The sequence below is a fragment of the Candidatus Symbiobacter mobilis CR genome, assembly GCF_000477435.1.
GTDB lineage: Bacteria > Pseudomonadota > Gammaproteobacteria > Burkholderiales > Burkholderiaceae_C > Rhodoferax > Rhodoferax mobilis.
The window spans coordinates 2,878,784-2,991,840 of sequence record NC_022576.1 but is presented as its reverse complement, the minus strand read 5'-3'; the positions used below and the strand labels follow the sequence as shown (position 1 = coordinate 2,991,840).

General features: G+C 58.6%; 83 protein-coding genes, 1 other RNA gene and 2 pseudogenes (1 of these 86 cut by a window edge). 46 read left to right on the top strand and 40 right to left on the bottom strand.

Annotation, left to right across the window (positions count from 1 at the left end):
* The first annotated feature begins 460 nt into the window (after window positions 1–460).
* From rpmH to mnmE, 5 genes are all read left to right on the top strand, one after another.
* Window positions 461–595, top strand: a complete 135-nt coding sequence (rpmH, locus tag CENROD_RS12195; RefSeq protein ID WP_022776700.1) for a 50S ribosomal protein L34 — start codon at window positions 461–463, stop codon at window positions 593–595.
* 106 nt (window positions 596–701) lie between these two features.
* Window positions 702–1,163, top strand: a complete 462-nt coding sequence (locus CENROD_RS12190) for a ribonuclease P protein component (RefSeq protein WP_081699967.1) — start codon at window positions 702–704, stop codon at window positions 1,161–1,163.
* A 4-nt stretch (window positions 1,164–1,167) separates the two neighbouring features.
* Window positions 1,168–1,434: a membrane protein insertion efficiency factor YidD gene (gene yidD / locus CENROD_RS13375; RefSeq protein WP_022776698.1), complete on the top strand. Its 267-nt coding sequence runs from the start codon at window positions 1,168–1,170 to the stop codon at window positions 1,432–1,434.
* Window positions 1,427–3,103 (top strand): membrane protein insertase YidC, encoded by a 1,677-nt coding sequence (gene yidC / locus CENROD_RS12185; protein ID WP_022776697.1) that lies wholly within the window; start codon window positions 1,427–1,429, stop codon window positions 3,101–3,103. Before yidD ends, yidC begins: the two co-directional genes overlap by 8 nt.
* Before the next feature lie 7 nt (window positions 3,104–3,110).
* Entirely contained in the window at window positions 3,111–4,565 is a 1,455-nt protein-coding gene (mnmE, locus tag CENROD_RS12180; RefSeq protein ID WP_238551787.1) for a tRNA uridine-5-carboxymethylaminomethyl(34) synthesis GTPase MnmE, read from the top strand.
* 20 nt (window positions 4,566–4,585) lie between these two features.
* Here the strand turns inward: mnmE and CENROD_RS12175 are convergent, their stop codons facing one another.
* From CENROD_RS12175 to acnB, 3 genes are all read right to left on the bottom strand, one after another.
* On the bottom strand, window positions 4,586–5,041 hold the full coding sequence (locus CENROD_RS12175) for a GatB/YqeY domain-containing protein (protein ID WP_022776695.1): 456 nt from the start codon (window positions 5,039–5,041) through the stop codon (window positions 4,586–4,588).
* Window positions 5,042–5,174: 133 nt separating this feature from the next.
* A complete protein-coding gene (rpsU, locus tag CENROD_RS12170) occupies window positions 5,175–5,387 on the bottom strand; it encodes a 30S ribosomal protein S21 (protein WP_022776694.1) in 213 nt (70 codons plus the stop codon).
* Between the two features lie 189 nt (window positions 5,388–5,576).
* Entirely contained in the window at window positions 5,577–8,150 is a 2,574-nt protein-coding gene (gene acnB / locus CENROD_RS12165; RefSeq protein WP_022776693.1) for a bifunctional aconitate hydratase 2/2-methylisocitrate dehydratase, read from the bottom strand.
* Between the two features lie 192 nt (window positions 8,151–8,342).
* Between acnB and ubiG the strand changes: the two genes are divergently transcribed.
* The 9 genes from ubiG (at window position 8,343) to CENROD_RS12125 (ending at window position 18,840) form a co-directional block, all read left to right on the top strand.
* Window positions 8,343–9,053, top strand: a complete 711-nt coding sequence (ubiG, locus tag CENROD_RS12160; protein WP_022776692.1) for a bifunctional 2-polyprenyl-6-hydroxyphenol methylase/3-demethylubiquinol 3-O-methyltransferase UbiG — start codon at window positions 8,343–8,345, stop codon at window positions 9,051–9,053.
* On the top strand, window positions 9,050–9,760 hold the full coding sequence (locus CENROD_RS12155; protein WP_238551786.1) for an HAD family hydrolase: 711 nt from the start codon (window positions 9,050–9,052) through the stop codon (window positions 9,758–9,760). Before ubiG ends, CENROD_RS12155 begins: the two co-directional genes overlap by 4 nt.
* A 38-nt stretch (window positions 9,761–9,798) precedes the next feature.
* Window positions 9,799–10,186, top strand: a transfer-messenger RNA (tmRNA) gene (ssrA, locus tag CENROD_RS13370).
* 213 nt (window positions 10,187–10,399) lie between these two features.
* Window positions 10,400–10,846 carry an AlbA family DNA-binding domain-containing protein gene (locus CENROD_RS13365; RefSeq protein ID WP_022776689.1) on the top strand — a complete coding sequence of 149 codons (447 nt, stop codon included), beginning with the start codon at window positions 10,400–10,402 and terminating at the stop codon, window positions 10,844–10,846.
* A 154-nt stretch (window positions 10,847–11,000) separates the two neighbouring features.
* Entirely contained in the window at window positions 11,001–13,802 is a 2,802-nt protein-coding gene (locus CENROD_RS12145) for a type I restriction endonuclease subunit R (RefSeq protein ID WP_022776688.1), read from the top strand.
* Window positions 13,799–15,301, top strand: coding sequence for a restriction endonuclease subunit S (locus tag CENROD_RS12140; protein WP_151194637.1), 1,503 nt, complete (start codon window positions 13,799–13,801; stop codon window positions 15,299–15,301). Before CENROD_RS12145 ends, CENROD_RS12140 begins: the two co-directional genes overlap by 4 nt.
* Entirely contained in the window at window positions 15,295–16,689 is a 1,395-nt protein-coding gene (locus CENROD_RS12135) for an AAA family ATPase (RefSeq protein ID WP_022776686.1), read from the top strand. The genes CENROD_RS12140 and CENROD_RS12135 overlap by 7 nt, the downstream gene beginning before the upstream one ends.
* A gap of 2 nt (window positions 16,690–16,691) precedes the next feature.
* Window positions 16,692–17,354: a DUF4276 family protein gene (locus CENROD_RS12130; RefSeq protein ID WP_022776685.1), complete on the top strand. Its 663-nt coding sequence runs from the start codon at window positions 16,692–16,694 to the stop codon at window positions 17,352–17,354.
* Window position 17,355: 1 nt separating this feature from the next.
* Entirely contained in the window at window positions 17,356–18,840 is a 1,485-nt protein-coding gene (locus CENROD_RS12125; RefSeq protein ID WP_338010373.1) for a class I SAM-dependent DNA methyltransferase, read from the top strand.
* Window positions 18,841–19,086: 246 nt separating this feature from the next.
* Here the strand turns inward: CENROD_RS12125 and CENROD_RS13785 are convergent.
* Window positions 19,087–19,242, bottom strand: a pseudogene (locus tag CENROD_RS13785) (IS3 family transposase); the annotation flags it as partial.
* 51 nt (window positions 19,243–19,293) lie between these two features.
* Here CENROD_RS13785 and CENROD_RS12115 point away from each other — a divergent pair.
* Together CENROD_RS12115 and CENROD_RS12110 are read left to right on the top strand one after the other, a co-directional pair.
* Window positions 19,294–19,683: pseudogene (locus CENROD_RS12115) on the top strand (RES family NAD+ phosphorylase); the annotation flags it as partial.
* A 116-nt stretch (window positions 19,684–19,799) separates the two neighbouring features.
* Complete coding sequence (locus CENROD_RS12110; protein WP_022776681.1) at window positions 19,800–21,395, top strand: Fic family protein; 1,596 nt, start codon at window positions 19,800–19,802, stop codon at window positions 21,393–21,395.
* Here the strand turns inward: CENROD_RS12110 and CENROD_RS13780 are convergent.
* From CENROD_RS13780 to CENROD_RS12075, 9 genes are read right to left on the bottom strand one after another with little or no spacing between them, the layout of a single operon-like run.
* The gene (locus CENROD_RS13780) at window positions 21,358–21,720 is read right to left on the bottom strand and encodes a hypothetical protein (protein ID WP_151194636.1); all 363 of its coding nucleotides are present in this window, start codon (window positions 21,718–21,720) and stop codon (window positions 21,358–21,360) included. The genes CENROD_RS12110 and CENROD_RS13780 overlap by 38 nt on opposite strands.
* A 49-nt stretch (window positions 21,721–21,769) precedes the next feature.
* A complete protein-coding gene (locus tag CENROD_RS14165) occupies window positions 21,770–22,405 on the bottom strand; it encodes an IS1634 family transposase (protein ID WP_202961162.1) in 636 nt (211 codons plus the stop codon).
* Window positions 22,368–22,598: a hypothetical protein gene (locus CENROD_RS14160; RefSeq protein ID WP_202961161.1), complete on the bottom strand. Its 231-nt coding sequence runs from the start codon at window positions 22,596–22,598 to the stop codon at window positions 22,368–22,370. The genes CENROD_RS14165 and CENROD_RS14160 overlap by 38 nt, the downstream gene beginning before the upstream one ends.
* Before the next feature lie 37 nt (window positions 22,599–22,635).
* A complete protein-coding gene (locus CENROD_RS14155; RefSeq protein WP_202961160.1) occupies window positions 22,636–23,814 on the bottom strand; it encodes an IS1634 family transposase in 1,179 nt (392 codons plus the stop codon).
* A 59-nt stretch (window positions 23,815–23,873) separates the two neighbouring features.
* A complete protein-coding gene (locus CENROD_RS12100; RefSeq protein WP_022776679.1) occupies window positions 23,874–24,977 on the bottom strand; it encodes an endonuclease/exonuclease/phosphatase family protein in 1,104 nt (367 codons plus the stop codon).
* A gap of 28 nt (window positions 24,978–25,005) precedes the next feature.
* A complete protein-coding gene (locus tag CENROD_RS12095; protein WP_022776678.1) occupies window positions 25,006–29,007 on the bottom strand; it encodes a thymidine phosphorylase in 4,002 nt (1,333 codons plus the stop codon).
* 35 nt (window positions 29,008–29,042) lie between these two features.
* Window positions 29,043–30,488 (bottom strand): sigma 54-interacting transcriptional regulator, encoded by a 1,446-nt coding sequence (locus CENROD_RS13360; protein ID WP_022776677.1) that lies wholly within the window; start codon window positions 30,486–30,488, stop codon window positions 29,043–29,045.
* Window positions 30,485–31,450 carry a hypothetical protein gene (locus CENROD_RS12080; RefSeq protein WP_022776676.1) on the bottom strand — a complete coding sequence of 322 codons (966 nt, stop codon included), beginning with the start codon at window positions 31,448–31,450 and terminating at the stop codon, window positions 30,485–30,487. Before CENROD_RS12080 ends, CENROD_RS13360 begins: the two co-directional genes overlap by 4 nt.
* Window positions 31,447–37,059: a DNA-directed RNA polymerase subunit beta gene (locus CENROD_RS12075; RefSeq protein WP_022776675.1), complete on the bottom strand. Its 5,613-nt coding sequence runs from the start codon at window positions 37,057–37,059 to the stop codon at window positions 31,447–31,449. The genes CENROD_RS12080 and CENROD_RS12075 overlap by 4 nt, the downstream gene beginning before the upstream one ends.
* A gap of 482 nt (window positions 37,060–37,541) precedes the next feature.
* On the opposite strand from CENROD_RS12075, the gene CENROD_RS12070 reads away from it, so the two are divergent.
* Entirely contained in the window at window positions 37,542–37,979 is a 438-nt protein-coding gene (locus CENROD_RS12070; RefSeq protein ID WP_022776674.1) for an NIF family HAD-type phosphatase, read from the top strand.
* A 107-nt stretch (window positions 37,980–38,086) separates the two neighbouring features.
* On the opposite strand, the gene CENROD_RS12065 is transcribed toward CENROD_RS12070, so the two are convergent.
* Window positions 38,087–38,341: a hypothetical protein gene (locus CENROD_RS12065; RefSeq protein WP_022776673.1), complete on the bottom strand. Its 255-nt coding sequence runs from the start codon at window positions 38,339–38,341 to the stop codon at window positions 38,087–38,089.
* 393 nt (window positions 38,342–38,734) lie between these two features.
* On the opposite strand from CENROD_RS12065, the gene CENROD_RS12060 reads away from it, so the two are divergent.
* The 3 genes from CENROD_RS12060 to CENROD_RS12050 all read left to right on the top strand — a co-directional run bounded on the left by CENROD_RS12060 (window position 38,735) and on the right by CENROD_RS12050 (window position 40,687).
* Window positions 38,735–39,025, top strand: coding sequence for a hypothetical protein (locus CENROD_RS12060; protein WP_022776671.1), 291 nt, complete (start codon window positions 38,735–38,737; stop codon window positions 39,023–39,025).
* A gap of 76 nt (window positions 39,026–39,101) precedes the next feature.
* On the top strand, window positions 39,102–39,296 hold the full coding sequence (locus CENROD_RS12055; RefSeq protein WP_022776670.1) for a hypothetical protein: 195 nt from the start codon (window positions 39,102–39,104) through the stop codon (window positions 39,294–39,296).
* Between the two features lie 65 nt (window positions 39,297–39,361).
* Window positions 39,362–40,687 (top strand): AAA family ATPase, encoded by a 1,326-nt coding sequence (locus CENROD_RS12050; protein ID WP_022776669.1) that lies wholly within the window; start codon window positions 39,362–39,364, stop codon window positions 40,685–40,687.
* Window positions 40,688–40,711: 24 nt separating this feature from the next.
* On the opposite strand, the gene CENROD_RS12045 is transcribed toward CENROD_RS12050, so the two are convergent.
* Complete coding sequence (locus CENROD_RS12045) at window positions 40,712–45,106, bottom strand: WD40 repeat domain-containing protein (protein ID WP_187292309.1); 4,395 nt, start codon at window positions 45,104–45,106, stop codon at window positions 40,712–40,714.
* Between the two features lie 100 nt (window positions 45,107–45,206).
* Entirely contained in the window at window positions 45,207–46,346 is a 1,140-nt protein-coding gene (locus tag CENROD_RS13775) for a putative sensor domain DACNV-containing protein (protein WP_022776667.1), read from the bottom strand.
* A gap of 522 nt (window positions 46,347–46,868) precedes the next feature.
* On the opposite strand from CENROD_RS13775, the gene CENROD_RS12030 reads away from it, so the two are divergent.
* The 11 genes from CENROD_RS12030 to CENROD_RS14520 all read left to right on the top strand — a co-directional run bounded on the left by CENROD_RS12030 (window position 46,869) and on the right by CENROD_RS14520 (window position 56,225).
* Window positions 46,869–48,475, top strand: a protein-coding gene (locus tag CENROD_RS12030) for an IS3 family transposase (protein ID WP_420795888.1) whose coding sequence is annotated in 2 segments (ribosomal slippage) — window positions 46,869–47,367 and window positions 47,367–48,475 — 1,608 coding nt in all. Because the reading frame shifts where the segments join, the coding sequence is not laid out codon by codon here.
* On the top strand, window positions 48,476–48,691 hold the full coding sequence (locus CENROD_RS13765; RefSeq protein WP_151194635.1) for a hypothetical protein: 216 nt from the start codon (window positions 48,476–48,478) through the stop codon (window positions 48,689–48,691). It abuts the gene before it with no gap.
* A 256-nt stretch (window positions 48,692–48,947) separates the two neighbouring features.
* A complete protein-coding gene (locus CENROD_RS14005; protein ID WP_187292308.1) occupies window positions 48,948–49,148 on the top strand; it encodes a hypothetical protein in 201 nt (66 codons plus the stop codon).
* An 85-nt stretch (window positions 49,149–49,233) separates the two neighbouring features.
* Window positions 49,234–50,481: an AAA family ATPase gene (locus tag CENROD_RS12020; RefSeq protein ID WP_022776661.1), complete on the top strand. Its 1,248-nt coding sequence runs from the start codon at window positions 49,234–49,236 to the stop codon at window positions 50,479–50,481.
* A gap of 74 nt (window positions 50,482–50,555) precedes the next feature.
* Window positions 50,556–51,323: a hypothetical protein gene (locus CENROD_RS12790; RefSeq protein ID WP_022776660.1), complete on the top strand. Its 768-nt coding sequence runs from the start codon at window positions 50,556–50,558 to the stop codon at window positions 51,321–51,323.
* A gap of 80 nt (window positions 51,324–51,403) precedes the next feature.
* Window positions 51,404–52,186, top strand: coding sequence for a Mov34/MPN/PAD-1 family protein (locus tag CENROD_RS12010; protein WP_041193614.1), 783 nt, complete (start codon window positions 51,404–51,406; stop codon window positions 52,184–52,186).
* Window positions 52,170–53,150 (top strand): ThiF family adenylyltransferase, encoded by a 981-nt coding sequence (locus CENROD_RS12005; protein ID WP_022776658.1) that lies wholly within the window; start codon window positions 52,170–52,172, stop codon window positions 53,148–53,150. Before CENROD_RS12010 ends, CENROD_RS12005 begins: the two co-directional genes overlap by 17 nt.
* A gap of 319 nt (window positions 53,151–53,469) precedes the next feature.
* Window positions 53,470–53,760 (top strand): hypothetical protein, encoded by a 291-nt coding sequence (locus tag CENROD_RS12000; RefSeq protein WP_022776656.1) that lies wholly within the window; start codon window positions 53,470–53,472, stop codon window positions 53,758–53,760.
* Entirely contained in the window at window positions 53,744–54,139 is a 396-nt protein-coding gene (locus tag CENROD_RS13760; RefSeq protein WP_022776655.1) for an SH3 domain-containing protein, read from the top strand. Before CENROD_RS12000 ends, CENROD_RS13760 begins: the two co-directional genes overlap by 17 nt.
* A 114-nt stretch (window positions 54,140–54,253) precedes the next feature.
* On the top strand, window positions 54,254–55,618 hold the full coding sequence (locus CENROD_RS11995; RefSeq protein ID WP_022776654.1) for an IS1380 family transposase: 1,365 nt from the start codon (window positions 54,254–54,256) through the stop codon (window positions 55,616–55,618).
* A gap of 481 nt (window positions 55,619–56,099) precedes the next feature.
* Entirely contained in the window at window positions 56,100–56,225 is a 126-nt protein-coding gene (locus CENROD_RS14520; RefSeq protein WP_274518144.1) for a hypothetical protein, read from the top strand.
* A gap of 76 nt (window positions 56,226–56,301) precedes the next feature.
* Here the strand turns inward: CENROD_RS14520 and istB are convergent, their stop codons facing one another.
* Both istB and istA read right to left on the bottom strand, forming a co-directional pair.
* Window positions 56,302–57,057 carry an IS21-like element helper ATPase IstB gene (gene istB / locus CENROD_RS11990; protein ID WP_041194831.1) on the bottom strand — a complete coding sequence of 252 codons (756 nt, stop codon included), beginning with the start codon at window positions 57,055–57,057 and terminating at the stop codon, window positions 56,302–56,304.
* A 32-nt stretch (window positions 57,058–57,089) separates the two neighbouring features.
* The gene (istA, locus tag CENROD_RS11985) at window positions 57,090–58,646 is read right to left on the bottom strand and encodes an IS21 family transposase (RefSeq protein ID WP_022776650.1); all 1,557 of its coding nucleotides are present in this window, start codon (window positions 58,644–58,646) and stop codon (window positions 57,090–57,092) included.
* Between the two features lie 316 nt (window positions 58,647–58,962).
* Between istA and CENROD_RS11980 the strand changes: the two genes are divergently transcribed.
* The 4 genes from CENROD_RS11980 (at window position 58,963) to rpe (ending at window position 60,739) form a co-directional block, all read left to right on the top strand.
* A complete protein-coding gene (locus CENROD_RS11980; RefSeq protein WP_022776648.1) occupies window positions 58,963–59,193 on the top strand; it encodes a hypothetical protein in 231 nt (76 codons plus the stop codon).
* Window positions 59,194–59,196: 3 nt separating this feature from the next.
* Window positions 59,197–59,577, top strand: coding sequence for a type II toxin-antitoxin system death-on-curing family toxin (locus CENROD_RS11975; protein WP_022776647.1), 381 nt, complete (start codon window positions 59,197–59,199; stop codon window positions 59,575–59,577).
* A 141-nt stretch (window positions 59,578–59,718) separates the two neighbouring features.
* On the top strand, window positions 59,719–59,901 hold the full coding sequence (locus CENROD_RS11970) for a hypothetical protein (RefSeq protein WP_022776646.1): 183 nt from the start codon (window positions 59,719–59,721) through the stop codon (window positions 59,899–59,901).
* A 133-nt stretch (window positions 59,902–60,034) separates the two neighbouring features.
* Window positions 60,035–60,739 carry a ribulose-phosphate 3-epimerase gene (gene rpe / locus CENROD_RS11965; protein ID WP_041193610.1) on the top strand — a complete coding sequence of 235 codons (705 nt, stop codon included), beginning with the start codon at window positions 60,035–60,037 and terminating at the stop codon, window positions 60,737–60,739.
* Here rpe and CENROD_RS11960 read toward each other — a convergent pair.
* The 3 genes from CENROD_RS11960 to radC are packed head-to-tail and all read right to left on the bottom strand — an operon-like array spanning window position 60,717 to window position 63,781.
* Complete coding sequence (locus CENROD_RS11960; protein WP_022776643.1) at window positions 60,717–62,042, bottom strand: class I SAM-dependent methyltransferase; 1,326 nt, start codon at window positions 62,040–62,042, stop codon at window positions 60,717–60,719. The genes rpe and CENROD_RS11960 overlap by 23 nt on opposite strands.
* Entirely contained in the window at window positions 62,039–63,040 is a 1,002-nt protein-coding gene (locus tag CENROD_RS11955) for a glycosyltransferase family 2 protein (RefSeq protein ID WP_022776642.1), read from the bottom strand. Before CENROD_RS11955 ends, CENROD_RS11960 begins: the two co-directional genes overlap by 4 nt.
* A gap of 45 nt (window positions 63,041–63,085) precedes the next feature.
* Window positions 63,086–63,781 carry a RadC family protein gene (gene radC / locus CENROD_RS11950; RefSeq protein WP_022776641.1) on the bottom strand — a complete coding sequence of 232 codons (696 nt, stop codon included), beginning with the start codon at window positions 63,779–63,781 and terminating at the stop codon, window positions 63,086–63,088.
* 354 nt (window positions 63,782–64,135) lie between these two features.
* On the opposite strand from radC, the gene CENROD_RS11945 reads away from it, so the two are divergent.
* The 5 genes from CENROD_RS11945 (at window position 64,136) to amrS (ending at window position 69,515) form a co-directional block, all read left to right on the top strand.
* Window positions 64,136–64,600, top strand: coding sequence for an FKBP-type peptidyl-prolyl cis-trans isomerase (locus CENROD_RS11945; protein WP_022776639.1), 465 nt, complete (start codon window positions 64,136–64,138; stop codon window positions 64,598–64,600).
* Entirely contained in the window at window positions 64,597–65,577 is a 981-nt protein-coding gene (ispH, locus tag CENROD_RS11940) for a 4-hydroxy-3-methylbut-2-enyl diphosphate reductase (RefSeq protein ID WP_022776638.1), read from the top strand. Before CENROD_RS11945 ends, ispH begins: the two co-directional genes overlap by 4 nt.
* A 111-nt stretch (window positions 65,578–65,688) precedes the next feature.
* A complete protein-coding gene (gene serS / locus CENROD_RS11935) occupies window positions 65,689–67,029 on the top strand; it encodes a serine--tRNA ligase (RefSeq protein ID WP_022776637.1) in 1,341 nt (446 codons plus the stop codon).
* A 10-nt stretch (window positions 67,030–67,039) separates the two neighbouring features.
* Window positions 67,040–68,470, top strand: coding sequence for an AmmeMemoRadiSam system protein B (amrB, locus tag CENROD_RS11930; protein WP_022776636.1), 1,431 nt, complete (start codon window positions 67,040–67,042; stop codon window positions 68,468–68,470).
* Between the two features lie 10 nt (window positions 68,471–68,480).
* Window positions 68,481–69,515 (top strand): AmmeMemoRadiSam system radical SAM enzyme, encoded by a 1,035-nt coding sequence (gene amrS / locus CENROD_RS11925; protein ID WP_238551783.1) that lies wholly within the window; start codon window positions 68,481–68,483, stop codon window positions 69,513–69,515.
* Between the two features lie 14 nt (window positions 69,516–69,529).
* Here the strand turns inward: amrS and CENROD_RS11920 are convergent, their stop codons facing one another.
* The 4 genes from CENROD_RS11920 to CENROD_RS11905 all read right to left on the bottom strand — a co-directional run bounded on the left by CENROD_RS11920 (window position 69,530) and on the right by CENROD_RS11905 (window position 77,578).
* A complete protein-coding gene (locus tag CENROD_RS11920; protein ID WP_151194634.1) occupies window positions 69,530–71,923 on the bottom strand; it encodes a type IV pilus assembly protein FimV in 2,394 nt (797 codons plus the stop codon).
* Entirely contained in the window at window positions 71,920–72,864 is a 945-nt protein-coding gene (locus CENROD_RS11915) for a diguanylate cyclase (RefSeq protein WP_022776633.1), read from the bottom strand. Before CENROD_RS11915 ends, CENROD_RS11920 begins: the two co-directional genes overlap by 4 nt.
* Window positions 72,861–76,655 (bottom strand): response regulator, encoded by a 3,795-nt coding sequence (locus CENROD_RS12785; protein WP_238551863.1) that lies wholly within the window; start codon window positions 76,653–76,655, stop codon window positions 72,861–72,863. The genes CENROD_RS11915 and CENROD_RS12785 overlap by 4 nt, the downstream gene beginning before the upstream one ends.
* A 62-nt stretch (window positions 76,656–76,717) precedes the next feature.
* Window positions 76,718–77,578, bottom strand: coding sequence for a PhnD/SsuA/transferrin family substrate-binding protein (locus CENROD_RS11905; RefSeq protein ID WP_041193606.1), 861 nt, complete (start codon window positions 77,576–77,578; stop codon window positions 76,718–76,720).
* 293 nt (window positions 77,579–77,871) lie between these two features.
* On the opposite strand from CENROD_RS11905, the gene htpG reads away from it, so the two are divergent.
* A complete protein-coding gene (gene htpG, locus CENROD_RS11900; RefSeq protein ID WP_022776630.1) occupies window positions 77,872–79,884 on the top strand; it encodes a molecular chaperone HtpG in 2,013 nt (670 codons plus the stop codon).
* A 218-nt stretch (window positions 79,885–80,102) separates the two neighbouring features.
* Window positions 80,103–81,713: a DUF342 domain-containing protein gene (locus tag CENROD_RS12780; RefSeq protein WP_022776628.1), complete on the top strand. Its 1,611-nt coding sequence runs from the start codon at window positions 80,103–80,105 to the stop codon at window positions 81,711–81,713.
* A 214-nt stretch (window positions 81,714–81,927) separates the two neighbouring features.
* Here the strand turns inward: CENROD_RS12780 and CENROD_RS12775 are convergent, their stop codons facing one another.
* The 11 genes from CENROD_RS12775 to CENROD_RS12750 form a co-directional block, all read right to left on the bottom strand.
* The gene (locus CENROD_RS12775; RefSeq protein ID WP_022776627.1) at window positions 81,928–82,536 is read right to left on the bottom strand and encodes a biliverdin-producing heme oxygenase; all 609 of its coding nucleotides are present in this window, start codon (window positions 82,534–82,536) and stop codon (window positions 81,928–81,930) included.
* On the bottom strand, window positions 82,533–84,023 hold the full coding sequence (locus CENROD_RS11885; RefSeq protein ID WP_022776626.1) for a GAF domain-containing protein: 1,491 nt from the start codon (window positions 84,021–84,023) through the stop codon (window positions 82,533–82,535). The genes CENROD_RS12775 and CENROD_RS11885 overlap by 4 nt, the downstream gene beginning before the upstream one ends.
* Before the next feature lie 74 nt (window positions 84,024–84,097).
* Window positions 84,098–88,597: an EAL domain-containing protein gene (locus tag CENROD_RS11880; protein WP_022776625.1), complete on the bottom strand. Its 4,500-nt coding sequence runs from the start codon at window positions 88,595–88,597 to the stop codon at window positions 84,098–84,100.
* Window positions 88,598–88,841: 244 nt separating this feature from the next.
* Window positions 88,842–91,226 (bottom strand): response regulator, encoded by a 2,385-nt coding sequence (locus CENROD_RS12770; protein WP_022776624.1) that lies wholly within the window; start codon window positions 91,224–91,226, stop codon window positions 88,842–88,844.
* Window positions 91,227–91,276: 50 nt separating this feature from the next.
* Window positions 91,277–93,055 carry a CHASE domain-containing protein gene (locus CENROD_RS13755; protein ID WP_022776623.1) on the bottom strand — a complete coding sequence of 593 codons (1,779 nt, stop codon included), beginning with the start codon at window positions 93,053–93,055 and terminating at the stop codon, window positions 91,277–91,279.
* Entirely contained in the window at window positions 93,052–93,558 is a 507-nt protein-coding gene (locus CENROD_RS11865; RefSeq protein WP_022776622.1) for a response regulator, read from the bottom strand. The genes CENROD_RS13755 and CENROD_RS11865 overlap by 4 nt, the downstream gene beginning before the upstream one ends.
* On the bottom strand, window positions 93,548–96,007 hold the full coding sequence (locus tag CENROD_RS11860) for an EAL domain-containing protein (RefSeq protein ID WP_022776621.1): 2,460 nt from the start codon (window positions 96,005–96,007) through the stop codon (window positions 93,548–93,550). The genes CENROD_RS11865 and CENROD_RS11860 overlap by 11 nt, the downstream gene beginning before the upstream one ends.
* A gap of 73 nt (window positions 96,008–96,080) precedes the next feature.
* Window positions 96,081–96,527, bottom strand: coding sequence for a response regulator (locus tag CENROD_RS11855; RefSeq protein WP_022776620.1), 447 nt, complete (start codon window positions 96,525–96,527; stop codon window positions 96,081–96,083).
* Complete coding sequence (locus tag CENROD_RS12760; RefSeq protein WP_022776619.1) at window positions 96,524–98,182, bottom strand: MASE1 domain-containing protein; 1,659 nt, start codon at window positions 98,180–98,182, stop codon at window positions 96,524–96,526. Before CENROD_RS12760 ends, CENROD_RS11855 begins: the two co-directional genes overlap by 4 nt.
* Entirely contained in the window at window positions 98,179–102,633 is a 4,455-nt protein-coding gene (locus CENROD_RS12755) for a PAS domain-containing protein (protein ID WP_051360389.1), read from the bottom strand. The genes CENROD_RS12760 and CENROD_RS12755 overlap by 4 nt, the downstream gene beginning before the upstream one ends.
* Window positions 102,634–102,947: 314 nt before the next feature.
* Window positions 102,948–104,483, bottom strand: a complete 1,536-nt coding sequence (locus CENROD_RS12750) for a PAS domain S-box protein (protein ID WP_022776616.1) — start codon at window positions 104,481–104,483, stop codon at window positions 102,948–102,950.
* Window positions 104,484–104,558: 75 nt separating this feature from the next.
* Here CENROD_RS12750 and CENROD_RS11835 point away from each other — a divergent pair, with 75 nt between their 5' ends.
* Both CENROD_RS11835 and CENROD_RS11830 read left to right on the top strand, forming a co-directional pair.
* On the top strand, window positions 104,559–105,962 hold the full coding sequence (locus CENROD_RS11835) for an ATP-grasp domain-containing protein (protein WP_022776615.1): 1,404 nt from the start codon (window positions 104,559–104,561) through the stop codon (window positions 105,960–105,962).
* Between the two features lie 54 nt (window positions 105,963–106,016).
* Window positions 106,017–107,114 carry a phosphoserine transaminase gene (locus tag CENROD_RS11830; protein ID WP_022776614.1) on the top strand — a complete coding sequence of 366 codons (1,098 nt, stop codon included), beginning with the start codon at window positions 106,017–106,019 and terminating at the stop codon, window positions 107,112–107,114.
* Between the two features lie 141 nt (window positions 107,115–107,255).
* Here CENROD_RS11830 and crcB read toward each other — a convergent pair whose 3' ends face one another.
* Window positions 107,256–107,639, bottom strand: coding sequence for a fluoride efflux transporter CrcB (gene crcB, locus CENROD_RS11825; protein WP_041193604.1), 384 nt, complete (start codon window positions 107,637–107,639; stop codon window positions 107,256–107,258).
* 32 nt (window positions 107,640–107,671) lie between these two features.
* Complete coding sequence (locus tag CENROD_RS11820; RefSeq protein ID WP_022776612.1) at window positions 107,672–109,432, bottom strand: AAA family ATPase; 1,761 nt, start codon at window positions 109,430–109,432, stop codon at window positions 107,672–107,674.
* Between the two features lie 140 nt (window positions 109,433–109,572).
* Here CENROD_RS11820 and CENROD_RS11815 point away from each other — a divergent pair, with 140 nt between their 5' ends.
* Window positions 109,573–111,324, top strand: coding sequence for an NAD(P)/FAD-dependent oxidoreductase (locus tag CENROD_RS11815; protein WP_022776611.1), 1,752 nt, complete (start codon window positions 109,573–109,575; stop codon window positions 111,322–111,324).
* A gap of 11 nt (window positions 111,325–111,335) precedes the next feature.
* Here the strand turns inward: CENROD_RS11815 and CENROD_RS11810 are convergent, their stop codons facing one another.
* A complete protein-coding gene (locus CENROD_RS11810; RefSeq protein WP_022776610.1) occupies window positions 111,336–112,289 on the bottom strand; it encodes a recombination-associated protein RdgC in 954 nt (317 codons plus the stop codon).
* A 170-nt stretch (window positions 112,290–112,459) separates the two neighbouring features.
* On the opposite strand from CENROD_RS11810, the gene CENROD_RS11805 reads away from it, so the two are divergent.
* Window positions 112,460–112,987, top strand: a complete 528-nt coding sequence (locus CENROD_RS11805; protein ID WP_022776609.1) for a Spy/CpxP family protein refolding chaperone — start codon at window positions 112,460–112,462, stop codon at window positions 112,985–112,987.
* A gap of 6 nt (window positions 112,988–112,993) precedes the next feature.
* Here the strand turns inward: CENROD_RS11805 and CENROD_RS11800 are convergent, their stop codons facing one another.
* Window positions 112,994–113,057: the 3' end of a GGDEF domain-containing protein gene (locus tag CENROD_RS11800; protein WP_022776608.1), read on the bottom strand. 1,517 nt of this gene lie beyond the right edge of the window; only the last 64 of its 1,581 coding nucleotides appear in the window; its start codon lies off the right edge, out of view — the gene reads right to left on this strand; its stop codon occupies window positions 112,994–112,996.

Genomic DNA, 113,057 nt, shown 5'->3' with positions numbered 1-113,057 from the left:
CGAACGTGTGCCATCGTTGCCCAGAGCATCCAAAGATTCTATGTGATCCCCTTTTGATCCCCTTTTAGCGGGCGCCGAGGACACCTGCCGTCACTCCGAAATCAGCGCAACGCTTCCCCTCCCGTTGTAGGAGCGACGGAATTCGCGATCAGCGCTCAGTGGGCAAAACCCAGTTCGCCAGGATACGCCGCGCTTTCGCAATGGAACCATCGTTGCCCCGAAATGACGATGGGGGTTTTTGAGGATAATCATGGGCTCTTTTTGCGCTGCGCCCTGTAGACGTGCCGCCTGCCGGTCTGTGCAGCGACGACTGCTGCGTTGACCGCCTGAGATTCCCCCGCAGATTCCCCGCAAAAATTTTTCGGCTCATTCCCCTCTTTCCCCTTTTACCTTACGTCAAGCAGCCCCGATGGGGTTGCTTTTTTTTGTTGTTTTGGCCCCGGCCCCTTGAGGAATTCCCATGAAACGCACGTACCAACCTTCCAAGATTCGCCGCGCACGCACGCATGGTTTCCGGGTTCGGATGCGCACCCATTCTGGCCGCGCCGTCATCAACGCCCGGCGCGCCAAGGGGCGCAAACGCCTCGCCGTCTGACGCTGCGACTACAGGCCACCTTTTGGGCCGCCTTGTGGGGCTGCCTGTGGACTTCGAGCCGCCTGTCGAACCGCCGCTGCGCCTTGGCTGCGATCTGATGCCTTGCGTGAAACACCTCACTGCCCAGCGACAGTTTCAGGCAGTGCTACACGGCAAGGTGCTGGCGGCGACGCAGCATTTCGTGGTACACGGCATTCCGGCATCGACACCGGGTTTGGTCATCCCCCCGGCGGGTACCCCGCCAGACGCAATACTGTTCGAGCATTTGCTCGGAGTGGTGCTGCCCAAACGTTGCGCGCGCCGTGCCGTCACCCGCAATGCATTGCGCAGACAGATTTACTCCGTCGGGGATGATTTTGCATTGGCTTTGGGTGCTTGGGCTTGCGTAGTGCGCCTGCGCAGGGAATTCGACCGCACCCTGTTCCCCAGCGCCACTTCGCAGGCTCTTCGATGCACAGCGCGCAAGGAGTTACAGGCATTGTTCGTACTCGCTGCAAAGGCTGCAGCAAAGATCGATCTGGCACGGCGCAAGCGTGTGGCCGTTCCCGTGGCCCCCCTCGTGCCGTAGCCTCATGACTCGCCTGCTGGTCTCTGTCGTTCGTCTATACCAATTGCTTTGCAGCCCCTGGCTGGGTTCGAGTTGCCGGTTCGAGCCGACTTGTTCGGCCTACGCGATCACAGCGCTGGAACGGCATGGTGCCGTTCGGGGAAGCTGGCTTGGGATACGGCGAATTCTGCGCTGCAACCCCTTGCATCCTGGTGGAATCGACCCGGTGCCACCCTGCCGTTCTTCCTCGCCAATTTCTGCTGCATGGCCTACCGAGAACTCCCATGAATGATTTCCGCCGCACCGCCCTGTGGGTGGTTTTGGTTTTTTCCCTCGTGATGCTGTGGGACCGCTGGCAACTGCACCACGGCAGGCAGGCCACGTTCTTCCCCACTCCACCAGCCAGCGTGGCCCAGGCACCGGGTGCAGCATCTGCAACGTCGGCCCCCATTCCGCAAGCCACTACTACCGGTAGTGCCATCACCCCCGCTGCGCCCCCTCCCGCGCAAGGGGAAGTGGTGTGGGTGACAACGGATGTGCTCAAGCTGGGTTTCGACACTGCGGGGGGGACGCTCGTCCATGCCGAATTTCTCCAGCACCGCGACCTGATCGACGCCAACCGCCCCTTTACCTTGCTGGAACGCAACCCCAAACGGGTCTACCTGGCGCAAACCGGGCTGATTTCGGCTGCGGGCGGCGAGGCACTGCCCACCCACCAGGCGCTGATGCGGCTGACCACCCCGCAATCCGCCTTGCATTCCGGCGGCCCAACGCTGGAACTGCGCTTCGAATCCCCGGTCATCGGGGGGGTGCAGTTGGTCAAGACCTACACCCTGCAACGCAGCGGATACGTCATCGACGTGCGCCACGAAGTCATCAACCATGGCGACGCTGCGCGTACCCCACAGCTCTACCTGCAACTCGTGCGCGATGCCAGCAAACCCGCCGGGGAGTCTTCGTTCTACTCAACCTTCACTGGCCCGGCGGTCTACACCGATGCCAAAAAGTACCAGAAGATCGAGTTTTCCCAGATCGATAGCAACAGCGCAGACATCGACAAGACTGCCGACAACGGCTATGTGGCGATGGTGCAGCACTACTTTGCGAGCGCGTGGCTGCTGGATGCAGGACTCCAGCGCGAGTACTACGTCCGCAAGGTCGATACGGGCCTGTATTCCGTCGGGATGATCTCGCCGATGGGCACGCTGGAACCCGGTGCCGTCAAATCGCTGCAAGCACGGCTGTTCGTCGGCCCGCAGGAAGAAACCGTCCTCGAAGCCACCGCCCCTGGGCTGGAACTTGTCAAAGACTATGGCTGGCTGACGATCCTGGCTAAGCCTCTCTATTGGCTGCTGGTGCAACTACACGGAATGACCGGGAATTGGGGATGGGCCATCGTCGCACTCGTCGTGCTGCTCAAGATTGCCTTTTACTGGCTCAATGCCAAGGCCTACGCCAGCATGGCCAAGATGAAGGCCGTCAACCCGCGCATCATGGAATTGCGCGAGCGCTACCAAAACGACCCCCAGCGCATGCAACAGGAAATGATGCGCATCTACCGCGAAGAGCGGGTCAACCCCATGGGCGGCTGCCTGCCCATCCTGATCCAGATTCCGGTGTTCATCGCACTGTATTGGGTACTGCTGGCCACCGTGGAAATCCGCAGCGCCCCATGGCTGGGGTGGATTCACGACCTTTCCGCGCCCGATCCCTGGTACATCCTGCCCTTCGTGATGACACTCACCACGATTTTGCAAACTGCGCTGAACCCCATTCCTCCCGACCCCATGCAAGCCAAGCTGATGTGGATCATGCCGTTGGCTTTTAGCGTGATGTTCTTTTTCTTCCCATCCGGACTAGTGCTGTACTGGCTGACCAACAACATCCTATCGATCGCCCAGCAGTGGATCATCAACACACGCCTAGGGGTGCCGCCCAAATTCCACCTGCCCAAGTTCTGAGCCTAGGATGATGCGTTCGCCCCGCACGAATCTGTCTGGCCATGGTGACCCGATCGTCGCCATTGCGACGGCGCCAGCCAAGGCGGCAGTGGGGATCGTGCGTGCCAGTGGCACAAGGCTGCTGCCGTTGGTGCAAGCCATTTGCAAGCGACCTATTCCCCCCCGTGAGGCCATCTACACCGCCTTCGTGGACACTCACGGCGAGGCCATTGATCATGGCATTGCGCTGTTCTTCCCGGCTCCGCATTCCTTCACGGGGGAAGACGTGCTGGAGTTGCAAGCCCACGGCGGGCCTATCGTGCTGCAAATGCTGCTGGCACGCTGCCTGGAAGCCGCAGCCACTGTAGGAAGCGATGGCAGCCCGGTGCTGGCACGGCTACGCATCGCCCAGCCCGGCGAGTTCACCCTGCGTGCCTTTTTGCACGACAAGATCGACCTCGTTCAGGCCGAGTCGATTGCCGACCTCATCGACGCCAGCACGCAGGCTGCGGCCCGTAGCGCTTCGCGGTCGCTCAGCGGCGCCTTCTCCCTAGAGGTACACGGCCTGCAAGACGGCCTGATCGCGCTGCGCACCTTGGTCGAGGCCACGCTGGACTTTCCCGAAGAGGACATCGACCCCATACACCGCGCCGACGCTACAGCACGCATACAAACCCTACTGCGCGATGTCGATACCGTGCTGAACCACTGCCGTCAAGGCGCCATGCTGCGCGATGGCCTAAACGTGGTCATCGCCGGGCAGCCCAATGTCGGCAAATCCACGCTGCTCAACACCTTGGCCGGGCAAGAATTGGCGATCGTCACTGCCATACCCGGCACCACACGCGACCGAATCGAACGCACCCTGCACATCGACGGCGTGCCCCTGCACCTTAGCGACACCGCCGGACTACGCAACAGCGACTGCGAGGTGGAACGCATCGGCATCGCCCGCACCTGGGAGGCCATTCGCAACGCAGACGTCGTGCTCTTTCTGCACGATGCCAGCCGCAGCGGCCAAGCCGACTACCGCAACGAAGAAGACACCCTTGCGCAGGCTATTGCGCAACATATCGGCACCCGAACCCAGGTGCTCGATGTCTGGAACAAGGCCGACCTTGCACCCGTTGCGCCCTTTGCACCCGTTTCACCCAATGCGCCGACCACCTCGGACGTTGCGGGAATCCGCCTCTCGGCCAAAACCGGCAGCGGGCTGGACGCCCTGCGCAAGGAATTGCTGCGCTTGGCAGGCTGGCAAGGCGCCACGGAGGGCCTCTACCTTGCCCGGCAACGCCACATCGACGCACTACACGCCGTTCACCGCCACCTGGACCATGCGCACCACCAATTGGGTACCCACACCCTCGACATCGCCGCCGAGGAACTGCGCCTTGCGCACGACGCACTAGGCAGCATCACGGGCGAATTCACCGCCGACGACTTGCTGGGAACAATCTTTGCCCAGTTTTGCATCGGCAAATAGGCAACGACGAGCGAGCGCGATCACCCGCCCCGCGCAGCCAAGGCAGCCTTGACCACTTGCGAGACGACCGCCATATCGGCTTTGCCTTGGCACTGTGCCTTGACGGCAGCCATCACCTTGCCCATATCGCCAGGCCCCGTGGCTGCTGTTTCGGCAACGACGCGGGAGACGGCTTCCTCGACTTCCGCACGGCTCCAACGCTGGGGCAGATAGGCTTCGAGCACGGTGATTTCCGCCGCTTCCTTGTCGGCCAAATCGCTGCGCTGCGCTTGCTGATACGCGGTAACGGAATCGCGCCGCTGCTTGATCAGCTTGTCGACGACCGCAATGATTGCTGCGTCGTCGAGCATCACACGTTCGTCCACCTCTTTCTGCTTGATCGCAGCCAGCAACAGGCGAATGGCGCCCAGCCGAGCTGTGTCCTTGGCGCGCATGGCCGCCTTCATCTCTTCCTGGATGCGTTCTTTCAACGACATGGAGCGTGTTCCTCTGAATCCAAAGAAAAATCGACCGGTACCACCCAGGGCAGCCGGTCGACGACGAAAACCCGAAACCCTGATCGAAACCCCGCAAAGCCTCCCGGCCCCTACGAGGCTTCCCAGGGGAAGCTCAATAGAGCTTTTTGGGCAATTGCATGGATCGAATCCGCTTGTAATTGCGCTTGACGGCCGCTGCCTTTTTGCGCTTGCGCTCTGCCGTGGGCTTTTCGTAAAACTCCCGGGCGCGAAGGTCGGTGAGCAGACCCAGTTTTTCGATGGTGCGCTTGAAACGGCGCAGAGCGACGTCGAAAGGCTCGTTCTCTTTGATGCGGATGGTCGTCATGCGGTGAAGGGTTTCCAAAAACGCTATTTCGGGCATGGACGCCCGAGAACATACAAAACACGCCGCAAATCCAAGCCTGGCAAACCACCACACCCGCTGCGGCAACGAAGCCAAAGATTATAGGGAGCGAACAGGGAGCAATGCACCACGCCAAAGCCCCCTTCGCTCTGCACTAGGGGCCTACCAGGTTCACTCTTGCACCACAGCGTAGCGGGGAACCTGGTCAAAGTTCAGGTAGCGGTACACCTGCGCGCTTGCGCCTTCGAGCTTCTGCATCTGCTCCAGATACTCGTCCCGCGTGGGAATGCGCCCCAGGCGGGAACACACCGCAGCAAGTTCCGCACTGCCCAGATACACATTGCTGTTGCGGCCCATCCTGTTAGGGAAATTGCGCGTCGAGGTGGAAAACACCGTCGCCCCTTCGCGCACCTGCGCCTGGTTGCCCATGCACAGGCTGCACCCCGGAATTTCCATCCGCGCCCCGGCACAGCCGAGTACGCCATAGTGGCCTTCTTCCAACAACTGTTCTGCGTCCATCCGCGTGGGGGGAACGACCCACAGCCGCACGGGAATATCGCGCTGGTTGTCGAGCAGGCGCGACGCAGCGCGGAAGTGCCCGATGTTCGTCATGCACGACCCAATAAAGACCTCGTCGATCTTCGCCCCTGCGACATCGGAAAGGGTTCGCACATCGTCAGGATCGTTGGGGCAGGCGACGATCGGCTCGCGAATCTCGTCGAGGTCGATCTCGATTACGCAGGCATATTCGGCGTCGGGGTCGGCACGCAACAACTGCGGGTCCGCCAGCCAGGCACGCATGGCGTCGCTGCGCCGACGCAACGTGGCGGCATCTTGATACCCGCTGGCCACCAGCCATTCCAGCAAGGCGACGTTGCTGCGCAGGTATTCGATGACGGGTGCCTTGTCCAGATGCACCGTACACCCCGCCGCGCTGCGTTCCGCTGAGGCATCACTCAACTCGAAGGCCTGTTCGACCTTGAGATGCGGCAGCCCCTCGATTTCGAGGATGCGCCCGGAAAACACATTTTTCTTGCCCTGCTTGGCCACGGTGAGGTGCCCTTGGCGCAAGGCCATCCAGGGAATCGCGTTGACGAGATCGCGCAAAGTCACCCCCGGCTGCATCGTCCCCCGGAAGCGGACGAGCACGCTTTCCGGCATGTCCAGCGGGATGATCCCCGTCGCAGCGCCGAATGCCACCAGCCCGGAACCGGCGGGAAAGCTGATCCCGATGGGGAAACGCGTATGGCTATCCCCGCCCGTGCCCACCGTATCGGGCAGCAGCATCCGGTTGAGCCAACTGTGGATGATCCCGTCGCCCGGCCGCAGCGCCACCCCGCCGCGCGAGCAGATGAACTCCGGCAATTCCTTGTGCGTGCGCACATCGACCGCCTTGGGGTACGCGGCAGTGTGGCAGAAAGACTGCATCACCAGATCGGCACCAAAGCGCAGGCAGGCCAAATCCTTCAGCTCGTCGCGCGTCATCGGGCCTGTAGTGTCTTGCGATCCGACGCTGCTGACCACAGGCTCACAGTAGGTGCCGGGAACGACGCCCTGCCCCGCAGGCAGCCCACACGCTCGCCCGACGATCTTTTGCGCCAGCGTGAAGCCCCGTCCCTGCGACGCCACGGCAGGGGGCAGCCGAAATACCTCGCTGGGTGGCTGCCCGCACGCTGCACGCGCCCGGGCAGTCAATGCCCTGCCGATGATCAGCGGAATCCGGCCCCCGGCGCGGACTTCGTCGAGCAGCACTTCGCTCTTGAGCTGGAATTCCGCAACGACGGCGCCATCGCGCAGCAACTTGCCTTCGTAGGGCCGTAGCTCGACCGTGTCCCCCATGTGCAATGCCGATACGTCCAATTCGATAGGCAACGCGCCGGAGTCTTCCATCGTGTTGTAGAAGATCGGCGCGATTTGGGAACCCAGGCACACCCCACCGTAGCGCTTATTCGGGACGAAGGGAATATCCAGCCCGGTGTGCCACAGCACGCTGTTCGTGGCGGACTTGCGGCTCGACCCCGTTCCGACGACATCGCCCACGTAGGCCACGAGGTCGCCGCGCTGGCGCAGGCTATCAAGCAGGCGAATGGGGCCGCGCTGGCCCTCTGCGTCTGGCACGATCCCTTCGCGCGGGTGCTTGAGCATGGCCAGCGCGTGCAGGGGGATGTCCGGTCTGCTCCAAGCATCCGGCGCAGGGGAAAGATCGTCCGTGTTCGTTTCCCCAGGCACCTTGAAGATGGTCAACGTCATGCTACGGGGCACTTCCGGGCGCGAGGTGAACCACTCCGCATTGGCCCAGTTTTCCAGCACAGCGCGGGCATAGGGGTTGCCACGGGTGGCTTTGTCCTGCACATCGCGGAACTGGTCAAAAACGAGGAGGGTGTGGCCGAGCGCACGCACGGCCTCCGGCGCAACGGCTTCGTCATCAAGCAGATCGATCAGCGGGCCTAGGTTGTAGCCGCCAAGCATGGTGCCCAACCAGCGCGTAGCCTGCACACGGTCGATCCAAGGACAAGGCTGCGTACCCTTCGCCACACCTGCTAGAAAGGCCGCCTTGACCTGCGCTGCCTCGTCCACCCCAGGGGGAACCCGGTTCGCCAGCAAATCGAGCAGCAACGACTCTTCCCCCGCCGGGGGGGAACGCAACAGTTCGACGAGAGACTGGGTTTGTTGCGCAGTCAGCGGCAGGGGGGGAATTCCCAACGCTGCGCGCTCGGCAACATGTGTACGGTAGGCTTCCAACATGAATCTTCCTTTCTGATGCAACGGCCCGGGAAAGCCAGGGCGCAGCAGGATTGTGGATGATGCAGCCTGGGAAGTGAATGCCCAGCACGACGCAAAAGCGGGTGCTACATTCCCGCGCCACCCGCCAATGCACTTGTGCGGGAGACCTACGCGGAAGGAAGATGCCACCGCATTGCCTGGAGGGAATTCGTCATGGACAACGCACACAACGCCGACGACGCCGAGCTGCGCAAATTCGCCGACATGGCCCACCATTGGTGGGATCCCGACGGAGCCTTGCGCCCCTTGCACCAAATCAACCCGCTGCGCCTGGCCTGGATCGAAGGGCTATGCCCGCTGGCAGACAAACAGGTGCTTGACGTAGGCTGCGGGGGTGGCATCCTGACGGACGCCATGGCCCGTGCCGGGGCCAACGCAACGGGCATCGACCTCTGCATGGAAGCGCTGAAAGTGGCAGAGCTGCATGCGCTCGATACCCACACCCCGCGTGTGCAATACCGGCACACCAGCGCGGAGGCGCTGACCCAAGCACAACCGGCGAGCTATGACGTGGTGACGTGCATGGAAATGCTCGAACATGTTCCCCAACCGGGGGACATCGTCCACGCCTGCGCAACCCTGGTCCAACCCGGCGGCTGGGTCTTTTTCTCGACGATCAACCGCAACCCCAAATCCTTTCTCTTCGCCATCGTCGGCGCGGAATACCTGTTGCGCCTCGTCCCACGGGGAACGCACTCGTTCCGCAAGCTGATCCGCCCCAGCGAACTGAGCGCGATGTGCCGTGCTGCCGGGCTTGTCGTGCAAGAGGGCGCGGGCATCTCCTACAACCCGATCACCCAGCACTACTGGCGCAACAACGACCTCAGCGTCAACTACCTGCTGGCCGCACGGCGGCCTTCTTGAGCAATTCTTTGCCCATGGGGGATTCGGTGACGGTGCAGGCCGTCCTGTTCGATCTGGACGGTACCCTGGTCGACACCGTGCTCGACCTTGGCGGTGCATGCAATATGTTGCGCGCGCGCCGGGGGTTGCCCCCTCTGCCCATCGACGACTACCGCCCGGTGGCTGGGCGGGGTTCTGCGGGGTTGCTGCACGTGGCCTTCGGCATGGTGGCCGAAGACCCTGCATTCCCCGCGCTATGCACGGAATTTCTCGACATCTATGCCACCTGCTTGGCGGATCACCCCTGCCCTTTCCCCGGCATCCCCGCGCTGATCGACACCCTGCGGGAGCGGGGAGTGCCGTGGGGCATCGTCACCAACAAACCCCATCGCTTCGCCGCCCCCCTACTGGTGTCAGTGCCACTGGCTGCCACAGCGGCAGTGGTCATCGACGGCGATAGCACCGCCAACGCCAAGCCGCACCCGGCCCCGTTGCTCGAAGCAGCGCGCCGCCTGGGCATCCCGCCGCAAGCGTGCGTATACGTGGGGGACGAAGAACGCGACATCGTTGCCGCCCGCGCTGCGTCGATGCAAGCCGTGGCCGTTCGCTACGGCTACACCGCCGACCCCGCAGCCTGCGACGGCTGGGGCGCGCACGGCGTGGTTGATACACCGTCGGCATTGCAAAACTGCCTGTTGACTTGGTTGACGACAGTGGCAACACAATGATTACCCACCGAACGCCCCAAGACTAGAATAGTTTTTCTGGGGCTGCACTGGTTTCGACGTGGGTTCGGGATCGTTGTGGTGCATGTCGAGTCGAATTACCTCGTAAAACGGATTCAAAAAACCAACTGCAAACGACGAACGTTTCGCACTCGCTGCTTAATCGCTAGCGAGCCCTGCAACAGCTCGCCAATGGGCTGGGCAAGGGGCCACTGACCAACCGGTTCGTGGCTCCCGGCTGCGGGGGCATTCACATTGGCTGGCACTGCACCGGGCACCTTGGTGTGGCGCAAGAAAACAGGGTGCTGGCAATGGGGAAAGCGTGTGGCTGCGCGTTCCCTGGCGCAAGATCCAAATCAGACCACTACACATGTAGACCTGCTCGGCAAAGGCTCGCGGACGCGGGTTCGATTCCCGCCAGCTCCACCACTATGGAAGCCCCAACTGTTCTCAGTTGGGGCTTTTTTTCTCTGATAGCGACACAGTAAAGTGGGCCCCGAATTCAAGACAAAAATTTAACCCAGATAGTCCATTAGGGTTTGCAGAGCAAAAATGGCAACCAATGCGCCACATGCACGCAAACAGCACCGAAGGTGCGCCTCATGGACTATCTGGAATGAATCCAGTGGGGGAAAGGATCGCGTGAGCCTGGAAGGCCAACTCCTGGACCAGAAGTCCTTGCGGGCGATAACCGGCAAGACGGCAGACTGGAACGAAATCGCCAAGGATTGCATTGCTTTTGCTAATGCAACGGGCGGTCGTCTGCTGCTGGGCATAGAGGATGGTCAAAACGCGCCGCCCGCCGATCAACACATCCCGGCAGACCTACCCGACACCGTTCGGCGCAAGTCGGACCGCGTCAAGACTTCAGTCAAAGAAAAGTCTGATGACGAACTGCTTGATCACTATCAACTCGCACAAGGGCAGTCCCTCACCAACCTGGGCGTGCTCTGCAGCGAAATCCACCAGCGCATCGGCGGCGAAATTCACCCGAAGCAGGTGAAACGCGCCATGGAAGAGCTGATCGAGCGCGGTGCTGTGCGCTTTGAGGGCAGCAACCGCTGGCGGCGGTACTGCGCGGTGGCATGAACAGGCTATCGGACAAATTGCGCCATATCGGCGATAGATGGGCGATAGAGGGTGGGCGATACGTCAGCATCTGCTTGATGAATCAAAGATTTCGATCGACCACGGGCGATGGAGAGTGGTCGATAGACCCGCTCACAGTGCGAGGGGAGCACGCATGACACCAGAAACCAAAGCACGCCAGCAGATAGACCAGAAGCTGGAGCAGGCCAACTGGGTCATTCAGGACGTGAAGCAGCTCAACCTCGGTGCAGCAGTCGGCGTTGCTGTGCGCGAATACCCCACCGACACCGGCCCGGCGGATTACGTGCTGTTCGTCAATCGTGCGGCCGTGGGCGTCATCGAAGCCAAGAAAGACAGCGCGGGCGAAAACATCACCGTCGTTGAATATCAGACCCAGCGTTACGCCACCGCCAACCTCAAATGGCGCAAGGACAACATGCCGCTGCGCTTCCTATTCGAAGCCACTGGCCAGATCATCCGCTTCACCGACAACGCCGACCCAGCGCCGCGCTCGCGTGAAATCTTCCATTTCTTCAAGCCGGAAACGCTGGCCTCCTGGCTGGCTCAGCCCCCGCTGCCAAGCGACTTGCCATCCACCCTGCGCCGCCGCTTGGCAGAGCAAATGCCCACACTGCCGGAACAGAATCTGCGCGACTGCCAGATCAGCGCCATCACCGGGCTGGAGAAGTCGCTTGCGCTGAACAAACCCCGCGCCCTTGTGCATATGGCGACTGGTGCCGGCAAGACCTTCACGGCGATCACCTCGGTGTATCGGCTGCTTAAGTTTGGCGGTGCCAAGCGCATTCTTTTCTTGGTCGATACCCGCAACCTTGGCAAACAGGCCCATCAGGAATTCATGGCCTACACGCCGCCGGATGATGGCCGCAAATTCACCGAGCTCTACAACGTGCAGCGGCTGGCCTCACCCAACATCGACCCGCACTCGCAGGTGTGCATCAGCACCATCCAGCGCATGTACTCCATCCTGAGTGGTGAGCCGATTGACGAATCGGCTGAAGACGTGTCGCTCAACGAAGTACAACAAACCGCCCAACAGGAAAAGTTCGTTCGCTACAACCCGGCCGTGCCGGTGGAAACCTTCGACTTCATCATCATCGACGAGTGCCACCGCAGCATCTACAACCTGTGGAAACAGGTGCTCGATTACTTCGACGCCAGCCTGATCGGCCTCACCGCCACCCCCGACAAGCGCACCTTCGGCTTTTTCAACGAAAACATCGTCGCCGAATACACCTATGAACAATCGGTTGCCGACGGTGTCAACGTCGGCTATGACGTGTACGAGATCGAAACCGAAATCACCCGGAAAGGCGCCGAGCTGAAGGCCAAGGCATGGGTGGACCATCGCGACCGCGCCACCCGCAAAAAACGCTGGGGCAAAACCGAAGAAAACACTGCCTACACGGGCAAGGAGCTGGATAAGTCTGTGGTGAACACCAGCCAAATTCGGCAGGTGATTCAAGCCATGAAAACGGCGGTCGAAACGCAGATTTTCCCGGCACGCAAAGAAACACCCAAGACCCTGATCTTTGCCAAGACCGACAGCCACGCCGACGACATCATCAACATCGTCCGTGAGGTGTACGGGCAAGGCAATGCCTTCTGCAAGAAAGTCACCTACCGCGCCGAGGAAGACGCCGACAGCATCCTCAGCAGTTTCCGCAACGATTACAACCCACGCATCGCTGTCACCGTGGACATGATCGCCACCGGCACCGATGTCAAACCGCTGGAAGTGCTGCTCTTCATGCGCGACGTGCGCAGCAAGGGCTACTACGAGCAGATGAAGGGCCGAGGTGTGCGCAGCCTGGATGGCGACAGCCTCAAGCGTGTGAGTAACAGCGCAGATGGGGCCAAAACCCGCTTTGTACTGATCGACGCCGTGGGCGTGGAGAAAAGCCTCAAAACCGAAAGCCGCCCGTTGGAGAAAAAACCCGGCGTGGCGCTGAAGGACTTGCTGCAAGGCGTGGCGATGGGCAGCCGCGACGACGACACCGTGCTTTCGCTCGCCAACCGCCTGTTACGCCTGGCCAAGCAACTGGACGACAAGGCACAGGCGCGCATCGAAAAAATCTCCGGCGGCATTCCGGTGGGGGAACTCGGCAAAGGGCTGATTGCCGCGCTGGACCCCGATGCCATCGTCCAAGCCGCCTTGGCTACAGCCCAGGCCAAAGGGATCACGCGCTCTGAGGACACCCTGCTGCCCGAAGAAATGGAAGCCGCCCGCGCCGAGCGTGTGGCCGCTGCCTGCGCACCCTTTGATAAACCCGAACTGCGCGATGAGATCGAAAGCGCCCGCCAAGAGCGCGAGCAACTCATCGACCACATCAACCTCGATCAGGTGACGTTCAGCGGCTTCTCAGAACAGGCCGAAGCGCAGGCCAAGGCGGTGATCCAGAACTTTGCCGATTACATCGCCGCGCACAAAGACGAAATTGCCGCCCTCGGCTTTTTCTACCAACAGCCCTACCAGCGCCGTGCATTCACCTTCGACATGATCGAAGACCTGCACGAGCACCTGAGCAAGCCGCCACTGATGCTCACCACCGAACGCTTGTGGAGCGCGTATGCCCGCGTACAAACATCAGCCGTGAAAGGCGCAGATCGCAAACGCCAGCTTACCGATCTGGTCTCTTTGGTGCGCTTTGCGCTAGGGCTGGACGGCGAACTCAAACCCTTTGCCGACGAGGTGGACAAACGCTTTCAGGCATGGATCTTCCGGCACAACGCCCAGCGCGGCACGGCCTTCACGCCCGAGCAGACCGAATGGTTGCGCCTGATGAAAGATCACATCGCCAGCAGTTGCAGCATCAGCCGCGACGATTTTGATTACGCCGAGTTGGCCGATAAGGGTGGCTTGCAGAAAGCCTGGGGCTTGTTTGGCAAGGAACTGGATACCTTTATGAATGAAATGAATATGGAGTTTGTGGCGTGAGTGGGTTGCCGAAGGGGTGGGTACAAATAGACTTCGATGAAGCCATTGAAGTTATTTCAGATCGTGGCCTTCGGATAAAGCAGAAGGTCTACTTACCCTCTGGAAAGTTAGCAGTGGTTGATCAGGGTGAAGGACTAATCGGTGGTTACACAAATGATTTGAATGCTGTGGTCTGCGCTCAGGCACCAGTTATTGTTTTCGGGGATCACACGCGCCGTTTCAAATTTGTGAAATTTCCATTCGCAGTTGGGGCGGATGGCGTAAAGCTCTTTGTGGCTACTCGCATCTGGAATCCTGAGTTCTTATTTTCCCAACTTGGAACCATTGATTTGGAAAACCGTGGTTACGGCCGACACTATCAACATCTACGAAAACAGTCCCTCGTAGTTGCCCCGCTTGCCGAACAAACCCGCATCGTCGCCAAACTCGAAGAACTGCTCTCCGATCTCGATGCCGGTGTGGCCGAACTCAAGGCCGCGCAGAAAAAACTGGGGCAATACCGGCAATCGCTGCTGAAAGCCGCCGTGGAAGGCGCGCTCACCGCCGAGTGGCGAGCAAAGCACACGCCCGCCGAAACCGGTGCCCAACTGCTCGAACGCATCCTGCAGGAACGCCGCGCCCGATGGGAAGCCAAACAAGTCGCCAAGTTCAAGGAGCAAGGCAAAACCCCGCCCAAGGATTGGCAGAAGAAATACCCCGAGCCGGTGAAGCCGGATACCAGTGATTTGCCAGAATTACCGGAGGGGTGGGTGTGGGCCAGTTTGGACATGCTTGGTGAAATTGCATCCGGCGTAGCCAAGGGCAGCAAGATTGGTGCTGACATCGAAGTCCGCGAGGTGCCTTATCTGCGCGTAGCCAATGTCCAGCGTGGTTTTTTAGATTTGTCAGAAGTGAAGACCATTTTGGCAACAGACCGCGACATTGCCGAATTGACCTTGAAGGACGGTGATGTGTTGTTCAACGAAGGGGGCGACCGCGACAAACTGGGGCGTGGTTGGGTTTGGCGCGATGAGGTTGCAGACTGTATCCATCAAAACCATGTTTTCCGGATGCGCCCATACCGGCCAGAGGTACTGCCTGAGCTGATCTCGCACCATGGCAACACGTTTGGAAAAACGTGGTTCCAAAATGCAGGCAAGCAAACGACCAACCTCGCGTCAATCAATATGACCATGTTGCGAATGTTCCCTGTCCCGCTGGGGCCAGCAGATGAACAGCGCGAGTTGCTGAGACAACTGGAATTGCAGATCGAACAGATTGTTCAGCAAGAGCAGGCAGTTGAGCTTGGCCTCCAACAATCCACCGCCCAACGCCAAAACATCCTGCGCGCCGCCTTTGCAGGTCAACTGGTGCCGCAAGACCCGAACGACGAACCGGTCAGCGTGCTGCTGGAACGCATCCGTGCCGAGCGGGCGGTGCAGGATGCAGTTAAAAAACCGCGTGGACGCAAAGTGGCACGACCCCCCATAAAAAAATTTGAGAAGGAAAACCAATGCTGACGCGCCTGGAAATTGATGGATTCAAGACGTTCGAGAAGCAGGTAGTTGACCTGGCCCCCTTTACTGCAGTCGTGGGCAGCAATGCTGCGGGCAAAAGCAATCTGTTCGATGTTATTCAGCTGCTGTCCAATCTAGCCACGCGCGATGTGGCCGAGGCTGTCAAGGACATGCGCGGAGAGCCTCTGGAGTTGTTTCGCCAGATACCTTCTGGGCGTTCGCGTCAGATCAGTCTGGCGGCTGAAGTCCTCGTCGATCCCGTCGTGCGCGACCCGTGGGGAAGTGAGGTCAAAGTCACCCATACTCGAATGCGATATGAGGTAACTCTGGAGTGGCGTGCGATTCGACCAGGCGTTGAGCGAATCCAGGTCGCCCGTGAGGCTGTCTTGCCAATTCTGCGCAAGGATGACCGATGGGCGAAAGCCATGTGCCCGACGACTGCATTTCGTGCCAAACACCTTAAATACGCACGCAGCAAACCCTGGCTCACGACTGAGGAACGCTTAGAAGGCTTGACCTTCAACATTCACCAAGATGGAAAGTCCGGGCGCAATCGACCCGCCAGCGCCGCCGAGGCCACGATGCTCTACAGCGTGACGAATGCCGAATTTCCGCATCTGTTTGCCTTGCGTGAAGAGATGCGTCACTGGCGCCTACTGCAGCTCGACCCGGCCTTGTTGCGCAGGCCGGTGCCTGTCACGGCCTCCGATGTGCTGAATGCCGATGGTTCCAATCTTGCTGCGGTTCTGGCGCAGCTCAAGGCCCAAACGTTGTCTGACACACGCCCACAGGGGGTGTTGCGTGATATTGCTGCAGAGCTGAATCAACTGATACCCGGCGTGATGCGTCTGGAGACTCAATTGCACGATGCCAGCCGCGAATACCGCATCGAGTTGACCATGCGTGATGGTCTGCCGTTTACGTCGCGGGTGATTTCAGATGGTACCCTGCGGGTGCTGGCGCTTCTGACACTGCTGCACGACCCGCGTCACCGTGGGTTGGTTTGCTTCGAGGAGCCAGAAAACGGTGTGCATCCAGCGCGCGTGAAATTGCTGGTTCAGCGACTGCGTGACATGGTTAGCAGCCCTGGCGATTTTTCCGATGACGATGCGGCTTCACCGTTAAGTCAGTTGCTGCTCAACAGTCATTCTCCGGTGGTGCTATCCGCCCTGATTGACAAGGATTTGCATCCGATAGACGGTGCTATTTTGTTCGCCGACACTTCGTCGGTCAGTGATCCAGGGAGTCGGGAAATCAGGCGCAAGACACGCCTGCGCCCCGTCCGTCCTCGCACGCAGGATGAGTTGTTCGACCCCGCACCGGCTGCACAGGCATTCGTGTCTGCCTTTGAAGTACGAACTGTGCTCGAAACTGCGACTGCGGAGGCCTGAGCATGCAATACCTGAGTCTCGCCTTGTATGCGGAAGGCCCAACGGACTACTATTTTTTACGCGCGCTGCTCCAACGGCTGTGCGAAGACCTCTGCATGCGCGAAGCTTGTACGCCGGTAGATGTGAGCGAGGTTTTGGCGCTGAACCATCCGAAAGGTACAGAGGGTGAGTCACGCGAGCAGCGCATTCTTGCTGCAGCGAAACTGGCGCAAGGAGCCTGGCGCATTCTCTTCATCCACGCCGATGGTGCCAACGACCCCCCACGTGCACGCCGCGAACAGGTTGAACCCGGGCTGGCGCTCTTACGTCAATGTGTCACGCAGGACGGCGTTGGCGTGGCTGTCGTCCCCATTCGGGAAACCGAGGCATGGGCGATTGCTGACGGCGACGCAATTCGGAGCACTTTTGGCACCAGCCTGGACAACGATGTGCTTGGTTTGCCGGCTCGACGGCATGCAGAAGCAGTGCCCGATCCCAAAGCTATCCTCAAGGGGGCCTTCGCTTCCACGCAGCCGTCAGCGCGCCGCCGCAAACAAGGTACGTCTCCATATCTGAATACGCTTGGTGAAACGATTTCATTGAACAATCTTCGCGAACTTGCTGCTTTCAAATCGCTGGAGGATGAGTTGAGGACTGCATTGCGGCAGTTGCGCATTCTTCCCTGACATGGCTGCGTCACTGAATACACGCATGAACACTTCCACCCTCGTCCAGAAAGTCTGGAATTTCTGCCACACCCTGCGCGACGACGGCGTGGGCTATGGCGATTACCTCGAACAGCTCACCTACCTGCTGTTTTTGAAGCTGGCGCACGAATACGCGCAGGAACCCTACAACCGCGACACCCACATCCCCAAGGGCTTCGACTGGTCCAGCCTGACATCCAAGGTGGGCGAACCACTGGAGGCGCATTACCTCGCCACGCTGCACAAGCTGGGCAACGAGCCGGGTATGCTGGGCGCGATCTTTTTCAAAGCCCAGAACAAGATTCAGGACCCAGCCAAGCTCTCACGCCTGGTGCAATTGATTGATGCCGAAAGCTGGATCAGCCTGGACGCCGACACCAAGGGCGATCTGTATGAGGGCCTGCTGCAGAAAAACGCCGAAGACACCAAGAGCGGAGCAGGCCAGTACTTCACGCCACGGGCGCTGATCGAAGCGATGGTCGCCTGCGTGCGACCCGAACCCATGAAAACTATTGCCGACCCGGCCTGCGGTACGGGCGGCTTTTTCCTGGGCGCGTACAACTGGCTGACACGTCCGGGTGCCAAGCTGGACAAGCGTCAGAAAGAATTCCTGCGTGACCAGACTTTCCACGGCAATGAAATCGTGCCCAACACGCGCCGCATGTGCTTGATGAACCTGTTCCTGCACAACATTGGCGAGCTGGACGGCGAACCTTCTGTTGAGCGTTCTGATGCCCTGATCTCCGAGCCCAAGCGCAAGGTGGATTACGTGCTGGCCAACCCGCCCTTCGGCAAGAAGAGCAGCATGACCATCACCAATGAAGAAGGTGAGGAGGACAAGGAGGCGCTGACCTACGAGCGGCAGGATTTCTGGGAAACCACGTCGAACAAGCAGCTCAACTTTCTGCAGCACATCGTGAGCATGCTGAAGGTGGACGGCAAAGCGGCCGTGGTGTTGCCCGACAACGTACTGTTTGAAGGTGGTGCGGGTGAAAAGATTCGCCGCAAGCTACTGGAGAACTGCGATGTGCATACCATTCTGCGCTTGCCCACAGGCATCTTCTACGCCCAAGGCGTGAAGGCCAATGTGGTGTTCTTCGATGCCAAACCCAAGAACGGACAGATCCATACCAAGGGAATGTGGTTCTACGATCTGCGCACCAACAAGCATTTCACGTTGAAGACGCGCACGCTCAAGCTGGACGATTTGCAGGATTTCATCACCTGCTACAACCCGGAAAATCGCCACGAGCGCATTGCTACAGAACGATTCAAGTTCTTTAGCTACGAAGAACTGATGGCACGCGACAAAGCCAGTCTCGACATATTCTGGCTCAAGGACGACAGCCTGAACAACCTTGATGATCTACCGCCCCCAGATGTTTTACAGCAGGAGATCATTGACCACTTGGAAGCCGCATTGGCTTCGTTCCGGGATGTGGCAATCGGACTGCGGAGCAACTGATTTTTTTCGATGGAATTCCCCGACTCAACTGTCCGGGAATTCCAGAGAATTTGCTCCAACCCGCAGCAACCCGCGCCAATGCTCATAAGCTCGGGAGGCCAGTCGTCAGCACATGGTCAACAGGTCACCACAAAATTAATGCCCAACTGTGAATGCAGTTGGGCATTTTTCTTGAAGTTCCGCATATATGCGCCGGTTCGAGCGGATTCTTGCGGACTTCGCCCCGGTGCCAAGTGTCTTGGATTACTCCTGGATGGCTTTCTTCCACTGGCAAAACTGCACCGGGTGGACATCAAATTCCTGACCAATCTGGTTGATGGTCTTGCCACTGCGCAAGGCTTCCAACCCCACCTTCGCTTTGTACTCTGCGGTGTGGACCTTGCGCTTCTTCGTTTCACTCATGATTCTGGATCCCCTGGATTGAAGGACATCTGAAATTTTTGTCTTGAATTCGGGGTCCACTTTAGTCGCGGCTTGCTCAGTGATGCTGGATTCGAGCGGATGGCGGTCATCGCTGAGCGCAAGGTGTACTGGGTGGCGTGCAGTGCAGCTCTTTGGGACTTCCGCCAAACAGCCGGTGAATACCCTGATCTTTTGCATCTGTCGGACTACGCGTTTTGCCAGTCGGTGGGTGCGAGGATTCACCGCGAGGGCCACCCCGGCCTGCTGACGCAGTCGGTTCGTAGGCCTGCAGGGGAGAACCTGGCCATCTTCAATCCGGCCGTGCTTTCCAACCCTAGGGACAACTGCCCACTGACTTACCGGCTGGACGGCCAGCAGATCGTGGTGGAGAAGCAGTCGGGGGCGGCTTGGATGACCTTGAACGTGGCGAATTTTTCCTAGGCGCTCGGGGTGGCCATCCCAGTCATGAGCGAGGATGCGAAAGTACGTTTTTGCGCAAAAAATTAGTTTTCATACTGTTTTTGCGCATACAAAATCATTTTTTCGCATAATGCGGCATGGAGACTCCCAACGCAGTCGGTGGTGCTTGGCTAGTGGCTCGGTATGGCATCCAACTCGTCATGCCTTTGGCCGTGCAAAGCCGCATTGGCGGGCGCCGCACATCGCTGCTGGCCGATGGCATCAAGACAGAGACCTTTGTGGAAAGCATGCGGCCCAGTGCGAATTTGCGTGGTCACCTGACTTTCCACCTCAAGCACGAGGTGCTGCATCTGGAAATGCTGAGTCGCTTGTTCGAGCGGGTCGATACGGCCGAACTGGTGGCTTGGATCCATGATGAACCCAGTGGTCAATATGCCAGAAAGTCCGGCTTTCTGTACGAATGGCTAACGGGGCGCCAACTGGAAGTGCAGGTGCCCATCGCAGGCCCTTATGTCGATGTCCTGGATGCGCGCAAACTGGTGGCCGCCTCCCCTGGCCAATCTATATCCAACCGCCGCTGGCGTGTGCGGGACAACCTGCCCGGCTCGCCAGCGTTTTGTCCCATCATTCGCAAGACTGGTGATCTTGAAGAAGCGGCGGGAGTGGACCTCCCGGGGCTTCTGAACGACCTGGCACTGGAATTTGGGGAAGATGTGCTCATGCGCTCGGCCGTCTGGATGACGCTGCGAGAAAGCAAATCGAGCTTTGCGATAGAAGGCGAGGCCGATCAATCGGATCGCATTCAGCGTTTTGCCGATGTGCTGGCGCGGCGAACCGGCGATGGAGCGTTGCCGCTCACCGATGCATCGCTCGCGCAGTTGCAATCCGAGATTCTGGGCAGGCGCACCACGCTGCAGCAGTTCGGTATTCGCCAGTCGCCCGTGTTTGTGGGGGAGGTGGTTCGCTACCAGGAGGTGGTTCATTACGTGGCTCCACCCGCTGGCGACATGCAGGCGATGCTCGAAGGGCTGGCTGTGTTTTGGCAGCGCACCCAGGGGCAATCGGCGGTGATGCGCAGTGCGGTATTGGCCTTTGGTTTTGTCTACATGCACCCGCTGGCAGATGGCAATGGGCGGGTGCATCGTTTTCTGGTGAACGATGTGTTGCGCCGTGATGGGATCGTCAAGGAGCCGATGATCCTGCCAGTCTCGTCCCTGATCACCAGCGATTCGGCAGAGCGGCGGGCCTACGATCGAATCCTGGACACGATCTCGCGCCCGTTGATGGGCATGCTGGCGGGCACCTACGAGTTTGCCGCCGTGCAGACCACTTACCCCGACGGCATCCGATCGAACTTTGTGTTCAAGGGTGAGCCAATAGGGCGGCCGGTGTGGCGATACCTGGATTTGACGCGCCATGTGGTCTATCTGGCCGATGTGCTGGTGCGCACGATTCGTGAGGATATGCGCGAAGAGTCGCGCTACATGCAGAGACACGCTCAGGCCCGGGCTGCGATCAAAGAAATTGTCGAGATGCCAGACATGCAGATTGATCGCATCATTCGGTCGGTGGACGCCAACCAAGGCAAGCTGTCGAATGTGTTGGCCAAAGAGATGCCCTGGCTGGCCGAGCCTGAAGTCTGGGAAGCCATCGTTCAAGCCGTTGAGCGCGTGTTTGACGAGATGCCAAGTGGAGTTATGGCAGGGAAATATCAGCCCGGAAATCTCGGCTGATCCGCATCTTTTGCCCGTTATTGCGTATTCCGGCGAACGTGACCGCTGATTCCGGCAACGTGACCGGCGATTCCGGTGAACGTGACCGGGTGGTCGGTGTTGCGCGTTTTGAGTTTATGCCGAGCTGTTTTCTCGGCTGAATTTGCCTTTTTGGTTTTGGTTTTTTTTCATAGGCCCCTGCCAGGCCGCCGGAGGCCCCCCCCTGATCCTGTTGGCCTAGTCGTCGACTTTTCCTTTGGCCGCCGGATTTTTCCTGCGCATCGACTCTCCGGTCAGCGTAACCCATGTTTAACACATACCCAAAAAAGTCATTGCGGATCAGCAACTTACACTGCTTCAGTTTTTGGAGCTGCTGATTTACTCGTTATTTCACGTCAGACGATCAGTTTTTTGGTGCCACCGGGGTTTCCGTCGAGGCCCAGCGTTTGGTACATCCGCGTCAGCTCTGTCTCTGCTTTCGTGCTCTTGCGGACATGAATCGTCCGCCCATCACTGGCCCGCATGCTTGTTGTGACACGTTGTTGAACCTGTAACGTCTTGCGCAGTGTTGCCCAACTGTCATGGATTCCGGATGCCTTGAGCTTTTTGCGAAGGACTTGTACGCATTGATATGCCAGTACCGTAATGAACAAATGCCCATCGGTTCTATTTTCTTTGTGATGAAATACTGGACGCAGCCCCAATTCGCTTTTCAAACTGCGGAATACGCTCTCAATATCTGTCAACATGGAATAGGTATGCCAAAGCTTTTGTTCATCCCAATTGAGTTCATTAGTGCGCAAACAGTACACCCCTGGATGTGTGGCCATCGTTCCTGGCACCAATTCCTTCTTCCATGTTAATGCAGTAGCTTTCAGGCCCTGTTCATCTGGGATCAGTGATATTTGGTAATGTTGACTGACTCCAGCACTTTTTTGCTTGAGTCGGCCTATACGTTCTGGTAATTTGCTCAATCGTTTTTCACTGCGAGGTTTATTCGATGCCAATCCATCGGAAATCTTTCTTGACAAACACCGTCTGCAAACCTGCTTCGAATGCCTCACAAGATTTTTTGAGCATGGCTTGCTCTTTTTCTTCTCTTCCCTTGGAATGGCATTGCAACTCGACTTCCTTGCCATCTTCGCTCCATTTTTTGTGTAACCGTAGAGTCTCCCCACCCGCTGTCTGGGTTTCTACTACCTGTGTTTCATCCAATTCACGCACACCACCACGACGTACCACCAGGTAGCGATAATTATTTTCAATAAGCCAATCGATATTTTTTTGTGTAAATGCCTACATCCATGATGACCAACGCGCCAGCATGAGCCTGTAGGCCCTTGAGCATGGCATCCAAGGTTGTCCCCTCGGCCACATTGCCTGCAAAAGTTTTGGACCGGCGTACAAAGCCGCTGCCGTCGAGTACCAGCCCCAAGGTGACCAGAGGACAGTCCGTACGTTTTTCTTTGGACCGCCCATGTTGGGCTTGGGGATTGGCATCAGCCTGTCCCTCGAAATACGTGTTTGTCAAGTCATACAACGTGATGGTTTCTTCCAAACCAAACAATGATTTCACCGTACCAAAGACATGATCTTCGATGTCTTTACGGTATTTGATCAAAACATCCGAAGCCCTGTACAGGTTAATAAGGGAAAAGTCATTGAAATCGATATTAAGCAATTCGCCTAATGCACTTTGTGACTTCAGCCATTCCCAAGTAGCCCGCTCTGAAGCAGGTGCAGCCATACGGCCAATCAAGGAACCAAAGATACACGCACGTGCAACGCCATTGACATTCAGGCGAGTAAGCATTTCGACCAAGCCGAGCTGGGTAATGGCATGCAAAGCAACATTTTCGACACCAACACTGCGTGGCTGAGTAAGTTCGATAGAGTTGATATCGACCGCATGAATATCAGGGGAATTATTGACAACTATTTTTGATGAAATGGATAGTTCTGAAGAGGGCTGCGATAAATCATCGCTAGGAAGATTATGGACTGATGTAGTGGATGTAGTGGGAAGAATTGGATTGGCGTTTGTACGACCGACGAGTTTGGAGAAATAGCGTTGAGCGGCGGTTTCGATGGAATCTGGACACTCGATAGGAGCAAATTGGGTTTGAGGGGAAAGAAGTTGCTCGATACGACTGCAAAGGAGGGGCCAGTATTCGCGAGGGACAGGGAAATGACGGCCAAGATTGAGGATGGTGACTTGACGAACCTTCCCTGCGACGCGATGGCCCTGGACGAGACGGAAAGTGAAGTATTCCTCGCCGGTGGAAGAGTTGTTGGTGCGGGTTTGGCGGATATACATGCGAACATGATAAGCGAAAAGCACCAGATATTTTATGGCACAACGCAAATTATGGCACAACAAATGCCAACCAGAGCGCAAAGAAAAGCAAACTAAATCAACAAGATGAAAAATATGCAGCAAGGAAGCCAGGAATTACTTGGGTTCCCATGTTAAACATGGGTTAAACATCGGGTAAGCCGTCAAACATGCGAACTTCCCGTCTTGCTGCTGGGCCGATGTTCAGCGTTGCTCAACCCACTTGCCTCACCCAGGACGATCTGGCCAAACCCTGGTTCATCCGCAACTCGACCTTGGTCCGTTGGCGCTCGGACGGCGTCGGTCCCGTTTTCATGAAGCTCAAAGGCCAGGCGAGGTGCGCTACCGGCTGGTAGGCATCGAGGCTGGCCGCCCCCGCGAAAGGTGACTAGGCATGGCTGATGATCCGATGCCATAGTGTCTTTGAAAACCTCAAACGATTCAATTGCAGGAACCAAATCTTCACTGACGTAGAAGTAGTCGAAGCAGATGGGAGATCGTTGCGGGTCGTGAACGCTCAGGGTTGGAGCATGTGGTTGACCCGGATGAGCGACCTCCCAAGCGTCGAGAAAGGCTGGAACAACTTTCGTGGGGTTCTTGTTCGCCTCTACGAGGTCTTTAAACTCACCCAGATCAAACGCTTTCGCTAAAATTTGTAGCGCAACATCACCTGGATCGGTATTGAAATCGCCGCAAAGTATGGCCCGTAAGGACTCCGGTGTGGTACGTAACGGGGTATGGGAAGTGTCGGGCTTGCAGGGCGGGAAATGGAACCAGAGGCTCGCTTCCGCATGACGATGGCGCAAATAGTCGATTTGGGCAGTGCGCTGCCGGACGGAGTGATATGAAAGGTGTGTCGTGGTGAAACGCAAAGGTCCATTCGGCGTGGAGAGCATCAACTCGAGCGCTGACCGTGCCGAACCCGGATTGTCAGGATCTGCAGGGTGTGGGAGGACATGTTTCAGTATGCGCTGGACAGGGTATCGCGTCAGGATAAGATTACCGAATTGCATGGGTTCTCCGGCGTCATCGACGGTATCCACTGCTGCGCCGAAAACGACTTGGTAGCCAGCCCGCGAAAATCGCCGAGCAAACCATTCCGGCTGATCTGCGGGACTTTCTCCCGTGTTGGTCGGATAGTTACGGCAAACCTCCTGAAGCGCGACGATATCGGGGTTAATACGCTCGATCTCTTGAGCAATGCGTTCAGGCTGAACGCGCCCATCCATGCCTTTTGCCCATTGTATGTTCCAACTCAGGGTCTTCATTTTGGAATTCCAGGTGTCATTTTTGCTTCTATAACTCTATGTAACCGTTATCGCGACTCAAGAATCTGGCCATACGTTGGTCGATTCGGGACGCGTTTATCCGATCTTTGTTATAGAAGACGGTGATGAATGGTGTTCCGAATTTGTATTGACCACCTGGCAATACATGCATCCAAAAACCCACTTCTCTATCCTCACCTGATGCCCCTTTGCATAACTCATCGAACCAATCGTCTAATTCATAAGCGTCGATGAAGTTCACTTTTGTTTGTCCTTGGCCAGGAATTGGGTATGTTTTAGCTTCCAGCGGGCCATTCAAGGACTGAACACTGCACTCCTTATTGTTGATTATTGCGTTCAATGTATTGAACGGTTCTTGCAGCTTGAATACGTCATATTCATTCTTTTTTGCTAGATTTGGCAATTGCGTCAAGAGTCTTTGCCATGCCACACGCAGTCTTTCATTGGCCTGTTTTTCATTTTCTTCAGATACAACGATATCTAGCGAAGCCGGAATCACTTTGAGATAAAACTCCCGATAAGACTCCGCCCAATTAAAAGGCTTGTTGCTTTCGTTTTCTTCACTCTGTAATTCAAATTCACGAAATAGCATCAATAGAATGAGGTTTCGCCCGATTGCTTGGCATTGTGGAACATCGGCGCTGGTAAAAACAAGGCGCAGCGTCTCCATGTTGGCAAGTTTTGTACCACTCGTTTCATCGTTGGTCTTGATCTCATGAAAATGACCCGTAGAGTCACTCGACATAAAACTTAGACCCGCCTCGGTTAGCAGGGCTTTCGCAGCCGTGATCGCAGCTTCATTGGGTAAAATCGAAATAAGTCTCTCAGCGTCCGCACTGACGATGCCGACTTCTTTGCTACTTAATGATAGCGGTATTACTTTGGTATCACGCCCCAGCTTGACATCTATTACGGCATGTTGGCAGCCCATTACAAGCTTCTTTGCGAGAACCGAGGCCAGCATCAGCTTAGGATCCTTCATAAGGTTTCGTACTTTTCGGCGCGCCATAGCCGCTTTATCAACCCGCACCAAAGCGTCCTCTTGTTTACAGAATACACCGCTAGTATTCTTAATAATCTTTTTTATTCTTTCGAAATCGCCAGAGAAAGGATAGCCACCTGCTTCAAGGGTATCGACAGTCCCACCCCCAGCTCCGCGTGACGAGATCTTGGGCACACAGATTTTATCCTTATGTTCTGCTCCCTTTGAAAGCAGGTCATTACGAGTCATCAACCAAAGATAACCGACAATGGGACTGATGTTCGCCACGCATCCTGTGGAAGCGAAATCCCAGGCTTTAACATCCCATTCCACCTTTGGTTTTTTAGTCGCCGCGATTTCATTAATAATCTCTGACAACTTCTTTTTTGACAAAGATAGCAGTGATTTGTCAATATCCAAACGAGCTTTAGGGCCAGCCATAAGCACCAACTGCTCTAGACTAGACGTTTCCAAAGTCTTACGGGTTTCAGGCGGTTCCATAGTAGCATCTAGGGTTTCAGGAATTTTGCCGGATTCCTCTTTTGGACTGAAAACTGGTATAGCCTGACGAACGTACCATTCGGAAACTATCGCCAGGTCTTCGGCAATATCTCTACGTGAACGCTTTACAGCATGTTTAATCGCGGAGAAAGCACACGCCGAGATCGCCAATGCCAAATCGCTTGGCGCATGGTTGCTATGAGGATCATGCGGCTCTTTAGTGTGGATCAAAGCGCTCATGGCAGCCCGCCTAAATACTGCGAGTAGTCGCAGCAAAACCCAGATAGGATCAAGACTGGAATTATGGAGATCGTTACCCAAGAGTTGTTTGTCGTTTAACATCAACTTCCACTGATCGACGATGTCCTGATTCACATCCAGGCTATCGAGTGTACTAAGTACACTTGCCAACAGGGTTGAATCATTTGGGAATGATTTATTCTTTCTGCGTAGAACACAAAGGTTTGGGTAACGGCTAGAAAGATCGATCAACCGAGGTATCAGAAAATGACTCAGCAGTTCTACTTCCAGCTTGGCGAAATCGAAGGCGGTCAGTCCTTTTATACAACTACTATCAAAATCGATAAGCCAACCCAGTTCAATACCGTCGGTAAACAGGATGTTAGAAAGATTGAGGTCGCCATGTATAGGTGACATCCGGGCACAGTAGGTGTAAGACAGGGGCGGAAGTATATTCTGGCACGCAGAGCGATAAAAAAACATATCCAGAGGAGTCCTCGGAGTCTGCTTGTTTTTTTGTGCCGAGTCGAAAACCTCTTCATAGAGAGAATAATTCCGATTGTTTGGCAATGGACTCACACATAGCTCTACAGGAAAGCCATACTTCATGTACTTGGGGGGCCATTCTGCGGAACTGAGCACAGCATTGGTATCGATGCACTCAATCCTAAAACCCAGGTCCGGATGCCGCACGATTACTGAGTGAACACCATCCTTGATATCGAACTCAAGCAAGATGAAGCCTTTCAGCTTCACAATCCAGGGCGACCCTTCACCATTCCATTTGCTATTCCATTCACATTCGGCCAAACGAAATGCCGCATCGCGCTTATACCCCTTTGTCCTGAAAGATCCGATAGTGTTGTTAGGGTCTTTTGTAGGTTCGGCCAGCGTCGCGGTAAACACTGGTGGCAGTGAAGTGCCAAGCCATCCCCACAGCGTATCTGTTGCATAGGTGAAACTCTCCTTTGCGCCGTGTATGGGGACAATCACTTCCTTGAGCGTCTTACTTACGCCAGCTCTAAGAAAGTCCGCTTTGCCATGATCACTGGCACCCAAGGTATTGTTAATGAGTGTCTTCAGGGACTCCAACTTGGTGCTCTGATCCGGCGAGCCCACTAAATTATACGCAATCGAGCCCCATGCAGTGCCCTTCTCATCCCTGTAGAATACCGGCCCTATACCAACACCTGTGTTTACGAGCGATGCGACAAAGGTTTTGAGACGCGGCCCAATGACGAACTGCATTCCCTCAAACTCGCATAATGACTCCAGCCAGGGTGCGAGCTTAATGAGTATGCCGGCCTTACCCTGTGGATACACAACGAACACGAGTGCATCAGACAAACCCTCACTGATGCAACGAACCCCGACAATGTCACCAGAAGGAACTGTATGAGCAATAACACACTCCAGCAGACGCGCTGACATATTTTTTCCCATGGCAATGTTAATGAGCTTTTTATTGGCTGCCGGGGCATTAAACTTTGAATTGAATTGATTGGGATATGGAGTTGTATAATATCCAATGTTCAACTCGAAGATCATATTGAAGAATTTATTACGATAATAATATTCAATTTCCTCAATAATGCAATTATTATTCAATTCATCACTTTGTTTTGATTTTTTCAGCTTCTTATTTATGTTCAGTCTATTTTTTAATTCATTAAATTTTCGTGCTTCTATAATCAAACTGCGCGCTTCGCACCCCCACTTACCTGCCAGCGAATTTGATTGAGTTTTTACACTCAGAAAAGGAATGCATTTAAACAAGTTAACCATGGCTGCATGCAACATGGTTGGTTTTCTTAACTTCTGGTTTATGTTAAGTCTATTTTTTGGTTTATTAAATTTGTGTGCTTCTATAATCGAGCTATGAGCTTCGACCCCCCACTTACCTGCCAGTGATTTAGGCTGATTGTTGATATTCAGAAAAGGGATGCCTTTAAACGAGCTAATCATGGCTGCACGCAACATGGAATGCGCAGGATTTGATGGTTGAATCTCGAGTGAAAGTACTTTGTCATTTTTCTCCCATTGATTAATGTCGTAGATGAACATTGCAACTCTCTCTCGATCATGTCTTATTTGATCAAGAGGCAGCAGTTCTTCCAAATCGAACTCCTTTCTTGGTTTTGGTCTGACTGGAGGGATTATCAGTTTCACTTGAAATCCTTCCTCCTCCATCCATTTGACGTACTCATTCTTTATATCTTCGAGCTTTTGATGATCATATCCAGTGAGCAGATATATGATTGGCGTTGCCTTGATTATTTGTTGCATAATTTCAGATTAAAAATGTTAATTGCTCACACATCCTAAAAGACCAAATCAAATACCTGTATAATCTTTGAACGTCTGCATGACGCACGTTGACAAGCCTGTTGAAGCTTATTTTGAAGTGCCCTGAAATTTCCTTGAGAAAAATCGATATCACTTAATGCTTTCAAGGCGCTGTGAGTGATACCAGTAATTCGTTGACCCGCATTAATCCAATCCAGTTGTAGCAAACCATCCACAAGTTCGGGCAAATCTTCCTTGCGTTCATCGAGACCAGGCAGCCGGATAATGTGGGTAAACCGTTGGTACAGGTCGTGACGGAAACGGCCGTGGCCGGCGTTTTCATCCTGTTCATACTGCGCTGCCCACAGATCAATGGGCCGATTCGTCGCCGCAACCAGCATGAGTGGGCAGTAGATTCCCTTACCATACCAGCCGCGCGGAGTCACACGGTAGTCGTCCAAAAAGGCAAGGAGTTTGGCTTGCAATGCCGGCGTTGCTTCACCGATTTCGTCTAGAAAGACGATACCCCCGAGATGGCTCATCAAGACACCTGGGCTACCATTGGGACGTGCGTCTGTATATGAACCACGCATATAGCCGAACAGTTCAAACTCCATCAGTTGTTCGTTTTTGCTGAATGAAGGCAGGGGGACACGCATCTGTGGGCGATGAGTTATTTCCGACCCCTGTGGAGAAGTTCGTCTGGCTAGATAATTAACAACAACGCTCTTGCCACTCCCTGACGGCCCCAATATCAATACGCGCGGCAAGGCGTCTGGTTTAACGTCGCTGAAGCGCCGCGGAATCGCGACACCTTCGACGACATGCTCAAGTGCGCCAGCAACCGCCCGATACAATTCTTCATTTGGTTTGTCTGCGGCCAGAAGAGCGTCAAGTGGGCTCAGAACTTTATCCCGTCGATCACCTACCTTGCCACCAATTTGCAAACGATAAGCACGCTTGATCCGGTCGAGCGCATCAACCACCTTTTTTATGCTTGGCGATCTCCCAGTCAGGAAGAGCGCCGCAACATTACTTGGATCTGTGAGCTTAACAAGACTGCCGATGGCCTGAACTTCGTCCGAAGGCTCTTTTGGTATGTCCAGCCATTCGGCCACTTGTTCTCGCAGCCAGATATTCCACCCGACGTGGGCTTCCTCTGGAAGATCCAGATGCATCCATTCACGCGCCTGTTCTTCGATGGCGTAGTCACGGTTTGCAAAGCCGTCCTCTGGGTTTCTAGGTCGGCCGTTTCGAGCAGCGCTGAGAACAATGACCCTGCCCTCCGGATGGCGCGCGATGAAGTGTGGGGGGCATGTGCGCATCAGATCACGCAGACCTTGTCCAGAAGCCAGGTAAACGAAGCCGATTCCCTCTGAATTGGCCAGCGAGGTGGCTGACTGAAACAATTCAGGCTGCCCAGGCCATTCGGCTTCGGGCAGGAGGTATGTAAGCTTGCTGTTTTTTTTGATGTCAATCACCTGGTCGAATTGGTGGGCATGCAGGTGCGTAATTCTTCATTGGGAACGTCGGCAGCTTTGGCCATACGCGTGAAGGCATCGTGCATATTGTCATTTTCGGCGCTTCGGCCCTTGATCGCCGCTTGGGCATGTTCCGCGACAGTCCAGTCAAATATCTCATTGCCCTGCCAATGCTTGAGTCCTTGTACGGCCCACGCTAACCGATATTCGCGGCTGAACAAGATGTTGACCGGGGTGGCAGTTCTTCCGCGCCACGCAAGCCAGATCTTGCGGTCCTTCAACAGTCTTGAAAAAAGGGATACACCCAGTTCGAACCCGGAATATTGCCGGATGTGGTCCAACATGCCTTTATGGGTAACACAAGGGGCAAGCGTGGCGAAATCAAGATACCGATTCCCTTGAAGACTCGCCCACGTGTGCGGACCAGGTGTCGCCAGAAACGCTTGGCCCTTTTCAGTCAGCCAGCCCGCCAAGGCATGAAAGAACCGGAAGCGGCGATGCACGTAGCTCGCATCTTGCGCATCCAGTCCAGCCAGTGTCATCACTGGCTCGCGGTAGCGGCAAAGCCAGCATCCTTCACGCTGGAAGATATCCAGTCGATCCGCTTTGCCGAGGTCGACCACGGGTTGACCGGATATCTCATGGGTCAATAGTTCGCCAGCGACGTCCGCATCAATCGGAAGATCTCCCGACAAATCTGCTGGCTCAAGGAATTCCTCAGGGTCATCCTCGATTTCATCATTGAGCAGTTCGAGCCCATCGATCGCCGAATCTGAAGACTCGGTCTGACCCACTGGATCGAACAAGGCACGCTGTTCGAGTTGCCCAAGCGCCAGTTCAGCGACGTTTGACTGTTTTTGCCTCAATGCCTGCCCTGCCTTCTCATGTAACTTGCGATGTGCCACAGGAGTTGACCGTTGCACGGTCTGCGGCGATGTGTCGATGCGAATCCTGTGTTTCATGATGGCTCCCCGGTCCCCAGATCCGTCCAAACGGGTGCCTGATTGAACAGCAGGCGCAAGAATGGGGAAGTGGAAATTAACTGGCGTCTGTCCTCTTGGGCATGCGTGGCAGTTTCGATGAAAGTCTGGCCCCTACCGAACAACGCCATATCCAGGTCAGTGCAATCGCCGCGCATTGCCAGCCATATCAGTTTCAGATGCCGCTCGTCAAGAGCATCGTACACACCGAAGCGAGCTATCCCCTCTTTGAAGCTTTCATATCGATGGTGCTCACCCATGCGACTCATCCATTGCTCGAGCACCGCCAATGAGATGGCCTTCTCCCCGGTATGAAAACTTTGCATGGACAACTGGGTACCTCGCTCACCGAATGATTGTGCCGCTATCAGGCCACAGGCATACCCGGACAGGTCAGATACGCCAAATACAGTCCCATAACAATGCGTGCAAATCCGCTTGCGCTCGAGCCAATGACAGGCCAGGACCGACCCGGCTGGAACATCCACGCCACAGTGACCTTTCTCGACCAGCCAAGTCCATGCCGCCAACACCAGCCGACGGGTCAGCGCACCGGCCACGGGTGTGCCGAGCTTCTTGTCGATCATCGATGACCGGCCATTGAATGCCCCCTGGAATGCGTCGTCCGAGGTCATGCCAAGCAGGAGGTTTGTCCGTAAGGTGAAGTCACAGGTTCGATCCTGGCTTGTAAAGCCAATGGCTCCAGGATCGAGCATTCCGCGCATCACCAACATCTGACGTGTCTGTTCAGGGCCTCCGCGCGCGCCACTGTTGGCCAGTGCGGCAAAACCAGCGCCTGCAGGCGGATCACCTTCAGTCAATGGATAGATTGACTCGACGATTCGGCCAACTCGTCGTGACAGTTCGCCATTACCGGGAGCATCCTCGCCTGCCGGAACCGGGGTCGAGATAGACAGCAGATCGAGATAACCGAAGGAACTGCCCGACTCACTTGCTTTAGCAAAGCAGGCACTCACCCAGCGTGAAATCAATTCCGGCGCCTGGTCCGCATGTGCTTTGCACAGATGACCCAGCAATTCCTGGCTGACCGCCTTGGTCCAACAAGGGTAATCTCGCAATATCTTTTGACAACACGGGTCCGGGAAAATGTCGATAAATCGCGCACGGTCAAATTCACTAAGGCTCGCCAAATAGCACCCAAGCACCATGTCCTGGCTAAAACCCGCTAGTGGCTTGCCCGTCGCTACAGAAAGCAGGTTTCGTTCGGCCACCGGGCTCATCAATTGGGCGGCTTCGAGGTGCTCCGCTTCGGTTAACGGCATATGAACAGACATTTCGTCGCCGTCGAAATCAGCGCCAAAGCCGGCGCACACCAATGGATTGATGCGCAGTACAAAGCCATCTTCAACTGGCAGAAGCAACGGCCGCAGGGCCATAACACTGTACTTGTGCAAACTCGGCGCGCGATTTAGTACAACCCGAATCGAAGGATGCTCCGCCAGGAAAGCTGCCAGCACATGCACAATCGAGGCAATGAATTCACCAGAAACATCAATCAGCTTACGGCGTTCTCCCAACTTCAACCAGAACTGGCTGTCGAGAACCTCGACCTTTATGCCCTTAAGGTCGCCTAGTGCATCCCATAGTGCGATCTTGTCCGCCAGCAGCATGGCCAGCGCGCCAACCGGAAGACCGCATTGATCCCACGCCAGTTTGGGGCCAGGCACGATGACAAAACGCCCCGATAGATTGACGCGACGACCCAGGCCGAAACGGCGCAACAAACCAAATTTGCCCTTGATTCGATTGTCCAACTGATTGTAGAGTTCGGCTTTGTTATTGGCGATCTGGCGCAGTTTCTGGTTTACTTGCTCAAGCGCCGCTTTTTTGTCGATTGACGAAGATTGGGTCAAGTTTGACAACAGTTTGTCAACGTCTCTCGCGGTGTCGAACATCTGCTGGTAGATCTTGGTCAAGCTGTCGCACTCGTTGCTCCTGCCGCCTAAGTCGTTGGACACACTGCGATAGCGTGCGGGTAGAACCGGCAGAACTTGCCAGACCAGTGTGTGATCCGCATCTATTGACACCGGGTAGCGCAAGCCTGCGAACTGCCGACCATCATCTCCGAACAGAGCCGAATCGAAAAGCCCGCCTGGTAACGGTTGCGTGAGGGTGTACGCCTCGCCAGTATCTACTGACAGGAGCACTTCAGGATGCTCAGGGCAGGTTAGCAAGGACGTTATCAACTTGCTCACTGTGATACGCGTTGCGTCGAGGCGTCCCTTGAATGTTTGAGCTTTGCCCGCTACCTCGACGTCGCCTTGATAGGCCATCTTACCCACCATCCGCACGTGCAAAGCGCCAATTAAGAGGCCAACTCCATGTTCTGATACGACGAATGTGGTTTTCCAGTCGAAGGGTGGAGACAGTGATCCCAGCTCTGCATTGAGAGTTGCCATGGTCTGGTCGGTGAGAACGAGGCCATGACGAGAGAACCATCCCGCGAGGTCTACCTTGAGGCCATCACGCTGCTTGGGGGTGGCTTCGGTCTCGATGGTTTTCGTACAAGTTTCACAACGTGCGTGAATTCTCACCACAACCTGGGCCAGGCCAGAACTAGTAAGCAAGCGTTGCGCATTTTCCTCGGCATGTACAACTCCCACCACGGCTGCCCCAGCCTCGGTCGCCATTTCCAGCCCGCGCGCTTTGAGAAAATCCTGGATCGACCGGTAGGTTGATGGCTCATCGTTGTTCCCCTGCAGGCGTGAATAATCACTCTTCACGGTCAGTGCGCTGCTTAGAAAACGGCCCGCGCCATGCGCGGCCAGTGCCCATACCTCCATCTCACCCAGTCGCTGACCACCTCCCCGGCGGCGTCCACCTAGCGGTTGCCCGGTCAGCCTCGAATAGCCTGCAACACTGCGAGGCACCGCCCTGACCTGGGCCTTATCCATGGGTGATTGCTTCAATCTAAGGAAATACTGAAATCCCGTGGTCACAGGCAGGGTGGTGGACACGCCCCGATCCGGCAGTTCCAAGCGAATGCCGCCATACCGGTCAAAGCCGTGCGTATTGGCTTCAAAAAATCCAGCCAGGGCCTGGCGTGACAGGGCATCGAATTGCTGCTGACCTTCGAACTTGGGGCCGCCCAACGTCATCGCCAGCGTCGCCTGGGTTTCGATCAGTTGACCCATGTTCATACGGGAAATCACACCATTGGGATTGAGCAGCAAATCCACCGAGCGTCCGCGGATGCTGTCGGGTAACCGAGAATCAGCAGGATATCTTGGCATTCGTTCCGGATCAATAAAGGTGGCGATGACCCCCTTGTTGCCATGTCGTCCCATCAGTTTGTCGCCGACCGCAAGCGGACGGTAACGACGCAGGGTCAGGTGCAAGGCACTGCAATAGCCCTGCGCGGGTGCAGGGAGAAACTCCAGGCCGATCAACTCCGCCTCGCTTGCGAGAAACAATTTAATGTGACTCAAATTTTTGCTATACCGGTGCTGGACATGTGCGACCCGGTCCCCGTCCGGCCAGCTCTGAATCAACGACCCCAACCGACGCAGCCCTCTGTGGTCGAACATCGCCGCTTGACTGCGTTCCCACGAATCCTCGCCAAAACTACCTGGACACAACTCCCAGTCCGGCTCGATGAAATATTCGATGTGTTCGTCCTCGATCCAGTTCATGGATTCTTCATCGCGCAATCGCTGATTCGCGACAATGCCATCTTCGAAATTCAGGCCGTCATATGGCATGTAAGCGACCAGAAGATCCCGGCCGGGCGCCGCCGGCACATCCGCTGACAGCACGCCTAATTCCTGAAGCGGGCGAACTAGTCTAAAGATGGCAGCGTCACCATGAGTGTCGATCATGGGGGGGCGGGGGTCACGGATGCGAACCGCCTGCTTCATGTTTTTTGCGCCCATCATGGTCCGTGGCGCATCGTTATGGCACAGGAATGGCACCAGACTGGCGGAATAACCCACCTGTAGCGAAGTATCATTCGACACGGCCGGTTTGAATACGCCCTGAGCATCGACATTGACCCCACGGGCCAAATTAAGTGTCAGACCCACCAGCTTTGATTCAGGGCTCTCGAATGGACAGACGACACCGCGATAACTCGGGTGAATCTGTCGAAATACGGCCGGTAAGCGTTCTAGTATTTCACTTCTGTAGGGGTATTTTGTGAACGACGTGAGCCTGGAAATCGCATCAAGTGCATTAATCGGGCGAAAACTGTGTAGTCGTCCAGTCTTGCGCAAGTGTTTCAAAGGAAAAGCCTGGTCGGCAAATGCATCCGCTCCGCTGAGCATGGCCCTCCAGAATGATTCACGGTCGCGCTTGCTGCCTCCGATCTGGCGCAGAAACCAACCAAACACTGCCAAAATATGAGCGGAATAGGTATACAAACGCTGATAGCGCAAATTCTGGTCGTCCAGCCAGTCTATGCCCTCATTTGTGGCAAGTACTTTGAGCGCCTCTTCAAGGCGCTCGCGCAAGCTTGACTCAGAAACCAGTTCCCCCGGGCCGGGCAAGCTCGCCATCAGTGAACGGGGCAAATTCCCCTGTCTCACTGGAGTTGCGTAACGGAATTGGTCCGATCTGGTCTTGATTGCGCCTTTGCGGACTTCGTCAAGCCTCATATTGATGACTCGACCGTTCTCCAGCGCGACTTTCAGTACGCGCGCGGTTTCGCCACCGGCGTGAAATTCGCGTACCGCCCAATAGCCAGGTTGTGCAACCAGCGCGGGATGCCAACGGCTGTACGCCACGCTATGTCCGGCATCACGGGCTGCCTCGCCCAGTACGAATACGCCTTCATGTGCGAAGGGCATGCGGGCCCGGAACACATCGTCACTTCCCGACCAGCGTAGTTCCAGCCCCATCGTCAAGGAGTCGCCATAGGCGAAGGCGTCCTGAATGTCCGCCGTCTTGGGCAGCACCAAAGTCGCCGATATGCAACTGTTCTCCAGCGGCATCGCCGTGCGCAATCGCGCCTCGAGCTGTGACTCCAGATCAGCCAGATCGAGCTTGAATACCGGTACGTTGGTCATGGACCGGTTGATGTGCTTGACATACGCACGTATGAAGGGATTGACTGGATTGCGCCAGGCTTCGGCAAGAAGCTCTGCGCCGGTCAAGCGCTGGGAAGCGAACAGGGATGGATCATCCGGATGAGTACGCCCTGCCAGCCAGTGCAGTCGCTCCTCGATTGCATTACCTTCTGGCGTGCTGGACAGATCAAGTTCGTAGAAATGGCATAGACCGACACGCTCCATACTCGCGCGCCTCGAATAGAACGGCAAGCATATAGGGTCGTCCCCATGCAAAGGTTTGATGAACTTGATGAGCGCCAAACGATCCACGGAAAATCCAGGCGCAGAATCTGTGGACAGACCCCATTTCGCACCTAGTTCCGCATCGCCAAGCTCTTCGATCAATTCGCGGATCGCGGCATCGCGCGGCGACTCTCCCGGATCGACATGTCCGCCCAGAAAATTGGGGCCGAGCAGATGCACATTTCCTTGAAGCCAGTAACTGGGCGCATCCGCCATATCGACGGATTTGCAGACGACAAAGGCGAGTTCGACCGTTTTTGAAGTATCGGAGATGGTATTCACAGAATATCCTTGACGTACCGAAAACTCAAAAGAAAAGCCTCGGAAAACGACTAAATTATCGTACCATTGTTATTCTTTGCGCGGTTGAGTTTGACCGGTTTTTTGAGATCAATTTACGACATTCAAGCGTTCGCAGCCAGGCGTCAAGCCGGCGAACGGCTGCGCCACCACCATTTCCCCCGGCGCAGGGTCATTTCATACACTCAAGACTCGGCAACTAACTATTAGTAGTACTTTCCCCATTTTAGGGATTGAAAGCAAAGCGATCCATCACATGATCGGGGCACCTGGGACAGGAGGAACCCCATGTCAAAAAAGACGGCTGAGTCGAGATGACTGCATTGGCCGATGCAAACACGGGCTTAGATGGCAGGTCAGCTATTTACCACTTTAAAGGCGGAAATAGTCCTGGAAATTGCCTCATCGCACGGATCACGAAATTTGAGGTTCGGAACGTTTTTGATTAAAGGTTGCCAATCAACATGCCACGACCAAGTGTCCTTACCCTTGATCTAGAGGGAACTCTCATTTCGAATTCGATGAGCCAAATTCCACGACCTGGTTTGTTTGCGTTCCTTGAGGAGTGCAGAGCACTCTTTTCTCGTATCCTCATATTCACTGCCGTCAGGGAAGACCGATTTCGGCAAATCGCACACCTGTTGGTTGAAGAGCGCGTCGCCCCACCCTGGTTTGCCACTGTCGAATTTGTTTCGTGGGAGGGAAAGACCAAAGACCTGAGATTCGTTCAAGACGCCCTGGTTCATGAGACGCTGCTAGTCGATGACTTTGAGGCCTATGTCCATCCGGGCCAAGAGTCTCAGTGGGTGAAGGTTGACGGCTTTGATTTTCCTTACAGCGACAAAGATGAGGGATTGGCCAGGGTTCTGAGTGACTTGAAACTGCGCCTTTGCGTGGCATAAGTCATGAAACGATATGGCTGGTTTCCAGGATTGCACTCAATGGACTTGGCAACGTGATGTGGCGAGTCCCGAACACAGTTGCAGGTTTGATCCGGTGGTCATGAAGATTATGCTGCCTTCTTGACTTGTTGGGAAACTGGGCGAAGACTGTTTATTAGGATTTTCAGGTCCGCATGACCGCGTAGTTTCTTGCATGATTTTACTGCCTCCAAAAAGCCAGCAGCTGTCCAGCGCGGTGCCATCTCGGCATCCTTGTAGTTTGTCACTCGGCCACTGACGCGGCGCACCACACAACGCTCGGCAAACTCAAGTCCCTGGTGGTCAGCACTGATCGTCCTTGCCCTGTTGGCGGCAGGCATCATTCAACTGCGTGGGCAATCCCAAGATCGCTACTCATCCGCAAGTTGGAACTGTCCTTACCAAGCCAATGTACGTAACGGCCCTGGCAAGCAGTACCAAGTCAGTTATGTAGCGAATTGCTCGGATGTCATCCAAGTCCGCAGCGGCTCCGAAACCAGGAACACCCTCAATGGGCAAACGTCAACCTGGGTCGCGGTCAAAAGCGCCGCTGGCCAGGGCTGGGCAAATCAGCGTCTGCTGTCCTACTGAGCCTCGAACCGTACTTGACTGAGTGTTATTCGGACACTCAGCAGGGTTCAACACACGCTCAAATGTGAGTTGCTTAATAAACTGGGGCCTCGCCTCAAGTCGACGCACTCTGTCACGTCTTCTTAACCCCACTTCAGGAGAACACCATGCCTAGCAATGAAACCCTCGTCTACCGCACCAAAAGCAACGCGATTGACTACAAATTTCAGTTTGTGACCACACCCAACGGCACCGAGCGAGCCTACATTGTCTCGCAGCCAAGCTACCAGGGCCGCCCGACGGATGCGCACAGCACGCACCGCTACTACGACTCCGCACGCGATCAGCATTACATCTGCTTCGATCCAGAGCCCCGCTCGCGCGACACCATCAAGAAGATCGCCTCGCAATGGGCGGAGAACACGGAAAGCTTTCGCCGAGAAGGAAAGCGATTCTGAGCAAGTTCGGGCCGCAGCATCAACGCTGCGTCCCATCCACCGGCAATCACGCCATTTCAACGCAAAGGAGAAACAAATGAGCTACACGAATGGTTCCAAAGATGGCTACAACCTTGGCTACAGCGACGCTCTAGCCGGCAAGAAAAAGAACCCTGTCAGCCTGCTCGAAGGCATGAAGCAGGCCCTGCGTCCACAAACATACACCGAGACCTTTCTTGACGGATACAGCCAGGGCTGGCGCGACGGCAACAGAAAACGCAACGGTGTCTGACCAAAATCACCGGGGGTGGTACGCCCCCGGTCTTGCCATGCAATCCAAACGGAAAGGAAACTTCGATGAAACAGTTCATCAATGGTAGTGGGGATGCATTCGCCGACCTTCGGCAACGCCTGACACGATCCACAGTGGTATTTAGCGACTGCACCTTGCCTTCCGGCTGCCAACCGCAGCGTGGCAGGGTCGGCTTCGAAGCCAGGCCGAGCGGCCGCTATGCGCTGCTAGTGGACCCTGGTACGGCCTATGCGGGAACCGCTGAGCTCCGCCCCCTGTTCGAATCAGGCGAAATCGTCTTCGACAGCTTCGATGCCCTGATACGTTTTGTCCAGGGTCCGCTCAGTGATGCTTTTGATGGGCGTGCATCAAGTCAAGCTCAAGCCCCAGAAACGCTGACCGACCTGGACGCCGTCGCCGACGCCGTCTCCGAACGCCAGAAGGCCATCGCCGACATCCGTGTCGAGGACATCCAGCAATCCATCCAGAGCACCATCTTCGGCCAAGACAGCGCAGTGCAAACCATCGCCGAACTCGCGGTCAGACATGCCTCGCGCCGCCAGCCCACGCGTCCGACGACCTTATTTCTGCTCGGCCCCACCGGCGTGGGCAAAACCAGCGCCTGCCAGGCCCTGGCTCAGTCCCTGAAAGACAGCGGCTACCAGTTTCTGCGCCTGGACATGGCCGAATACCAGGAGGCCTATCGCGTCTCTCAACTACTCGGCTCTCCGCAAGGCTATGCGGGCCACGGTGACAGCTCGCAGTTCATTCGCCATCTGGCGCGCTACCCGAAAAGCGTCTTGCTCTTTGACGAGATCGAGAAAGCGCACCGGGATGTTTTCCGAATGTTCATGAACCTGATGGACGCGGGGCGGATCAGCAGCGCCGCCAGCGTCGACGGTCGCCATGAAATTGATGCCCGCGAATCCATCCTGGCCTTCACCAGCAACCTTGGAGCCGACCGACTGCTCGGCGACATCGACCAACTCGAGCGCAACGCCGGTGAAGACCTTATCGACGAGCTCTGCCGGCGGCACCTGGTCGAACAGCACATCCCGCGTGAACTGGTCGGACGCATCCAGGCGTTTGCCTTGTTCCGGCCCCTGGAGTCCCGCCACCGCGCCGCTGCCATGGTCGCCGCCATCGAACGCACCGGCCGAACCTATGGCGTCTCGGTAAAGGAAGTCACCCCCGAGTCCGTCGCCGAGCTGATTGCGCGCGCCGACCAGCGCTTTGGCGTACGCCAGGACGAGTACCTGATCGAGCGCAGCCTCGGCAAAGCTTTTATCAACGCCTACCGCGACGGGCTACAGGATGTTCGGGTGGTGCATTCGCCCTTGCGGGTCGATGCAGTGGGCTGTGCATTGACGCCCCATCTGTGCGCCACCTGAGCACGCGGCTACCAAGCGCAAGCGTCAAGGGGCGCTGTGCTCTCCCGACAACAGCCACTCAGGAACGATCAGGCTCAGGTTGACCGCCCGGGTACCCAGCACGCCCGCAACAAGCAGCATTTGCTGGTCGGTGCTCCAGCGCAGACTCATGATTTGTATTGCGTCGGCGCTGAAGGAAACTCGTGCCAGTAGCAGACCGTCCGGAATGCGCCAGAAGATGATCTCCCTGTCGCTGGCCGATACCAACACTGGATTGCCGTTAGCGCGCTCCCCGCAAAAGGCTACACGATTGACACTTTCAGTATGCCCCTGGAGCCGACTCATAGGATCACGGACACCGACTTCGGGTGCCACCGACCAAAGCCCTACACTGTGATCATCAGACGCACTCGCCAACCAGAAGCCACCATCGGTACGCTTCCCAGAGAAGGCCACATGTTGGACACCTTTAGTATGCCCTTTGAGCGGAATCATCGGGCCGCTGACACCGACTTCGGGCGCCACCGACCACAGGCCGACGTTGTCATCACTTGACGCACTCGCCAACCAGAAGCCATTGTCAGCGCGCACCCCGGAAAAGGCTACATGTTTGACACTTTCAGTATGCCCCTTGAGCAGCATCATCAGGCCGCCAACATCGCCTGTGGCTGGCACCGACCACAGGCGGACGTTGCCATCCCTTGACGCACTCGCCAGCCAGAAGCCACCCTCGGTACGATTCTCAGAGAAGGCCACATGTTTGGCACCTTCAGTATGATGCCCTTTGAGCGGAATCATCGGGCCGCTGACACCGACTTCGGGCGCCACCGACCACAGGCCGGCGTTGCCATACGAAGAGGCACTCGCCAACCAGAAGCCACCTTCAGCGCGCTCTCCAGAAAAGGCCACATGTATGACACTTTCAGGATTCCTCTTGAGCAGGATCATCGAGCCGCCAACATCGCCTGTGGCTGGCACCGACCACAGGCCGACGTTGCCATCCAAACAGGCACTCGCCAGCCAGAAGCCACCCTCGGTACGCTTCCCAGAGAAGGCCACATAGTGGACCCGGTCGCTATGCCCCTCGAGCTGAATCATCTGGCCGCTGACACCGCCTGAGCCTTCGACCGACCACAGGCAGACGTTGTGATCCTTTGACGCACTCGCCAGCCAGTAGCCACCCTCAGCACGTTCCCCGGAAAAGGCCACATGATTAACAGTGTCGGTATGCCCGTCGAACTGAATCTTCAAGTCGCTGACACCGCCTGAGCCTTCGACCGACCACAGGCAGACGTTGTGTAGATCGGCACTCGCCAGCCAGTAGCCACCCTCAGCACGTTCCCCGGAAAAGGCGAGGTTCCCAACAACGTTGATATGCCCCTCGAGTCGCATCATCGGGCCGCCAACATCGCCTGTGGCTGGCACCGACCACAGGCCAACGTTGCCATCACTTGACGCACTCGCCAACCAGAAGCCACCTTCAGCGCGCTCTCCAGAAAAGGCCACATGATTGACATCGTCAGTATGCCCCCCGAGCAGGATCATCTGGCCGCTGACACCGTCTGTGGCCGCCACCGACCACAGGCCGACTTTGTCATCGAAGCCATCATCACTTGACGCACTCGCCAACCAGAAGCCAGACGCACTCGCCAACCAGAAGCCACCTTCAGCGCGCTTCCCGGAAAAGGCCATATGACGACTTCTCCTCCCCTCGAGCTGAATCATCGGGCCGCTGACACCGTCGTCTGTGGCTGGCACCGACCACAGGCCGACGTTGCCATCATCAGAGGCACTCGCCAGCCAGAAGCTATTGTCAGCGCGCTTCTCGGAAAAGGCCACATGATTGACCCAGCCAGTATGCCCCTCGAGCTGAATCATCGGGTCGCTGACACCGCCTGTGGCTGGCACCGACCACAGGCCGACGTTGGGATCCCCAGAGGTACCTGTCCACATGCCGAGGTTGAGATTACCAGAGGAACTTGCCAGCCAGAAGCCATTATCAACGCGCTTCTCGGAAAAGGCCACATGATTGACCCCGTCAGTATGCCCTTCGAGCGGAATCATCGGGCCGCTGACACCGCCTGTGGCTGGCACCGACCACAGGCCGACGTTGCCATCACTTGACGCACTCGCCAACCAGAAGCCACCGTCAGCGCGCTCTCCAGAAAAGGCCACATGATTGACCCTGCCAGTATGCCCTTTGAGCAGAATCATCGGGCCGCCAACATCGCCTGTGGCTGGCACCGACCACAGGCCAACGCCATCACTTGACGCACTTGCCAGCCAGAAGCCACCCTCGGTACGCTTCCCAGAGAAGACCACATAGTTGACCCAGTTGCTATGCCCCTGCAGCCGGGTCGTCTCGCGAAATGCATCACCCTGCGCCTCAAGCAGAACAATATCCTTACCCGTTGCAACCGCCAGCCAGCGGGCGTCCGGAGAAAAGGCAATTGAAGTAACGTACTCCTGAAATTTGAATTTCAGCATCTGGGGCGGACTGCCCGGCGCCCACCTCACCGGTCCGGCGGCCAGGGCTAATTCATGCACTGTTTGGCGCCATTGGGCATCGATGGCATCGGACCCACACAGGTCGTTGTAAAGCACTGAGGCGACTGCCAGTTCCCCCTCAGCCAGTGCACGGTCGTGATGCACCAGCGCGCGTTGCACCCATCCAAGAAGCTGCGGGTGGGTGTTGTCGGGGTGACCGAGAGCCTCGGCCACGGTCGGATCCAGAATGCGCCCAGCCTGATTGCCAAATCTACTGTAAACCGTTTGCAGATAGACAGGATCTTGTAGCGTATTGATCGACTGGCCGCTGACCTCCTGGTTACCGCTATGCAAGCCATGCCAGGGTCCCCAGGCCAGGGCATAGGCACACGCGGCACGCTTATCTTCATCCACGTGACCGCCTTTCCAAAACCGTTGGCTGCACATCGCCAGCCAGCGGTGCAAGGGTTGGAGTGTGGTCGTGGCGTCCTGCCCCAGTGCCGCAACGATGTTTGCGACGTTGATATCCTGGTGCGACCACAGTGCTCGAAACGCCGCGATGGCGATGTCGCGCATCAGCGGGTGCCAGAAGGCCAGCACGACCCCATGGTCACCAGCGTGTTGACCAACGAAAACCTCGGCGCAATAATCCAGCGCGGCTTTGCAAGCGTCTGCAGTCATCGGGCACGAGAGTGCTATCGGGCACGAGAGTGCTGATTGGGCCACCGGCTTTTTGTTCGGGAACAGCAGCAGCCCCAGTCCTTTCATGGTCATGGGTTGGCGCAGACTCGCGGCAAGGCCCAGAGAGGTGATCACCTGGCAGTTGCAGCAGGTATCGTCCAGCCCGTTCCGGTTAGCTTCGACGCGCAGGTGTTCGAGGATGCGGATGAGCACACCGGCAAACAACTCCTTCGGGCCGCGTGGCAGGCTCTTCGGGTTGTTCCGCCAAGCTTCCAGCCGATCAGCGAGGTTAATGTCATTGGCCAGCAGGGTGATCAGGACAATGAGGTAGCCCTGCGCAGCATCGAGCAAATCCCTGTTCAATTTTTGCCACTCGTCGAGTTTGACCAGGCCATCGTTGCGCATTTTCTCAAGACGGCCTTCGAGATAGCTCTCCAAGTCTTTCTGATTGCCTTGGCGCAGCAGGTCGAGCTGGCCGTCATCGGCTGCCCCCGGCTTGAAGGCACTCGCCAGGTCGAGCGTCAGACAGGGGCTTTGCGGATCGCCGCTCTTCCAGCGCAAGTGTTTGCCGGGTCGGGACAAGAGGACGATAAATACTCCTTTCGGCAGCATCAGTGGCAGGGCACCGGGAAACAGCGAACTGGGGTGGGTGCCACTGCTGCCCCAGATTTCGTCAACCCCGTCGAGCAACAGGATGGCCTGATCGCCTTTTGTCTGCGCATGCCCGCCTAGCTCGACAAGAAAGTTGTAGAAATGCTCGGCAAGTTTCTTCGGACCGTCAGCATTGAAACTTTTGAAGTCACCTATGGTCGCTTGGCCCGGGGCCGGCCTCTGATCGCTGTAGGGCATATCCCTTTGATTGCGCGTCTGCGCTTCAAGCCACAACAGGATGTCGACGGGGTTACTGTAAATAGGTACTGCTTCCTTGCGGATGAAAGCCCAGCCCGACAGCGGTGGCAGTTCTGAACTTGCGAGGGGTTTATCGGAGTCTCGCTTTAGGGTGTTTCGGTACCAATCGAGGGCGAAGTGGGTCTTGCCCCAAATGGCATCGGCAGCGATGATGACATAGCCTTGCACATTGTGACGGACGAAATCAGAGATCTTTGTGCGCAGCCAGTCACGCCCGTAGCAGTCTCCGGCATAGCGGCCCGCACTGTCCTGAAGTACTTGCGGCAAAACGAGAACCAAGCCCTTCCCGTAATCAGTGGGCGGGGCAGTGAATTTACCGTCTAGTATCTGGTCAACTTGGTCGTCATGGGTCTGGGCAATCAATTCGCCAGCTAGACACACAGAACACAAGTTGTCTGGTGAATCTATCCTATCGAATTGTTGACCACAGAAATTGCACTTTACAGTCATGGTCTAAGCCTTACTACGGTAATAGTAGCGGTGTATGCCAATATTGAACCCGTTCACAGTTTTTTGGACGATAGAAAACGCTTAGCGGACCATCTGCCGAAATGACGAACACAAACGCGCCCTCGCATGCCGAGGCAAAACCAGCTCCGGAATTGTGACGCATGCCAAATGCGTCGATATTGACAGGTTTATTACCCTGATAAACATAATCCACCGGGAGCACCCGCAATTTCGCAGCGAAACCGATCAGTTCAAATTCATCCGTTAAAACCAACGCGCCATCCACTGTGGCGAGTTGCGCCAGAAAATTTAGATGTGCCACAATTTCTGGCTCCGTATGTTCAATATCCCCATCCAGGCACAATGGCAAATTTTCGTTAAATGAGCGTGTCGCATAGTGGAGCTCGTCGGCGGGTTTTTTGGCATCGGGCGGAACGATCAGCAGTGTGGCACCATGTCCGCGCTGGCCTATTTCCGTTAATAGATAATCAAGCGCTTGCAGTCGCAAACCTTTTTTTATCATAACATTAGTTTGTGGAAATGCGTTCAATAAATAGCTATTTAAATCTTTTGGAAATAAAGATGAAATATATTTCTGGACTATCGTCTCACCTGTATCTTGCATGGTGATGAATGGCACATTGGTTCCAACCGAAAGACTGAGCACACCAGCAGATTCAACCCTGATGGCAAGCCCTGTTTGATTCGACCTCTTTTGACTGGGATGGGGCTGAGCGCAGTACGCTTCACGCCTTAGCCGATTCCGGTAACTACGTTGCTCTTTTAGAATGCCTTGAATTTCTATTTCATTTTTATCTGACAGAGAGAGCACCAAAGCACAGTCTCCAAAGTCAAATGCTGGGGCAAGCTTGGTAAAGTTTTGAGGTGAACAATCAACCGCCACAGAAAATCCAAGATATATATTACCAAACTGTGATGGATTCTGTTCATAAACAAGCCGCAGTTTAATTGGTCGACCTTCCTCGGTCATTCTGGATGCCACAAGGGCGCTGGACAGCATATGTCGAAACTGATCTGGCGGAGGCAATGGTGCGAGGGGTATTTTTCGAGCAATAAGGCACTCATCTTCATACTTTTTCTCGATATCAATAATCATGTCATTTATATCAATAATCATGTCATTTTTGTTCATTACTTACATTACTCCGCTTATTTGGTAGTGATAAGTGTCGGTATGGTGCCCGAAGGATTTTCAGTCCCTTGTCCGGAGCCCATATCCCAAGCCATGAGCGCATCAAAAGTGCCCAAACCGCCCCCCAACTCAGCTTGTCGGGCAACCATGCACATTGGATTATCTCGCTAGCACGAGTTTGTTTACCGCGCTGTGATTGCCGCGCGATCAGCTGCACACAGCGGCCACATCCCTTGAGCTGATAAGCGAAGAGCTTTTTGAGCTGAATTCTTGGCACGAGGCATTTTTGCACCGCATGAATTGTGCCAGAACGAGGCACGAGCCGCCACCTTTACAAGATGGTGATCACCGTCTTCGCCATCTCGGTATCGACCCAAACCACCCATCCGGGTAGCTGGCAAACGGCTGCCTGTCAAAAACTCGTTCGAAAGGAAAAGTACCATGTCCTACGCTCACATTTCCTGCGCATCGCACGTCAATCTGCCGCTTGCGCCTGACCAGCCACCCCCTATGTCACAGTAGATGTCCGATAAATTGAGTAGCCCGGGGGCGGAGAAGGACACCGAGATGACGAGATACAGCCGGGAATTTCAGGAACAGATAGCACGCAAGATGATGCCACCGAACAGCCAAAGCATTGCGAAGATCAGCCAAGAGACGGGCGTTTCAACGCCCACCTTGTACGCATGGCGGAATCGATACCGATCACAGGGTCACGTAGTACCCGCGAAGCCAGAAGACCCGCAAGGCTGGGACTGGAAAGCGAAGGCGGCTGCGGTGCTGAAGACGGTGGCGATGAACGAGGCCGAGAAGGCGGAGTACTGCCGACAAAATGGGCTGTACCCAGAGCACCTACAGGCATGGGAGCAGGTGTTTGAAGAGGCGGACAGTATTCGAAGCCCTGTCAATGCAGGGGATATTGGAGCGGAGCGCAAGAAGGTCAGGCACCTGGAAAAGGAGCTGAAGCGCAAGGACAAAGCATTGGCGGAGGCGGCTGCACTGCTGGTGCTGTCAAAAAAAGTCCAGGCCATCTGGGGCAGCAAAGAGGAAGACTGATCACCTCGGAGCTGAAACAGATGGCCATAGACCTGATCAAGGAAGCGTGCCAGCAAGGAGCACGTGAGAGCCGAGCCTGCGCAGTGCTGGAGATAACGTGCCGTACCCTTCGGCGATGGCGGGAACAGTTGCGCAAAGAGGGAGTGCTCAGCGATCGACGCATGGAAGCGGCGCAGGAGCGCATCCACCCACAAGCGCTGACGGCAGAGGAGAAGCAGGAGGTACTGGATGTGTGCAACAGCGCGGAATTTGGGAGCCTGCCGCCGTCGCAGATCGTTCCGATACTGGCGGATCGGGGGAGGTATCTTGCATCGGAATCGACGTTTTATCGAGTGCTGAGGGAAGCAGGGCAGTGCAACCGACGAGGTCGAGCGCGGGCACCGAAGCAGACGCATCGGCCACAGGCATGGGAGGCAAGTAGCCCGAATCGTGTGTGGACGTGGGACATCACGTACATGCCGACACTGGTCAAAGGGGAGTTCTACCGGCTATACATGGCTGTGGACGTATACAGCCGGAAGATCATGGGCTGGGAAGTGCATTGTGAGGAAACGGCACAGCACGCTGCGATCCTGATCGAGAAGGCGTGCATGGTGCATGAGATCACGCGGGAACAACTGGTGCTGCACTCGGACAACGGAAGCCCGATGAAAGGGGTGACGATGCTGGGAATGTTGCAGAGGTTGGGGGTGGTGCCCTCATTCAGCCGCCCATCGGTGAGCGATGACAACCCGTACTCGGAAAGTTTGTTTCGGACGATGAAGTACTGCCCGAAATACCCAGCCAAGCCGTTTGAGACGCTGGATCAAGCACGGCAGTGGGTACTGGGATTTGTGACCTGGTACAACAACGAACACCGGCACAGCGGGATACGGTTCGTCACGCCAGAGCAAAGGCACCGGCGGATGGACCAGGAGCTGCTCGCAACCCGCAGCAGGGTGTATGAACAGGCCAAGGCAGCCAGACCACAACGGTGGAAGAGCCGAGCGGTACGGAATTGGTCACCTGTTGGAACGGTGTGGCTGAATCCATCCAAAGAACATCGGGCGCTCCTCAAAAGCGAGAGTGCCTGAGTGAAAAAAGCGGACATCTTTCTTGACAAACACCGGCCAAGTATGTTGTCGGTTTGCAAGGCCATTTCGCTGGCTGAAAAATGGCATCGGGGACAGCTCAGAAAAAATGGCTTGCCTTTCCTGACCCATCCGTTAGCGGTGTGGCAAAGGCTTTCAGAAGAAGGCGTTAGGGACTCCATTGATCCTTTTCCTCATTTCGGTCTCTCCATTATCTGAAATTTCCCATCAGCTATGGAGTCCGAACAACGGAGGCAAGATCACTTTGGCACACGTCACGCCTTTTGCAGACATCGCATGATGTGAGTTGCATATAGAGATTGGAGCTGTGTTGACATTGCGAGGCATGAAAACTCCTTGGGTGGGATGTTATGCCTCGCACACAAAATTTCTGACAGGCTCGTTCACCTTCAAACAGACTTCCGGTCCTGGCCAGACTGGAGGTTTGCACTTTATGGCCAAAAGGAGTTCAAAAATGTCTAACATTTCCATCAATACTGAAACAGGTCGCTTCGGCTTGGGTTACCTCCTCAGCGGCGGCGACGAAGTACTGCCGGGTACTTTCCGGGGCGGTGATGAGGTTTTGCCCGGCACTTTCCGTGGCGGCGACGAAGTGCTGCCGGGTACTTTCCGCGGTGGCGACGAGGTTCTGCCCGGTACTTTCCGCGGCAACTAGCCCAGTAAAGAGCCCGGCCATTGGCGGGCTTTCCGGAGCCGCCCCCAGGGGCGGCCTTTTCTTTTCCAATGTAGAGGTGAAGTTCATGCGTGACCAGAACAACTCCGCGCAATTCTTGCGCAACCTGTCTACCGCAGCGCATCAAGGGCAGTTGTCCCCAGTTGCCGGGCGTCGTGAAGAGATCGACCAAGTACTGGAAATACTTGGGCAACACCGTAAAGCCAACGTCTTGTTGATCGGTCCGGCAGGGTCAGGAAAAACAGCCATTGCTGAGGGTCTCGCGATGCTGACCGCGCGCTACCCGGAATCCCTACCGCCGGCACTGCAAGACATGCAGATCAAACAACTCGACACAGCCGCTTTGATAGCCGGTGCGGGTGTAGTCGGGGAGCATGAAAAACGCATCAAGGGACTCTTCCAGAGTTTGGGTAAGAAGTCAATCTTATTCATCGACGAAATTCATACCCTGTTCGGCTCTGGCGGACGAGAAGGTCAAACCGATACCGCCCAACAATTGAAAACCTACCTCGCGCGAGATGATTTCAAGGTGATCGCCGCCACCACAGCCGATGAATACAGTCGTATTCTGGCGAAAGATAGTGCTTTCAGCCGGCGTTTTCAGAAGGTATATATCCAACCACTCTCACTGGTGGCCTCCATCACGGCCCTAGTTGCCTACGCCCAATACCGGGACAGGCTTGTCCGGCGTCGTTTGCTGAAGGAAATTGTGAGGTTGGCAAGCATCACTTGCCCGACACGCGCACTTCCCGATCCGGCAATCGATATTTTCGAACGTGCGTTGTCAATCGCAGACTGGGAGCATTCAAGCGAGCTGACTCTGCGCCATGTCGAAAAGGCCATGGCTCGCACCGTGGGCCTGCCAACAAGTTACAAGCAAATCTTGTTAAAGCTCTCCCGATCCCAGGATGACAAGCCCTTGGCGCTTGCAGCAACCAACTTATTGGCGATGTTGCAGGCCAGTAGTCGTCAGCCTTTTGTACTCAATTGCGACTCAATGACTTCGGAGAGACTTGCCGCTTCGCTCGGGGACATTCTGCGCCAAGGTGTATTGGAGATTGACGGCCAGCGCAGCGAACGTGAGTTGTATGGCGCAGAGCCTGGCTACATCGGCCACGGCAATCGTCTCGCCATGCACGCGCTGCTGGAAACCCCATTCAAAGTAGTGCGGATTTCGAATGGGCATTCCAGTGCCACGGGACGGCGCTTAATCAACGATGTGGAACGAGGATGGTTCCAGGACACGGAAGGGCACCAGATCCCGGTCAGTGTGGCGATCATCGATACCAAGCCAGAGCGTCGTATCGGCTTCTGACCGACCCAGAGCGATCTCAATGTGAGTTGCAGAAGTAATTGAAGAACCACCTAAACCAAACGAAGGAGTAAAACATGAGCACGATGCCTGCTGAACTGATACGCATGATCGCTGGTGCGATAGATTCCAATTCCTCCAGTGAGGATATAAAGACACCTGCCAGCGCCAACACACCTGACAACCTGAATCAAGCTTTCGGCACCTTGACTGAAGTACGGCGCTTCAATCCGGGCGATTTGGTTGCCTGGAAAAAACTGCCCTCTGGAGGTAGCCTAAAAAACCGAAAAAACCCGCAGTTACATGAAACCGCAATCGTCTTGGAGCATTTCAACGAACCTCTCATCATCGTGGAGGACGATGCCGGCAGCCCCTATTTTCGCGAACCCCTCGACTTGGTGGTTGGATATGTTGACAAGGACGGCAATTTCGTGATCCTGCATGTCGACTCGCGTCGTTTCGAAGCTGCAAACTCGCCCAGTACCGAATTGGCTGAGCTCAGGGAGCGATTGCTGTGCAGGCAAATCTTTACACCCGGTATGCTCGTTACCTGGAAGCCCGGGTTGCGGAACAGAGTGCTTCCCCTGCCGGGTCAACCTGTGGTCGTCGAGCGAACTCTTGAAGGGGCGATCCATGATGCAAAAACACGCTCGGGGTCGCCATACTTCCGTGAACCGTTTGACCTGATTTGCGGACTTCTGGACGCGGATGGCGAATATGCTGCGTATCACTACGATTCCAGACGTTTCATGCCATACGTGCTGCCAGAAGCTGCTGTGACTGAAGGTGCAGTCACCCGCGGCAACGCGAAGCCGAAGCGACGCCAACGAAATGTCATTGCGTGACATATCGGATACTGTCCCGAAGCCAGATCACAACTCAACATATACGCCGCATTTCGCGGCGTTTTTTTTGGAGCGACACCATGAATGAACCACATCGTAATAACTGTGACATATCGATAGCGCGAAAGGCTAACCTCATGCGGGGCAACACCCTAGGCATACAAATCTACCAGTCAGTGGGTGCGATTGCCCCTCCATTGCCGCCACCGGCCTACACTATTAAATCTGAATTCAAATCTGAATTCGAGAGAAAGCGTGAATGCGCTGGCAACTCCGATGCCCGGAGGTCTAGAGCAGGGGATGTCGAACGGAAGCCAGAAGTTGGAGGCGACGCCGTGACTACTCCGCGGCGCTCGGAATCTGTGCTCGTGCCCGCGACGATCGCCCCCCCGACCATGCACATAACGGACAGTGTCCTTAAAGAGATTTATCGACGCATCGGTACACACCAGCCGGAACTAGGCGGCATGCTGGGTGCTGCACAGGACAGTGACTTGGTCACACATTTTTTCTTTGACGATTCAGCGAAAACCAACTGTGCATCCTACTCACCCAACATCGCCAACGTCAATAACAAGCTTCGCGAGTGGAATGCGATTGGCGTGCGGCTCCGTGGATTCGTGCACTCACATCCTAAAGGGCTGACACGTCCCTCTTACGCAGACGAGATGTACGCTGCCCAGCTTATGGCGCACAACACCGAAATGCCGGTGTTTTTTATGCCCATCGTGCAATGCGAAGTCTGCGGACAAAAATATTCGATCCATCCCTTCGCGTGTATTCGGGATGGCGAAAAGTTTCCCGTCCTGCCCTGCAAATTAATCATAAATGAAAGGAACTTCAACCATGAATCCAATGCTTGAACGAACAATAGATGCATACGACACAGAATTGCTGAGCCGAAGCCGAGTCTTTGTCGTTGGTACGGGTGGCTCGCGTGGCTTTGTCGAAACCTTGGCTCGAACCGGTATCAGTGAGATGGTCTTGATCGATCCCGACACCTCCGGGTACAGCAACATCGGCACGCAGCAAGCCTTTCTGGACGAAATCGGCGAAGCCAAGGTGAACTGCCTGAAACGCCGCCTGGCGACGATCAACCGGGATCTGCGCGTTAAAGCCCGCCAAATGCGCTTCGAGGACATCGCCCGGCCGGATCTGGACTATCTGCTGCGAGAAGGCTGGGACGGCTCTCCGGTCCCGGCGCAAACCGTACTGGTCCTGAGCACCGATAACTTCTACGCCCAAGCCCACGGCAACCGCGTCGCGCTGGAATATGGAGTGCCGTCGGCATCCGCTCAGGTCTACCAGGATGGCCTCGCAGCCGAGTTCTCCTTTACCCATCCCGACCTGACCACAGCCTGCAACCGCTGCGCCCTGGAGGGTCGATACCGCGCCTATCTGGAGCAAGGGTTCGTCAACCAGACAACCTCGCGGGGTGCACCCGTGTTCTGCGCGGATCGCGTCAACTCTACTTTGGGGTTTCTCACCCTGATGGTCCTGCACCACGGCAGTGATCATCCGCGTTGGGGCGACATGCTGAAGCGGGCGGGAAACCGCAACCTGATGCAACTGCAGATGTGGCCGGACACGCCCCTCGGTGTTTTCGGGCGTGTGTTTGGCGGTGCCGATCAGCAACGCCTGTTCTTCGACAACTTGGTCTGGCTGCCGCAGAAGCCTGATCACCCGGACAGCAACGGTACACCAGCCTGCCCAGACTGTGGCGGCACTGGCAATCTACATGATGCCAGGGGCAGTTTTCCGGGCACTGACCTCTATCGGATGCGCCCAGCTTCCAAGCGCTTGTCGGCAGCGGGGCTTGTGTCATGAAATTACTGATTCGACTCATTGGCGCGATCCCCTGTCTTCCAGCCGCAGGGGGCTGGCTGAAGAACCGGCGGCGGCCCGATGCACGGATATGCTCGCCCTCGGACGTCGTCTTTAACGCATCTGACACCTTTTATCCGTGGGTCAATCGCGACCCACCGGAAGGTGAAGTATTCAGGGATCGCAACGGAGACTACCGGTTCTCTACCTACCGCCGACGCAGGTAGGAAAACCAGGCAAGACCTGCTGCGTCGATTGCCCGTCGGGAGGTGGACCGTCCACCCCCCCGCAGTCTTGATTCTTTCTAGGATAGGAGCAAACCATGTCGACAAAGGAAATTCTGATCTATCGAACCAAAGACAACACCAGCGACTACAAATTTGAATTTGTCACCACAGGCGCCGGCACCGAGCGCGCTTACATTCTCTGGCAACCCAGCTACTTCGACCGCTCCGCGGATGGACACAGCACCCATCGCTATTGGGACGAGGACCGGCAGCAACATTACATCTGCTTTGAGCCCGAACCCAGCAGTCGCGCTGAGGTGAAACGCGTCGCCCGTCAATGGGCGGAGCACACCAACGCTTACCGACGCCATGGCACGCGGTTCTGAACCAAACCATACGTGGGTCGCCAAGGCCCACACCGGCGGAAACTGGTATCAGGAGTCAGCACAACGCTCGGCAAACTCAAGTCCCTGGTGGTCAGCACTGATCGTCCTTGCCCTGTTGGCGGCAGGCATCATTCAACTGCGTGGGCAATCCCAAGATCGCTACTCATCCGCAAGTTGGAACTGTCCTTACCAAGCCAATGTACGTAACGGCCCTGGCAAGCAGTACCAAGTCAGTTATGTAGCGAATTGCTCGGATGTCATCCAAGTCCGCAGCGGCTCCGAAACCAGGAACACCCTCAATGGGCAAACGTCAACCTGGGTCGCGGTCAAAAGCGCCGCTGGCCAGGGCTGGGCAAATCAGCGTCTGCTGTCCTACTGAGCCTCGAACCGTACTTGACTGAGTCCTGAATCCGTGTTCACCCAGCCGCCATGCACACGTAACGCATTGATTATATGAGATAATTACAGTATTTTCAGGCTCACCCAAACGAACATGGCGCAATTTGAAGTCAAGCAAACCAGCAAGCTGCAACTGACCTCGTATTCCGGACTGGCGCTGATCGGGCAATGCTGTCAGGCCGCCCAGGTAGAGGCGGTGATTGACCCGAAGATTCCGGTGTCGCAGGGCATGCGCACCTCGGACATCGTCAAGAGCGCGGTTGGGCTGCTGAGCTTGGGCAAGAGCGACTTCGAAGCCATCGAATCGTTCCGCGATGACCGTTTTTTCAAGGAAGCCCTGAACCTGTCCAAGGTTCCCGGCAGCGTTTGGCTGCGTCAGCGCCTGGATGCCAAGGCCGACGCGATCCGCGAATTGACCGACGAGTTGTCGCTGCGCCTGCTGGAGCGCACCGAAGCCCCCATCACGCCGCACAAAGGATTTGTCTGTGTCGACATCGACACCTTCGCCATGGACAACAGCGGCACCAAGAAGGAAGAGGTGAAACGCACCTACCAGGGGTTTGACGGTTATACCCCGATCGCCGGTTACATCGGTAACGAAGGCTGGAACATCGGCCTGGAGTTGCGGCCTGGTTCCCAGCACTCTGCGAGCAAGACGGAATACTTCTACGAGCGCATGTTTCCTCGCATCGAACGTTTGGTCCAAGCCGACCAGCCCGTCCTGTTGCGCGAGGACAGCGGTTTCGACAGCGCCCGCCTGTTGTTTGCCAAGGCGACGGAACGAGACCGGCTCGCCCGCCTGGGGCGATCCTTCGACTTTCTCTGCAAGTGGAATCCGCGCAAACAGGACAAGGCGGCCTGGGTGGAGCGTGCCCAAGCGGCGGGAAGCTTTGTGGAAACGCGGCCCGGCAAGCGGGTGGGCGTGCTGTCTTTAGACGTGGAACGAAGCTTTGGCAAGGAGAAACGCCGTTTCCGCCTGGTGGCCCGAGTGATCGAACGCAGCATCGACAAGAGAGGGCAACGCCTGTTGGTGCCCGACATCGAACTGGAAGGCTGGTGGACGACGCTGGCCGTTGACGCAGCGGAGGTCATTGATCTGTACAAACATCACGGCATGCACGAGCAGTTTCATTCCGAGTTCAAGACCGACTTGGATCTGGAGCGGCTGCCTTCGGGCAAGTTCGATACCAACGACAGCCTGCTGCATCTGGCGGCGTTCGCCTACAACTGCCTGCGCCTCTTGGGACAGTTGGGACTGAGCGGCAAGATCACGCCGATCCGGCATCCGGCCAAGCGCCGACGCATCAAGACCGTGCTGCAGGAGATCATGTATCGGGCGGCGAAGTTTGTGGCCCATGCCCGCCGCCTGGTGCTGGACTTCGGTCGCGGCGTGGCGGCGTATGCCAAAGTGTTTGTCACCCTTCAGGCGCGGTTGAGGACTGCCGCATCTTCGGGATGATGGCCCGCGAACGCCACGGCCCACAGGTTGCGGATTCCGGATTTTCGGAAGGGGTGGGTTTGCACGAGGTGCGGAAAATGCGTTGATGGAAGGTACGGTTATGGCAGATTTGCCCTGATATCCCGACCGAATGTTCCCCGGATCGGCGGTGACGAGGGCCGAACCCAAGGGAGAACGCTCGAAATTTATGCATTCAGGCCCGCAAGGAAGGGGCCAGTCCAAGGGAACACGGATTCAGGTGAGTGTTATTCGGACACTCAGCAGGGTTCAACACACGCTCAAATGTGAGTTGCTTAATAAACTGGGGCCTCGCCTCAAGTCGACGCACTCTGTCACGTCTTCTTAACCCCACTTCAGGAGAACACCATGCCTAGCAATGAAACCCTCGTCTACCGTACCAAAAGCAACGCGATTGACTACAAATTTCAGTTTGTGACCACACCTGCGTATTCCGGCGAACGTGACCGGTGATTCCAGCAACGTGACCAGCAATTCCGGCGAACGTGACCGGAGGGATTCCGGCAATGTGACCGCTGATTCCGGTGAACGTGACCGGGTGGTCGGTGTTGCGCGTTTTGAGTTTATGCCGAGCTGTTTTCTCGGCTGAATTTGCCTTTCTGGTTTTGGTTTTTTTTCATAGGCCCCTGCCAGGCCGCCGGAGGCCCCCCCCTGATCCTGTTGGCCTAGTCGTCGATTTTTCCTTTGGCCGCCGGATTTTTCCTGCGCATCGACTCTCCGGTCAGCGTAAACCGGTGGTGGTTTTCCATCAGCCGATCCAGCATCGCATCGGCGATGGTTGGGTCTCCTATCCACTCATGCCAATGCTCAATCGGCAACTGGCTGGTGATGATGGTGCCTCGGTGGCTGGCACGGTCATCGATGATCTCCAGCAAATCGGCCCGGGTTTGACTGTCCATGGCAGCCATGCCCCAGTCGTCAAGCAGCAGAACATCCGTGTTTTTGAGCGTATCGAGCCATCGCGTAAACGTGCCGTTGGCGTGACGAATCCGCAGCTCCTCGCCCAGGCGTGGAACCCGTAAGTACAGCGCGCTGTGACCACGCCTGCATGCATGCTGGGCCAGCGCGCACGCCAGCCAGGATTTGCCCGCGCCCGTCGCGCCGGTGATCAGCACGGCGTGGCCGGCATTCACCCATTCACCCAGCGCAAGGCTCATCACCGCGCTGCGCTCAATGCCTCGTGTGCTGTGGCTGTCAACGTCTTCTATCGCCGCTTGCGGGTACTTGAGTTTGGCCGTTTTGAGCAAACGCGCACAGCGCCGGTCTTGCCTGCCATGCACTTCCCGGTCCACCAGCAAGGCCAGGCGCTCTTCAAAGCTCATGGCGCTGATGCCGCTTTGCGTGAGCTGCTGCTCCAGCGCCTGTGCCATCGTTTCCAACCGCAATCCGCGCAGTTGATTCAACGTCGTGTTCATCATCATTTTGGTGTCGTCCGTGTGGGGTTTCAGGGGGATCATTGGTAATAGTCCGCGCCACGTACATGGGCATGCGCGGGAGATGTCCACTCCGGGGTGGCGCTGGCTTGCAGCAGGTCACGCCGGTTGAGCAAGATGTCGCGGATGTGCGTGTATTTGCAGGTTCCCAGGCTCCATGCCAGCGTGCAGGCTGCCTCCAGCCGGGCATCGCCATAACGCTTGGAGAGCGACAGCAAACCCAAGCAAGCCCGATAGGCATGCTCGGGATGCGGCTGGCGCTCCAACATCTTTTGCACCGTTGCCGCGCAGGCCACCCCAATACGCTCACCCCAGGCCACTAGCCGCTCAGGTGTCCACTGCGCATGATGTTGATGCCGTTCGGGCAGGTGTTCGGTCACCGTGGTGTATCCGCCTTTCTCCGCACTGCGCATGTGGCTGGCCACACGGTTGCCACGGTGCAAGACTTCCAGCGCATGCGCCGTCACACGCAACTCCAGCACCTGGCCTATCAATGCGTTGGGCACGCTGTAGCGGTGGCCTTCCCATTCGACGCGGCTGTCCATCTGCACCCGTACCGTCTTGAAGTCTGCCCACTCCCAGGGCTGCATAGGCAGGGCCTTCAGGGTCGGTGCGTCGATTTCGGCAAACACGCTGCATCGACTTCCGGGCAGCTTTTGGAACGCACGAAGGTTCAGCCATTGCAGCAAGGGCGAAATGGCATCGTTGACTTCGGCCACGCTGGCAAATTGCAGTTTGCGCAGGCGTGCCAGTATCCAGCGCTCCACGAGTAGTACGCTGAGTTCGACCTTGGGCTTGTCCTGCGGGTGATAGGCCCGTGCCGGTAGCACGGAGCAACCGTAGTGACGGGCAAAGTCTTGTACCGTCTCGGTGAGCACCGGCTCGTAGCGATCGGCCACGGTCACCAGGGCACGGGGGTTGTCGGGCACGATGAGCTGGGGCACGCCCCCATAAAAGCTCAAAGCCTGCGCGGTGGCGCCCAGCCAGTCGCGGGCCGTCTGCGCGGGCGTAGCGCAGGCAAAACAATAGCCTGATACACCCATGGCAGCCACGAAGATGTTGGCCCGACCAACCTCCTGACTACCCGCAACGAGTGCAATGGTCGGGCCAGCATAGTCAATGAACAGCTTCTCCCCTGCGCGGTGTACCTGGCGCATGGAGCGCTTGAGGCTATTGGCAAATTGGCGGTAGTTCTCGCAGAACTGGGAGTAGCGCCAAGGTTTGACTGGGTTGTCGGCACTGTGTTCGTCGCCGACCTCGGCGCAGTATTCCTCCCACAGCAACGTGAGGGTCACGCCCTTGCGGGCGAGTTCCCGGTGAATGCGACCGTAGTCGGGCTGGGCGTAGCTGTCGCTGGGGCGCGGGTAGGCCAACAGCCGCCGCTCCAACGTGGCTTCATCCATCAGGGAGATGGTGTTCCAGTCCAGAGCGGCGGCAACTGCCAGCCCCACGTATTTGGTGACTACCCCTTTGGAGATGCCCAGAGCACGGGCGATTTGTTGGTGGGACTGTCCACCTTCGAATTTGAGACGCAGGGCGTCTTTGAGTTTGCGCATATTGATCCGTAAAGCAGGCATCGGTAGCTCCTTGCCAAAATGCTCGAAGCTACCTGACCCGTAGGTTTCGTTATGCGCAACACCGCTCCGTCGGCCTATACCGCCGTGCCGACTTCCATGACCGCTCGTATCGGTCACGTTCACCGGAATCACCGGTCACGTTCCCGGAATCAGCGGTCACGTTGGACCGGAATACTCACCCGTTATCCTCCATCCTTGCTAACGGCATTGGAAAGGCAGTTCGATTCCGGTCGCCACTACACCACCACTACACAAACCCTCATGGACTATCTGGGTTTATCATGAAACGTCAAGATGAATCATGATGGAGATGGCCATGACGACTGCTATCCGCGAAAAGTTTTCCTCCCAAGCAGCACCTGATGTGCTGGCCGCGTTACGCGAAATCGCAGCAAGCCAGGGTCGCCAGTTCCAGGCGGTGCTCAATGAAGCCCTGCGCGACTACATCGACCGTCAGCAGAAGGAACGTCCCCGCCGACATGTGATGGCCTCGTTCGCGTCCAGCCTCGACGAATTCGACAGCCTCTACCGCGAGTTGGCGAAGTAAGCCGTGCCGCACGATTACCTGACCGTAGCCGATGTGCTCGGCATGCATACAGTGCTGATGCAGCGTTACGGCGGTACATCGGGCGTGCGCGATCCCGGGGCGCTGAAGGCCGCACTGTTCCGCCCGCAGACGGGGTACTACGACGACATCGTGGCCGAGGCTGCGGCGCTGATCGAAAGCCTGGCAATCAACCATCCGTTCGTCGACGGCAACAAGCGCATCGCCTTTGCAGCTGCCGACGTGTTCTTGCGCATCAATGGCTGGCGCTTACAACGCATGCCAACGCAGATCTACGCGGAGATGATGCAGATGTTCGAGTCGGGTACCTTTGATATTGCCCACCTCGAACCATGGCTGCGTGGATTCGCTGTGATCACAGAATGATCCGATGACTCAAAAGGCACCCCGCGCGCAGACTCGAGCAACCATGGCAGAAGCCCGGGCAATGGCAAAGACCCGTTACCCCAGATAGTCCATGATGGTTTGCAGGGCAAGTGGATGTAGTGGCGAGGCAGTTTTGGCCTGATGGAAATCGCCGTTGAGAAGGGCACGATGTCGCTGCTGATGCTGGTGGCATATCGGTGCCAGTTGGTCGACTATTTCAGTAGGCAGGCGAGCCGAAGCAGTGTGCGTGGCGCAGGAACCGGAATGACCTTGCAGTACATGAAGATTCCGAGCACCGCCGCCGCGTGCAATGCGATGGCGTAGCCCCTACTGGAATAGGTTCCTAGAAAGTGGCCCCCGGAATCCTCCTATACCTCCAGTACATTGCGGTTCCTGCGCTACGGTGCCGCGCACACTGGCCCTGTCCTTGTCTATCGCCCATCCCTGAATCTTGACCATGATGCTCGCCCCTTCGCTCCTTTCCGCAGACTTTTCCCGCCTGGGGGAGGAGGCCCGAGCCGTGGAACACGCCGGAGCGGACTGGCTGCACTTCGACGTGATGGACAACCACTACGTGCCCAATCTGACGGTGGGGCCTATGGTGTGCCAGGCCGTGCGCCGCCATGTGCACATGCCCATCGACGTGCATCTGATGGTCGAACCCGTCGATGCGCTATTGCCCCTGTTTGCCGCTGCGGGGGCCAACTTGCTGACCTTTCACCCCGAAGCCAGCCGGCATGTGGATCGCACCCTATCGACGATCCGTGAACTGGGGTGCAAGGCAGGCTTGGTGCTCAACCCCGCAACGCCCGTCTCGTGGCTCGACCATGTGATGGACAGGCTCGACCTGATCCTGCTGATGGGCGTCAACCCCGGGTTCGGCGGGCAGACGCTGATTGCGTCGATCTTCGACAAGCTGCGCGCCGTGCGGGCGCGTATCGACGCACACCAAGCGACAGGGGGAGCGCCGATCCTGCTGGAAGTCGACGGAGGTGTCCACGCCGGGAACATCGGCCAGCTCGCCGAATGCGGCGCAGACGTTTGCGTGGTGGGCAATGCCGTGTTTTCTGCCCCCGACGCCGACGGGGGCTACCAAACAGTCCTGCGCACGCTGCGCAATGCAGCCGCTACGCCCTGCACTACGCCCCAGGCATCGCGCTGACGACGATGCCGATGGCGCGGGCATCCTGCGCCGCTGTCCCGGCATTGCCCCCGGCCAAGGCGGCCAATTGCGCCGCAACTTGCACAAATGCCTCGTTGTCGATACCCGGATGGATGCGCGGAAAACCCCCGGTAATGCGGAATCCGCATTCCTGGAACGTTTCCAGCAAGGTCAGGCGGCTGAAGAAGCGAAGCTGGCTTTTGCGCAGCAATTCCACCTGCGCATAGCGGAAATCGCCGATGGCCAGCTTGGCCAGCATCATCCAGTGCTGCACATTGGGAACGTAGGCAACGACCGTCGCCGTCGCAGGCATCACCTTGCGCAAACGGCGCAGAAAGTCCCAGGGGTCTGCGATGCATTCGAGCAGGTCTTCGAGGATCCAGCAATCCGCCGCGCCCAGCGCGTCGAGATCAACACTGGCCAGCGCCGCAACGTCCGCCACTTCGACCAAGACATCGCAGCTCGATTCCGCCAGGCTGCATGCCAGCCTGTCAGCGTATACCCCGGTGCAATGGCTATCTGGATACGTCTGCTTGTACGCACGCAACAGGCCGCCAGAACCGCTGCTCAGGTGTACCACCCGCTTGGCGGCAGGGGGAACGCACCCCAGCACCCCACGCTGAAAAGCGGCCAATTCCTTGGCATTGCCCATCCATTCGTCGAGGTGGTACGTGCCGGAACGCAGCACCGTCCCCCTCCAGTCATGCCGCAGAAAAATCTTTTGGCTCTCCGGGCGGAAGTCGTTCTCCAACCAAGGAACATGACCTAGCAATTGCGTCGCCTTGCTGGTCTGGATCGCCTTCATCGGCTCGATCATCGGCGCGCCGTGGCGGGTAGGCATAGGCCACTGGCGCATCACTTCGACATTGCACAACATGCATGCCGGGTGCAGATAGGGGATGGCGCCTTCGGTGTATTCGACATCGAAGCCTTCCTCATTGACGTGGTTGATCCGACCCACGCCATACATCCCCGGCTGCAACACACTGTCCAGCGATTCGAGAAAGCCCCGGTACAGCACGTAAATATCGGAATCCAGAAAAAGCACCCGCCCCGCCAAGGGCAGGTTCTCGATAGCCCATGCCATCCCCGGCCCATGGTGAATGTTGTGCTCGAAGTGGATGCACTGCACCCCATGGAAGGCCGAAACGACTTTTTCGATATCTGCGTACCGCGACGCCTCGGATCCGTCGATCAGGTACACGGGGTTGTCGTAGTACTTGCGAAAGGTGGTCAATAGGTCGCTGACCAATTCTGCGGAGTTGTACGAGACGGCGATAAGGGGAATGTTGCGGATCGTCATGGTCTACCTTTGCTGGCAACGTGGGTTCCGGATGTGCCGGAGGGAGGCGAATCGAGGGGCGACGGAGCACCCTGCCGGTGTAGCAGGGCATGGAAACAACGCTGCATCCCATCGACGATATCCTGCGCGGGGATGCTTCCCCCCCGGATCGATGGATAGTGCAACGTCAAATACTGGCTCAGCCCGCCGAGCTTGGCGGCGAGGAGGTCGAGAAAAGCAGGCTCTTCCTCGGAAAACAGCCCATGCTCGTGCGAATCCAGAAACAGCGTCATCCATTCCAGCGAGGCGCGCAGGCGGGTACTGTTGTCCCGCTGGTCTTGCTGAAAATGGATGCGGAAATAGCTCATGGGATCGACGAGGTACACGGCGTCCCACCGCGCCAGGATCGATAGCCAGGTGGCGATGTCGCTGAGCACGGTATAGCGTCGATCCAGAAAGGTGCCAAATGGCCCGCGCAAGTCGGCGCGGCGGAACAGCACGGTGGTCGGCTCGCCGATGAGATTGCTGCCCAGTGCCAGGATGTAGCGGCCAAAGGACGAACCCGTCACCATGGTGTCCTGCGCAAACAGGCGTTCCGTGCCTTCGACCGGTGGCAAAGGGTTCCCCCGCTCGTCAATGAGCTGGCGAAACGAGGTCACCAGCCCGACGTCGGGATGCGCTTGGAAACACTGCATCATCCGGCTGATCTTGTCCGGGTGGAACGCATCGTCGTCCATCAGGTAATTGAGGTACTCGCCCCGGGACAGCTCCATGCATTTGTCCCAGTTCTCGGTGGCGCTCATTCCCTGCCGACGGAAATATCGGATGTGCGGATGCGCCTGCAAGTACGGCTGGATTCTTTGCGCTGTCAGGTCATCGTCACCGTTGTCGCTGACGACGATTTCGAGGTTGGCATAGCGCTGCGCCAAGGCACTGCGCAGCGCCACTTCCAGGTAATCCGGCCGGTTGTGCGTGGGGATCAGCACGCTTACGAGCGGTTCGGTGGGGTGCTCGGACATGGGTCGATATCTGGTGGACTGTGCCTGCCGCCGGGGTGCCGGTTTCTACACCAACCCTTGCTCTGCCATCGACATAGCGCCTGCCGGGCTGACGATGATGTGGTCGAGCACGCGGATGTCGATGAGGGCCAGTGCGGAGCGCAAGGTCTGGGTCAGCGCCTCGTCGCTGCGGGAAGGTTGCAGATTCCCGCTAGGGTGGTTGTGCGCCAGGATCACCGCATTGGCTTGCGCTTGCAGCGCGGCGACGACGACCTCGCGCGGGTGGACGCTGGTTTGCGTCAGTGTGCCGAAAAACAGTTCGCGAAAGGCCAGCAGGCGGTTTTGGGCATCGAGAAAGAGCACGGCAAAGACTTCTTGCGTCCGCTCCCCCAGGTGCAGGCGCACATAGTCCTTCACCAAACTTGGGGTATTGAGCACGCTGCGCTCCTGCATCTGCTGCGCCAGCGCACGCCGAGCCAGTTCCAGCACGGCCAGCAACTCCGCACGCTTGGCGGGGCCTAGCCCTTTGACTCGTTCCAGGTCCCGGGCGCTGGCATGAAGCAAGCCCGCGATCCCCCCAAACCCCATCGTTCCGCCGACATCCAGCAGTTCCTGCGCCATCTGCATCACGCCCTTGCCAGCCATGCCGGTACGCAGCAGGATGGCCAACAGCTCGACGTCGCTGAGCGCAGCCGCGCCACGCTGCAAGAGCTTTTCACGTGGGCGGGCGTCGGGGGGGAAGTCCTTGATCGATGCACCCATTACAGACAACCCACTACAGACAACCCATCACGAACGACAAACCGATAAAACTGCCATGACTTTGCACAGACACCCAGAATCAGGAAAGCCATGGCAGTTTCCCTCACCCCCTGCCCCTCTCCCGCTGGGCGAGGGGAGTTTCGAGAAGCCGCTTCGCGACTTGCACAGGAACCCGCTGGGCCAAAAATACTGTGATCGACATGGGGCGGTGGGGAAATATGCCAACGACGCACCGGGCGCCAACCCGGCGTGCCGCGTGCAGTGTATGCGTTGACCGCAGAGGGGGAATCCTTGGAAAAAGCGCCCGATTCCTCGATTCTTGGTAGCATCGACTGCCCTGCACAGTAAACCTCCATGTCCACTGCCCCCGCCGTCATCCAGCCCGGGTCTTTCCTGACCCTGCATTACCGCCTCAGCGGCCCCAAGGGTGATGTCGTCAATACTTTCCCCGGCACCCCGGCAACGCTGACGCTCGGCACGGGCCTGCTTGCCCCGGCATTGGAAGCCTGCCTATTCGGAATGGCGGAAGACACACACACTGTGTTCGAGCTGCCTGCCGGAGTGGCTTTTGGCGAGCGCAACCCCGTGATGCTGCAATGGCTCGCACGCCAGGAGGTGATCGACATGGGCCTACCGGGGGAAGACTACGCCGTGGGTGACGTGCTGCACTTCCCCACTCCGAACGGGGAGGGTGAATTCGCGGGGGTCATCCTCGAATTCCGCACAGGCAAGAATGGCGATGCCATCCGTCTGGATTTCAATCATCCCTTGGCCGGGCAGCCAGTGCGCTTCGAAGTGCAGATCATTAGCGTGCTATGACGGCAACCGCCGCAGCAGGCCCCAAGCGTATCCTTGCCGAAGGGGCCGTGGTGTATCTGGCCCAGCCCCGGGGGTTTTGTGCGGGGGTCGACCGGGCCATCGAAGTCGTGGAACGGGCGCTGGCCAAGTTTGGCGCCCCCATCTATGTTCGGCACGAGATCGTCCACAACACCCACGTCGTCCAACGCCTGCAAACGCTGGGGGCCGTCTTCATCGAAACGCTCGATGCCGTGCCTGCGGGCGCGACGCTCGTGTTTTCGGCCCACGGGGTGCCCCAGGCCGTTCGGCGCGAAGCCCAGGAACGCGGGCTGCGCGTGTTCGACGCCACCTGCCCGCTGGTCACCAAGGTACACGTCGAGGTTGCCAAACTGCTGCGAGAGGGCTACGAATTCCTGATGATCGGCCACCGGGGCCACCCCGAAGTCGAGGGGACGATGGGGCAGCTCGACGCAGGCATCCATCTCATCGAACAGATCGACGATGTCTGGCGCATCAAGCCTGCCCAATCGCAACGGCTCGCGCTGGTCACGCAGACGACATTGAGCGTGGACGACACCATGGAGCTAACCCAGGCGATCCGCCAGCGCTTTCCTGGCATCCGCGAACCCAAGCAGCAGGACATCTGCTACGCCACGCAGAACAGACAAGATGCCGTCAAGACGATGTGTTCCCAGGTCGATGTGATGCTCGTCGTCGGCAGCCCGAACAGTTCCAATACCAACCGGCTTGCCGAAGTGTCCCGCCGATGCGGAATCCCCAGTTATCGCATCGACTCCGCAAGCGACCTGCACGATGCGTGGCTCAGCGGCTGTGCAACGGTCGGGGTGACTGCCGGTGCTTCCGCACCGGAGATCCTCGTCGATGAAGTCGTAGCCCGCCTGCGCGCATGGGGCGCGACAACGGTGCAAACCCTGGCAGGCAAGGAGGAAACTGTCAAATTCCCCTTGCCCAAGGGATTGCGCATCGAATCCGCCTGACCATTTCCCTCACCCCCCAGCCCCTCTCCCACTGGGCGAGGGGAGCGTCGAGAAGCCGCTTCGCGACTTTCCCAGTAATGTCCTCTGGCCTCACCACAACCTCGTTGCACCATGCTAGACATCCAACTTCTGCGCAAAGACCTCGATAGCGCACTGCGCCGCCTGCAAACCCGCAAAACCCCGCAACCCTTTCTGGACGAGGCGCGTTTTGCCGCGTTGGAGTCCGAGCGCAAGGGCGTGCAGATTCGCACCGAAGCCCTGCAATCCCAGCGCAAAACGCTCAGCAAGCAGATCGGCATCCTCAAATCCCAGGAACCCGACACCCCTGCGGACGATCTGCTTGCCCAGGTGGAGGCCGCCAACGCCGAACTCGAAACCTGCTCGCAGCGGCTCGAAGAGCTTCAGGCTGCGCTGCAAACGATGCTGCTGGCCGTCCCCAATCTGCCCGACGAGCGGATACCCGTGGGCAGCAATGAATCCGCCAACATCGTGCGTCGAAACTGGAGCCCCGAGTGGGACATCCCCGGCTTTGCGTTCCCTGTGCGGGACCACGTTGACATCGGTGCCCCCTTGGGGCTGGATTTCGATACCGCCACCAAACTCTCCGGCGCGCGCTTTGCTGTGCTGCGCGGCCCCATTGCGCGGCTGCACCGTGCGCTGGCGCAGTTCATGCTGGACGTCCACACCACCCAGCACGGCTACACCGAGTGCTACACGCCCTACATCGTCCGCGCCCATGCGCTGCGGGGAACGGGGCAGCTCCCCAAATTCGAGGCCGACCTGTTCGCCGCGAAAAAGGGCGGGCAAGACGGCGAGGAAGCACAGGACGACGGCGCGATGTACCTGATCCCGACAGCGGAAGTCACCCTGACGAACTTCGTGCAGGACACCTTGCTCGCCGAAAGCGCCCTGCCCATCCTGCTGACCGCACATACCCCCTGCTTCCGTTCCGAAGCCGGGAGCGCCGGACGCGATACCCGAGGGCTGATCCGCCAGCATCAGTTCGACAAAGTCGAGATGGTGCAGATCGTCCACCCCGACGCCGCCGACGCCGCCTTGGAATCGATGACCCACCACGCCGAAGCCATTCTGCAAAAGCTGGGCCTGGCGTACCGGGTCGTCGAGCTGTGTACGGGCGATTTGGGATTTGCCGCTTGCCGCACCTTCGACCTCGAAGTCTGGTTGCCTGGGCAAAACGCATACCGTGAAATCAGCTCCATCTCCCACTGCGGGGACTTTCAGGCGCGCAGGCTCCAGGCACGGTTCAAGAACGCGCAGGGCAAAAACGAGTGGGTGCATACCCTCAACGGTTCCGGCCTGGCTGTAGGCCGCACCCTCGTCGCGGTGCTGGAAAACTACCAGAATGCGGACGGATCGATCAGCATCCCCCCAGCATTGCAGCCCTATATGGGCGGGTTGGAGAGGTTGGTTGCCAGTCCCGATGCAAACTGAAGGGAATCCGATGGAACCGCATAGCACTCCCTCCCCCCTCCGTATTCGTCCTGCTGCCGTGGCTGGGCTGTTTTACCCCGCCGACCCCGCCGTGCTGTTCCGGGAAGTGCTTGCGTTGTTGGGAGATACAGCAGGCGCTGCGGCTCCCCCGAAAGCGATGATCGTTCCCCATGCGGGGTATGTGTACTCGGGGCAAACCGCCGCGCTCGGGTACCGCAAGCTCTGTGCCGCACGGGGCACGATCACGCGCGTCGTCTTGCTCGGCCCGGCGCATACCGTCCCCCTCCAGGGGCTGGCGTTGCCGGGTGTCGATGCCTTCGATACCCCTTTGGGCCGGGTTCCGATTGCGCCGGAGGCCACCGCGCAGCTCGCGCATTTGCCGCAGGTGCTTGTTTCCGAAGCAGCCCATGCGCAGGAACACGCGCTGGAAGTGCAACTGCCCTTCCTGCAAACCGTCCTCGACCAGTTTTCCCTGGTGCCCCTCGTCGTTGGCGCCGCCAGCACGCAAGAAGTCGCACAAGTGTTGCTGGCGCTGTGGGGCGGGCCGGAGACACTGCTCCTCGTCAGTTCGGACTTGTCGCACTATCTGCACCACGATGCTGCCAGCGCCCTCGATGCCCAGACCATCGCAAGCATCCTCGCGCTTCGCCCCGATGTACGCAGGGAACAGGCGTGCGGGGCCATTCCCATCAATGGCATGCTGCTTGCCGCGCAACGCAAGGGCCTACGCCCGGCCTTGCTCGGACGCTGCAATTCCGGCGACGTGACCCTCGACCGCAGCCGCGTGGTGGGCTACTGTGCCGTCGCCTTCGACGCTCCTGCCGAGTCTGCGCATTCCACCCCGCAGCAGCAAGAGGACGTTGCGCACGTGGGCGTTACACCCGATGGCCTCGTACCCGATGGCCCGTTGCTGTTGGCGCTGGCCCGCCATGCCATCGCAGAAGCTTTGGGCCACCCTGCCCCCGCGCCAGGCCCCCTGCCCACCTGGCTGCAAGCGCCTGGTGCGTCTTTCGTCACACTGACGCAAGGCGGGCCATTGCACGAATTGCGCGGATGTATCGGCTCGCTCGAAGCGCACCGCAGTCTGCTTGATGACGTGCGCAGCAATGCAGTCCATGCCGCCTTGCATGACCCGCGCTTTCCCCCACTCCATGCCGAAGAGCTGGCCCGCACACGCCTCGAAGTCTCTGTCCTATCCCCCATGCAGCCGCTGCATGCCCCCGACCGTAACGCGCTCTTGGCGCAGTTGCGGGTCGGGGTCGATGGCGTAGTGCTGTCCTACGGCCACCACCGAGGCACCTTCCTGCCGCAAGTGTGGGAGCAATTGCCCAACCACAGCGACTTTGTGGCGCATCTGCTGCGCAAGGCAGGGCTTGCGGCGGATTTCTGGCATCCAGAGCTGCGCTGCCTGCGCTATACCGTCCAGAAGTGGATCGAGTGAAGTGGATCGCGTGACGGCCTCGAACCTTACGCCGCACCCCGCGCTCTATGGGCGCATGCTTGACGACGGCAGACTCCAGTGCGGGCTGTGCCCCCGGGAATGCAAGCTGCATCCAGGGCAACACGGCGCCTGCCTCGTTCGTGGGCGGGTGGGGGACCAGCTCGTTCTGCACGCCTACGGCCGTGCTTCCGGCTTGTGCGTAGACCCCATCGAAAAAAAACCGCTCTACCACTTCCACCCTGGCAGCGATGTCCTGTCCTTCGGTACCGTGGGCTGCAACCTGGCGTGCAAGTTTTGCCAAAACTGGGGGCTGAGCAAAGCCAAAGACTTATCCCGCATGGTGGCCAGCGCTACGCCCCAGGCTGTCGCGCTCGCTGCGCAACACGCAGGGTGCCGCAGCGTGGCCTTCACGTACAACGAGCCGGTGATCTTTGCCGAGTACGCGATGGACGTGGCCGATGCCTGCCATGCGCTGGGCATTGCCACCGTCGCCGTGACTGCGGGCTACATCCAGCCACCGGCCAGGGAGGAATTTTTTGCACGGATCGACGCCGCCAACGTAGACCTCAAGTCCTTCCGCGAGGACTTTTACTACCGGTTGACCGGAGCGCATCTGCAACCCGTGCTCGATACGCTGCGCTACCTGCGCCATCACACGTCGGTCTGGTTGGAAATCACGACGCTGCTGATCCCGGGATACAACGATTCCCCCGCCGAAGTCACGGAACTATGTCGCTGGATCGCTGGCGAACTGGGCACGGATGTTCCCCTGCACTGGAGCGCCTTTCACCCCAACCATCGTCTGCGCGACATTGCGCCGACGCCCCGCGATACGCTGGAACGCTGCCACGACATCGCCCTCTCGCAAGGGCTGTCTTTCGTCTACCAAGGCAATGTGCGTGGCGGTAGGGGGCACACGACGCATTGCCCGCGTTGCGATGCCGAGTTGCTGGTTCGCGAGGGCTTTGCCGTCGTCCGCAATGCCGTGGCAGCCGACGGCACCTGCCCCCACTGCGGGCAAAAACTTCCCGGACGATTCCTGTAAACCCAACATCTCCCCTACCGCAATTTGCGCTGCGCGTAGGTCGGCTTGGGGGGAACGCGATCCTCGGCTTCTGCGGTCAGGTGCGAGAAATCGAGATCGAGCATCCGCGAAGGGGTTTCTTCCGTGGGTTGGGTGATCGACAAGAGTGACGCTGTGGAAGACGATGGTGCAGTCGGCGCCATGTCCGCTGTCTCCTTGGCAAAGAGGAGCGCAATGTCTGCCGGGGCGGGGGCCTGGGGCACTGGTTCCTCTTCCACATCAAAGAAAGAGTTCGGCAACGCTGCAAACAGACTAAGCCCCGGGGGAGGCGCTTCTGCTTCGGGTGCAGGCTCCGGCTCTACCCCACCTACGTGATGGGAGATGGCAGGCAAAGGCTGCGCCGGGGTGTCTTCCAACGAGAACATCAGCCCAGGGTCGCGTGCGGCCTTGGCGGCTTGTTCGACTGCGGGAATAAGGTGGACCTCCGAAGCGGCTGGAGCGTGCGAGCCGGTGGGCTGTACAGCGGTCATCCCCCCCTCCGGCATGGACGGCGCCTTGTGGAAATCGAGAGGGGGGCGTTCGGCGCTCGCATGCACATGCAAGGGAATCGTCCGCTCCATCATCGACTCGACGGGCGTTTCTGCTCCCCGCCCTTCCCCATGGCTTAAGCCTTCCGCCAACGCACGCAAGGTGAGCAATTCCCGAAAAGCGCCCAGCGCAAAAGATTCCAACCCATTGCCGGTGGCGCGGTAGATGCAGTGATCCAAAAAGTCCATCACACCTTGGTTGGGCCACAACCGAACGATCTTGGACAAGACTTCGGGATACGACTCCAACCCCTTCCCTTCTGCATCGAACTCGGCAAAGTCTGGCAGTTTGCAGTGGAAGTGCTGTGCAAAGGACGCCGCTTCCATGGCGAAGTCCGCCTTGGCGCCCAGGGAGTGATACAGCCCGAACAAATCCAGATATACCAGGGGATCGGGATCCGGATTGCCGTGAATTTGCTGAACGAGGATGTCGATGGCGCGCTCCGACTGCCCCAGGGATACAAAGAAATCAGCCTGCTGGCGGATGTCGAGGATGTATTCCGAGGTCAGGCGATGCTCTTCGATGGCGGCAGGAGGCTGCGGACGCGCCACGGCAAGCGTAGGCTCCGCGCTATGCGGCTGTGGGGAAACTGTCGGTGCCGGTTCTGGCTTGAGGCCTGGTGCAGCAGCCGACTCCAGGGGGCTTCCCGATGGCATCTCGGCAACGGTTTGCGGCACCTGGGTATCTACCGTCGCCCCAGCGAAGGGGAATGGTTCGGCCTCCGCAGCGCGGGGGTGGAAGATCGTCGCGAGGTCGCCAAAGTCAGGGGCACCATGCCACCACGCGCTGTACCGTCCACTACGGGTGCGCCAGTACCACGCTCCCCCCAACACCGTCAGCAGTAACAAAGACCACAACGCCGCACGCGCCCAGCCTGAGAAATTCGACAACGAGGCCGACAACGAGGTTGGTGCCCCCCCGCGCTGCAACAGTACAAGATCTGTGCGAAGCTGTTCGATTTGCGCCTGGTCCGCGCTGCGCAAGGCACGCAGCATCCGCATCTCATCTTGCAAGACGGCGATCTGTTTGGCGTGGAGCAGGGTATCTTCTGTCGGGGAAAAAGACATCGGCGAATCCAGGGTGCCAACCCGATCCGAGAACACTCCCAGGGGGTCGAGCCGCAACACAGCGCGCGCGCCCTTAGCCCCTTTGCGTTGCGATGCGGGCTGTGCCGTCTGCGCTGGGTGGGAGGTTGGGGAAGCCGATGTCTCTGGGGTTGCCGATACGGCGGCAGGCGTTGCCTGCGCAGGTTTGCGGCGTGTACGCCGGACGGGCTGCTCGTCCGGTGCTGCCGGGACGACCGCTGCGCTGGCAGGCCGACCTTCCGGCAACACGAGGAAGAGCGTCTCTTGGGCGGCACTGGCTGGGGCCACGGTCGCAACAGCAGTAGCAACCGGTGCGGGAGCGAGCGCCACCTTCACAGGGGACGTTGCAGGCACTGCCGGAATATCCGAAAGCAAGATGTACCGCCGCATCGCCCCCGTTCCGCATGCTGCTGCAAGCAACACCGTGACCACCGGTTCGTTGACCGCCTCCACGGAACGGATACGCACAGACCCCGCCGCTGCGCCGGAAGAAACGACGGAAACCTTCGGGAGCTGCTGCCGTGCCTCGGCAAAGTACAGATCGACCGAGAAACATTCCGTGGCGATCTCTTCCCCCGGGGCACGCTGCACCTGCACGGTAATGTCGAGTGGGCGGCCCAATATCGCTGCCCCTCGCACTTCCCCCAACATCAAAGCCTGCGCCGAATGCATCGGCAACAACGCCCATGCGCCAACACAGGCGATCCACGCCCACTCCATGACGAGGGCCGACCGTTTGCGGAATCGTCCTTTCAAAATGCACCACTCCTTTGCGCAACGCCACTCCATGCGCTGCAAACGCAGTTCCTGCCATCGCTCTTCGCGGTGTACAGCCGACGATCGGCACCGTCGAGCAACGCAAAAGGCGAATCGCCCACATGCGGAACGATGCTTTCCGCCCCCAGACTGATAGTGACCCACACTGCAACGTCCGGGCAGGCATGGGGAATGCGCAAATCTTCGATTTGTTTGCGCAACCGCTCGGCAATCAGCGCCACCCCTTCCTCCCCCGTATCGGGAAGCAACACGACAAATTCTTCTCCCCCATACCGCGCGACGATGTCGCCAGGCCGGGTACATGCCGCAGCCAAGGTAGAAGCGACCGTGCGCAGGCAATCGTCCCCGGCGCCATGGCCCAAGCGATCGTTGTACCGCTTGAAGTGGTCGATGTCGATCATGATCAGCCCCAGCGCCTGGGATGCACGCTGCGCACGCTTCCACTCCCGATCCAGGCTTTCATCGAAGCTGCGACGGTTCGGGATGTTGGTCAACCCATCAAGCAACGCAAACTTTTCTAGCAAATCGGCCTTCTGTTTGAGCGCAATGTGGTTGCGCACCCGCGCCAACACAACGGGGATATGGAAAGGCTTGGTGATGTAGTCCACCGCCCCCAACCGCAACCCGAGTTCCTCATCGACCAAGTCTGTACGCGCGGTGACGAAAACCACGGGTACCCCCACCGTGGCAGACTCCTGTTTGAGACGACGGCAAACCTCGTACCCGTCCATGTCCGGCATCATGATGTCGAGCAACACCAGATCCGGCACCCCCTGCCTGGCAATCACATCGAGCGCGCCCTGCCCGCTGGTGGCGACCTGCACCCTGTACTGCGGGCGCAATGCTTCCGCCAGCACGCGAATGTTGGCGGGCACGTCGTCGACGATCAGGACGACGGGAAGAGGTGGCGATTCGTTCATGACTGCGGCGTGTTGTCCGTATCGCCTTTGTTAGCCACGGCGCCTTTGTTGCCCAAATCGTGCCCCTCACGGCACACCAGCCCCTGCAACAACGTCAGCGCCTCGGTGTAGTCGAAAGCGTCGAGACGACGGCTCAGCGCGTCCATCTGCTGCAACATGGGGGTACACGCCATGCACTCGCGCATCTCCGCCAGCATCTCGCTAGGGATGAATTCGGCGTTGTCCAGCATCCCCAGCATGCGCACGATCAGCTCGCGCGCCTTGTGCCATTGGCACCGGTCGCAAAAGAATTCGGCGGGGTGCATGGCGGCGGCAGGCATGGCGCGCAACACAGCAATCGACTGCATCGCCTGTGCAAACGCCGTCTGAAAGTCGACCCGCTCCCTGGCGCACAACTCGTCCACCGGCCCGGTCTGCGGGGCCTCGGCAAGGCGCAAGGCGTCAAGCTTGGCTTCCAGCCTGCGCGCAGCCTGTTGCAGTCCCATCGCGCCAAGGTTGCCCCCCGTTCCGGCCAGCTTGTGTGCGAGCACGGAGGCCTCCTGCAAGTTTCCGTTGTCGATGTACCCGACGATCCTTCGGGATGCATCGGCAAATTGCTCTCCAAATTGGAGAGCCAATCGCCGGAACATCGCCCGGTTTCCCCCCAGCAACGCCAATGCCTGACTGATGTCAAACCCAGGAAGGGTAGAGGGCAACATCACGATTGGTTCCACCGGCGCAGGGGCCTTGCGCATCGGCAGGGCTGGCGTTTCCACCTGCACCCACCGCAACAGCACGCGCAGCAGTTCCTTCGGGTCGATGGGTTTGCCAACGTGATCGTTCATGCCTGCCTCGGTGCAGGCAGCCCGATCCCTCGGCATGACGGCTGCGGTCATTGCGATGACGGGCAAATGGGCGAATTCCGGGCGAACCCGAATCCGCCGCGTGGCTTCGACACCATCCATCACTGGCATTTGCAAGTCCATCAGCACGACGTCGTAGGCCTCTTTGCCCAGGCAATCGAGCGCATGCCGCCCATTGGCAGCCACATGCACGATCAGCCCCATGCGTTCCAGCAGTTCCCGCGCAACGGCTTGATTGATGTCGTTGTCTTCGACGACGAGTACGCGCGCGCCATGGATGGGCTTTGCCAAGTCGAACCATTCCACGTGCTGCGAGGAGGAAGCGGGAATCCATTGCTCACCTTGCAACCCGATGATCGTGTCGAACAGCCCCGATGCTGTCACCGGTTTGGTCAGCACGGCATCGATTTCAACCCCCTGCGCCTGCTGCGCCAGAACATCCCGGCGCAAAGGAGTCACCATCAGCACCATCGATACGGGGGGCAATGCACGCTCTTGCTGCACTGCGCGCAAACGGCTGGCGACAGCCACCCCATCCATGCCAGGCATCTGCCAGTCCAGCAAGACGAGTTCGAACGCGGTGGACGGATCTTCTGCGGCCTGTACGAAGGCTTCCACGGCGGCCTCCCCCGATGCAGCTTGCGTGACGGGAAAACCCCAAGACTTCAGGATCTCCGCAAGGATATGCCGGGATGTAGCCAAGTCGTCGACGACCAGCACCCGCAACCCCTGCAATTCCGAGGAAGGCCGTTCGTTCGGCACCTCGGTGGCTATCGGGAAGGTCAGGGTGAATGCAAAGCGGCTTCCAGCGCCAGGATGGCTGTCTACACGGATCGTTCCTCCCATCGCAGTGACCAGACGATGGCAGATGGTCAACCCCAGCCCCGTTCCACCGTAGCGGCGCGTAATGGAACCATCGGCCTGCGTAAAAGGCTGAAACAGGCGCGCCACCTGTTCTGCGGTCATTCCAATCCCGGTATCGCGCACGCTCCATTCCAAGGTGACACGACCGTTGTCCAACCGCTCTTCGATGCCAATGCGAACGAGGATTTCCCCGGCTTCCGTGAACTTGACTGCATTGCCAACGAGGTTATTGAGGATCTGGCTTAGCCGCAGGGAATCGCCCACTAGCGCATGGGGCACGTCGGGCATCAGCTCGAAGACGATTTCGATGCCCTTTTGCTCCGCGCTGACACCAAACAAATTGCCCACCCCCAGCAGCAATTCCTCGACGCGAAAGGCCGTCTCGTCGAGTTCGAGCTTGCCGGCCTCGACTTTGGAGTAGTCCAGGATGTCATTGAGGATCGACAGCAATGCGCGAGAGGAGGTATGAATCTTCCCCAGGTAGTCCCGCAGCTTGGGCCCCAGATCGTTCATTGCCATCGCGAGGTCGGACAGGCCGATGATCGCGTTCATGGGGGTGCGGATCTCGTGGCTCATGTTCGCAAGGAACTCGCTCTTGGCACGGTCTGCGTTTTCTGCGGCTTCCTTTGCTTTGCGCAACGTTTCTTGAATTTGCAGGCGCTCGGCAATGCCCCCGAAAGCAACGACGGCTCCACCGGGCGTGCCGTCATGCATCAACGGGCACGAGGTGATCCATACGGGGACAAAGCTGCCATCGGCGCGAACGAGGTAGTCTTCGAGCATCTCCCGGCGCTGGCCCAAAGTGATTGCCCCATGCAGCGGGCACTCCATGAAAGGATAGGCGCTCCCGTCGCGACGGCGGTTATGGAACAGATCGTGGCTCTTTTTGCCCAGCGCATCCTTTGCCCGCCAACCCAAGGTGCGTTCGGCCTCGGCGTTGAGGTACGTGATCTCGTCGTTGGCATCGACCACGAACACCGCACTCGGCATGGTGGAGAGCACCTCCGCAAGCTGCTGCCGCGACGCACGCAGGGCCTCTTCGACATACCTGCGCTCGCCAATCTCGGCACGCAATCGATCCCGGCTGGCCAACAGCATCCACCCGGCGCACAACAATCCACTCAACAGCAGTAGCACGACCAGGCGCTTTTCCGTCAGGCTCTTGTGGAGCGTGGCCAAAGCGGGAACGGAAGAGTAGGAAACGACGTACCCCACGTTGTGCTCGACCGAGTCCGCGACGGCAAGGAACGCCACGGCATACCCCTGGCCGTCATGGAGCATGGGTACCGCAAAACTCTGCCCCGAAGCCATCGCATGCTGCACCTGTGGATCGCGCCGCAGGATCGGATTCAGACGTACGACCAGTTCCGACAGGGTGAAGTCCCGGACGATACGCGACACGAGCGGGTTTTCAATCAAAAAATTGGGGTGGATCGACGCAGGAACATACTTCTCGCGGTGCTCCATGGCAATGCGATCCAGCAACCCTTCGTTGCGCAGAAACAGCGCACAGTCCGGGCTGCGCAGAAGCAGCCGGAGGTGGTCGTGTATCTGCTCGAAAGACAAGGCAAGCTCGGCGCTGCCGACGAAGCGCCCCGCATGGCTGAGGGGAAAAACGAACCGGTACGCAGGCAAAGTTTTGCCCACTTCGAGACCCGATACAGGACGCCGTTCCGCTTGGACGATGCGCAGCGAGGGACGAATCGCTTCCAGTGCATCGCCGGCCATTTCCGGCTGATGAAATCGCAAAAACACGCGGTCGTCGGCAAGGTGGAATTGGAGCCTGGGCACCCCCTCCTGTTGCAGTACATCGTAGACCTGGCCAAGCAACCGGTACAGCTTGGCCCGCAGAGGAGGCATGAGGTCATTGGGGGTATCCAGCGCCTGCGCAAGCAGCTCCGTTACCGCAGGCTGGTCGATTTGGGTGCGCAGATGCGTTTCGACACCGAGGCGGTAGGACTCGATGCTGGCACGGTATGCCACGTCGAGCGCAACGAGGTGCTGCGCGGCGACATGCCTACTTTCGTCACGGTACTGCTGCCCAGTGAACTGCCACGCCAATGCAAACAGCGCAACCGCCGTCACCAAAAAAAGGATTCCCACGCGGCGTAGCAAGCCGGGGGAACGGAGCGGGGCCGATGACGGCATTAGTGAGATATAGGCTCAGGAGGGATGGACGCAGGGTCACCGAAGGAACGCGATGCGTCGAAGTCGGTGTCATACGCTGCCGCCATGCCATAGCGGATCGTCAAGCCCCAGCGCTCGTATTCCGCTGCGTGGGTAGCCAACAGCACCGTGCGAATGCGTTCGAACAACACATCGCCGAGTGTCCTGCGGTTGCCTGCAATGCCCAAGGATGGGACAGGCAACGACTGGGCCAGAATCGTGACGCCAAGGTTGGCGTACTTGTTCGCGAATTCTTCCTTGACTACGCCATAGTCAACCGTCCCCCCCAGCACGCCACGCAGGACGGCTTCATGCGAGCCTAAGTACTTGTAGGGGAATTTGTCCAAGGGAATGCCCAATTCCTTGCGGACGATGGCGTTGGCTCCCAGGTACCCACAGGTGGACATGCGCTGCGTCAGCCCGATACGCTTGCCGCGCACATCCGCCAGCTTGGGGGTGGAACCCGTCGTGACCCCGACCAGCACGCATCGGTAGTGGGTATTGCCATCGGATTCCCGGAAAAAGATCAGAGGATGGACGAGCGGGTTGCGCTGATGGCTATCCACATACGGCAATAACCCCACATGCGCCAGATCGACTTTGCCGACGACTAGGGCATCGACGATGTCGCTATTGCGGTCGAAATACACGATTTCCACCGGTTTGCCGAGCTGCGCCGAAAGGTAGTGAACCATCGGCGCCATCGCCTTGACCGTGGTCTCCCGGTTTTCCATCGGCAGCGGGGCGAAACGGATGGAGTCTCGAACGGTATCTCGAATGGAATCTGCTGCTACAGCACAACAGGCCCACGAAAAGCCTAGCAGAACGGCCAGAAGTCGCATAGGTAAACGCCCCAAAAACTTGCGTCGCGCCGCTTTGAAAAAGAATGAATTTTAACGACCCCCTATTCTGAACCCAAAAACTCCCATAGCCTTTTTAACTACCAATTGCATAGCAATTGCATGGTTTTATTGGGCCGCTATCGATTGTGGGCAATCGAGATATTCCCCATGGGGTATATCTCGACATGTGCTCCACGCCCTATAGCCCTTGAAAGGGATGCGTTCATCCCCAGTTTGTCGTAGGCGTGCGAACGTGGTTCGCACCGTTGTTTTCATCATCCACTTGAAGAACCATGGGCAAACATACACATTCTTTTCAAGCCGAGGTCGCGCAGTTGTTGCACCTCGTCACCCACTCGCTGTATTCCAACAAGGAAATTTTTCTGCGCGAGCTGATTTCCAATGCTTCCGACGCTTGCGACAAATTGCGTTTCGAGGCCCTGCACGACGCAGCCCTCTACGAAGATGCGCCCAATTTGGAAGTGCGCATATCTTTTGATCCCGGCACACAGACGATCACCATCACCGATAACGGCATCGGGATGAGTGAGGCGGACACCATCGAGCACCTGGGCACCATCGCCAAAAGTGGAACCCGGGACTTCGTCCAGAAGCTCAACGACGACCAGCGCGCCAGCGCTACCCAGCATGGGCAACTCATCGGCCAATTCGGCGTGGGGTTCTACTCGGGGTTTATCGTTGCAGACCGCATCACCGTCGAAACCCGCCGCGCCGGGCTGAGTCCGGCGCAGGGGGTGCGCTGGGTCAGCGCAGGCGTGGGCGACTTTGAAGTGGAACCCACCGAACGCGCGGCACGGGGTACTTCGGTCATCCTGCACCTCCGCGACGATGCGCTGGAGTTCTGCAACGGATGGAAGCTGAAGAGCATCCTGGGCAAATACTCCGACCACATCAGCCTGCCGATTCTGATGGAAAAGGAAGAGTGGAAGGATGGCGAGCTGATTGACCCCAGCGACGAGAAAAAAGGCCGCAACCCTGGCTCGATGGTCAAGACCGGCGAATGGGAGACGGTGAACAAGGCCAACGCGATCTGGGCACGTTCCAAAAAGGACATCACGGTCGAGCAATACCACGAGTTCTATAAGCAAATCAGCCACGACTTCGACCTCCCGCTGGCTTACACGCACAACCGCGTCGAGGGGGGCACCGAGTACACCCAGCTCCTCTATATCCCCTCCAAAGCGCCCTTCGACCTCTACAACCGGGATAAAGCCGCAGGGGTCAAGCTCTACGTCAAGCGCGTGTTCATCATGGACGACGCCGAAGCCCTGCTACCGGCGTACCTGCGCTTCGTCAAGGGGATCGTCGATTCCAACGACCTCCCGCTCAACGTCAGCCGCGAGCTGCTACAGGAAAGCCGCGACGTGAAAGCCATCCGCGAAGGGTGTACGAAGCGGGTGCTGGGAATGCTCGAAGACCTGGCCCGCAATGACCAGCCGCCTGCCGACAAGCCTGACACCACGGAAGGCGATGCCACAGTCGGCAAGGAAGTCACCGACGTCGAAACCGAAGAAGACAAGGCCAAGCACGGCAAATACACCAAGTTCTACAAGGAATTCGGCGCCGTCCTCAAAGAAGGCCTGGGCGAGGACTTTGCCAACCGGGATCGCATCGCCAAGCTGCTGCGCTTTGCTTCGTCCACGACGGACGCCGTCAGCGTGGGCCTGGCCGACTACAAGGCGCGCATGAAAGAAGGGCAAGAAGCCATCTACTACATCACCGCCGAAACGCTGGCCGCAGCCAAAAACAGCCCGCAGCTCGAAATTTTCAAGAAGAAAGGTATCGAAGTCCTGCTGATGACCGACCGCGTCGACGAATGGGCGCTGACCTTTTTGCACGACTTCGACGGCACGCCGCTGCAGAGCGTGGCCAAAGGCGCGGTCGACCTGGGCAAGCTCCAAGACGAATCCGAGAAAAAGGCTGCCGAGGAAGCGGCGGAATCCTTCAAGCCGGTATTGGCGCGGCTCAAGGACGTGCTCAAGGACAAGGCCGAAGACGTGCGTGTGACAACGAGGCTCGTCAATTCCCCCGCGTGCCTGGTCGTGCAAGACCACGGCATGAGCACCCAGCTCGCCCGCATGCTCAAGCAAGCCGGGCAGACTGCCCCGACGACCAAGCCGATTCTGGAAGTCAACGCCGGGCACGCGCTGGTCAAGAAGCTCGAAGGCTCCGACCGTTTCGATGATCTGGCGCATATCCTCTTCGACCAGGCACTGCTGGCCGAAGGCGGGCTGCCGGAAGACCCTGCCGCCTACGTCCAGCGTGTCAACGCCTTCCTGGCTTGACGGTACTTGACAGTACTTGGTATAGCGCGTGCATAGTCCCCAGATGGGGCGGGGTACCTCTTCCGCTCAATCTGGGCGACTCGCCGGTCCAGCCGACACCTTGGCAGCACAACAGCCCCTTTTACGATGGATAGCGTGACCGTGCCGCACCGCACGCCCATGTTGTACAAATCGGTGCTTGGTACACACCCATCTGTCATAGGGGAGATACTGCCAATATGGAACTCTCAGGACTTTCTTTGGAAGAAGTGGAGGACACCGTCGTCCTCGTGAGCGAGCCTGTCGCTGGTCGGGAGCCTTTCGATGGTGCTGCGCTACGCGCCTTTCTGTGTAGTGCGGGGTATGGGAAGTGCCAGATAGACGATGAAGCGCTAAACAAAACAGCCAGCATGTGCGCCATCCAGCAGGCGCAGTTCAAGACCACGGTGGCGCGCAAGGTCAATGCGATGGTGTCCATAGCCATCGCTGCCGATGCAATGAGTGCGACCGTCGACATCATTGCCCCCCGTGGTGGTAAGCCTGCAGCAGTGTCCGACGTGGTGGGGGCGCTGATGCAAGCCGGTGTGGTGCGGGGCATCGACAAAGATGCCATCGAAGCTGCTTGCCAAGAAAACGGCTGCCTTGGTCATGTCGTCGCCCTAGGCAAAGCGCCCGAACATGGTACGGACGGCATGCTGGAGCTGCTGGTGACGGACACGGTGGATCGCGCCCCGAGTCTGGATTCCAACGGTTTGATCGACTACCGTGAGCATGGGGAAATTCCCACCGTCATGCCCACCAATCCTCTGATGCGGCGCATTCCGCCTGTGCCGGGTATCCCTGGATACACCGTGCATGGTGTGGTTTTGGCCGCCCGAGAAGGCAAGGATGTCCACTTCGCGCCCCATTTGCAGGGTACCGAATGCTCCGCCGATGACCCCAATGTGCTGGTGGCGAATGTCAACGGGCAGCCTGTACGGGTTGATAACGGCGTGATCGTCGAGCCGATATTGCGCCTCAAAGAAGTCAACATGGCTACCGGGAATGTCCGCTTTGACGGCACGGTGCATGTTGCTGGGGATGTGCTGCAAGGAATGCTCGTGCGGGCCAGCGGGGACATCGTCGTCGATGGCATGGTCGAAGGCGGCTCATTGGACGCTGGCGGGAATGTCGTCGTGGCCGGAGGGGTAGTGGCCCACTCGCATCTACACGCTGCGGGGTCAGTGCATGTGCGCTTTGCCCAATCTGCCCAGATCGACGCAGGGACGGTGATTGCGGTCGCGGAATCTGCCCTCGATTGCACCCTGCATTCGCTGTATCAAATTGTGATTGGGGCCAATGCCCCGCAGCGCGGCAGACTGTTGGGCGGGTTGGCAACGGCTGCCATGCTGTTGCAGGTTCCCTGGTTGGGTTCTACACAGTCTTCCAAGACGCGGGTAATCGTCGGGGATCACTCCGCTCTCGATGAAAAGTATGCCTTGCTGTTACATCGCATCGAGGAGGAAAAAGCCAGCGCGTCCAACCTGGCCAAGTTGGTGCGGCAGTTACAGGCATCGGGTGACCCCAGAGGAATGCTCGCGCGCGTGAAGGAGTCGCAAAAACATGCGATCAAAGTCTGGGGGGATTCTTTGGCCGAGGAGGTAGAACTCAAACGAGAAATCGCCGCAGCCCAGTTGGCAAGGATCGAAGTCAAACAAGGCGTGGAAGGATCCGTCGTTTTGACCTTCGGAAAATACACTGCGACGATGCCCCAGGACTTCAGCCAGGGCACTTTTGCACTCGACGCTACGCAAGGCATCGTCTTCACCCCGCCAGGCGGTGCGCCAGTACCGGTGTCTGCACGCCGCTGATCTGGTCAGAGCTTGGGTGATGCCGTTAGCGTCTGCCGTCTGCCGTCTGCCGTCTGCCATATCCTGCCTGCGCCAAGCCACGCGCCCCGCATAGGCAAACGCACCAAAAAAAACGCGCCCAGCAAGGGCGCGCCAATCCTTTGATGCTCACAGCAACCAACCAGAACCAGCATTCAGACTGGGGTTTCGGCAAGGCGCAGTGACCAGTCCTGCGTCACTGCCCCGCTGCTGCCCAAGCCTTGTCGAGATGGGCTTCGATGCTTTTGAACAGCTTATAGGCCGTCGCGGCTGCTACGTCGTATTCTTCCTCCGGGCACATTCGGTTGGCGTACTGCAGGAATTGCTCCCACAGTTCCCGCGCTGCTTCGCCGTGCCCATCGAAGAATTGCATGGGGAGATCCCCATGGCCCAAATCGCGCACAGTGCGTGCAATCACCTGCCCACCCAGGTTCGACCCTTCGACCGTGTACAGCAAGCCGACAAGCTCGCCAATGCTGCGCGGGGCCGAAAAACCCACCGGGCTGGCAAAAGGCTGCGCACCCAGCGCCTGCAAATCGGCTTCGAGCAGATGCAGCCTGCGCCGGGGCCGGAACCCCGCCCATTCGGGATGCGCGTCCAGCGTGGCATGGATGTGCGACTCTGCTTCCGCATGCACGCTGTGCAGCGCTCCCAGTGCCTGGGCATACTGTTCTTTGGTCAGGGATGCCTTGAGCATCGGGGCCAGCAGAGGGTGGTGGTCGATAGTACGGTGCTCCAACTTGCTTGCTTGCCGCATACGGCGGTGCAGCTCAGTCTTGGCCGGAGGAGTGGTTTCTTCAGTCATAGCCAGCGTAGAAGGTTGTTACGGAACTTGGCGGCCACGATCTGCTCTTCGCGGGACCATGGACGGCTGTAGTCGCTCTTGATTTCCACCCAGCGCTCGAAAGAGCGGCGGGGGGAGAGTGCCATGGCACCAGCATTTTCGATCATGGGCTTGTTGGGATTTCCAGCCCATGCCACGTGTTGAGGCTCGGCTTCGCGGAACCAATAAAACCGCACCCAGCCCGAGCGTGGGGACTGGGCCTTGATCGCGAGCATGCCGCTGGCTGCATGGAGCACTTCGGGCCGATCGGGGAACAGGTCGGACAAATGATCCGAACTCAGCACCAGCTCATTGCAGTGGTTGACGAACCAGTCATCGATCACGCTCAGGCCATCCACCCCCGGGCCGTCGCCATTGATGACGACATCTTCTTTGATCGCCATGGCGAAACCGTTGGCGCCTACGGTGTCCAACAAGGCTTGGCCGTTGATTTCAATGCCGTCAAGCGGGTCGGTGTAGGTACCCAATTTTTCCAAGACTGCATCGATCTTGCGGTCGAGGCTGTCGATGACCTTGAGCCGGTGGCTGGAGATATAGGTCGACAAGCCCAAGGTATAGGTGCTGGCGAGCATCACGCAAGCGTTGCGATGATCGGGAGTGAGCGGCAAAGGGGTACGGTGATGGCACGCAACCAGGCCCCACAGCCGCCCGGCAATCCGGATAGGGACGGAGAACGAGGCACGCACCCCCATGTTCGCCAGATATTCCAGATGGACAGGCGAGACGCTGCGCACATCCGAGCGGGTCAGATCCGGGACACGTTCTTCCGAACCGAGTACCGGCACCGGCATAGCCTGGGTGTCAGGGATCATGCGTGCGGGATTGAGCATGTAAATGTTGCGCGCAATGGCCGGGATGTCGCTGGCCGGAAAGCGCAGCCCCATATAGCTCCCTACCCCGGGGGCGGTGGCCTCGGCGACGACCTCGCCGGACCAATCCGGCGTGAATCGGTACATCATGATCCGGTCATAGCCGATGACCTTGCGGAAAGATTCCACCAAATGCTGGTGGTAGCGGTCGCAGTCCTCGGCGCTCTGGGGCGCGCTGAGAAAAGGCTGCTGCAAGTGCTGTACGGGGATCGGCTCTGCGGGCGGGGTGTTGTATTCAAGCTCAACAACGACGAAATCCTCGCCACGTATCAGGAGCGCATCGATATGGCCCTGTGCGTTCTGCATCACGTTGCGAACGACGGCGGTCTCCCCCGGTGTCGTGGCGAGCACAGAAATGGCACGAGACAGCGAGGGGACGACCTGATCGAGCGTGCGACCAATGACGGCCTGCGGATCCAGGGAGAGAAATTCCGCAAGGTTCGCGCTGGCATGGCTAATGGTGCCCCCCTCACTCTGCAAACAAAGAAGCGCGCCAAAAGGCTGGATCGCGCCGGAAAGATGCAGTTTTTCTGCCTCGCAACCACGAAGCATTTTCTCGATCAGGATCATGTCGGTCATGGCAGGGTGCTCTCCATAAAAAGTGGAAGGACAGGGAAAACGAAACGATGCAAGGAGTGCAGAAAGTAGCGGAGTCAGGCCTCGGTATCGAAGGACACGCTGGGAGCAGCAAGGAGCTTCTCGAATTCTGCCGCCCCCATGGGCCGGTGATACAGATAGCCTTGGACGACATCGCAACCATCCTGTTCGAGGACTTGGAGCTGCTCCTGCGTTTCCACACCCTCTGCAACGACCTGCAACCCCAGCGCGTGCGCCATGTCGATGATCGTCTTGGCGATAGACCGGTCATCGCGTTCGACGGCGATGCCATCCACGAAGCTGCGATCCACCTTCAGCTCGTGCAAGGGGAGCTTACGCAGGTACGCAAGCGAGGAATACCCCGTGCCAAAGTCATCGACGCTCAGGGTCGTACCCAGTGCGGCCAGTTGGATGAGCCGTTCACGCACGACATCAATACGCTGCATCAACACGCTTTCCGTGAGTTCGATGCCGATATTCGATGCAGGAACGTGGAGGTACTCCAGACGGGCGATGAGGTGCTGCACGAAGTCTGGATCACGCAACTGGTGCGCGGAAACGTTGATCGAGATGCGCGGAACTTGCAGACCTTGCTCGCGCCAGCGTGCGATTTGCCGCAAGACCATGTCAAGGACACGGTTCCCCACGGCATCGATCAGCCCGCAGTTTTCTGCGATGGGGATGAACTGCGAGGGAGGCACATCGCCCAGTATGGGATCTTTCCACCGTAACAACGCCTCGGCAGCAATCGCCTGACCGGTACGCAGGTCCACTTTGGGCTGGTAGACCATATACAGCCGGTCGTGTTCCAACGCAGAGCGCAAGCCTGTTTCCATCGCCATCCTCTGCAGGGCCAGCACTTTCATTTCTTCGACGAAGAACTGGTACTGGTTCCGCCCCCGATCTTTGGCGCGGTACATGGCCGTATCGGCATTGCGCAGCAGGCTGACGGTGTCGTCCCCGTCCTCGGGGTAGACGCTGATGCCAATGCTGGCGGATACGTGCAACACATTGGCATCGACGGTGAAGGCGGTAGCCATGTTGTCGATGATGCGTGCTGCGATCTGGTTGACTTCTTCAAGATGTACGGCAGGCAACAGCGCAACGAACTCGTCGCCACCCAGGCGCGCCAGCGTGTCGGCCTCGCGAATGCACTGCCGCAAGCGCTGCGCCACCTGTTTGAGCAGGCCATCGCCCACATCGTGCCCCAGCCCATCGTTGATCGTCTTGAAATTGTCGAGGTCGATGAACAGCACGGCGAGCTTATGCGTCTGGCGCTGCGCCAAAAACAAGGCTTGCCGGAGCCGATCATTGAGCAAGCTCCGATTGGGCAAGCCCGTAAGCTCGTCGTGGGTTGCCAGGAATTCGATGCGTTGCTGCGAACTTTTGAGCGCAGAGATGTCGCTGAATATGGCGACGAAGTGGACGATCTGCTCTTGGTCGTTCTTGACCGCATTGATCGTCAACCATTCAGGGTAGACATCCCCGCTACGACGCCGGTTGACGATTTCCCCTTGCCAGGAACCTTGCTCGGTCAGGCTGTGCCACATGGACTCGTAAAACTGTGGCAGATGTCTGCCAGATTTGAGGACGCGGGGATTTTGTCCCACCACCTCTTCGGCCGCATAGCCCGTGATTTTGGTGAAAGCCTCGTTGACGCGCAAGATGCGGGCTTTGGCGTCGGTGATGACGATGGCTTCCCCGGCGCGTTCGAAGACGCTCGAAGCCAGTCGCAACTGCAAGTCCGCGTCGTGCCGGTAGGTAATGTCCTGGGACTGGGTGCATACCGAACGGAGGTTGCCACCAGCATCGAAGATGGGGAAGCGAATGCTGTTGAGCCACAGCGTCGCCGTTGGCAAGGCGATCTCCTCGGTCGTTTCGATCGCGGCCAGCTTGAGCATGACGTCCAGATCGCCCGCACGCAGTTTCTGACCGAGTTCCAAGCCAAAGATCTGCTGATCCGTTTTGCCCAACACGTCTTCGGCATGCAGGCCGAAGATCGTTTCAAAACGGTGGTTGATAAATTCGTAGCACCCGGTGGCATCCTTGACCGAGACCAGCGACATCGAGTGATGCATGATCGAACGCAGACGTTCTTCACTCTCCGTGGTTTTTTGCTGCGCGGTCACCAGTTCCGTTTCGTCCACCACGGCCAATACCACCCCCTGCGCTATGGGTGGATAACCCGTCACCACCGGAGTGATGAAGACTTGGTAGACACGATCTTCCCCATCTACCGTGATGCTCTCCCGAGCGGCATGAAAAACGACGTTGCCGATCTGGGTTTCAAGCTGGCGCAGGTGGTAAGGCAAATCAAGCTGCGCAAAATGCTGCCCCGTCGATGACATCGACAAGGCGTAATGCCGCATGGCTGCCCCGTTGGCACGCTTGAGCTGGAGCTGGTTGTCCAGCAGCAGAACGGGGAATTCCAAGGTATTGAACAGGCTTTCAAAGTCGCTGTTGATCGCAGCGAGTTCGGCAGACTTGTGCTGACTTTCGTCGTTGGCGCTGATCAGCTCTTCGTTCGATGCCTGAAGCTCTTCGTTGGAGGTCTGCAATTCCTCGGTGAGCGCGGACATTTCCTCCTTGTACGCGCTCAAGTCCTCGGCCATCGTCTGCAAGCGCTCGCGGGCCAGGGCCAATTCGTAGGCCATGGACTGCTCTGCCTGCATGGCCGCATCGCCCACTTCGGCATCTTCCTCGGAAATGGGCGGCGAGGGGTGATCCGCAGGCTCGAAGACGACGAGGAATAGCTCCTGGTCTGCGCGCAGCCCCAGTGGATGGATCACGAGCCGCCATACCGCATCATCCAGCGAAGAAATCGCGCAACTGCGGCTAAACGCCGTGACCTTGCGGCGCTGCGCACGGTACAACGTCGTCGATACCTCCGCGCTGAACTCCGGGACGATCAGGCGGGCAAGATGCAGCTCCGGGGTACCACTGGGAAAGCTGATGAAATGGCCGACATCCCCATGGGTGTGCAAAATTTTGAAGCTGCCGTCGATGAGCAGCAACGTGCCGACTCGCTCGGACAATGCCCCCAAAAAAGCCGATTCTTGCGACGACGCATAGTTGCGTAGGCTATCAGCACTACGCTTGAGCTGACCACGGATGATCTTGGACGTCGTCGGAACCGCAACGGCACCGCGCGAACGGAAGATCTTGGCGTAGTTGTCAATAGTCAAAAACAGCGTTTCCTGCTGATGGATCGTCTCGGAGTGCCCGAGAAACAGCAGCCCGTGCTCCAACAAGCACCGGTGGATATTGGCCAGCACCTTGGCTTGCAGGTCGTTGTTGAAATAGATCAGGACATTGCGGCACGAGACGAGGTCGAGCTTGGGAAAGGCGGGGTCGGTCGTGATGTCCTGCCTGGCGAAGGCAACACAGTCCCGCAGCGCCTTGGACACCTCGTAACCCTTGTTGTGCGGCTGGAAGTAGCGTTCCAGATAGGGACCGGGCAGTTCTGCCAAGGCACTCTTTCCGTAGTACCCACGCCGCGCCAACGCCAGCGCATCGTTATCAATATCGGTGGCAAAAACATTGAGCCGCAGGGGCTTGCCCACAGCCGCGATCACTTCCATGCAGAGAATGGCCATGGAGTAGGCCTCTTCCCCGGATGCGCAACCGACCACCCACACCCGCAGTTCGTCGTCCGGCACCTTTTGCTCGACGATGTCCAACAGATGCGGCTGCAGGGCGCGAAACGCCTCAGGATTGCGGAAGAACTCGGTGACAGAAATCAAGGCTTCGTGCGCAAGGGCGTCCAGCTCGTCGGGGTGCGTATCGACGTAAGCCAGGTAGGCCTCCAGCGTGAAGGTCTTGGTGGTGTTCATCCGGCGTTGCAGGCGCCGCTGCACCGTTGCCGGCTTGTAGCTCGAAAAATCGATTTGCGTATGCTGGCGGACCTTTTCGAGCAGATCAGCGAAGGTGACGCGATGCTCTTCAGGCTTGCCCGCCGGGAAGGTCGATTCTGCGGGAAGCCGGAGCAAGTGATCGAGCACGTGGCTGATTTCGACCGGCGGCGCCACGTAGTCCGCGACGCCAGCTTCGATGGCGGACCTCGGCATGCCGTCGTACTTGGCGGATTCCGGGGTCTGGACGAAAGTCATGCCTCCCGCCGCCTTGATGGCTTGCAAACCGGCAGTACCGTCCGACCCCGTTCCCGAAAGGACGATGCCGACGGCGCCTGCGCCAAACTCCTGCGCCATCGATTCGAAGAGCAGGTTGATCGATGGCTTGGGGACGACTTCCGGAGGCGGGGTTTCCAGGTGGAAACGTCCCTCGCGAAACACCAGGTTCGTCCCGGCAGGAACGGTGTAAACGATGTTGGGAAGGGGAATTTCGTCGGCGACGATCTCGCGCACAGCCAGCGTTGTCTGGTGCGCAAGCAATTCCGACATCATGCTGCGGTGCGACGCAGACAAATGCTGCGCAACGACGAAGATCGACCCGGATTCGGTAGGAAGTTCGGCAACGAGCTGCGTCAAGGCTTCCAGCCCACCGGCAGAAGCCCCCATGCCGATGACGTAGCGACGTTGAAGCGCGACGGAATCCATCACGACACCATCACGGGGAACAGCCCGCCCAAAGAACCACGGCGACCCACGGCCCCATCGCACCGAAAGCGCCGACTGGGGAACCACAAAAGCTGGAAAGGAGGGTCATGACACACAGTGGTTCTGCGCAGCGTCCACCCAAACAGTAAGCGTTCAGGATGGGGCGTCGGGCATCGAATGAGTATACGTGTAGCCCCCGAAAACCTGACAAGCGTACACAGGCGCAACGATTCGTCACGCCGACTCAGTCTTCATCCGCCAAAGACCGTAGCGGTAGCCAGCGGCGCAGCGCCGTAGCCAATCCGTCCAAACCCAAGGGTTTGGTAAGGAGGTCATCCATGCCGCAGTCAAAGCACCGGCGTTCCTCCCCAGCGAAGATATCGGCAGTGAGCGCGACGATGGGCCGCCGGGGTAAGTCATGTTCCTGTTCCCATTCCCGAATCTGTTTGGTAGCCTCGTACCCGTCGAGAATGGGCATTTGCAAATCCATGAGGATGACGTCGGTTTGCGTACCTTGGCGGATGGCCTCCACGGCCTGCTGCCCATCGTGGTACACGGCGACGTTGACGCCCAGCAGCACCAACATTTCCTCGATCACCATGCAGTTGACGAGGTTATCTTCCACCACGGTGACATAGCCGCGCAACGACCCTGATACCTCCTGCGAGTCGTGGGCCGCAAGCTGCGTATACCAGGCAGTCTCTTCGGCTTCGCCGACGACCTGCATGCGCAACCGGAACCAGAAGCGCGAGCCTTGCCCGGGGGCGCTTTGCACGCCCACATCCCCACCCATGGCCTTGGCCAGATTGGAGACGATGGAAAGCCCCAGACCTGCCCCCCCAAACTGGCGCGTCGTGGTGCTATCGGCCTGCGAAAAGGGTTTGAAAAGCAGGCCCAGTTTGTCGGCAGGAACACCAATGCCCGAATCACTCACCGCAAACTCCAGGACGGCTATGTCAGCGTGTCGCTCGGCTTCCGTTGCCTCAATGCTTATAAAGCCATGCTGGGTGAATTTGATCGCGTTCCCCACCAGGTTGGAGAGCATTTGCTGGATGCGGTATGCGTCAGAGCGATAGAGTTGCCTTTCGGGGCCATTCCAGCGGTATTGCAGCCGTAGGCGCTTGCCCATCGCTGCCGCGCCAAACAGGTCGCGCGTTTCACGCAAGATGATCTCGGGCTGGAGGACGACCGACTCCAAAGTCAGGCGGCCTGCCTCAATGCGGGAGAGGTCGAGAATGTCGTTGAGCAACATCAACAGCGCCTGCCCCGAAGAAAGGATCGAACGCGCATAGCTGCGCCACTGATCCTTGTCGGGGTCAGACTTGAGCAGGAGCTGCGCCATGCCCATGATGCCGTTCATCGGGGTGCGAATCTCGTGACTCATCGTTGCCAAAAATCGGCTCTTGGCAATGTTGGCGGCTTCGGCGGCTTCCTTGGCGTGGTACAGCGCAGTGACGTCGATGCGGAAACCCACGGTGTGCCGGTCGATCGTCTTGCGTTCGATGGTGCGCATCCACCGGCCCGCAGAGGTGCGCTGGATTTGATCCAGCTCCGGCTGCCGGTGCTCGGCCATGCGTTCGGCCACCCAGGCGTCGACCCTTCCGATGGCTTCGGGGTACTGGCCGCGCCAGGCTCCCGCGCGCAAGAAGTCTTCATACCGCACGCCAGGGGCGATGAGATCGACAGAAGCTGCATGCAGGGCACGGAATTTCTCGTTGCAGAAGATCATGCGATCTTCTGCGTCGTAGAGCACAAACGCTTCGTCGACGGCTTCGATGGCAGCCACCAAGGTGCGCTCGTTGCGGTGGAGTTCTTCGTCGGCCAGTTTGCGCCGGGTAACGTTGATCCCTGTTCCCCGGTATCCCCGAAATGCGCCGGTGTGGTCGAAGATCGGCACGCCGCTGATGCTCAACCACTGTAGCGAGCCATCAAGCAGCGCCACGCAATACTCGAATTGCTTGAATGGCCGCTGATGGGCCAAGTCCAGCCGGTGCCGTTCCCACACTTTGCGCTCGTCGTCCGAAATGGGCTGCGCCAGTTCCTGAAACTGTTTGCCCAACATCCTGTCGATCGGGCGGCCTACCACCTGCTCCACATTCGGAGAGAACCATGTGAAACGCAGTTGCGCGTCGATCTCCCAGAACCACCAGTCCGAGTTGGCGCTGGCAAAGTCGCGGAAGCGTTCTTGATCCAGCGACACCTTGCGTTCGAGTTCGTGGCGAATGATGGCGTGGCGGATCGTCCGGTGCAAGGTATCGCCGTGATAGTGATCCTTGACCAGGTAATCCTGCGCGCCAGCTTCGAGCGCCTGGGCCACGAGGCTGAGATCATCATGGCCGGTGAGTACGACGATGGGCAATTCCGGGGCCGCAGCGCGCATGAGCTGCACCGTATGTCCCTCAGCAGAATCCGGCAGCGAAAGGTCGAGTAACACCGCGCTGGGAGGAGCTTGGCGTGCTGCGGCGATGGCTTCCTTGAGGGTACGCGCCCAGACGATGGCGTCGGGCCGCAGCACGACCAGTGCGCCAGGAGCTGTCAGCGCCGTGCGCAGCAGTTCGAAGTCTCCAGGGTCATCCTCTACGACGAGGATTGACCAGCGATCTCGGGATGCTCCTGTCCAGGCCTTCATGGCGATCCTTGGTGGCAATACGGGGGAAAAAATGTGCTGCACGTGTGCGGTTACGCCATGCTGGCAGCACGCATTGGCAACGTGAAATGGAAGGTGGAGCCTTGGTCTTCGCCCGCAGACTCTACCCAAATCGCACCGCCGTGGTACTCGACGATCTTGCGGCATAGCGCCAATCCCATGCCCATTCCGGGGTATTTTTCTCGCGAATGCATGCGCTCGAACACTTTGAATAGGCGATCCTGTTGGCCGGGCAGCAGCCCGACGCCGTTGTCTTGGACACGGAAATGCGCCGTGACGCCTTCGATGGCTGCGGACACGACGATGGATGGCGCGCGCCCAGCAATACGATATTTCACCGCATTGCCGACCAGGTTTTGCCAGAGGCGAACGATATCGTCCCGCCGCGCCAAGACAGTAGGCCATACCCCTTCGATACGCACGGCGGCGTGGGCATCGTCAATATCCGGTTGCAGGTACCGCAGCGCTTCTTCCAGCAAGGAACGGCTATCGAAAGTCGTGGTGGGAAAGGGTTGCTGCCCCACGCAGGCATAGTCCAACAGGGCGCGCAACATTTGATCCATGCGATGCGATCCGTCGATGGCAAAGTGCAGGTGATCACGCACCCGGTCGGTCATCAGGGGAGCCAGGTCGGATTCCAACAGTTGCAGGTAGCTTGACACCATGCGCAAGGGCTGGCGCAGATCGTGCGACGCTGCATAGGCAAACTGCGTCAGATCAGCGTTCGAGCGTCGCAAATCGACCGTCATCGCGTCAGCCAAGGCCACAGCACGCTTGTGCTGGTGGGCAATCGACCCGATGGTCAAGAAAAGCAGCAAATCGACGACGACCCCGCAGGCCGCGATGATCAGCGGCTGGCTCTCTTCGGCTTGTGAGATAAAGCGGTCGCTGGCATAGACGCGCAGCGTCCAAGTGCGCCCGGCAACTTCGAGGGGAATGGTCTGATCGAACTGCAAGCTGGGCGGGACAGGTTCTGCATTGGACTGGTACAACACCGTTGCAGCCGTTTGCGTCATTCCGTCATAGATTGCGAACTCGGTCTCGACCTGGTGCGGGCCCAAAATGCCTTGCATCAGGTCACGCATCCGAAAGGGCGCGTAGACGAACCCTTGCAAGGCGTTGCGCCGCTGGGCCACGGTATCGTGTTCCAAGCCTGTGCGGTAGACAGGCAAGTACATCAACACCCCGTGCTGCACATCGCTCTCGGTCTCCTGCAGCAGGCGCACCCTGCCGGACAGGGCTGGACGACCCGTATCGCGCGCACGTTCCATCGCGTTACGGCGAACTTCCTCGGTAAACATGTCGTAGCCAAACGCACGCTGGTTCCGGGGGTTGAAGGGTTCCAGATAGACGATCGACGTGTAGAAATCGCGTTCCCCTTCGGGGATGATCCGGTAATCGGGAAAGCCGTCGGAGCGGACGGCGGCTTCATGCAACCTGCGTTCCCGATGGTGAACGACCTCCGAATACCCATACCCCTGGATGCCGGGAAAGATGTTGGTGACTTGCAGCGCATGCGTGAACACCTTCCATTCCTGGCGCGCTACATGCTCGGATGCAAGGAACAGCCCCAAACCGGCGCGCAAGGCCGTCTGGTATTCGAGCATGCGCCGGTCGATGGCCGTCTTGAGGTCGAGCACCTGGAACTGGAACCGGTCTGCTGCCTTCTGGCGCATGAAATGGTCGGACGTGTACCACGCCACCACAGTCAGCACCAGGGAACTCAGCAAGATGACCCATGCAGCCGCCGGATGCTGCAAGGTACGGGTGCCTACGCGGCGCAGTGCTGCCCACGTCGCACGGTCTGTCATGCGGTGTACTCCGGCAGGCGTACGAGTTGACACCAGTAGGCACACAACGTCGCCATCGCTGAGACGAAAGCACCCATGTCCACCGGCTTGGCCACGTAGCCGGCTGCACCCAACGCGTAAGCGCCATGGACATCGGATTCCAACCCCGAGGTAGTGACGACCACCACAGGAATGGCACGCAACGCATCGACTGCCTTGATTTCCCGCAAGGTATCCAGGCCGCCCATCCCAGGCATTTTGAGGTCGATCAAGACCAAGTCGGGCCGAAAGCACCCTGCGCGTCCCTGAAGGTGCCCTTGTAGCCATTCGAGGGCCGCACGCCCATCATGCACGCAATGTAGCTCCGGGCCAAACCCGCTCTGGCGCAAGGCCAAATGCATGAGGTGGGCATCACCGGGTTCATCTTCCACCAGGAGAATGCGAACGACCCGATGCCCCTTGGTTCTCGCTCCCCTGGCTGAATATCCCCTGGCCGCAGGGGGCGTATTTCTTTCAAAACTCATGGAGCAATTCCAGCACGTGGGCACCCAGTTCCGCGCTGAGCTGGTGCAGCGCGGCAAGCCGCTCGTCGAGCTGATCCTGGGAATCGAACACGGGTCTGGAGATGATCTCGTTGGCCATGCGGTGCAACTCCTCGTGCATCCCACCGATCACGTCGAGGAGAGCGAAAGCACTATACCCGGCACGCTTGCGTTCTTCGAGCCAACCGCCCAGACGACAGGAATGCACATCGATCGTGTCAGGCAAGGCTCGTTTTGCCGCCAACCCTTCTTCGATGGCCCGCACCCAAGAACGATGTTCGACGTCGGCACAAACGAGGGGAAGTTTGTCCCACCCCGCATTGGGATGGTTCGCCCAGACCGGCGGGGTTCGCCACTGGGCGATCCATCCGGGTACTGCATCTGCTGGCAGAGGGGAAGAGATGAAGTCGCCCTGGACGACTTCGCAGCCCAGCAACAGCAGCATCGTTCCCTGTTCCACCGTGGAAACCCCCTGGGCAACGACTTGGCGACGAAATGCGCGCGCCAGCGCCATCAGCCCACCCAGGATGGCAAGGTCTTCTGCATCGAAAAGCATATCGCGCACAAAGTTGGCATCGACCTTGATCATCGCGATGGGCAAACGTTTGAGGTACGTCAACGAGGAGTACCCCGAACCAAAGTCATCGAGCGCAAACGACACGCCCAACGCACGGCAGCCTTGCATCACATCGGAGAGCTGCTGCAGGTCGAGCAAGGCCACGCTTTCCAGCACTTCGAGTTCCAGGCGGTGCGCTGGAACGTCCGGGTACGCGGCCAGCAAGCGTTTGAGCCGATCGACAAAGTACGACTGTTGCAACTGGCGTGCGCCGACGTTGACGCTGATGGGCAGCTCCACCCCCTGCTCCTGCCATGTCTGCAACTGCTGTAGCACGCCGCCGATGGCCCATTCACCGAGAGATACCGCCAAAGGATGGTCTTCAATGACGCCCTGGAAAGAGCCATACGGCAACAAGCCACGCTGTGGATGCTTCCAGAACGGCTGCGCATCGATGCCAACGACGACGCCTGTACGCATATCCACCTTGGGCTGGTAGTACAGCACCAGCTCGTTGGAAGTCATCGCTTCACGGATGCGATCAATCCCCGCGTAGTGGCCACGGGCCACCAAATCCGAGGTGATATCAAAGTAGTGAACCCTGTTCTTGCCACTGAGCTTGGCCTGGTACATCGCTTGATCAGCCTGACGAAGCAGTTGGTCTGCATCGACGTCTTCAGGCTGGGGAAAGAACGTGACTCCCACGCTGGCCGTGACTTGCAGCGTGACCCCATCAAGCAACACCGGTTCTGCCGCGACCTGGAGCAGGCGTGCAGTCAGGGATTCGCAGCCGCTGCGATCACTCAAGTCGGTCAACAGTGCAACGAATTCGTCCCCTCCCAGCCGGGCGAGTGTGTCCCCCTCTCGCAATACAAGCTTCATCCGGTCGGCTACGGTGATGAGCAATTGATCCCCAGCCTGGTGCCCACGCTGATCGTTGATGGCCTTGAACCCGTCGAGATCGATGTACACAACGGCAAGCTCCAGCTTGCGGCGCTGGGATTGGGCCATGGCCAACTGCATCCGGTCTGCCAGCAACACCCGGTTGGGCATGCGCGTGAGCGCATCGTGGTGTGCGATGTACTTGAGCTGTTTTTCGTTTTCCTTTTGCAAAGTGATGTCGGCGGACAAACCCACGTAATGGCGCACCTTGCCTCGCCCGTCATATACCGCGCTGATCGTGAGCGAGGCAACGTACACCACGCCATCCTTGCGCCGGTTCCATACCTCGCCGACCCAATGTCCTGTCTCCAGCAAACGGCCCCAAAGCACCGCATAAAAATCCGGACCGTGGCACCCGGATTTGAGGATGCGCGGAGTGCGGCCCAAGGCTTCCTCGCGGGAAAACCCGGTGACTTGCGTGAAGGTGGCGTTCACATCGACGATCATTCCCTGCGTGTCGGTAATGACGATGCTCTCGCGGGCGTGGGCAAAGACCGTTGCGGCAAGGCGGGCATCGGCATCGCGCAGGTGGCGCAACATGGCATAGCGCACTGCACGATGCAATGCATGTACCTCGCAACCTTTGGTGAGATAGTCCTCTGCGCCAGACTGGATGGCCGACTGCGTAGCCAAGGTGTCATCGAGGCCGGTGAGCACGATGATCGGCGCTTCGACAAGCAACCGGCAACTCTCCACGGTGTCGATACCGTGCGAATCCGGCAGGTTCAGATCCAACAACACCACGTCGGGGCGCAGCCCTTGCTGGTCAATCAGCGCACGTGCCTCCGCCATCGAGCGGGCCAGATGCACCAGGTACGCATCCTGCGCAAGGGCCAAGAGCTGCCTGCGTATCAGGTGCGCATCCCCGGGTTCGTCTTCAATGACGAGTACCGTGGGGTGGGGATTGAGGAGGTTGGGGGTTGCAGCACTCATGAGGAATACATCGTGGGAAAGGCACCGTGGTAATCACGAATCGCAAGCACGAATCGCAGGCACGAATCGCAAATCACAGTTGTCGTGGCAGACGAACGAGCTTGATCCAGTAATCGCCCAGGTTGCGGACGGCATCGATGAATTGGGAAATGTCTACGGGCTTGGTCACGTACCCGGCCGCGCCCAAGTCATACGAGACAAGGACGTCGCGCTCCACGGTGGACGTGGTGAGGATGACGACCGGGATGTCACGCAAGGCAGGGTCTTGCTTGATCGCGGCGAGGCACTCGCGCCCGTTCATCCTCGGCATATTCAAGTCGAGCAAGATCAGATCGGGTCGCGGAGCATTGGCGAACTGGGCGCCTTCCTGCCGCAAATATTCCAGCACCTGCCTGCCATCGACGACATGTTGCAAGGTCGCCAGGATGCGGTTTTCGATCAACGCTGCGCGAACGAGATGCGCGTCGGCGGGTTCATCCTCCGCAAGCAGGATGACGAAAGAATGTGCAGAAATGCTCATGGAATGGATTGGGCAGGAAGTTCGAATACGACGCGGCAGCCGCCGCCGGGGGATTCTTCGATCCAGCTCCGACCTCCGCAGTTTTCGGCAATGCGCCGAACGATGGCGAGGCCGATGCCGGTGCTACTGCTGTGTGCGCACAACCGCTCGAAGGGCGTAAACACGCGCTCCCGGTACTGCGCTTCAATGCCGTGGCCGTTGTCGCTGACGTGGTAGCGGGCCATACCATCCTGGACGAGCACGCCTTCGATGGTGACGCGCAATGTAGCACGCACGGGATCATGCACTGACCCAGCATGTAGTAAGGCGTTGTCGAGCAAGACCTCAAACAAATCGGCCAGTCGTGGCGCGTCGATCCACACCGGTGGCAGCGCGCCGACGGTATGCACGGCAGCCCCGGCGGCGGCAATGGCATTCGCCATGCGTTGGAGCACGCGAGAGAGAACGGGAGCAACTTCACAACGCCCCACCGCGCCACGCGGCATTCCCGCAGCCAGGTACCGTTCCACATCCCGCAGCAGTGCTTGCAGCCGTGTGGACTGTTCGACGATGAATCGCAGGCTGATGTCGACTTCTGGGTCAGCAATCTTTCCGTCCAGACGGGATTGCAGGCGTGCCGCATAACTCCCCAGTCTGCGCGCAGGTTCCTGCAGGTGGTGCGCGGTGACTTCGGCAAAGCGCCGCAAATCCTGGTGGGCCTGGGCCAGCGCTTCTTTGGTTTGCGCCAGCGCATCGGCATCTTGACGCAAGGATTCGATGGTGGCAGCCTGGGCACGCTGCGCATGGTCCCGTTCGGAAACGGCGATAGAAAGAATCAGCCCCGTGAGGCTGACCGTCAACATTTCCAGCGTCAATCCCAAGGTTCCCAGCAGCAGCGCAGTCGGCAATAGCATTGCAGACTGCGACAGCGTCGAGGCAATCACAGATGCGTTGATGACCACGGACAGCATGACGGTGGCAAACACCCCAAAACGCAGCGCCGCCCAGACGGTCAGAACGAAAGCGAAAACAAACATGGGGCTGTTGGCAAGGTCGTGCGTGACCATCCAGTACCCCAACCCTGCCAGCAACAGGCCGAACACCGACATCTCCACAAAGCGCTCGCGCCAGGGGCAGGTCACATAGCGCCGTTGTAACAGCAATATCAGCAGGGGAGCGATGGATGCAGCCCCTACGGCATCGCCGACATACCAGGATGCCCACGCGCCGAAACCATTCGTTGCGTCCACCATGTGATGTACCCACAAGCCCCAAGTGCCAAGCAGCGCACCCAATGCCGGGGTAACCAGCGCGCCCAAGCCCAGCAGCAAAGTCGCCATACCGACCTGATCCAGTTCCGGAGCTTTCCCGCCGTGGAAGCGTCGAACGATCCATCCGGTTGCGATGGCGGGCAGAGGGTTGGTCACCGCCGTCCACAGTGCGAAAGACAACGGTGCCGCTGTCGATGCCGTGGCCGCAAAGGCACCCAGCGCAAGACCAGGCCAAATACGCATACCGTATAGACAGGCACACGCAAGGGCCACGCCGGCTGGAGGCCACAACAAGGTGACGTTGCCCTGCACCATCCCACCCAGCCACAAGCCCACCGCGCCGGAACCCGCGTAGGCCACGGCCACGCCAAGGTTGGCCAGGGTGTTGCGCTGGCTGGGGGTCACGCGGCCTCCTGCTCTTCCATGGCGGCCAGAGGAATGTCAAAACAGAAGGAGCTGCCTTGCCGTTCCCCAGGGGAACTAACCCAGATACGCCCCCCATGGTGTTCGACGATCTTGCGGCACAACGCCAGCCCGATGCCCGTGCCTTCGTAATCGGCGCGGCTTTGCAGACGCTGAAAGACCTGGAAGAGCCGCCCGATCTGTTCCGGCGCGATGCCGACGCCGTTATCGGTCACGCACAGCTTCCACACCCCATCGCGCACCGTACCTTCGATGTCCACGACAGGCGGGCGTTCGGCGATCCGAAATTTGAGGGCGTTGGCAACGAGGTTCTGCAGCAGGCGCAGCATTTCGTCCGGATTGGTGTAGAGCCTGGGCCAATCGCCTTCGATATGCACGTGCGCTTGCGCTTCCGCGATAAGCGGGCGCAAGAAGAGGAGTGCATCGTCCAGCACAGTGCGGCTATCGACCCACGAACGCTGGTCGCTTTTGCGCCCCACGCGCGAGTATTCGAGCAACCCCATCAGCATCGAATCCAGGCGCTTGGCGCCATCGACGGCGAAACCGAAATAGGTGCGCTTCTCTTCGTCAAGGGAATCGCCCAGGCTTAGTTGCAGCAATTGCAGATAGCTGGAAATCATCCGCAGCGGCTGGCGCATATCGTGGGAAATGCTGTAGCTGAACTGTTCCAGCTCCTTGTTCGAGCGGAGCAATGCTTGGGCGTAATCATGAATTGCCGCCTCCGCATCCTTGCGCGCCGTAATGTCGTAGTGTGTGCCCGCCATCCACAGGGGACGACCGTCTTGCGTCCAGGTGTTGACCCGCCCCCGGTCGAGCACCCAGACCCAGCGGCCATCCTTGTGGCGCATCCGCGCTTCGTGTTCGTAGGCTTCGCTTTCGCCCCGAAAGTGCCTGTCCAAAGCTTGCTGGCTGTCGGCCAGATCGTCGGGATGCACGAACCGCAACCAAGCATTGATGTCTTGCGGGCCGACCTCTTCCAGCTTGTAACCAATGAGCGCTGCCCAGCGTTCGTTGAATCGCATCTCCCCAGTTTGCACATTCCATTCCCACGTCCCCACACCGGTACCCCAGAGGATGTTGGTCAGCCGCTGCCGATCATCGACAAGCTGCTGTTCGAGCAGCGTGCGGTCGGTGACATCCTGTACCGTGCCAACGGAACGCAAAGCTTTCCCGTCGCTATCGAAGTAGGTTTCGCACTGTTCGCGAACGTGCTTGACCCGCCCATCTGGCAACAACAGGCGATGGACGATGCCGTATGGTTCCCTGGTCTGGAGCGAGCGGGTATAGGCAGCATGGACTCGATCCCGGTCATCAGGGTGAATGATGTTGAGAAAGGCCTCGTAGCTCGCGCCGAAACGCGCTTTATCGATCTCGAAGATGCGGAAGATTTCGTCGGACCAAGTCAGGATATTGGTCTGTACGTCAAGCTCCCAATTGCCAACCTGCGCCATGCGTTGCGCCTGGTTGAGCCGTTGCTCGCTGTGGCGGATGGCTGCCTCGGCCTGCTGCCGTTCGGTAATGTCTTCGAACACCCCCAGCACGGCGAAAGGGCGTCCCGAAGGATCCCGCAACGGAAGCCGCGAAGACTGCACCCAACGGCATCCCCCGGATTCCGTGGGAAATTGTTCGACTGCGTTGATTTTGGGCCGGTTCGTCGTGAGGACGATGTAGTCGTCCGCCCGGTTCGCCTGGGCGATCGTTGGTGGCCAGCGAAGGTCGGCGTCGGTCTGCCCAATGATGTCGATGGGATCGGTCATCCCCGCAAAGTGGGAGAAAACCCTGTTGCATCCCAAATAACGGCCATGGGGATCTTTCCAGAAAATGCCCTGGGGAATCGTGTCGACGACGAGTTGCAGGGTGGCCATGTTCTCTTCTAGCGCACGTGAAGCCCTGTGTTGTTCGGTCTGATCCGTAACGTAGCCACGCAAGCGCAGCGGATGACCGCTGGCGTCCCGCTCTGCAACGGTGAAGTCATACAGCCAATGCACGCTGCCATCCGGCCAGACGATGCGGTAACGCTGTTCCCAAGTCTTGCACTGGGGGTCGGCCAAGTACCCGGCTACCTCTTGCCCCACCTGTTCCAGATCGTCCGGGTGAACGCAACGGACATACCGGAAGTCGGTGTCGGTCATCTCGGTAGCCTGGTACCCCATGACGATATGGATATTGGCGGAGGCATATTCGAGAGTCCAGTGTTCATCAGCACGCCAGACGAGCACCCCCACCGGCCCACCGACGAAGAGTTCCCTCTCGGCGGTCAACGCGTCTTCGAGCTGTTTGCGCTCGCTGATGTCGCGGATATAACCATGCCAAACTACGCTGCCATCAGGTTGTAGCTCCGGCGTGGATTCGCCCTCGGCCCAGAGCATCCGCCCATCGGGATGGTGGACGCGGAACAGCGAGCGCCAGAGGGACAAATCGCGCATCGATATGCCGATGGACTCTTGCAGGATAGACAAATCGTCGGGATGGATGGACCGGAAGACCGGCGTAGCGTCCTCGACCACACTCTGCGCAGACACCCCGAAAACCGACTCGATGCCATCGCTGGCGTATGGCATGGCATGACGCCCATCGGACCACCGTTGGTATTGGTACACCATGCCGGGGACGTGCGAGGCAATTTTGCGCAGCCGTTCATGGGCATCGTGGCGTTCGGTAATGTCTGTGTGCGATACGACTACGCCCTGGCTCCCTGTCCCCAGGGGAGTGACGCACATGGCGTACCAAAGCTGTTTGGTAGGTGTGGGGCAGGGGTATTCGAGGTCGAAACGCGCCTGTCGCCCGTCGATCACATCGCGAATGCCCTGCGCGGCTGCGGCAGCGTTGTCATCGGTTTTTCCGGCAGCGTCGCAGACGGCAAGATAGTTGGCGCCCGTCTGCGTATTGGGGGCCGCACCGGTGGGCATCGGGCTGTTGTCGCTGGCGTAGCGCCTCCACCACGCATTGGTCTCGATGATCCTGCCGGTAAAGTCGAGCACGGCGATCGTCGCAGGAACGGCATCAAGGATCGAGGTTTTGAGATCCTCATTGGCGCGCAGGGCTTCCCGCATCGCAATCTGGTGGCTGATGTCGGTGAACGTGCCGATCCAGCTCGGGGCGATATCCCCCTCTTCGCGGATCGACGTGGCCAGGCACAGCACCCACACTACGCTGCCGTCCGGGCGTAGCAGGCGAAATTCCATCTGGAACGACAGCGCGTTATGCGCCACGGTATCTTGCCATGCCAGCTCGACCCGATCCCTATCCGCCGGATGGATGCCACGATTCCACCCCCACTGTCGCGCAGATTCAATGCCGATCCCCGTAATGACGCTCCAGCGTGGGCTGACGTATGCAAGCCTGCCTTCGCTGTCGGCCTGCCAAATGCCGGAAGGGGAGCTTTCCGCCAAATGCCGGAACCGCGCTTCGCTCAACCGCAAATTTCGCGCTGCAGTGCCTGCGATGCTGGTGGTGCGGTGCAAATGCCAAATGGCAGCGCCAAATACAAACAACAGGACTATCGCCACCCCTGCTGCAATGGTCGCCTGTTGGCGCCAGCCCGCCAGGTAATCTTCTTCGGAAATGGAAACCTGGACGTACAAAGGAAAGCGGGGCAGTAGCAAAAAACTGGCAATGCGGCTCTTGCCGTCGGCAGGGTCAATGAGGGTGAGTGTTCCGCCTTTCTCACCGGATTCGATGCGCTGGCGCACGGGATGCGAGGGAGGAATGACCTGGTTGTACTGGTCAGCCTCGAATTGCGGAATCTGCCCAATCAGCCGAAAGTTGTCGCTGCGTCGAAGCTGTGTCACCCCCGTGGAACCGACATTGAGGGTGCGGAACATGACAGTGAGCCGCTCAAGCTGAATCGACGCTGCAACGACACCAAGAAAACGACCTTGCTCATCGCGGATGCTGCGCATATGCACCAGCGACCACAGGTGCGTGGCCCGGGAAACGACGAGATCCGAAAACGAAATGGTGGCATGGGAATCGTCCCGCAGCGCCAAAAAGTGCGGACGGTCGGCAATATTGAAGGCCTCTTGTCCGGGAGTGGATGCCAGCCGCATCTCCCCGGCAGCATCAAAAATGTAAATGCCGCACAGCTCGGGAAAAGTACGCACCATCTGACCGATGCGCGGCGCCAATTGCTCTTCCAAGTCCTGGGGGGATTGGAGCAAAGCAGGCCGAGCGCGAATCTCGCGCACCACAAAGGCCAGCATCCCATCGACGCGGGAAAACTCGCTCGACAACCGGGACTCGATGACGGCTGTCAGGTTGCGTGTTTCCACCTCGACAGCCTCGACAGCGTTGCGGTAGCTGAACTGCGCGAAGTAGCCCAGCATGACCAGCAGGCAAACCAGCGCACCGACCAACATCACCATGGAAGCCTTTGGCACGGGAAGACGCGCCCCCTCATCCCAATACCCGGTCCGTCCGGCAGGAACTTTCATCGCGACATCACCAATGCATCAATGCACCAATACGCCATTGCGCCATTGCTCCATTGCTCGAAAAAAAAGGAGCGCCAGACGCCGCCCCCACAACCAACGGCCCGGCATAGCGCCTAGATGCGTACTACACGCTGCAATCGCCGTGGCTACACAGCACTATAGCAAGGCAAAGTCCCTGTGCCCTACCTTATATGCAGGATAGAAATACCAGAGAAACAGTAATAACGTACCCAGCTTCGTTGCGGCGAGTAACCAGTAGTCCACAGCCAGTAGCATGGGCATACCCGTCGCCCCACGCAACGGCTGTGCAGCGCCTAGCGCTTGCGCGGAGCGATGGGAGGGACGATTTTGTGGTCGATGGCGTAGCGTGTCAGCTCTGCCACACTGTGCAAATCGAGCTTGCGCATGAGGTCGCGCCGATGCGTGGCTGCGGTGGCCGTGCTGATGTGGAGCTGGCTGGCGATCTGCATTGAGGTCATTCCCCGTGCTACCAAGGCAAGTACGTCGCGCTGACGGCGGCTGAGGGCAATGGGTGGCCCAGGTTCCACGGGACGCATTGCAGCGTGCGAACCGAGCTGCCCGATCATCGATTCGATGCGCAACAACAAATCGCTGCCTTCCAATTTGAGGCGCTTTTCCAGGCTGATGTCCTGCATCGTGCCGGCCACGCGCAGCGGAGTACCGTCGGCGTTGCGCGCAACGATCTTGCCGCGCAAGCGCAACCAGACCCAGTGCCCATTCTGGTGGTGCATGCGAAATTCCACGTGGTAATCCTGGGTATCGCCGCGCAAGTGGGCTTCGAGGGCATCGCGACGTGGCCCTGCGTCGTCAGGGTGTAGCAAGTCTTCGAACCAACCTGCGTCTTCCCTCGCGCCATTGGGGGGCAAGCCCAGAATTTCGTAAGCCTTGGCGCTGAGATACAGCGTGCCTGTGGCAGGGTACATATCCCACATCCCCAAATCCGACCCAAGGAGCGCCAAATCCAGCCGTTCTTCGCTCTGCTCCAAGCGCTGCTGGGCCTGACGGCGTGCGGTGACATCCTGCTTGATCGCGACAAAGTACCGAATGCTTGCATCGTGCATCCGCACGGGAGAAATGGCCATGTGCTCGTCGTAATAACTCCCATTCTTGCGCCGATTGACAAGCTCTTCCGACCACACTTTCCCGGCAAGGATCGTGTTCCACATCCGCTCATAAAACACAGTCGGCTGCTTGCCCGAATGCAACAGCTCCCCCGGGCGATGGTGCAAGGATTCGTCGAGGTCATACCCCGTCATGTCGATGAAAGCGCGGTTGACCCATTCGATGCGCCCATCAATGTCGGTGATGATGACGCCGTTGGCGGCAGAGTGCAGCGCGACCTCAAAGAGTTGCAATTGCGATTCCAAGCCACTGCGTGCGAGCGCATAACGCACAGCACGGCCGAGTGACCGGGAATCGATTTCGCCCTTGACCAGGTAGTCCTGTGCCCCTGCCGCAATGGCCGCCATGGCAAGGGCGTCGTCGTCGTGGCCCGTCAACACCACGACAGGCGTGCCCGCAACGGCTGCCGTGACAGTCGCCACGGTGGTCAAACCGCTGGAATCGGTCAAAGAAAGGTCGAGAAGTACGACATCGAAGCGCGTTCGCGTTGCGGCGCCAACCCCCTGGGCAAGGGTCTTGGCCCATTCGATGCGCGGCTCGCTATGGTTGGGACCGCACAAATGCCGCAAGTACGAAGCGATCAACGCATAGTCTCCCGGCTCGTCTTCGATGACGAGCACGGCCAGCCCCGCCGAAGACTCCGAACAGCGACGCGAAAACGGATCGAGATCCCTGCACAGGGAGATGGGAAGGTCAGGTGTACTCATGGCATGGGCGGGATGCAGGGTTTCCGTGGGGGCGGTCGATACACTCCGGCACCCTTTTCGTACCGGGATTGCACCATGAACGAAACCTCTCCCGACGCAATAACCGTGGATTCTGTACCGACTGACACGTTTGATCCCACGGATGGAGCAGAAGCCCCCTGTTCTACGGGTTGTACCGCAGCCGCCAAGGCTACCGGGCCTGCAGCATCTGCGGAATCTGCCACATCTTTCAGAGCGGAATTCGTCGGGCTGGCGCCATTCCTGCGCGCCAGCATCGCCGGCGTGGATTTGCGCCCCCTGGGTGAGGATGCGCTGACGCAGGTACAAGCCGACCCTACGCGGGCAGACCGGTGGATGAACCTCTCGACCATCATGCTGTGCCTGGGGCAGCAGGAATTGGGATTGACCCTGCAAAAGCAGGCGCTGCAACTGCAACGCATCTATTTTCTTCCTGCCAAGATTCGCCCTGCGCGGTACCGTCTGCTGATGTTGATGATGCCCGGCGACTTGGCGGCGAATACCCCCCTGGACTGCCTGCTCGAACACAGCGACGTCGACCTGATCTACTACTTTCTGGGTATCGAGGAACCGTTCCCCGAACCTTTGCCCGACCACGATGCCTTGCTCGTGGCAATGAGCGAGAGTGACGAGAACCTGGCCCACCTGGAGTTTCTGGAAGGGGCGCTGGCGCAATGGCCCCGGCCCGTACTCAACTTGCCGCGCCATATCCCTAGGGTGGATCGCGCCCTCGCCAGCAACTTGCTGCAAGGCATCCCCGGCTTACTGATGCCGCCTACGCTGCGCGTGCCCCGCGAACGGCTGGTCGATCTGTGCCAAGGGCGCTGTGCGTTGCCCGACCTGGGCGACCTTGTCGACCAAGCTGGGTCGGGGTCTGCGGCAGGAGGGATGGCTTTCCCGATCATTCTGCGTCCGGTGGGTTCGCAGGCAGGCAAGGATCTGGAGCGGTTCACTGCTGTGGAGGAGATTCCTGCCTACCTGGATCGCGTTGCCGACACGCATTTTTTTCTGTCACCCTTCGTCGACTACCGCCACGCCGATGGAACGTACCGCAAGATGCGCATCGCGCTGATCGAGGGCCAGACTTACGCCTGCCACATGGCCGTTTCCGACCACTGGATGGTGCATTACATCAACGCCGGCATGTACCAAGAGGCATGGAAGCGTGAACAGGAATTGGCGTTCATGGAGCAGTTCGAGCGTTTTCAGACCCGGCACCACGAAGCGCTGGCTGCCATAGCCCGCGCAGTCGATCTGGACTACGTTTGCATCGACTGCGCCGAAACCCCGGACGGCAGGCTGCTGGTGTTCGAGCTTGACCACGCGATGATCGTCCACGCGATGGACAGCGAGGAGCTATTCCCCTACAAGCAGATTCACATGCAAAAGGTGCGCGATGCCTTTCGGGACATGCTGCTGCGCAGGCAAGAGGCATTCTTGGCCACTGCCGCCCAACCCTGATCGCCCCGACAGCCTGTACCTGTCCTATATACCTATAGCCAAGAGAACGATCCCATGAGCTTGCGCAACGACCGCAATTTTTCCGGTGGCCCGGGCGCATTGCCCGAGAAAGTGCTGCTGCAAGCACGGGATGCGATGATCGAAGTGCCCGATGTCGGGCTGTCGATCCTCGGAATCAGCCACCGCAGCGCTTGGTTCGAGTCGATCCTGGCCGAGACGGAAGCCGTCGTCCTCTCGCTGCTCGGGCTGGGCAAAGGCTACCGGGTTTTGCTCCTGCAAGGCGGAGCCACCCAGCAGTTTTCGATGATCCCGATGACGTTCCTGCGCGGGAAAAAGCACCCCGCGCAGTACTTGCACACGGGCTACTGGAGCGGCAAGTCGATCCCCGAAGCACAGTTGCAGGGGCCAGTGGACGTGATGTGGAGCGGGGAATCCAGCGGGTTCCGCCGCCTGCCGCGCGAGGACGAGCTTGCCTATTCGCCGGACGCTCCGTATCTGCACTATGTATCGAACGAGACGGTGGAGGGTGTCCAGTTCACCCGCGTGCTGGGAAGGGACGACGTGCCCCGCGTGTGTGACATGTCCTCGGACTTCCTCTCCCGCCCCTGCGAGCCGGAGCGCTTTGCGCTGTTGTACGCCCATGCGCAAAAGAATATCGGCCCGGCTGGGGTGACGGTCGTCGTGATCCAGGAATCATGGCTGGACGATGCCCCGAATGACCTGCCCGCGTTTCTGGACTACCGCAAGCAAATCGCCGCGCATTCCAATCTCAATACGCCTCCGGTATTTGCAATCTACGCCACCCTACTGGTGCTGCGGTGGCTTCGCGACGACATCGGCGGCCTGAACAACATGGCTGCGATCAACGAGCGCAAGGCCCGCCTGCTGTACCGTGCCATCGACGACAGCCACGGGTTCTACGTAGGCCGCGCAGAGCCGCAAGACCGTTCGGTCATGAACGTGGCCTTCAACGTGGCCGACCCCGCCCTAGAGCCTTTGCTGCTCGAAGAATCCGCACGCGCGGGGTTTTCCGGCCTCCAAGGCCACCGCGCCATCGGGGGGCTGCGCGCCTCCCTCTACAACGCGCTCACTTTGCCCGCCGTCGAGGCCTTGGTCGACTTTCTGCGCGACTTTCAGGCTCGCCGGGGATAGACCGGGGATAGACGCTTCTATCCGTAGGCTGCGCAGCCCTAGGCCACTGCGCATCGCGGCTTCGGCCGCTGCTATAACGGGGACGGAAGCATGGCGCGGGTGCAAGAGCAGCGGCAGTCGCCGTAGCGGCTACTGCATCCTTCACAAGCGTTTCAAAAAGGCCATGGTGGCCAGCCCCAGAAGGGTCATCGCCAAGGAGCCGACGACATGCAGGCCTATCCCAGCCATGGCCCAGACGATGCGCCCTTGTTGGACGAGTGACGTGACTTCCGCCGAGAAGGTCGAGAAAGTTGTCATTCCACCGAGAAACCCTGTGATGACGAACAGTTTCCATTCGGGCGCAATGCCAGGGTTGTTGGCAAAAATGTCGAGCGCCACGCCAATCAAATAGCCGCCGATCAGGTTCGCGGCCAAGGTTCCGGGTGGGATCGTGGGGAAGATGGCGTTGAGCGATGTCCCCAACAACCACCGAATTACCGCGCCCATAGAGGCGCCCAGGCTGATGGCGAACATGGAATGCAGCACGGATGCGATCCTTGGTAGGGGTTGGTGGGTAGTCAGTCTGCTGTAGGAGCGACAGAAGTCGCAATGGCGTTGGCATGGGCACGCACCCCCTCCATTACCTCGACCCTTTCTCCATCGGTCAACATCAGCCAGCAATGCAGCTTGGCCATTGCCGCAATCTCCGGCAACGCACGGTACGCGGCGATTTGCTCCAGCCCTTCTTGCCGCTTGGCCTCCCACCCCGCTTCGCCATCTTGTTTCTTGGCGTACTTGAGTTCGATCAAATGCTGTCCGGCCAGTTCAAAGGGGCTGCGTTCGCGTAACAACACATCGGGGTAGCGCCGGTTCACCTCGGGTTCGCTCTGCAAAAACCAGACGGAAGTCTGAAACAGTAGCGTGATCAGGATGACTTTGAGGTGCTTTTCATCCATGCGAATGCTGTCACGGTTCGATAGATGGCGCAATACGCGCTCCAACTGGGCACGCAGGGGTTCGATATTGTTGGAGCCGGACAAGGCATAGAGCGCATCGGCCAATTCGTGCATCGGCAATACCAATTGATTGCGCCGCTCCAATTCCACAAGGAAATACTGAAAGTACAGCTCGCGAATCACATGGTTGGGAATCGCATACCGCATCCGATCCGACTGGGCGGAGACCAGCGAAGCAAAACCGACGTATGCGAGCAAGCTAATGAAGTCATCGCGGCCAAAGGTCTTATCGAGATCAAACCGGCGCTGCTGTTGGGCCACGACTTCGCCTTCGGTGACTAACGCTTCGAGCACGCGGTAGTTGTCTTCGCGGTCGCCAATAGCAAACAGCGCCATCAGCTTTCCGTAGTCGGAGGCAATGTTTTCGTCAAGCATCCGATCCGGGTACGCGCAGGCTTTGCGGTCGAACTTCTTCGCAAAGTACAGCACCATGTCGGAGTTGTAGATGGTGTGGCACCTGCGGTGAAAGCGATACCCGTTGTACCAATGGGTTACGTCTTCCATCACCGCCTCAGCATCCAGCTTGCAGCCCTCTACCAAGGGCCGAATCAACGCCGACGTTTCCTCACGGGTAAAGCCGAGGATGTCATGGAAATCTTCCTCAAAAGTCAGGTTTTCCGCGATGTTGAACCCGCTGGTCAGACTATCGAGCATGATGGCGGTGACGCCGGTAATAAAAAACCGGTCCATGGTTCCCGCTTGGGTGGCGGATTTGATCGTTTCGTAGAAGCTGCGAACGAACCCGCCTTTGCCAACGGCAGAACGAAAAGCATCAAGGTCTTCGGCAAGCAGGCTATTGGCAAAGTGGTCGTATTCGTCGATCAGCAGCAGCAATTTCTGGCCGTTCAGGGCAGTGTGGCGCAGCAATACTTCGAGCTTGCCCTGGGGCATAGTCTGCTGTTGGATAGCCTGTTGAAGCGCATCGGGATAGCCATAGCGCTGCAAAAAAAATAGCGCTCCGTGTTCGACCTTTCGCGCAAAACCCTGCAACAGAATGTCCTGTCCCCGCGAGGTGTCGATCCCACTGAAATCGAGCACCAGCACTTGGTAGGCATTGGCCAGCGGAGTCGGATTCCTGCCGACGTGGAGTTGTCCAAACAATGCATCGAATTCCGGTTTGCGGAGCTGGTCGTAGTAGTGCTCCAGCATCGACAAAAACAGGCTTTTGCCAAAGCGGCGCGGGCGCATCAGGACGTGGTAGCTGCCGTGTGCTTCGAGCTGGGCGATGTAGTTGGTGCGATCCACATACCAATGACCTTCGGAGATCAACTTGTGGAAATTGCTTAGTCCGTAGGGAAGTTTGGGTAGCGTGGTGTTCGTCATGGTTTGTAGCGGCCCCACGAATCAGGGTTTGCAAAGCCCGTCCTTGCTGGAAAAACGCGAACGCTGGGGAAGACCGTTGATCGTAAACCGCAGGGTTGTGCCCATGCACCGCACAATCCTGCGCTTTCCATACTTCCGCCATGCTCCGTATTCCCGAACTTCGTGTTCCTCTGGAACAGCCTGCCGCCCCCAGCAGCACCCCCACGAATGCCTTGCTCGCTCTGGCTGCGCATGCGTTGGGCATTGATGCGAGCGACATCGCTGCCTTGGAGGTGTTTCGCCGCAGTGTCGATGCGCGATCCTCCCGAATCTGGATGGTGTACACGGTGGATGTTGCCCTCGCCGACGCGAACGACGAAAGCATCGTGCTGGGTCGACTGCCACCGCACAGCAAGATCGCAGCCACCCCGCCCCTACCCCCACTGCCCTCCCGCACCGCAGGGCAGGCTCCGGCGGTGCGCCCCGTCATCGTGGGTTTCGGGCCTTGCGGAATGTTTGCCGCGCTCTGGCTAGCGCGGATGGGGTTGTGCCCCATCGTGCTCGAACAAGGCAAGGCGGTGCGCGAACGCACGCAAGATGCCTGGGCATTCTGGCGCAAGGGCACCTTGCACCCGTTGAGCAACATCCAGTTCGGCGAAGGGGGCGCGGGAACGTTTTCCGACGGCAAGCTCTACAGCCAGATTCGCGACCCACAGCACCTGGGGCGTCTGGTGCTGGCCGATCTGGTTGCGGCGGGGGCGCCACCGGACATCCTCGTCGACGCCCACCCGCATATCGGCACGTTCCGGCTCGTCAAGGTCGTGCAATCGCTACGTGCGCGCATCGTCGAGCTGGGCGGTGAGGTGCGCTTTGGCCACCGGGTCGACGATATCGAACTCGAATCGCTACCCAACGGTTCCCGCCTATTGCGCGGACTGCGCGTCGATGGCGAAGGCGCCCCCTACTTTTTGCGCTGTGACCATGCGATTCTGGCCACAGGCCACAGCGCACGCACCACCTACGCCATGCTGCACGATCATGGGCTGCGGCTCGAAGCCAAAGCGTTTTCGGTCGGGGTGCGCATTGAGCACCCGCAACACCTGATCGACCGCGCCCGCTGGGGACACCACGCCGGGCACCCCGCACTGGGGGCTGCGGAATATCGCCTCGTCCACCACGCCAGCAACGGGCGCACTGTCTACAGCTTTTGCATGTGCCCTGGGGGAACCGTGGTTGCGGCAGCTTCCGAACCCGGTGGGGTCGTGACCAACGGAATGAGCCAGTATTCGCGCCAGGAGCGCAACGCCAACGCCGCGCTGGTGGTGGGAATCGACCCCGGAGACTTCCCGCAGGATCGCAGCGCCTTCGTCCACGCTTTCGGTGAGATGGCGGGGGAACGCTATGCGCAGCAAGCCTTGCATGGCAGATTGGGCGATGCACGCGGGGCACACCCTTTATCGGGGATTGCCTTGCAGCGCAGGATGGAGGCCGACGCTTTTGCCTTGGGCGCAAGCAGCTACGAGGCTCCAGGGCAATTGCTGTGCGACTACCTGGCAGGCAAGGCTTCGACGGGTTTTGGCGACGTATTGCCTTCGTACCGGCCCGGCGTTCGCCCCACCAACCTGGAGCCTATCCTGCCGCCAGCAGTCGCCACCGCGCTGCGCGAGGCCCTCCCCGCTTTTGGGCGCAAGCTGCGTGGGTTCGATTTGCCGGATGCTGTCCTTACCGGGGTGGAAACGCGCACCTCAGCCCCGCTGCGCATCGTCCGTGGGGCGGACTTCCAAAGTGTGAACGTACCAGGGCTGTACCCCGGCGGAGAAGGCGCAGGTTATGCGGGGGGCATCCTATCTGCGGCCATTGATGGGATTGCGCTGGCGCAAGTGCTTGGCGCACGCCTGGGGTGGCAGGCATAGGCTACAGCACGCTACCGCCTCATCGTACTTTCCGTGGCTCCCACAACAGGAAGGGGGCTTGGTACTGTGGTGGGATCAATCGCAGATGCCAGCGAACCCAGCGCCTCAATGAGATCGGGGATGAGTACGCGCAATTCGGAAGTGCTCAGCACGACATCGGTGTCGAAACGGTCGTCCCCGTCTGCCTGATCGAACACCCCTTCCAGAAACTCGATTTTGCGCAGCGAACCTTCCTGCGTGAGCACGAACGACACGCGCCCGTTCCACGTCAAGGCCAGCCTGGTCGGGGTTTTGCCGGACTGCACGTGCTGGCGCACTTCGTCGGTATCGACCTCGTGCCGGGTATAGCGCACCACTGCTGCGGATTCATCCGTGGCACGCAACTCGCATTCGCGGTCGATCATGAACCCCGATGGGGCTTCCTGCGCCAACAACCAATCGGCCATCGCCCGCGCAGGGGCAATCCGCGTTTCCAGATTGGACAGCGTCACATCCGGCAGGGTGCGCAATAGCAGGGTGAGCACCTCATCCGCGCGCGCCTGGCTGGAGGTATCGAGCACCAGCAAGCCCTTTTCCCGGTCGATCCACACCCAGACGGCAGTTTGCTTGGGGAAGGCCATCGGCAGCAATTGCATCCGCAGATCGTCCTTGAGGCCGCGCAGCTCGCGCTTGCCGGGGCGTCGCCCCGTGCTGGCCTCAATGGCCGAGACCTGTTCCATCAGCTTGCGTTGCAGTACCGAAGCCGGTACGCTGCGCCGTTCCATCACCACCTTCAGCACCCATTGCCCGGAAATGGATTCCAACAAGGGGCCATGGGCGATGCCACGAGGCTCCACCCACCCTATCGCAAACTCCTCGCTACCCGCACAGGGCACGAAGCGAACGCGCTGCAGGTGGTCTTCCACCACATCGGCGCCGATCTCCCACCCCGTTGCAAGCCGAAAAACCAAAGCATTTTTGAACACGAAAACCCTCCACCCGCGCACGACAGGGCGCGGTAATCCTTTGCCCAAACTTTACACAGCTTCGCCGTAGGGCAAACCTCGGCTTACACGACGGGGAGACACTGCCTTCCATGCCACGCCACCTTGTCTTTCCTTCTTGTTCCAGCGCGTGGCCAACCCAGGAGTACCTCATGCACACCACACTTCGCACCTTCGCCCTTGCTTGCACGCTGGCTGCCGCCAGCATCGCCCAAGCCCGACCCGACTCCGCACCCCCCATGCCTTGCGACCCCCCGATGCAGGCATGGGGAATGCCCGGCGCAGGCGGCAGAGGCATGGGCAAGATGACTCCCGAAGCACGGCAGGCCCGGCACGAACAGCGCCTGGCCGTACTGAAGGCGCAACTCAAGTTGCAGCCCCAGCAGGAAGCAGCGTGGAAGGAATTCACCCAGACCATGCAACCCCCGCAAGCCCGGCAACGCCCGCCCTTCGACCCCGTCGAAATGGCCACGCTGACCACCCCGCAGCGCATCGAAAAAATGCAGGCCCTGCACGAACAATTCCAGGCGGAGCGCACCGCCCAATGGCAACGGCACACGCAAGCAGTGCAAAAGTTCTACGCTGCCCTGGATGCAGATCAACAGAAGGTCTTCGACGCCAGCGCGATGCCCGGCCCGGGGTCATTCGGGCGCGGCCACAAGAGAGGGCCTGGACGGTAAACGTCCTCAGGCCCCGCACACCCTGTTTTTGCCAGCGCGCTTGGCCAGGTACATCGCCTGGTCGGCGCGG

What these genes read in the sequence shown, in the direction of transcription:
- CENROD_RS12095 (WP_022776678.1), bottom strand. Translation starts at nt 29,007, where the DNA reads ATGCAACAAATAATCAAGGCAACGCCAATCATATATCTGCTCACTGGA.
- CENROD_RS14005 (WP_187292308.1), top strand. Translation starts at nt 48,948, where the DNA reads ATGTCTAACATTTCCATCAATACTGAAACAGGTCGCTTCGGCTTGGGT.
- CENROD_RS11980 (WP_022776648.1), top strand. Translation starts at nt 58,963, where the DNA reads ATGACGACTGCTATCCGCGAAAAGTTTTCCTCCCAAGCAGCACCTGAT.
- CENROD_RS12010 (WP_041193614.1), top strand. Translation starts at nt 51,404, where the DNA reads ATGAATGAACCACATCGTAATAACTGTGACATATCGATAGCGCGAAAG.
- CENROD_RS11995 (WP_022776654.1), top strand. Translation starts at nt 54,254, where the DNA reads ATGGCGCAATTTGAAGTCAAGCAAACCAGCAAGCTGCAACTGACCTCG.
- CENROD_RS11960 (WP_022776643.1), bottom strand. Translation starts at nt 62,042, where the DNA reads ATGACGATCCGCAACATTCCCCTTATCGCCGTCTCGTACAACTCCGCA.
- CENROD_RS12775 (WP_022776627.1), bottom strand. Translation starts at nt 82,536, where the DNA reads ATGACTGAAGAAACCACTCCTCCGGCCAAGACTGAGCTGCACCGCCGT.
- CENROD_RS13760 (WP_022776655.1), top strand. Translation starts at nt 53,744, where the DNA reads ATGGCACGCGGTTCTGAACCAAACCATACGTGGGTCGCCAAGGCCCAC.
- CENROD_RS11970 (WP_022776646.1), top strand. Translation starts at nt 59,719, where the DNA reads ATGGAAATCGCCGTTGAGAAGGGCACGATGTCGCTGCTGATGCTGGTG.
- CENROD_RS12005 (WP_022776658.1), top strand. Translation starts at nt 52,170, where the DNA reads ATGAATCCAATGCTTGAACGAACAATAGATGCATACGACACAGAATTG.
- ubiG (WP_022776692.1), top strand. Translation starts at nt 8,343, where the DNA reads ATGGACAACGCACACAACGCCGACGACGCCGAGCTGCGCAAATTCGCC.
- CENROD_RS12070 (WP_022776674.1), top strand. Translation starts at nt 37,542, where the DNA reads ATGCCACGACCAAGTGTCCTTACCCTTGATCTAGAGGGAACTCTCATT.
- istB (WP_041194831.1), bottom strand. Translation starts at nt 57,057, where the DNA reads ATGATGATGAACACGACGTTGAATCAACTGCGCGGATTGCGGTTGGAA.
- CENROD_RS11830 (WP_022776614.1), top strand. Translation starts at nt 106,017, where the DNA reads ATGAGCTTGCGCAACGACCGCAATTTTTCCGGTGGCCCGGGCGCATTG.
- CENROD_RS12080 (WP_022776676.1), bottom strand. Translation starts at nt 31,450, where the DNA reads ATGAAACACAGGATTCGCATCGACACATCGCCGCAGACCGTGCAACGG.
- CENROD_RS12175 (WP_022776695.1), bottom strand. Translation starts at nt 5,041, where the DNA reads ATGTCGTTGAAAGAACGCATCCAGGAAGAGATGAAGGCGGCCATGCGC.
- CENROD_RS12125 (WP_338010373.1), top strand. Translation starts at nt 17,356, where the DNA reads ATGGCTGCGTCACTGAATACACGCATGAACACTTCCACCCTCGTCCAG.
- serS (WP_022776637.1), top strand. Translation starts at nt 65,689, where the DNA reads ATGCTAGACATCCAACTTCTGCGCAAAGACCTCGATAGCGCACTGCGC.
- CENROD_RS12755 (WP_051360389.1), bottom strand. Translation starts at nt 102,633, where the DNA reads ATGAAAGTTCCTGCCGGACGGACCGGGTATTGGGATGAGGGGGCGCGT.
- rpe (WP_041193610.1), top strand. Translation starts at nt 60,035, where the DNA reads ATGATGCTCGCCCCTTCGCTCCTTTCCGCAGACTTTTCCCGCCTGGGG.
- mnmE (WP_238551787.1), top strand. Translation starts at nt 3,111, where the DNA reads ATGATGCGTTCGCCCCGCACGAATCTGTCTGGCCATGGTGACCCGATC.
- CENROD_RS11905 (WP_041193606.1), bottom strand. Translation starts at nt 77,578, where the DNA reads ATGCGACTTCTGGCCGTTCTGCTAGGCTTTTCGTGGGCCTGTTGTGCT.
- CENROD_RS11855 (WP_022776620.1), bottom strand. Translation starts at nt 96,527, where the DNA reads ATGAGCATTTCTGCACATTCTTTCGTCATCCTGCTTGCGGAGGATGAA.
- CENROD_RS12055 (WP_022776670.1), top strand. Translation starts at nt 39,102, where the DNA reads ATGAGCTACACGAATGGTTCCAAAGATGGCTACAACCTTGGCTACAGC.
- CENROD_RS13755 (WP_022776623.1), bottom strand. Translation starts at nt 93,055, where the DNA reads ATGACAGACCGTGCGACGTGGGCAGCACTGCGCCGCGTAGGCACCCGT.
- CENROD_RS11835 (WP_022776615.1), top strand. Translation starts at nt 104,559, where the DNA reads ATGAACGAAACCTCTCCCGACGCAATAACCGTGGATTCTGTACCGACT.
- amrB (WP_022776636.1), top strand. Translation starts at nt 67,040, where the DNA reads ATGGAACCGCATAGCACTCCCTCCCCCCTCCGTATTCGTCCTGCTGCC.
- CENROD_RS12100 (WP_022776679.1), bottom strand. Translation starts at nt 24,977, where the DNA reads ATGAAGACCCTGAGTTGGAACATACAATGGGCAAAAGGCATGGATGGG.
- CENROD_RS11865 (WP_022776622.1), bottom strand. Translation starts at nt 93,558, where the DNA reads ATGAGTTTTGAAAGAAATACGCCCCCTGCGGCCAGGGGATATTCAGCC.
- CENROD_RS13775 (WP_022776667.1), bottom strand. Translation starts at nt 46,346, where the DNA reads ATGAACAAAAATGACATGATTATTGATATAAATGACATGATTATTGAT.
- CENROD_RS12020 (WP_022776661.1), top strand. Translation starts at nt 49,234, where the DNA reads ATGCGTGACCAGAACAACTCCGCGCAATTCTTGCGCAACCTGTCTACC.
- CENROD_RS12135 (WP_022776686.1), top strand. Translation starts at nt 15,295, where the DNA reads ATGCTGACGCGCCTGGAAATTGATGGATTCAAGACGTTCGAGAAGCAG.
- CENROD_RS12770 (WP_022776624.1), bottom strand. Translation starts at nt 91,226, where the DNA reads ATGAAGGCCTGGACAGGAGCATCCCGAGATCGCTGGTCAATCCTCGTC.
- CENROD_RS11915 (WP_022776633.1), bottom strand. Translation starts at nt 72,864, where the DNA reads ATGAACGAATCGCCACCTCTTCCCGTCGTCCTGATCGTCGACGACGTG.
- CENROD_RS12130 (WP_022776685.1), top strand. Translation starts at nt 16,692, where the DNA reads ATGCAATACCTGAGTCTCGCCTTGTATGCGGAAGGCCCAACGGACTAC.
- CENROD_RS11805 (WP_022776609.1), top strand. Translation starts at nt 112,460, where the DNA reads ATGCACACCACACTTCGCACCTTCGCCCTTGCTTGCACGCTGGCTGCC.
- CENROD_RS11815 (WP_022776611.1), top strand. Translation starts at nt 109,573, where the DNA reads ATGCTCCGTATTCCCGAACTTCGTGTTCCTCTGGAACAGCCTGCCGCC.
- yidD (WP_022776698.1), top strand. Translation starts at nt 1,168, where the DNA reads ATGACTCGCCTGCTGGTCTCTGTCGTTCGTCTATACCAATTGCTTTGC.
- htpG (WP_022776630.1), top strand. Translation starts at nt 77,872, where the DNA reads ATGGGCAAACATACACATTCTTTTCAAGCCGAGGTCGCGCAGTTGTTG.
- ispH (WP_022776638.1), top strand. Translation starts at nt 64,597, where the DNA reads ATGACGGCAACCGCCGCAGCAGGCCCCAAGCGTATCCTTGCCGAAGGG.
- CENROD_RS12060 (WP_022776671.1), top strand. Translation starts at nt 38,735, where the DNA reads ATGCCTAGCAATGAAACCCTCGTCTACCGCACCAAAAGCAACGCGATT.
- CENROD_RS11885 (WP_022776626.1), bottom strand. Translation starts at nt 84,023, where the DNA reads ATGACCGACATGATCCTGATCGAGAAAATGCTTCGTGGTTGCGAGGCA.
- CENROD_RS12000 (WP_022776656.1), top strand. Translation starts at nt 53,470, where the DNA reads ATGTCGACAAAGGAAATTCTGATCTATCGAACCAAAGACAACACCAGC.
- CENROD_RS12050 (WP_022776669.1), top strand. Translation starts at nt 39,362, where the DNA reads ATGAAACAGTTCATCAATGGTAGTGGGGATGCATTCGCCGACCTTCGG.
- istA (WP_022776650.1), bottom strand. Translation starts at nt 58,646, where the DNA reads ATGCCTGCTTTACGGATCAATATGCGCAAACTCAAAGACGCCCTGCGT.
- CENROD_RS12780 (WP_022776628.1), top strand. Translation starts at nt 80,103, where the DNA reads ATGGAACTCTCAGGACTTTCTTTGGAAGAAGTGGAGGACACCGTCGTC.
- acnB (WP_022776693.1), bottom strand. Translation starts at nt 8,150, where the DNA reads ATGTTGGAAGCCTACCGTACACATGTTGCCGAGCGCGCAGCGTTGGGA.
- CENROD_RS12750 (WP_022776616.1), bottom strand. Translation starts at nt 104,483, where the DNA reads ATGAGTACACCTGACCTTCCCATCTCCCTGTGCAGGGATCTCGATCCG.
- CENROD_RS11860 (WP_022776621.1), bottom strand. Translation starts at nt 96,007, where the DNA reads ATGAGTGCTGCAACCCCCAACCTCCTCAATCCCCACCCCACGGTACTC.
- CENROD_RS12065 (WP_022776673.1), bottom strand. Translation starts at nt 38,341, where the DNA reads ATGATGCCTGCCGCCAACAGGGCAAGGACGATCAGTGCTGACCACCAG.
- rpmH (WP_022776700.1), top strand. Translation starts at nt 461, where the DNA reads ATGAAACGCACGTACCAACCTTCCAAGATTCGCCGCGCACGCACGCAT.
- CENROD_RS11945 (WP_022776639.1), top strand. Translation starts at nt 64,136, where the DNA reads ATGTCCACTGCCCCCGCCGTCATCCAGCCCGGGTCTTTCCTGACCCTG.
- CENROD_RS11880 (WP_022776625.1), bottom strand. Translation starts at nt 88,597, where the DNA reads ATGGATTCCGTCGCGCTTCAACGTCGCTACGTCATCGGCATGGGGGCT.
- CENROD_RS11820 (WP_022776612.1), bottom strand. Translation starts at nt 109,432, where the DNA reads ATGACGAACACCACGCTACCCAAACTTCCCTACGGACTAAGCAATTTC.
- CENROD_RS12110 (WP_022776681.1), top strand. Translation starts at nt 19,800, where the DNA reads ATGGAGACTCCCAACGCAGTCGGTGGTGCTTGGCTAGTGGCTCGGTAT.
- radC (WP_022776641.1), bottom strand. Translation starts at nt 63,781, where the DNA reads ATGGGTGCATCGATCAAGGACTTCCCCCCCGACGCCCGCCCACGTGAA.
- CENROD_RS12790 (WP_022776660.1), top strand. Translation starts at nt 50,556, where the DNA reads ATGAGCACGATGCCTGCTGAACTGATACGCATGATCGCTGGTGCGATA.
- CENROD_RS12145 (WP_022776688.1), top strand. Translation starts at nt 11,001, where the DNA reads ATGACACCAGAAACCAAAGCACGCCAGCAGATAGACCAGAAGCTGGAG.
- rpsU (WP_022776694.1), bottom strand. Translation starts at nt 5,387, where the DNA reads ATGACGACCATCCGCATCAAAGAGAACGAGCCTTTCGACGTCGCTCTG.
- yidC (WP_022776697.1), top strand. Translation starts at nt 1,427, where the DNA reads ATGAATGATTTCCGCCGCACCGCCCTGTGGGTGGTTTTGGTTTTTTCC.
- CENROD_RS11955 (WP_022776642.1), bottom strand. Translation starts at nt 63,040, where the DNA reads ATGTCCGAGCACCCCACCGAACCGCTCGTAAGCGTGCTGATCCCCACG.